Consider the following 115,343-nt stretch of genomic DNA (forward strand, 5'->3'; position numbering starts at 1 on the left):
CAGTTCCAGTTCTCCACACCCCAGCGGGGTACCACCCGCACCAGCTTATCCCCTTCCAGCCGCAGCACGCTGCCATCGTCGGCCCGGCTGCTGGCCGCTACCCGCAGCACATCGGTGGAGCGGGTCACCTCGACCTCAAGGTCGGCGCTGTAGCCGATAAGCAGGGGCACATCGGTGGGCTGGGCCGTGAGCGCGGCCTCCACCTCGACGGTGCGGGCCTGCTTCTCCAGCTCCTTCACATAGGGGGCGATGCGGGTGACTGTGGCGGCAAAATCGCGCCCGGGCATGGCGTCGAGCAGTACCCGAGCAGACTGGCCCACCTTGAGGCGGGCAGCATCCACCTCATCGATGGGGGCTGAAACATAGAGACAGCGATCGTCGATGAGATCGATCACCGGAGGCATGGCCACTCCGGGCGGTGAGGGGGTCATGTATTCGCCCAGCTTGCTGTTGACCTCCGCCACCACTCCGGCAAACGGCGCCAGCAAGCGGCGCTCGCTCAAGCGGGCCTCCACCTGGGCGACCTGCGCCTCGTCAACCCGCTCCTGCTGACGGGATGCCTGACAGACATAGCGGCGGGTATCGGCCAGATTCTGGGCCTGCTCGGCGAGGGTGCGGGAGGTGAGGTTTTTGGCCAGCAAGGTGGCCAGCCGGTTGGCCTCCCGCTCGTAGTAGGCCGCCTCGCTGCAACGCTCCTCGCGCTGGGTCTTGCCGAGCGCCTGCTGGGCGCGGGCCCGGGCGAGCTCGGCGTGAATATCGTCACTCCAGAGGGTCAGCAGCAGATCACCTTGGGCCACCCGCTCCCCGGCCTTGACGGCGATCTGCTCCACCACGCCGCCACCGGGCAGACTAAGTCCGGCCCGCTGACACGACTTGATGGTGCCAGCCCGGGTGTTGACCACAGTGACCAGCACATCCCCCCGCCCGACCTCAGCCAGCCTGATCGGCGTCGGCTGCGGTCGCCACCACCATGCCGCCGCAGCCGCCGCTACCACGGCGCCACTTCCCCACCACAACCAACCTCTCTTCATCGCGCATCCTTTCGCTAGTGACTCCCGTCATGAGCGTCGGGAGAGCAGGGCATAATAGAGCAAGGGTATCACCACCAGGGTGAGCAAAGTGGAGACCAGGATCCCGAAAATCAGGCTGATGGCCAGTCCGTTGAAGATGGGATCATCGAGGATAAACAGGGCTCCGATCATCGCCGCCAGCGCCGTCAGCATGATGGGCTTGGCCCGCACCTGCGCCGCTTCGATCACCGCCAGCTCGAACACCACTCCGGCGCTGCGCTGCTGCTCGATAAAGTCCACCAGCAGGATGCTGTTGCGTACGATGATCCCGGCCAGGGCGATCATCCCGATCATCGAGGTGGCGGTAAACTGGGCTCCCAGCAGGGCGTGGCCCGGCATCACCCCTATGATGGTGAGCGGAATGGGCGCCATGATGATGAGCGGCACCAGATAGGAGCGGAACTGGGCCACCACCAGCAGGTAGATGAGGATCATCCCCACCCCGTAGGCGATACCCATGTCGCGGAAGGTCTCGTAGGTGATCTTCCACTCCCCGTCCCACAACAGCGCCACCTCCCCCAGCTTGTCGGGCTGCTGCACGTAATATTGGGGCAGGTCGATGTCGGCACCGGCGGCAAACATGCCGTAGAGCGGGCTGTCGGTGTGGCCACCCATGTCGGCCACCACCATCACCATGGGCTGCATGTTCTTGTGCATGATATAGCTGGGGGCCAGCTCATCACGGCGACTCACCAGCTCGGAGACCCGCACCAGCTGGCCGCTCTGGCTGCGCACCTTGAGGGCCAGCACGCCCGCCAGATCCCGTTTGTCACCGGGTGCCAGTTCGATGCGGATCGGCACCGGATACTTGGCACCATGCCCCTGCAGCCAGCTGGCATCCTGATAACCCACCCCGCCATTGAGGGTGCTCACCAGATCCCCGAGATCGACCCCGAGCAGGGCCGCCTTGCTGCGATCCACCACCAGCCGCCACTTGGGCTGCGGGTCGGTCAGATAGATATCCACATCCACCAGATCCGCCGTGGCCACAAAACGGGCCTGTACGGCGCGAGCGGCCGCTTCGCGGGCGGCCTGAGTCGGGCCATAGACCTCGGCAACGATGGGGGACCAGACCGGCGGGCCGGGCGGCACCTCAACGACTTTCAGGTTGCCCCCTGCCGCACTGGCGATGGCCTGCAGCGGCTCCCGAACCGACTGGGCAATCTGGTGACTGCTGCGATCCCGTTCATGCTTGTCCACCAGATTGACCTGAATATCCCCCACGTTGGCGCCACTGCGGATAAAGTAGTGGCGCACCAGCCCGTTGAAATTGATGGGGGCGGCGGTGCCGGCGTAGATCTGGTAATCCTTCACCTCAGGCACCTTGGCAAGCTCTCGTCCGACCGCCAGCAGGGTGCGCTCGGTCTGCTCCAGGGTCGCCCCCTCCGGCATATCGAGCACCAGCTGAAATTCCGACTTGTTGTCAAAGGGGAGCATTTTGAGCACCACCCACTGCACCACCGGCATGGCGGTGGCCGCCCCGACCAGCAGCAACACCGCCAGCCAGAGTTTGCGTCTGGCGCGCTTGGCGCCATCACCGATCAGGAAAGGGGTCATTAGCCGGTGAAAGAGACCCGCCTTGGCCTCGCCGTGGGCACCGTGCACCTCCCCCTTGAGCAAATGGCTCGCCAGCCAGGGAGAGAAGATAAAGGCCACCAGCAGGGAGATAAGCATCCCCATGCTGGCATTGATGGGGATGGGGCTCATGTAAGGGCCCATCAGGCCACTGACAAAGGCCATCGGCAGCAGGGCCGCGATGACGGTCAGGGTCGCCAGTATGGTCGGCCCGCCCACCTCGTCCACCGCCCCCGGAATAAGATCCTTGAGTGCCCCCTTGCCCAAACCGCGATGGCGGTGGATGTTCTCCACCACGACTATGGCGTCATCCACCAAGATGCCGATGGAGAAGATCAGCGCGAACAGCGACACCCGGTTGAGGGTAAAGCCCCAGGCCCAGCTGGCAAACAGGGTCAGTGCCAGGGTGATGACGATGGCAACCCCCACCACCAGCGCCTCGCGCCACCCCATGCTCACCAGTACCAGCAGCACCACCGCCGTGGTGGCAAAAATCAGCTTGCCGATGAGGGTGTTGGATTTGGTCTCAGCGGTGACGCCGTAGTCACGGGTCACCGTCACCTCGACGCCAGCCGGGATGAGTCGATTCTTGAGGCTCTCGACCCGTTCTTCCACCCTCTTGGCCACCTCGACCGCGTTTTGGCCCGGCTGCTTGCCGATGGCCAGGGTCACCGCCGGATAACTGGCCTGCCCCAGCCCCATCCAGCTGCGCTTGGTCGGGGTCTCCTGACCCAGAGAGACCTTGGCCACCTCCCCCAGATAGACCGGCTTGCCGTCGTGCAGCCCCACTACCAGCTCGCGGGCCTGCTGATCGTTTTGCAGGAACTGCCCGACCTGCACCTTGATCTCCCGGCTATCTTGCTCGATGGCCTGTGTCGGGCCCACCTGATTGGCGGCCGCAAGTCGCTGGCTCAGCTCACCCCAGCTGATGCCATGGGCGCTGAGGGCCGCCGGATCCGGTATCACCCGCAGCACGGCGCTCTGGCTGCCCAGCGTGTAAATATCGCGGGTACCGGGAATGCGCTTGAGTTCGGTCTCCAGCTCATGGGCGACCAGGGTCAGTTCGGGAGCCCCCAGTTGCTTGCTCCCCTCTTTGCTCCATAAGGTCAAACTGACGATGGGGACATCATCGATCCCCCTCGGTTTCACCAGTGGCTGACCGACTCCGATCCCCTGTGGCAACCAGTCGCGGTTGGAGTCGAGCTGGTTGTTGAGATCGACGATGGCCTGTTCGCGGCTCACCCCCACCTTGAATACCACCACCAGCAGGGCGCCATCGGGTTGGGAAAAAGAGTAGAGGGTATCGATCCCCTTTATCTGGGAAACCACCTGCTCGGCAGGGGTAGTGACGAGAGAGGCCACTTCAGCCGGAGTGGCTCCCGGGAAGGGAATGTAGACATCGGCGAAGGTGACATCGATCTGCGGCTCCTCCTCCTTGGGGGTCACCAGCACCGCAAACAGGCCGAGTAAGAGCCCCAACAGCGCCAGCAGCGGCGTGATGGCCGAGCCCTGAAACAGCGCAGCCAGCCGACCGGCAGGCCCCAGCCTCTCCTTGTTGCCGTTCAGCTCGCTACTCATGGGCCACCTCCTGCTGCTGCGCCCAGGCATCGGGAGCCAGCTTGTCACCGGCTTGCAGCCCGGCCAGGATCTCGCACTGTCCCTCGACGCAATGGCCGACCCGCACCGGCGTCAGGGCCCAGCCAGCGGGTTGCTGCAGATAGACGCCGTTGAACTCCCCTTGCCGCAGCAGGGCGCGATCCGGCACCTGCAACACCTGACGCTCACCCTGCTTGAGCTGCACCTTGAGCCACATGCCGGGCAATACCCCGGCGGTTTGCGGCGGCAAGTCGAGGCGCAACCTGAAGGCGTGGCTCTGGCTGTCGGCATAGTTAAAGCGGGTCAATTTGACCGGGGTAACGGTCCTGCCATCGGGCAGCAGCACCTGCACATCCGCAGGCTCACGAGCCAGCGTCAGGGCGGATTGGGGCAACTCCACCTCCACCCGCAAGGTGTCGAGAGAGAAGCCGGAGAGCAGCGGGGTACCGGGGGCGACAGTCTCCCCCAGCTCTACCAGCCTCTTGGTCACCACCCCGGCGTAGGGAGCCAGAATGCGGGTATAACCGTAGGCCTCGCGGGCCTGAGTGAGAGCCGCATCGGCAGCGTTCACCTCGGCGCGGGCGGCGCGATCAGTCGCCTGGGCATTGTCGAGCTGGGCGCGGGTGATCACCCCCTTGGCAATCAGCGCCTGAAAGCGGGCGAGCTGGCGCTCGGCTTCCACTTGCTGGGCCTGCGCCAGCGCCAGCCGCGCCTCGGCCCCCGTGACGGCGGCAAACTGCTCTTTGCCGCTGATCTCCAGCAGCTGTTGCCCCGCCTGCACCTGATCGTTCACATCCACCAGCATGCGGGAGACCCGGCCGCTGGTCTGGGCCGCCACCGTCCCCTGATTGATGGCACTGACGGTACCATCCAGCGTCAGCCAGTCGGCAACCTGACGGGGAACCAGAGTCAGGGTGGCATCACCATTCGCCTCGGTAGACCATGTCATCGGAGAGACAAGAACGGAGGTCACAGCCAGCATGGCGGCCCCCAGCAAGCGGATCTGTTCCATGATATTCCTCCTTCCCCGACACCAAGGGCAATCCATTCAGGCAGAGCGGGGGGGGGGGCAGCGCTTCTCCCGCACCTTCACCAAGACCCGATCAACAAGCAAAATCCCGGCCACCATGGCCGCAATAAACAACAGTATCATGGGCTGGCCACTGGAAATGAGACTCAAGGCAGGCCCCGGGCAGATACCCACCAATCCCCAGCCGATACCGAACAGCGCGGCCCCACCGATCAGACGACGATCCAGCCGAGGGGCCGGTACGGCAGCGATGGGCTCCCCCAGCACACTCTGGCGACGAGGTTTCACCAGCAGAAAATAACCCGGCATAAAGACCAGCAGAGCGCCCCCCATCACGAAGGCGAGGCTGGGATCCCAGGCCCCGGCCAGATCGAGAAAACCGGTGACCCGGGCGGGATCCACCATGCCGGAGATGGCCATCCCCAGTCCAAACAGCAGGCCCGCAAACAAACTTGTCAGCAATTTCATGGCGATCAGTCCCTTACAGCAGATGATGAGTGACAAAGACGGTGATAAAGCCTGCCGCCATAAAGGTCAGGGTGGCGACGATGGAGCGCAGGGAGAGCCGCCCCATGCCACAGATGCCGTGGCCACTGGTACAGCCATTGCCGACACGGGTACCGATGCCAACCAGCAGACCGGCCAGTAGCACAACGGGCCAGCCGGGCAGCGTGGTGAATGCAGGCATGGTGGCCCAGCCCAGGGTCAGCGCCAACCAGGCACCCGCCCCGAGCCCCAGCAGAAACAGCACCCGCCACGGCGAACGGTGTTGCAGCGCACCGGCCAGAATACCGCTGATCCCGGCCACCCGGCCGTTGAACAACATCAGGATCAGGGCCGACAGCCCCGCCAGCATGCCACCGCCCAAAGAGAGCAGCCATTGGCTTTCCATCATCAAGATTCCTTATTTTCTGAGTGACAAAAATGGGTTTGCAGCGCGCCCAACACATCGGCGGCCGCCTCGCTCACCAGCGAGTAGTAGATCTGCTGGGAGACCTTGCGCGAACGGATCAGGCCGTAGCGCTTCAATACCGAAAGTTGCTGGGAGAAGGCCGACTGCCCGAGTTGGCTATGGGCCAGCAGCTCCCCGACCCCCTTCTCCCCCTCCACCAGCTGGCAGAGCACCATCAGGCGTTCGGGATGAGCCAACGCCTTGAGCAGGGAGGCGGCGGCTGTCGCATGTCTGTTCATCTCGTCGAATTGGCTCATAAGAGTAAATTAGCAATTGCTGATATTTGTTCTATTGTATAAAACAACACTAAATTAGCAACATCTAAAGTAGATAAGGAGAAGGACCATGACAGTAGATAACGGAGTCAGAATCGTCGCGGGTTGCATGTTGCTGCTCTCGCTAGTCCTTACCGCCTGGGTTCATCCGGGCTTTGTCTGGTTGAGTGCCTTTGTCGGGGTCAACCTGATCCAAAGCGCGTTCACCGGTTTCTGTCCGGCCGCTATGCTCCTCAAGCGCCTGGGGCTGAAGTAACAGGTCGCGCAAGACAGGGGCGGTCCTGCTAGCGGGGCGTCATCGCGCGGCGATGGCTATCGTCGCTCCCTGATGCTTATGGAGGTAGCCAGTCGGCCCCATTATTGACAAACTTGTATCTAAATGTTGCTGGAAGGTCGATAAGGCTTTACCTCACCGCTCTGGATGAGTACCATTTTGCCGTTCTTAACACAGCGGAGACCATCAGTGGGCAACTCATCAAGTGACAGTTGTAGACCGACCCTCATCGTCGGTACCAAGGTCGCGAGCTAGCCGCAGGTCTTTCTCTGCCGCATGCTCGCAACCCTGCGAGAAGCGGAAATCCACTCCCCTCTTCTCCCTTTTTACACTTGACGTCTGGCAACCAGAGGCCAACCGCCACGGTCGCCATGCCTGCATAGTTTCTGCTTCCCACAAGGAGGCTGCTATGCGTTTTATCTCAATCAAACCGGCTGCGGATCGCGCGGTCGCAACAGGTTCTGTTGCACCCCGGGCTCACCCCCTGCTGAGCAAGCTGGGGCGCGGCATGTTGCCACGCTGGCTGGGCGGCAAACCGCGCCAGCACCACTATAGGCTGCAGATCCGCTGCGAGGATCGCGCCGATATGGAGCAAGTGCTGGATATGGTGAGCCACACCCTGCAACCGGCCGGACTGCAACCGATGCAATCGATGAAACCGGGTCGCAGCGGCGGGCGAGAGCTGGTGCTCAATGTGCACTGCACTCCACCCCAGCGCCGCTATCTGGTGCAGTTTGTTCATCAGGTCGGAGTAGCGCATCCGGTGCGCTGGGAGCTGCGTCCGCGCATCGACACGACTCCTGAACTCAACTGACGCGCATCCTGCTGCACTAACGACCGTTCAAGGGGCCAGCCACGCTGGCCCCACTTGTTGCGTCCTCTCCGAGCGTCAGGGCATCTGATGATGCTCGCGCCCCGGAAGCTAAACCCGGGACGCTGCGTTTTTCTGCTGGCCATCCGCTCAATCCCCCTCTGATCCATCCGCCACCCGGCGTTTCATCATGGATTGTGCCAAGCCAGCTTTCATAAGAAGGAGTACGCCATGAAGATGTGGCAACAACTAGACATGCTCTCACTGCTCGACACTCTGGCCAGCCTGCTGCTCGCCTTTGTGCTCGGCAGTCTGGTCGGGCTGGAGCGCCAGTACCGCCAACGTACCGCGGGCCTGCGCACCAACGTGCTGGTCGCCGTGGGAGCCGCCCTGTTCGTCAGCCTGGCCCAGCGAATCTATGACCTGCACGGCGGCAACTACAACGTGGTCCATGTGGTGGCCTATATCGTCTCCGGCATCGGCTTTCTCGGCGCCGGCGTCATCATGCGCGAGTCGGGCAATATCCGTGGCATCAACACCGCCGCCACCCTGTGGGGTGTCGCTGCGGTCGGCGCCGCCTGTGGCGCCGGGCTCGCCATGGAGGCCATTCTGGGCGCCCTGTTCGTGCTGGCCGCCAACACCCTGCTGAGACCGCTGGTCAACCAGATCAACCGTCGCCCGGTAGACAATCTGGACACAGAAGTTACCTACAAGGTGACAGCCCTGACCCCGCGCGAGCATCAGAAGGAGGTGCTGCACTGGCTCGAGGAGATGCTGGAGCAGGCCAACTATCCCATGAGCGAGCTCGACATCGAGCCGTTTGGCGAGAGGGATCTGGAGATCTCGGCGGTGCTGCTGGCTACCTCCATCGATGGTGACGAGCTCGACGCCCTGATGGTGAAACTCGGCATTCATCCCCATATCAAGCAGATATTCTGGCGCGCCAGCACCACGGATTGAGTTGTCGATCAGAGTCATGGCTCCATCCACCAACGGCAAAAAGCCCCGCCAGCAATGGCGGGGCTTTCTCATATGGGATGGGCGAAGAGTGGCTAGCGGCGGCTGCGCCAGCGCACCCTGGGGGTGATCACCTGGGCAGTCTGCGCCGGGGGATTGCCCGCAATCAGTTGCTGCATCAGCTCGAAAGCGGCGAGGGCCAGCGCCGGACAATCCTGCGCCACCGAGTCGATGCGCATGGGAATGCAGTCGAGCAAGTCGTGATCATCGAAGGTACACAGCCGCATCCCTGTCTCCATCAACCCCGCCTCGTTGAGGTAGCGCAGCACCCCTTCCAGCAGGGTAAAAGAGGCGGTAAAGAGCCCCCTGGGAGGCGCTCCCAGCTCGGCCACCAGCTCAGCCATCAGCTGATAACCGGAGCTCGGCTGATAGTCGCGATGACGCACCCGGGCAGCATCGGCTTCAAAACCGGCGCGATGGAGCCCCAGCTCATAGCCCGCCAGCCGGTGACGACTGGGGGAGAGATCCAGCAAACCGCCGAAGTAGTAGATCTCCTCGCCGCACTCGCTGGCCATGTCCCGCACCAGCTCGGCGGTCACCTTGCAGGCATCGGAGATCACCATGGGCAGGCGCGACTCGCCAATATGGCGGTCGAGCTGTACCACCGGCAGGCGGTCGTGGATACGGGCATAGATGTCATCGCTGTGGCCGCTGGAGGCAACAATCAGCCCATCCACCTGACGGCTGATGAGGTTGTCCACCACCCGCTGCTCGAGGGCGGGATCATCCTCGGAGCAGGCGATCAGCAGCTGGATGCCCGCCTCCCGGCAGTGCGCCTCGAGGGCGCGGGCGATGCGGGCAAAACCGAAGTTGGTGAGATCGGGGATCACCAACCCCCAGGTGTAGCTGCGGGTCTCGCGCAGGGAGCGGGCATGAAAGCTCGGCAGGTAGTGACACTCCTCCGCCACCGCCTGAATGCGCTTGCGGGTATCATCGGCAATGCGGTACTCCGCACTCTTCCCGTTGAGCACCAGACTGGCGGTCGCCTTGGACACCCCCGCCAGTTCGGCGATCTGGGCAATCGTGATCCGTTTCTTCTTCTCCACCTGGCCTCCCGGCTGACTAGAACCGGGCTATTGTACTAGGCATGCCGACAGCGGCCAGTGATTGAGGCAAATTTTGCAGCCATCATCGCCGCTACCTGATGATAGTTGCGGCTTCTCCCCGGGGAAGTAGCGCGCCGACAGGCTGTGGCGACCCTCATCAATGAAACACTCCAGACTGGAGCGATCGCACAGCACGGTGATCCGCCCGCCAGCCCATGGGCTGCTGCGAGTCTCCCACGCTCCGCTCTGCCAGTTCTGGCGCCGCAAGGTGATGCGGTCCGGCTGCCACACCAGCTCGGCCACGGCGCCGAAACAGAGGCTCCCCTCACCGCAGAGATCCAGATCGAGCCAGGCCGAGTCGATGGCCAGCCCCGGAAATTCGCCAAGCGTCCCCTCGAAGCGGGTCAGTTCTCCCTTGAGCGCCGCAAGCTCCGCCACCGGCCGCTGGCAAAGCCACTCATCCTGCCAGAACAGCTCCCGCGGGCAGCTCATCTGGTGGATCCAGCCGTGAGCGACCGTAGGCTGGCTCATCTCGTTCTCCTCCGGCAGACCCAGCCAGCCAAACAGCAAGCGCCGACCCTGGCTATCCAGAGTGGTTTGCGGCGCATAGAACTCGAAGCCCCGGTCCAGCTCGTGAAAAGCCCCGTGCCCGAAGCGCTCGCCGTCGAAGTTGCCCACCAGCCAACCGCACTGGTAGAGGTTGCGATAATCCTCGCCTGCCGGGGCAATCCCCTGCGGGCAGCTGATCAGCACATGGCGCTCCTCCAGCGGGAAGAGATCCGGGCACTCCCACATATAGCCAAACTCACCCAGCCCCCCTCGCCCGCTGCCGGCGATGGGCCCCACCCGCTGCCAGCTTTGCAGGGTGTCGCCACGATAGAGCAGCACTTCCCCCTTGTCATCCAGGGTTCGGGCCCCCAGCACCATCAGCCACTGTTTGCCGTCGTGCCACACCTTGGGATCGCGTACATGGCCGCTGTAGCCTGCGGGTAGATCCAGCACCGGCCCCAGCTTGGCAAAACTACCCTCACCGTCGGCGCGGGCCAGACACTGATAGGCGGTGCGGCTGCCATCTGGGTATTTGACATTGCCGGTGTAGATAAGGGTCAGACGCCCCTGCTCGTCGCTCACCGCAGAGCCCGAATAGCAGCCGTGGCTCTCATAGGCTTCGGTGGGCAACAGCGCCACCGGCTCGTGCTGCCAATGCAGCAGATCGGTGGAGGTGACATGGCCCCAGCCCTTGTTGCGGTGCTCGCAGCCCAGCGGATTCCACTGGTAGAAGAGGTGGTAGCGCCCGTCGTGCTCGATAAAGCCGTTGGGATCGTTGAGCAGCCCCACCGGGGCTGCCAGATGCCAGCGGGGCCGATGGGGATCGGCCGCCGCCTTGAGCTGTCCGGCCAGCAGCGACCGGACAATCTGGTTGAGAAGATCGCTTTCCTTCATCACTCCACCTTGTATTTGAGCAGGTAGGAAGCGGCGAAGGCGGCGCCAAAGGCGATCACCAGCCCGATGATGTAATGAATCAGGCTCATGGGCTGGACGATGGCCATGCCGGGAATACCGGTCAGCCCCACCGCCGTCATCCCCACCTTGGCCGCCACCACGTAGGCGCCGCCGCAGGCCCCGCCAAACAGACCGGCGAGGAAGGGTTTGATGTAGCGCAGGTTCACCCCGAAGATCGCCGCTTCCGTGATACCCAGCAGGCAGGACATGGCAGCCGGCACGGTAATGGCCTTGATCTTCACGTCGCGAGTCTTGAAGTAGACCGCGAGGCAAGCCCCGCCCTGCGCCACGTTGGCCATGGCCCAGATGGGCAGCAGGAAGTTGACGCCAATTTGCGGATTGGCCAGCAATCCCGCCTCGATGGCGTGGAAGCTGTGGTGGATGCCGGTGATGACGATAAGCGAGTAAGTGCCGCCAAACACCAGCCCCGCCAGCCAGCCCGCCTGCTCATAGAGGGCGCTCAGACCAAACGAGATGCCATCCCCCAATACCCGACCCGCCGGGCCGATAAAGAGCAGCGCCACGAAACCGGTGATGATGACGGTGAGGAACGGCGTGAGGATCAGATCCAGTGCATCCGGGATGCGCTTGCGCAGCTGTTTCTCCAGATGGGACATAAACCAGACCGCCAAGAGCACCGGGAAGACGGTGCCCTGATAGCCGATCATGGCGACATCGAGCCCGAAGAAATCCATGGTCTTGAAGCCACCGGCCACGCCCCAGGCGTTGGTTAGCGCTGGGTGGGTGAGAATGCCGCCAAGGGTCGCCCCGAGGTACGGATTGCCGCCAAACTCACGCGCTGCCGTAAAACCGATGAGGATCGGCAATATGATAAAGGCCGCCGAGCTGAACATGTCGAGCATCACAAACAGGGCGCTGTCGGCATTGGCCCAGCCGTAGGTGCGCACCATGCCGAGCAGCCCCATCAGCAGGCCCGAGGCGACGATGGCCGGAATGATCGGCACGAAGATGTTGGAGAGGGTTCGCGCCAACCGCTGGGCCACGTTGAGCTTGGCCGCCGCCATGTCGGTCAGCTCCGCCTTGCTGGCGGTGCCGGTACCGGTCAGCGTCACAAACTCCGCATAGACCTTGTTGACCAGACCGGTGCCAAAGATCACCTGAATTTGGCCCGCGTTGCTAAAGCACCCCTTGACCCCCTCCAGCTTGTCGATGGCGGCCTTGTTTACCTTGCTGTCATCGGCCAGCACCAGCCGCAGCCGGGTGGCGCAGTGGGCAGCGCTGACGATGTTCTCCTTGCCCCCGAGCAGGGGCACCAGATCCTTGGCTATCGCACTGATATTCATATTCTTCCTCTTATGACCCGCCACGCTGGCGGGCCCTTGTCACATGAGAGTAGGGGCTGTCGAGCCGGGCTTCTAGCCGCAGATCAACAGCCGCTTGTGTCTGATCGCAAAAAGGCATCCAGTTCGGAGCGGGTCGGCAGCGCCGTCATGGCCCCCTTGGCGGTGGTGGCGAGCGCCCCGCAGCCGTGAGCCTGAGCCAGAATGGCGGGCAACTCGGCCAGCGTCGGCAGCGACGAACGCCCTGCCAGCGCCGCCAGCAGCCCGGCGACGAAGGCATCCCCCGCCCCCGTGGTGTCGAGCGGGGTCACCTTCTGCCCCACCCACTCCAGCAGCTCGCCACCCAGACGGGCCACCACACCGGCCGCCCCTCTGGTCACCAGCACCAGCGCCGGGCCAGAGAGAGTCGCAAGCCCGGCAGCCAGATCATCCTCACCGCTCAGCAGTTGCAGCTCCTCGATGGAGAGCTTGACCACATCCGCCTGTGCAATTGCCTGACGCACCAGCGGCAGCATCTCGGCGGGGTTGCCCCACACCTCGGGGCGCAGGTTGGGGTCGAAGCAGACTCGCCCGCCTGCCGCCTTGATGTCCGCCATGGCCTGCAGGCAGCTGGTGCGGACCGGCTCGTTGGCGAGCGCGATGGAGCAGGTGAGCAGCCACTGACCGGCCTTGAAGCGGGGCAACTCATTTGGGGTGAGAAACTGGTCGGCGCTGGGGCGCACCATAAAGGTGAAGCTGCGCTCTCCCTCGTCATCCAGTTCTACCAGCACGGTAGAGGTGCGATGGTCAGGATCGAGCCGCAGCGCACCGATATCCACCCCCTCCCCACTCAGGGTATCGGCCATAAAGCGGCCGAACGGATCGGCTCCGACCCGGCCGATAAAGGCCGCATCGCCACCCAGCCGTGCCACACCAACCGCCACATTGGCGGGCGCGCCACCCGGACACTGGAGGTAGTGCAACGCCCCTTCCGGGATCAAGTCCACCACCGCATCCCCCATTACCCACACACGATTCGTCACCTTGCTACTCCACTGCTGCATCGGATCCACGGTCAAACCCGAACTCTGTTCTGTTGGCTGGCATTATCAGCTAAACCGTTTTAGCTAACCAACAGATCTCGGCACCGGCTGCCAATTTTGTGATCGGGATAACGAACTAGAACCAGGTTTCCATCTGTATACCAAAGTTCCACTCGCCACCGGCAGTGAAGTCGCTCTTGCCCATGGCATCATCGCTGGCGTAGTTGTCGAGCTCGGAGGACCAGTCCATCCAGCTGGCGAACACCCGCAACTCGGGCCGCTCGAAGAATCCGGCGGTCTGCGCCTTGAAGGTGGGGGCGAAAGTGAGCTTGGTGAAGTTGCCGTTCACCGCCTGGCGTCCCTTGTAACCCTTGGGATCGAGATCCATGTATTGCCAGGCCGCCTCGTAGACCAGCTCGACGTTCTGGCTCAGCACCTGCGCCACCCGGGTATTGAAGGTGAGCCAGCGGTACTCGTCCCCTTTCACGTAGCGATCCTGACTCTGCTCGGCCAGCAGGGCCGGGGCAAAACGCCAGCGCGGATTAAGATCGGTAGCGCCAAACACGGCGACCCGCACTGCATCGGCGTCCGGCAACAGCTCGCTGTCAGAGCCCAGCCCCTTGACCTCGGCCCCCAGCCCATGACCGTACAGCACCGCCGCCTTGGCAAAACCGGGGTTGAGGCCAAAGAAGCTCTCGCCGTGGTAGGCCAGCAGGGTGTGTGCCCCCTTGTCCGCCGCCTCGCTGCCCGCCCCCTTGTCATTGATGCGGGCATCATTGTCCTTTGCCGAGAGACCGTTCACCATCCACTGCCAGTTACCGACGCGGTTGTTCATGGTGAGGATGTAGCTCTCGATATCGGAGAGACCGCTGGCGCTGATGTCGCCGTAATCGCGGCCATAGAGAGAGAAGTTGGCCTTCCAGCTATCGGCCAGCTGCACGTCGTAGACACCGCCGCCGGTACCGGCCAGGAACACCACGTCGGAATCGAGCCAGTGGATGTCAAAGTTGTCGCGATCAAAGCGCTTGCCCGCCCACAGCACCGCATTCTTGAAGGGGCCGTCGAAGCTCGCCAGATTGCCGATCTCGGCAAACACCTGACGGGTATTGAGGCTCGAATCGCTGGCGGTCCAGTCGTTGCTGGTCTCCACCCCGTCTGCCAGCATCAGCTTGTAGCGGGCCCAGCTGCCATCCTCGAAGGTCTGGGTTTTCAGCAGGTTGGCCTCCATATAGGTGTCATCCTCATTGCCAAGGCGACCGACGGCCCCGCCCACCGAACCGGCTGGCGTGATGTAGGGGCCGCCGCGCCCGCCGTTGCCATTGCCGTTGACCAACAGGCCCGAGCGGGCGTAGCCGTGAAACTCGAAGCCCTGGGCACCAGCGGTCTTCTCATCCACCTGCTGGCTGCGGTTGTCGGCCACCTGAGCCTGCTCGCTCGCCGCGCTCGCCTTCACTTCCGCCTGACTGGCACGGCTATCTGCCGCCTCGGCTCTCGCTTCGGCTGCCTGTACCCGCGCCTCCAGCGCCGCCAATCTGGCCTCGACACTCTCACCTGCAATACTCGCCTGCGCCGCCCACAGCGGGCTGCTCATCCCCAATCCCAGCGCTACCGCCAGCGCCAACTTGCTCTTGAACATCATCATCTTCCTCACCTGTCATCTGTGGCCCGGACGGGCGCTGTTGTTATCGACAGCCAGAGCATAGCTAAACCAATTTAGCTAACTCAATATGACAACTAAACCGTTTCAGCAGTAGTGTGAGCGGGATAACATTTGTACAGCAGGAATTGGCGGGAGTTGTGAGGAGGATCCCTCATCAGGATCCACTCAATAAGGCGGATCCCGATTCTGCGAGCAGCGACCCTGACAATGTGAATAGGAAGGGGGGCACCTCACCACCAACCGGATCAGGGTGCTGGCGATGGGTCTGCCAGGTATCGGCATACCCTATGCGTCATTCTGTTGGTGGAGATTGTTACACGCATTACACCATCAGGTTCGGCTACAAAGCAGCGTAAATAATACCGATCACGCATGCGATATGGCTGAATACGCGACATTCCTGTCGTTCAATTACCAAAATATCAATAAAGATGTTTCTAAATGTTTCTGGCGGTGGATTAATTATTTACCAATAAGAACCATTCCAGTAGCATCGCAGCATTGATTAATAACGGAGACCATCAGTGGGCAATTCATCAGATGACAGTAGGTTGTTGAGCTCGTCAGCCAATACCTGAGTCGCGAGATCCCCGCAGATTGTTCTGCCGCTATCTCGCACTATGCGGAGAGCGGTTTATTTGCACCTGAGTGCAATTCCTTCCCTGTATTCACTCGATGTCTGTTACTGACGCCATCCAATGCTACAGACTGGATGCGTAAATAATGCCTGCATGGGTCTTCTCCTGATATCAGGGTCACCATGTCATTACCACTGTTACCTCATCACGCCATGTTTTTCCGCCTCTGGCGTGCGTCAATGATGGCGAACCTCTATCGCTGCAGGTCAGTAGCCACAAGGCTTTTGACAAGGTGGCATGGGAGATGGCAACAGCCGCTAGCCGGGCGACGACCGTCCCGCGATCCGCTCCACCTTCATTTACTTGTGCCGAGTGCAACACCTGTTCATTCCCCATGCGTGGCTATTGACGGGTAAGCATATGACGATTCTTTACATCAATCAGGAGGTGTGTCATGGACCCTGACCCTGGAGCCGGTATCGGCGACTAGTCCGGATTAATTTTCGGGCGTTATTTCCTTATCTATTTTTGCTGATGTGATGTCAGTCGGAATTCTATTTTCTATTTTCCAGGCTGATGTATTAAAGGATATATAAATGCAATACCAAGATATTCACCAACAACTGTATGTACTGCTGCAAAACAAGGATCGTATGGGGATCCAGAGCCTCAGCCTGAATATTCATGAGGTCGATCTGGCACAAGCGATAAACCGCCTGACAGATAAACATATTCATACCTTTCTCAATCTGGTTCCTGCATTGCGTGCCGCACGCATCTTCCGCCATCTGCCCAGCGATATTCAGGCCAGCCTGGTACGTTCCATGGCCAAGCCCCAATTGGAAGAGTTGTGTACCCGCCTATCCCCCGATGACAGAGCCGATCTCTACAATCGTCTGCCCGCAGCCTTGCGCCAGACCCTGCTCGATGCGATGACAGATGAAGAACGTGAGGATACGCAACGGTTGGCCTCTTACCCGGAAAACCTCGTCGGCTCCATCATGAGCTCGGATTGTGCCAGCCTGACGGCTGACATCACTGTGGGAGAGGGGCTGCAACGGCTGCGCAGCACTGCTGCCGACAGGGAGAGCATCTATACCCTGTATGTCGTGGATGAAATGCGCCGCCTCATCGGGGTTGTCTCCCTGCGCGAACTGTTTCTCGCCGACAGCAAAACCCCCATCTCGGCCATTATGCAGCGCGAGCTGGTGAGTATTCAGGCCGATGCCCCCAAAGGCGAAGCCGCGGAGATGATCGCCCGTTACAACCTGCTGGCCCTCCCCGTATTGAATCAGGATCAGCAGTTGCTCGGCATGGTGACCGTGGATGATGCAATGGATGTTGCCGAAGAGGAAGATGCCAACCGGATTGCCCGCTTCGGTGGTACGGCTGCGCTGGGAGGTCCCGAACTTGATCTTCGCGCATCCAGCACCTTTAACATGTTCAGCGCCCGATTCTTCTGGCTGGCGGTCTTGACCGTATTCGGCATACTGACCAGCAATCTGGTCGCCGCTCAGGAAGAACTCATCAGCGAAGTACTGATCCTCGCAGCCTTTATTGCCCCTATTATCGACATGGGGGGCAACTCGGGCAGCCAGTCGGCCACCTTGGTGATCCGGGCAATGGGCATGGGTCAGATCAAGCTGAGCATGCGTGACTTCTTTTTCGTGCTGCGGCGCGATCTGCCCGTCGCAATGGCTCTGGGGCTGGGTGTCGCCCTGCTGGAAGGGGTGATGGCATTCTGGAGCAAGAGCATCGGCTGGGACATCGTCATGATTGTCAGCCTCTCTGCCATGACGGTGACTGTGGTTGGCAGCCTGCTTGGTCTGGTCCTGCCGTTTGCCGCACGGAAGATGGGGACTGATCCGGCAACCCTCAGCTCCCCCATGCTCACCTCGATCATGGATCTGTTGGGCGTGCTGATCTATTTTGGTTTCGCCTATGCCTTCCTCGGTGGGTCACTGGCTGCTGCCTGACAGCGCACAGCAGATGGGGGCAGCCAAACCACCGCCATCTCCGATAGTTCAAGATAAAAGAGAGGGAGGCATCACGCCTCCCTCTCTTTATATCGACACGGGTCTATGCCATCACTTGGTCAGATCGTCGAAGAAGCGTTTCACCCCTTCGAAGAAGCCTTCCGATTTCGGCTTGTGGGTCTTGGCAGCGGCACCGCTGAAGGATTCGTCCAGCTGGCGCAGCAGCTCTTTCTGCTGCTCGGTGAGGTTGACCGGAGTCTCGATCACCACCTTGCACATCAGATCCCCTACCTGACCGGAGCGTACTGACTTCACGCCCTTGCCACGCATGCGGAACATCTTGCCAGTCTGGGTCTCCGGAGTGACCTTGAGCTTGACGCGGCCATCCAGGGTCGGTACTTCAATCTCGCCACCCAGAGCCGCTGCGGTGAAGCTGATGGGCACTTCGCAATAGAGGTTGTTGCCGTCACGCACGAAGATCTCGTGCTCTTTGACGTGCACCTGTACGTACAGATCCCCTGCCGGTGCCCCCGCTTCCCCCGCTTCCCCTTCGCCGGAGAGACGGATGCGATCGCCGGTATCGACGCCCGCCGGGATTTTCACCGACAGGGTCTTGGTACGCTGGTAGCGACCTTCACCGTGACACTTGCGGCACGGATCCTTGATGATCTTGCCGCGACCGTGGCAGTGCGGACAGGCCTGCTGCACCGCGAAGAAGCCCTGACGCATCTGCACCTGGCCGGAGCCGTGGCAAGTCGGGCAGGTCTGGGCACTGCTGCCGGTGTGGGCACCGGAGCCGTTACAGACTTCACAGTGAACCAGGGTCGGCACCTTGATCTCCTTGGAGACCCCGCGCACCGCCTCTTCCAGCGTCAGCTCCATGGTGTAACGCAGGTCGGAGCCACGGGCCGGGCCACGACGGGCACCACCACGGCCACCGCCGAAGATGTCACCGAATACGTCACCAAACATGTCGGCGAAGTCGGCACCGCCGCCAAAGCCACCGTGGCCACCGCCACCCTGGCTCGGGTCGACACCGGCATGGCCGTACTGGTCGTAACGGGCACGCAGGTTGGCATCGGTCAGGACCTCGTAGGCTTCCTTGACCTCTTTGAACTTCTCTTCGGATGCGGCATCACCCTGATTACGATCCGGGTGATACTTCATGGCCAGGCGCTTGTACGCCTTCTTGATCTCGCGATCGTCGGCATCTTTCGCCACACCCAGTACTTCGTAGAAATCGCGCTTCGACATACTCATCCTGTGGTTACGCAGACGGGCGTTGGTTACCCAACGCCCGTGAATTCATTGACCAAGCCGATGGGCGAAGCGGACTTCGCCCATCTGGGTAGGGCTTACTTCTTGTCGTCTTTCACTTCTTCGAACTCGGCGTCGACTACGTCGTCGTCAGCCTTGGCAGAAGAGGAGGTCTGACCGGCATCAGCACCGGCTGCACCCTGGGCCTGAGCCTGCTGCTGGGCAATTTCCATCAGCTTCTGAGAAGCCTCCAGCAGAGCCTGCTGTTTGGCTTCGATAGCAGCCTTGTCGTCACCCTTGATGGCAACTTCCAGCTCGCTCAGAGCGGCTTCGATCTTGGTCTTGTCGTCGGCAGGCAGGGCTTCACCGGCTTCGGTGATCTGCTTGCGTACGGAGTGGACCAGACCATCAGCCTGGTTGCGAGCCTGTACCAGCTCTTCAAACTTCTTGTCCTCGGCCGCGTTGGCTTCGGCTTCGCGTACCATGCGCTCGATCTCGTCATCAGACAGACCAGAGGAGGCCTGGATGGTGATCTTCTGCTCTTTGTTGGTCTCTTTGTCTTTCGCGGAGACATGCAGGATACCGTTGGCATCGATGTCGAAGGTCACTTCGATCTGCGGCAGACCGCGCGGAGCCGGACGGATGCCTTCCAGGTTGAACTGGCCCAGAGACTTGTTGTCGCTGGCGCGCTTGCGCTCACCCTGCAGCACGTGAATGGTCACGGCAGACTGATTGTCTTCGGCAGTGGAGAACACCTGGGACTTCTTGGTCGGGATGGTGGTGTTCTTCTCGATCAGCGCAGTCATTACGCTGCCCATGGTTTCGATACCCAGGGAGAGCGGGGTAACGTCCAGCAGCAGTACGTCGGTCTTGTCACCGGACAGTACGGCACCCTGGATGGCAGCACCCATGGCCACGGCTTCGTCCGGGTTGACGTCTTTACGCGGCTCTTTGCCAAAGAACTCGGCAACGGTCTTCTGAACCAGCGGCATACGGGTCTGGCCACCAACCAGGATCACGTCGTCGATCTCGCCAACTGCCAGACCGGAGTCTTTCAGGGCGACACGAACCGGCTCCAGAGAGTCTTTCACCATGTCTTCCACCAGGGATTCCAGCTTGGCGCGGGTCACCTTGATGTTCATGTGCTTCGGACCGGTGGCATCTGCAGTGATGTACGGCAGGTTGACGTCGGTCTGCTGGGCAGAAGAGAGCTCGATCTTGGCTTTCTCGGCGGCATCTTTCAGACGCTGCAGAGCCAGCTGGTCGTTGCGCAGGTCGATGCCCTGCTCACGCTTGAACTCGTCTACCAGATAGTTGATGACGCGGTTGTCGAAGTCTTCACCACCCAGGTGGGTGTTACCGTTGGTCGCCAGTACTTCGAAGGTGGTTTCGCCTTCAACTTCGTCGATCTCGATGATGGAGATATCGAAAGTACCGCCACCCAGGTCATATACGGCAACCTTGCGCTCGCCCTTGACCTTGTTCACGCCGTAAGCGAATGCAGCAGCAGTCGGTTCGTTGATGATGCGTTTTACATCCAGACCGGCGATGCGACCGGCATCCTTGGTAGCCTGACGCTGGGCGTCGTTGAAGTAGGCCGGAACAGTGATGACTGCTTCGGTTACCGGCTCACCCAGATAGTCTTCGGCGGTCTTTTTCATCTTTTTCAGCACTTCGGCAGAGATCTGCGGCGGTGCCATTTTCTTGCCCTTCACTTCAACCCAGGCGTCGCCGTTGTCAGCTTTGGCGATGGCGTACGGCATGATTTTCAGGTCACGCTGTACTTCGTCATCTTCAAAACGACGACCGATCAGACGCTTGATGGCGAACAGGGTGTTTTTCGGGTTGGTGATGGCCTGACGCTTGGCCGGCTGACCAACCAGGATCTCGCCATCATCGGCATAGGCAATGATGGACGGAGTAGTACGATCGCCTTCTGCGTTCTCGATCACGCGAGCAGTGTCGCCATCCAGAATAGCGACGCAGGAGTTGGTAGTACCCAGGTCAATACCGATGATTTTACCCATTTGACGAATCTCCAAATACTTTGAATAAACTGGCGAGGAACTCGCCTTAATGCGTTAACGGCTAGGTGGGGGCTGCCAATCTGGCTTTCAAGCTCCCGGCATCAAATTTTTCGTGCCGCCGCGGCCTTGCTACCTATATGGGGTCGCAAGCGGCCACTTCAAGCCCTGCCCCGCAAAAACCCTACCTTTTGTCGTGATCAGTCCATGACAGACCAGACAGATAAACAAAAAGCCCGCCAAGCGGCGGGCCTGGGCATCAAGTGCCGACTCAGTCGGCGGCCTTGGATACCATGACCATGGCCGGACGGATCACGCGACCGTTCAGCTCATAGCCTTTCTGCATCACGGCAATCACGGTGTTCGGCGCCACATCGGCACTCGGCACCATGCTCATCGCCTGATGGGCATTCGGATCAAACGGCTGGTTGGTCGGATCCAGCGCAACCAGACCGAACTTGGCCACACCGCTCTGCATGGATTTGAGGGTCAGCTCGACACCTTCCACCATCGGCTTGAGGGCGTCGTTCTCCTTGTCGGCGAGCTCGATGGCGCGCTCTAGGTTGTCCAGCACCGGCAGCAGTTCATTGGCGAACTTCTCCAGAGCGAATTTGTGCGCCTTCTCCACATCCAGCTCGGTACGACGGCGCAGGTTCTCCATCTCGGCGGCGGTACGCAGGGCGCGTTCACGCTCTTCCGCCGCTTTTTGGATGGCGGTTTCCAGCTGCGCTTCCAGTTCGGCAATGCGGGCCTGCTCGGCTGTCACTTCACTGTCTACATCGGTCGGCTCGATTGGCTGGGCTTCCACTTGCTCCATCGCTTCAACCTTTTGCTCTTCGTGGTTCATGACATCTCCAATTCCGGGGTTACTTATGAGGGCCCTGACGTCTGGTTGAGCGACCGGACGACAACAGACCGACTATGTTGGCGCTATTATGGGGATGCATCCCCGGCTTTCAAGGGGTAAAGGGCAATCAGGGTTGCTGAATAGCAGCAACCGTCGGTTTATCCGGGTTACCGCTCACCGTTTAACCAGTAGCCTCAAGGGGATAGCCGGCCCCGTCACACGGGAGAGCGTCACAAGCGGAGCAAAGCACTGTATACTGGCCCGCAATACCCATCCCAGATCTGACTGACTATGGATTCTCCGTTCAAAACCATCGCCCTGATTGGCAAACCCCACCATGAGGGGGCCAACCAGACGCTGACCGGCCTGCATCAATACCTGACCGCCCGCGGCTTTCGGGTACTGGTGGAGAGCCGGGTCGCCCAGACCCTGAGCATCCTCGATGAAAACGTGATGGATCTGGTACAACTGGGCCAGCAGGCCGATCTCGCCATCGTGGTCGGCGGTGACGGCAACATGCTGGGGGCGGCGCGAGTGCTGTCACGCTTCGATGTGGCAGTGATCGGGGTCAACCGGGGTAACCTCGGCTTTCTGACCGATCTCTCGCCGCAGGATTACCTGCTGCCATTGGAGCAGGTGCTCTCCGGCCACTACAAGAGCGAACACCGCTTCCTGCTTGAGGCCTCGGTCTATCGCCACGGCGAGCGCAAGTCGAGCAATCTGGCGGTGAATGAAGCAGTGCTGCACCCGGGCAAGATCGCCCATATGATCGAGTTCGAGGTCTATATCGATGGCAGCTTTATGTATAGCCAGCGCTCGGACGGCATCATAGTCGCCACCCCGACCGGCTCCACCGCCTACTCCCTGTCAGCAGGTGGCGCCATCCTCACCCCCAAGCTCAACGCCATCACGCTGGTGCCCATGTTCCCGCACACCCTGAGCAGTCGCCCCATCGTACTCGATGCCGACAGCGAAGTACGGCTGCTGGTCTCGCCGGATAATCAGGACGATGCGATGCAGGTCAGCTGTGACGGTCAGGTGACCCTGGCGGTCCACCCGGGGGATGAGATCCTGATCAAGAAGAGCCACCATCAGCTTCATCTGGTGCATCCCCTCGACTACAGCTACTTCCACGTGCTGCGCAACAAGCTCGGCTGGGGCAGCAAGCTGTTTTAATCGGCGCTGACCGACAGCGGCATTGCCACAGAGGGCGCCTGAATTGGCGCCCTTCTCTTTTCTTTCGTAGCAACCGCCCCTGCACTCTCATATCCGTACCGTGTGCCAATGGTCAGTACCGCATTCTCATAGCCATAGCGCACTGACACACCTTTCCTGTACTAAAAATGACGGAGCCCTCTTTACTGTATATAAGACCAGTATATACTGGATGCATACACAGTAATGTTGACCTATACAGGATGAGACCATGCTGACCCAGCTGACCGTCAACAACTTCGCCATCGTCAAGTTTCTCGAACTCGATCTGCAACCGGGCATGACCTGCATCACAGGTGAGACCGGCGCCGGTAAATCCATCGCCATCGATGCTCTCGGTCTCTGCCTTGGAGAGCGGGCCGAAGCCGGCATGGTGCGACCCGATAGCGACAAAAGCGAGGTCAGCGCCCGCTTCCTGCTGGACAACAACCCGGCCGCCCGCGCCTGGCTCGCCACCAACGAACTGGAAAACGAAAGTGAATGTATCGTGCGGCGAGTCATCTCAGCCGAGGGCCGCTCCCGCAGCTATATCAACGGCGTGCCCGTGCCCCTCACCCAGCTCAAGAATCTGGGCCAGCTGCTGGTCAACGTACATGGTCAGCATGCCCACCAGATGCTGCTCAAACCCGACTACCAGCTCGCCCTGCTCGACGGCTATGCCGGTCACCATCTGCTGCTCGACGAGGTGCGCCAGCACTATCAGCAGTGGCGCCAACTACAAAACGAACTGAACCGGCTCAAAGCCGAGCAGCAGCAGCGAGAGGCTCGTCGCCAGCTGATCGAGTATCAGGTGCAGGAGCTGGACGAATTCGCCCTGCAGCCGGGGGAGTTTGAAGATATAGAAGAGGAGCACCAGCGTCTGGCCAACGGCACCGAGCTGATGCAGGAGTGCGGCGCTTGCCTCGATCTGCTCTATGACAACGAAGAGACCACTATCGCAGGGCTGCTGCAATCGGCCGTCGATCGGGCCGAGGGGCTGGTCAGCATGGACAGCCGCCTCACCCCGGTACTGGAGATGCTGAACGAAGCACTGATCGGGGTGCAGGAGAGTCACAGCGAACTACGTAGCTACCTCGATCGGCTGGAACTGGATCCCGAACGTTTTAACGAGCTGGAGGCCCGCCTCTCCAAGGCGATCAATCTGGCCCGCAAGCATCATGTAAAACCGGCGGATCTGGCCCTGCACCATCAGGAGCTGGCCTCGGATCTCGCCCGCCTCAACTCTGACGAAGAGCGGCTAGAGGGGATGGAAGATGAGCTGGCCGAGGCCCGTCAGGCTTTTGTCCAGGCCGCCGAAGCCCTGAGCCAGAGCCGTCAGCGTTACGCCCAGGAGCTGGGCACCAAGGTAACCAGCAGCATGCACGAACTGGCAATGCCCGATGGCCGCTTTGCCATCGAGGTGCGCCCCGATGCCCAGAGCAGTCTGTCACCACTGGGTATAGATCGGGTGGAGTTCATGGTCACCACCAACCCGGGCCAACCGATCCAGCCCCTTGGCAAGGTAGCCTCAGGCGGTGAGCTGTCGCGCATCAGCCTTGCCATCGTGGTGATCAGTGCTCGCAAGGTCTCAACCCCGACCCTGATTTTCGATGAGGTGGATGTGGGGATCAGCGGCCCAACTGCCGCTGTGGTCGGTCGCCTGCTGCGCCAGCTCGGCGAGTCCACTCAGGTGATGGTGGTCACTCACTTGCCTCAGGTGGCAGGCAACGGCCACCAGCATATGGTGGTGAGCAAGCATACCGATGGCAAAACCACCGAAACCCAAATGAGTGCCCTTGATGAGACCGCCCGTCTCAACGAGCTGGCACGCCTGCTCGGTGGCGACCAGATCACCGACAACACCTTGGCCAATGCCCGCGAGCTGCTGCGTCGATGAATCAGGTGATAAAGCCAATTTGCAGCGATGGCGACTGATAGCGCTGACCGAACATGCTGACTGCGCAGGCACAGGCGAGAGCTATGGCCTGCGCAGCCAGTAATAGCCAATAGCCAATAGCCAATAGCCAATAGCCAATAGCCAATAGCCAATAGCCAATAGCCAACTGTGAGCACCGAACTCGCGTCAGGATTACCGACCCAGATCAATAAAATGGCGAGTTAGGCGAAGCTGGCAGCAACATGGGCGTGGATCCGGTTGCCTTCATGTGGCGGATTTCGCATAGTGTTGCCCCCCTTTATGGGTATCCAATTGTGAGGCTTTGTCTATGATCCACGTTTTTGGTCACAAGAATCCTGATAGCGACAGTATCTGCAGTGCGCTGGTTATCACCGACTGGCTCAATGGCCAGGGCCGTCAGGCCACCCCATGGCGTCTGGGTGACCTGCGCACCGAAACCCGTTTTATTCTGGAGCAGGCTGGCGTCAGCGAACCCGAGTTGCTGACCAAAGATCTGACCGGTGAAGATGTCTGGCTGGTGGATTTCAGTGATCTGGAACAGGGCCCTGCCACACTGGCACAAGCCAATGTACTGGGTCTGGTGGATCACCACCGTCTCGGCACTCTGGTCACCCAGTCTCCGCTGGATGCGTGGATCCGGGCTGTCGGCTGCACCTGCACCATCGCCTTCGATCTGCTGAGCCAGCAAGGTACCGTGACCCGCAGCCAGGCTCGCCTGATGCTGGGTGCCATCATGAGCGACACCCTCTGTCTCACCTCGCCGACCACCACCGAGCAGGACAAGATCGCCTGCGAGCGTCTGGCACCGCTGGCCGAAGTATCGCTGGCCGAGTTCGGTCAACAGCTGCTGATGGCAAAAACCGACCTGCGCGGCCTCACTCCTGCGCAGTTGCTGCAGCAGGATGAGAAAGCATTCCAGGCCGAAAGTCTGAGCTTCATCATGAGCCAAATTGAAGTGGGCAGCGAACAACAGCTTGCCGACCAGATTGACACTCTGCTGCAAGAGATGGCACACCGTGTTGAAGGCGAAGGGCTCGACTTCTTCGTGCTGATGGTGACTGACCTGACGGCCGCAGCCAGCCGTATCTACTTTACCGAGCACCCGAAAGTACCGGCAGAGTCCAGCTACCACCCGGGCTTTGTCAGCCGCAAGAAGCAGGGTCTGCCCTGGGTGATGGACCTGCTGGCCAAGGCCTGATCCTACCTCGCCATCACCTATTCCAAAGCCCTGCCTCTGCGCAGGGCTTTCTCATCGCCACCGCCAGCCGCACTCCCCCCTCTTGCTGATCATCTTGCTCACCACTGCGGCCTCTCGCTTACTCCTTTCTCGGCTTATTGACAGTTAACCCCATAACTTTGCTTACATATTTGCGGCTGTTATTTATCAGGGCTTTGCTGCAGGATAATCGCCGCGCACAACCTTTTCCGTTTCCATTCAGGTGACCGATGAACATAACCCCCAAGCAGAGAACCCTGGCCATCACAATTCTGATCGCCGTGGTGCTCCTCGGCTGGCTGCTCTGGCCCAGTCAACCACCCAAGGCGATGCTGACCGCTCAAGTGACCCGCGAGGATATCGCCCAGACCGTACTGGCCAGTGGCGTGCTGCAGGCCGTAGAGCAGGTGGATGTGGGGGCCCAGGTCTCCGGTCAGGTTACCAAGCTGGCCGTAGAGGCCGGTGATCAAGTCAAACAGGGAGACCTGCTGGCCGAGATCGATCCCCTGATTGCCCAGAACAACCTCAAGACGGCCGAGGCGGAGCTTGCCAGCAACCGCGCCCAGCTCAAGATCAAGCAGGCGCAACTCAAACAGAACGAGCTCGCCTGGCGGCGCCAGCAGCAGATGTTCAAGCAGGAGGCGAGCTCACGGGCCGATCTGGAGAGTGCCGAGGCACTGCTGGCAGTCACCCGCGCCGAACTGCAAAACAGCCAGGCCAATATCGACAACGCCCTGATCAAGGTTGATAGGGCCAAGACCGAGCTGGGCTACACCAAGATCCTGGCGCCGATGGATGGCACCGTCATCAGCATTGTGACCCGTCAGGGCCAGACCCTGGCAGCCAGCCAGACGGTGCCGACCGTGCTCAAGCTGGCCAACCTCGAGACCATGACGGTCAAGGCGCAGATCTCCGAAGCTGATGTCACCAAGGTCAAAGCCGGCATGCCGGTTTACTTCACCCTGATCGGCGACCCGGATACCCGCTATCAGGGTACGCTTCGCGCCGTGGAGTTAGCGCCTACCAACATCAACGATCAGGCCACCACCGGCACCACCACCAGCAATGCGGCTGTCTACTACTACGCCCTGTTCGATGTACCCAATCCCGACCATACCCTGCGGGTTGCAATGACCACCCAGGTGACCATAGTGCTCGGCGAACGCAAGCAGGTGCTCACTGTGCCGCAAACCGCCCTCGGCAAGTCGCTGGGTGATAACGAGTATGAAGTCACCCTGATCAAGGACGATGAAACAACCGAAACCCGCCATATCAAGACTGGTATGAAGGATGAGATCCGCATTGAGGTGATCAGCGGGCTGAGTGAGAAGGAGGAGGTGCAGCTCAATCACGGTGCCCCCGCCGACAATGATGAGATGGCGGTGATGCTATGAGTGAGCCCCTGAACCAGCTGCCGTTGATCCAGCTGAAAGGGGTCGAGCGACGCTACCAGAGCGGCGACAGCGAAGTCACCGTGCTCCACCCTCTTGACCTCACCATCACGGCAGGAGAGATGATCGCCATTGTCGGCGCGTCCGGCTCCGGCAAGTCGACCCTGATGAACCTGCTGGGTTGTCTGGATAGCCCGAGCGGCGGCCAGTACCTGTTTCGTGGACAGGACACCGCCACCATGGATGCGTTGGCGCTGGCCCGACTACGCTGCCACCACTTCGGCTTTATCTTTCAGCGCTACCACCTGCTGCCCCACCTCGATGCCGCCGCCAACGTGGAGATCCCAGCCGTCTATGCCGGCACCAATCGCCCGGATCGCCAGGCACGTGCGCGTCAGCTGCTGGGCAGACTGGGTCTGGCCGATCGCAGCCACCATACCCCGGGCCAACTCTCTGGCGGTCAGCAGCAGCGGGTCAGTATCGCCCGGGCGCTGGCCAATGGCGGCGAAGTGATCCTCGCCGATGAACCGACCGGCGCACTGGATAGCCAGAGCGGCAAGGAGGTGATGGCGATCCTCAAGGAGCTGCACGCTCAGGGCCATACCATCATTCTGGTCACCCACGATATGAACGTGGCCAGCCATGCCGACCGGATCATCACTCTCAAGGATGGTCGGATTGAACAAGATAGCGGCCCCTGCCAAACGGCGGTGTTGGCTCCAGCCACCGCTGTAGCCCCTCAAAAAATAGCGCCCACTAAAGGCGCCATGGGCCACGATTGGGATCGTTATCGGGAAGCGGGACGGATGGCAATCCATGCCATGCTAGCCCACCGGATGCGCACCTTCCTCACCATGCTCGGCATCATCATCGGCATCGCCGCCGTGGTGAGTGTGGTGGCGCTGGGGCAAGGGGCGCGCGCCAAGGTGATCGACCAGATCAATGCGATGGGCACCAACACCATCGAAATCTTCCCGGGTAAAGGATGGGGCGATGAGAAGATGGCCAGCATCCAGACCCTCAACAAGGGGGATCTCGATGCCCTGTTGGGGCAACCCTATCTTGCGGGCGCCAGCCCCGAGATCGGCAGCTCAGGGCAGTTGCGCTATCGCAACAAGACCAACAGCGGCAATGTGACCGGGGTCGGTAACGACTATTTCAAGGTAAAGGGGATGACGCTGGTCAGTGGTCGCTTACTGGAGTGGCAAGATATCCAGCAGCGTGCCGCCGTTGCCGTGGTGGACAAGAAGAGCATCACCAGCCTGCTTGGCAAGGAGGAGCCGGTCGGCAAGGTGGTACTGGTCGGCACCTTGCCGGTGCGGATTGTCGGTGTGGTTTCGCAGGAGACCGGCTTCGGCCCCACCAGCCAGTCGGTCAATATCTGGCTGCCCTACAGCGCGGTGATGAGTCGCCTCATCTCGCAGCACCACTTCAGCCAGATCACCATCCGGGTCAAGGACGGGGTACAACCGGCGCTGGCCGAGCAGGCGGTGATCGAGCTGATCACCAAGCGCCACGGGGTGAAGGATTTCTTCACCTTCAGCAGCGACAGCATCATCAAATCGGTGGAGAAAACCACCGCCACCATGACCCTGATGGTCTCGGCCATCGCGGTGATCTCGCTGATCGTCGGCGGGGTGGGCGTGATGAACATCATGCTGGTGTCAGTGGTCGAGCGCACCCGCGAGATCGGCATTCGCATGGCCGTGGGCGCCCGCCAGTCGGATATTTTGCAGCAGTTCCTGATTGAAGCTGTGATGGTGAGCCTGCTGGGGGGTATCTTCGGCGTCGGCCTCTCGCTAGGCATTGGTGCGCTCTTTGCACTGCTGGTGGACTCCATCAAGATGCAGTTCTCGCTCTTCTCCATCCTGATGGCCTTTGGCTGCTCGTCACTCATCGGGATCCTGTTTGGTTACCTGCCGGCACGCAATGCGGCGCGGCTCGACCCTGTTGTCGCACTGGCGAGGGAATAACAATGCACAAACTCTCCTGGCTGGCTCTCTCTATGGCCCTCAGCGGCTGTAGTCAGCACAGCACCTATCAAAGACCCGAGTTGGCGATCGCCCCCACATGGCAACAAGCAGAGGGCGCCCAACTGGCTGCGCAGGCTGGCCTCTGGTGGCGGGAATTTCATGATCCCCAACTCGACAAATTGGTCGAGGCGGTTCTAGCCGCCAACCCGGACATGCATGTGGCGGCCCTCAAGCTCAAAAGCGCCAGACTGGGCGCCGAGCAGGCCGATACCAACCTCACCCCCTCGGTCAATGGCACTATCGCAGCCAGTGGCAACAAGGATCTGAAAAGCGGCAAAGGCACCAACAGTCTGGGCCCCTCGCTGAGCCTCAGTTACGAAGTGGATTTGTGGGGCAAGCTTGCCTCGGTGCGAGATCAGGCAAGCTGGGAGGCGGCGGCAAGCGAGCAGGATCTCGCCAGCACCCGACTCCTGCTGATTGGCAATACTCTGGAGCAGTATTGGCAGCTCGGCTATCTCGGCTCTGCCATCGCACTCGGAGAACAGCAGCTGGCCAACCTGACGCGAACCGAGCAGCTGACCCAGACCAAATACCAGGCTGGCGCCATTACCCGGCTCGATCTGGCGCAGGCACGCCAACAGTTGGCCGGAAAACAGGCTGAGCTGGCCTCCCTCAAGGCGCAGCAGGAGCAGGCTCGCAATGCCCTGCGTCTGTTGCTGGGCCGCAGCAGCGGGCCGCTGGAGTATGCACCCGCTTCCCTTTCAACCCAGACCATTCCAGAACTTGCGGTGGGTATTCCGGCCGATGTACTGGCTCGCCGCCCCGATGTCAAAGCGGCCGAATTGCGGCTGCGCAAGACGCTGGCAAAAGGGGACGAGATCCGCACCAGCTTCTACCCCAGCCTGACCCTAACCGGCAGTGCCAGCACCGCATCTGATAGATTGGCGCAGGTGCTGCAAAATCCGGTTGGTACGCTGGGAGCCAGCCTCGCCCTTCCCTTCCTTGAATACAACCGCACCCAGCTTGCCATCGAAAGCTCAGAGCTGGATTACCAGATCGCTGAAACCGAGTTTCGCAAACAGCTCTACACCGCACTGGTGGAGGTGGAAGACAATCTGGCCGCCCGCCACTATGGCCAGCAGCGACTCGATTATCTGCAAGAGCAACTGAGCTATGCCCAGGAGGCAGAACGGCTGGCTAAGGCTCGCTTCCAGGCGGGCGCGACCGGCGTGCAAGCCTGGCTTGATGAGCAGAACCGGCAGTGGGATGCCCAGCAGAGCCTGCTGGCCCAGCAAAAAGAGCAGCTCACCACCACAGCCAAAATCTATCGCGCCCTGGGTGGCAGCGATAGCGTGACGCCCCGATAGCGCTTCACCTGGCTATCCCCCACTCTGCCTACAGAGTGGGGAATATCATCGCCATAGACCACACAGAATTTCCTCTCCCACACTGCAGACGAACGCCATTGCTCATCATCAGGGGCAGTCATGGCAGCGCAGCCAATTACATGCATCGGTGACCCAGAATATCCCGGCCATACTTTGCGACTCTCTCTATCCCTCACGCTCCCTGAACGGAGATAACGATTACCGGATATTCCATCAGCAGAGAGCTCTACTCTTGCCGAACGACGCACCGTGAATCGTGAATCGTGAATCGTGAATCGTGAATCGTGAATCGTGAATCGTGAATCGTGAATCGTGAATCGTGAATCGTGAGAAACATATCCGAAGCTCGTATCAGCACAACGCATACAAATAGCGATATCGCTTTGGTGAGCCACAGGACAAAATTAATCGTAAACAACGAATGATATTGAGTAAAGGAACTGCGGGTAAGGCGAGAGAGAAAGGATACAAACGAGGAATGCAGATAACAATGAGGTGGAAATACTGGTTGGATAACCACGAGTAAAACGGCAAAAATAATGCCGCCCGAGGGCGGCATTATTCAATCTCTGAACCTGACGAATTAGATCAGGAAATCGTTCAGGTCTTTACCCAATGCGACTTGAGCAGCAATGGCTTTCGGCATACGGCCTTGACCGGTCCAGGTTTTTTCCTGGCCATCTTCTTCGTACTTGTATTTAGCCGGACGCGGAGCTCGCTTGCTCTTGGCAGCGCCAGTTGCAGCAGCCGGAGCAGCGGCAGTCGCCAGTAGCTCACGAGGATCAATACCAGCCTGCTGCAGCATTTCGGTGAATTCATTCAGCTTGCGCTGACGCTCTTCCTGTTCAGCACGCTCCTGTTCAACAGAATCGGCGCGCTCTTGGTAAACCAGGTCAAACTTCTCTTTAGCTTCCAGCAGTTGCTCAAACGGCAGCTCACGAACAGCCGCACGCAGACTGCGAATGTTCAGCAGAACTTTCAGAAACTCGTTCATTATTTCCTCACAAAAAGTCGGTCACAGGGATTACCGTGTCAGAATAGCATGGACAATTGATAACAACATACCGTTTTCTGTATTTACACTCCTTTTTTTTTATTTTTCACTCACCATACTCTCTTGACGCGAAGCGTGATAACAAATCAATGCTCAGTTGTGATTGCTATACAATCTGACAGATGATGATCTCAGATATTACAGGGCTCATTAATATCCCACTGCATGCAGTCAGAAGATTCTCTTTATAGTGACACCCGATATGCCCTCCCCCCCCCCCCCGCCCAGTTACCCATCAAGGTGAAATAAAAAAGCCACAAAGCAATTCCTCAGCAACGACGACTTAAAAGGCCATAACTTTTATCCATAAAAATCATGAGCTTACAACACCAACCCATATATCTAAAGACAAATAAACAATCTGTTTTTTAACATAACCGATCTTACCCGGTTGTTAAATTACGCTAATTTGCGCGAGCATTACTTTGTGCAGATTGATCAACACCACTGATCACCGGTATAGCTACAGAGCCACTCAGCAGAGGTTCCGCAGGATAGAGTCTGAGCGCTTCCAGACGCATCGTATCGGCTGCCTCTTTGCGACCCAGAGCGTTAAGTGCTGTCACCATATTGGCGTATATATTAGCTCGTGGTGTATGAAGTACGAAGTCCTGCCCCCACTCCAGATAAGCTTCCAGTTCATCCTTGTTGTTTGTCTGCAAACCGACCATCAGACGAACCGAGTTCACATCAAATTCAACTCGTGTCAGCCATGCCATAGGATTGATAATCTCCAGCAAGAGCGTCGGCTCCTTATAACCTCCCCGCTCGTATTTGGTGACGACCCAGGCAGTATGAAGGGCTGTCAGCATAAATGGGACAATCAATAGAGGGATAGCTATTGCCATAAATCGGAGCAACAACCAGGGGCGATACTCAATGTCCAACCACGATGGGCTACCGCAACTCACGAAACGGGTTTCTTCAATCTCGGTGTCAACGACATAGATCAGCGTCAGCAACAACCACCACAACACGATTGCATGGTAAAGGGGATATTCCGTCTGAGTATGGAGCAATATCGGTGTCACCAGGGCAAGCAGTGCCATGGCATTTACCCAACGCACCTTCGTCAGGCGCCACAATAATGCGCCCCCCATAATCACCATACCAACCATGGGAGCCACCCCTCCCTCAACAGCCCAATAAAGGAATTCGTTGTGGGGATGGTCAAGATTGTACTCAATCTGCACCATAGATGGATTCAGCGCCTTATCAGCCATGTAGTGATGGAGAAAAACAGATTCAAAACTGCCGTATCCCCAACCACTCCATGGTGCTTCGGCAATCAGCTTGGCTGCATAAGGCCAATAAATAGATCGCATACCACCAGATTGATAAATCTCCAACCCGCGCTTTGCTCCTGCCATCCAGTACTGTGATAGCAGGCCAAGGGCCACCGCAAAAATAACCAGCGCCAACATACGCCATAGCACTCGATGGCGATGGAGTTGCGGTATCAATAAAAACAGAGCTAGCAGACCGCCAAGTTGACCCACTCGGGATTGCAAAACAACCAGCAACAGTGTTGCTGATAGAATGACGCCATAGCGCAGAGCCATCAGCAAACGACCACCCTCTCGGCGTAATTCCAGCCAAATAGCAAGGGCAAGACCAGTTGCCATAAAGGTTGCCATCACGTTTGGCTGTTGAAAGATCCCGTAAGGACGATTGGTTTTAGTGTCGTAGCCAATCCAGTTACCGGGTGTCAACAGATAGAACTGTATCAGACCGAGCAAAGCCTCCATCGCGATCGCCATCAGGACGATATAGAGCAAGCGATCACGCTGCAACCGATTGAAGCGCCATTGATAGAGCCCGAATAAAAACAGCAGACCAGCAAAAAGCCCCAATAATCTTGGAATGGCATAATCCCTGAGTGCAAAACCTGGATAGAACATCGGCAGCAGTAGCAAGAGTGCCCCTATCCATAAGCCCGCTTGTAATGGAGAAAAGAGCAGACGCTGGCGTAACGTCACTTGCCACAATCCTAATCCAATAGCCAGCGAGGCAAACACCCATCCCCATGCGTTAAAGGGCAGATATAGCCCTGCTCCTCCCGGGTTGTGCATAAAAAAATGCACTCCAAGTAACCAGTATAATGAAGATAAAATCCAATACAAGCTGCTCATATATTATTTCCGTATACTCAACGAGCCCCAAACCCTGTCAGCATTGTTTTAATAGTTTTGATTACTATTAATAGATCAAGCCAAAGCGAAAAGTTTCTAATATAATAAAAATCATATTCTAATTTTATACGAGTACTATCTGTATCAGCTGAGTAGCCATGCATCACCTGAGCCCATCCACTTATACCAGGACGAACCATATGACGATACATATAGAATGGTAATTCAAACTCAAACCTCTCCACAAAAAAACGCTGTTCAGGCCGTGGACCAATCAAGCTCATATCCCCTTTAAGAACATTAAAGAATTGCGGGAGCTCATCAATTCTATATTTACGAATAAAATTACCAACACGAGTAATCCGTTTGTCAACCTCCTGAGCAAAATATGCATTGTCTGATGATGAACTGTCATGCATACTACGAAATTTATATATTACAAAATCTTTATTACCCAGCCCAACTCTCTTTTGCTTAAAGAAAACAGGGCCTGGGCTTTCCAGCTTTATTAATATTGCTGTTATAAGTAACACCGGCATAAAAAAGGGGAGTGCAATTATAACAACCAAAAGATCAGCTAGTCTTTTTAAAAAGAAATAAAACAACGAGGGAATAGCGGAACCCAAGTCATTTTCATATAATTGCTCAACGCTCACTCGGCCTGTTAATGATGCATATATAGTTTTGCTGTGATAGATTGGTATCCCTAACAAAACGAAATCAGTTAATAACCTTTGCCATTCACTCGTCAATTCAGATGAGTGAAGGTCAGCAACTACGGCATTACCACAAAACAGAGAAAAATCTGGTTTGTGAAGAATATTCCATTCAACAGCAGTCAAGGCACACAGTTTCTGATAATTACCAACCGGGATGATGGAATACTTAACCTTGCCAGATCGTGCCCCTAAGTAATAAATAAGCCAGCAAGATACTAAAACCAATATATACGAGCTTATAATTACTGGCCTACTATACTCAAGACGAAACAGCAGCAACACACCGAATAATATTCCATACACAGCGGTTACTGTTGGAATCATATAAGATAAAGCATTAACTCCAGGATAGCAAAGCACTCGACTCAGGAAAAAACCAGCAGTAATACATGTTATAAAGATTCCTAAAAGTGAATTTATTTTTACATCATCAAGGAAATTCCAAAAGTCCTCGCCCCAAAACAAAAATGCAGGTAATAATGTTGACACCAAGGATGTAAAAAAGAACATTATTGTATAATTAAACCGTACAAGGTCATACCAACGACCACCATATGGATAATAGCTATTATTTATCATGAAATACTCATTTAGTTATCAACCACAGGGGTGAGCGCCATCGATATGCTGAGCCAATATGTCAAAATATATGCCAATGATTTTTTTCTCATCGAATCTGGCACTAACTAATTGCCTCCCAGCATTACCCATCAAGGTTCTTTGAGCTGTAGTCATTCGTATGAATGTCATCATCGCATCAGCCAATGATGAAACATTTCTAGCTTGACAGAGTAACCCGGTTTTCTCATGTAGCAGTACATCTCTACATCCAGGAACATCGGTAACAATAATTGGCTTTGCCATTGCAGCAGCTTCGATCATAGTTCTTGGCAATCCTTCGCGATAAGAAGGTAACACAATACAATCACTTTCCATTATGATAGGCCTAACATCATGTGTAGTACCGAGATATTCCAGCACACCGTCATTGATCCATTCATGCAACTGTGCATATCCGATCGCTCGTGGGTTATCAGCCTGAACATCGCCTAGCAATTTAAACTTTATGTTTGGATGACGAATATGAATCTGCTTTGCGGCTGCTGCATATTCTCCAATCCCCTTATCCCATAACAACCGCGCAATGAGCAAAAAACTAACCGAGTCATCTTCAGCAAATTTTTCTGAAGGATAAAAAAAACTCAAATCAACGCCCTCGCCAGGCAGTAACAGAGTCTTTCTTTCATCTACCAACTGTCTTGATACAAATTCAAGGCGATCATCTTCATTTAAGAAAATGACTAGCTTAGGATATTTAAAAGCGAATTTATAAAGCAACCTTACTACTTTGGGCACCCAACCATCATTCATAAAGGCATATCCTAACCCAGTGGTTATAGCCAAGGCAGGTGTGCGACAAAGATGTGCAGCAAAAGAACCATATATATTTGGTTTTACCGTATAATGGATAATTAAATCCGCATTAATTTTTCTATATATTCTTACGAAATCAAATATTAATTTTAGTTCAACAATTGGGTTGACTCCTTTAGGGGATAGTGCCAACGGTATAAATGAACACCCCAAATCACAGAGCGAAAAAACTGTATTATCAGGTGGAGCAACAATGGTTATGCGATATCCATGTTGTATAAGTGCAGATAATAATCCGCGGCGAAAATTCCACATTGACCACGCTGTATTGCTCACCATACAAAGATGTTTGCTCATGTGTAGTCCTGGTACAAATTTAACCAACGCAGACAGATAGTCTCTATTGAATAATGGCTAATAACCCGAATCCGAGCCTCCCTAGTCATCACCTCTCTCTCAAGCGGCGAAAGCATCATAGCCTGCTCAATCGCGGTAAATAGCTGCTGACTATTTTTAGAGGGGACAAGCAATCCAGCAGAGCCAACCACTTCCCTCACTCCACCACAATCGGTAGCAACCACTACCCGCTCAGTAGCCATAGCCTCAGCCACAACTAAACCAAACCCCTCCCAAGCTGATGACAACACAAATATATCTGCTGCACTCATCCAATCTTCAACATCATAGCGCAGCCCCAAGAAATGAACTCGCTCGCTAATCCCTTGTGCGCTAGCGATTGTGGTTAAGTATTCTTTTTCCTCACCCTCACCTATGATGACCAACTTAACATTATTGGATCTCGAAGATAACATCGCAAATGCAACAAGCAAATTTGTATAGTCCTTGGCAGCGGTCAGTCTGCCTACTGAAATTAACAATATGTTATTGTCATCAATCCCAAGCTGAGAGCGTAATTTATTTCTGACTGTGGCGTTAAAATAAAAACGCTCCGTATCAATACCATTATACATGACTTTCATTCGCCCGGCAGATACCGCACCTTGTTTAATAAAAGCCTCAACTGCTTCTTGGCTTACGTTTGTGTTAAGATCACATAACCTTTCGGTAAGCCGGTATGCCAATATCCGCCACCCTCTTCCCTCATTAACACTATGTGCAGAGCAGATAAGCTTCGGAAATGATACAAACAATCGTAATAACCGAGCAAAAATATTTGCATGCACCATATGGCTATGCACCACATCCGGTTTATATTGATTAAGTAACCTGATCGCCTGCCAGTATGCTTTGAAAACACTAAATGGAGTTTTCCTCATCTGCAGTGAAACGATGTTTGCTGCAGTCGAATGTGGGCGATTGCTAATTTCACCGGTCATCGAGATAATTAATATATGGTGGCCCAACCTAATAAATTGATCTGCCAAATCGCACACTTGTCGTTCAGCGCCCCCCATACCAAGGCCTGTGATTACCATCGCAATTTTCATGCTATTTCTTCAACCAACAGTAAAGAATGCACTGGAGACTTCTGACACATGCTTTGACCTTGCCGAACAATCGAGTATCTCGGATCACCTGGTCTCGATAAAACAAACCAAAACCACATGGATTACTTCTTAGATTTTTTTTAAAATTTGAGGTGTAGCCATCAGGAAGATATTCACACAAGTATATTACTTGGTCTACATAAAAAACTATCTTACCTATATCGGCAATTTTATTCCATATATATAACTCTGGTACAAACTTTTCGCCCGGGAACTGAGGAAAAGGAAACTCACGCATAACATTAGTGCGAAAAACATAAGCCAGGTCACCTTGTAATATATGCCCTGCCATGATGGGCTGCATTACCATTGACTTGCTCCATGCGGTGTCGGAGATACCAATTATATGACCAGATAATGTTGCTTTTCTAAAACACATCCCAACAAATTCCGAGCCAATATGATTCATAACATCATATAGCTTGGCAACAGCATCACCAGTTAATAAGTCATCACTATCCACAATGATAATCCAATCACCGGTCGCATGAACCACACCTTCATTTATAGCGCGATGCTTCCCTCCATTTTCTTTATAAAAATAATTGATTGGAAAGTCAGATTTAACTCTATAATCAAAAATAAGCTCGGCGGTACCATCAGTGCTACCGTCATCGATTACAAGCCATTCAAAGTCCCGCCTTGTCTGCTGACACAAACTGTCATACAACCTTGGTAAAACATATGCTCTGTTATAAGTTGGCGTCATTATTGTTATCATTGCACGACCTTACACACGCAACCTTTATATTGATGAATGAAGTATATCGACATCGTCGCAGCCATCATCAAAAAAGCATTAGTTATGTAAACGATGTAAATGTCACCGGAACGAAATACTTTTAGCAACAACCAATAGTTGAACACGCTTATAATTAAGAGAAAGAACCACTTGCACATTATCAAAAAATATTTTTTGTCACGGTATAACCGTTGCATTAAAACGCTATCCACAGCGAAAAAAGAAAGCGCAGGCAACATCATAATGGCTAATTCTGCTGCTAACTCATAATCTTTTCCAAAGATAAAATAGACAATTTCATGTAGCCATAACCAACCCATTAATTGCAAGATACATGCAACTAATAACAGCCCTAAACAGACCGTATGTATTTTTTTTACTCTGCGCCCATATAACATCATTGGGGCTATAGACTGCACAACTATACCAAGTACAAGTACGCCCTGCTCTAGCATTTGACTAGCTACACCATACATGGCTAGTTGTTCATACCCTAAGTAATGCTCGATGAAAAAGCGATCAATTCTCATATAAATCAGCATCAGCATTAATGGGACCCAGAGCGCCCCACCTCGACTTAACATTACCACTGCCACTTTTTTATGCCAGTCCCAGATGCCACCTCTAAAATAAATAACACAACACAGTGACATAGCTAAAAACATTGCTTCTATTGCCCTGCTTGAATAGATGATGAAATAAGATGAAAGTAAAAGAGCGAGGCTTACCAAAAGCACCCTTAATAATAAAATTGCAAGACGAATCGCTACAACAATACCTATATTTGTGGTGGCTTGATAGTAGTTGGCTATTACTGAAAATGGTTCATTAAAAATGAGCGCCAGTGCCAATAGCATCAGCATTAATCTTACATCTTGATCTGCGACAATAAAATTTGCGTAGACTAATGTGACAAGCAAAGCAACCAAAGCGAAAAGTAGACGAAAAACAAATACTGAAGATAGTATCTTCCAACGCAAATGAGGATGCCGAACTAATGCCGGAACAACAACTTCCGAGCCGGCAATCAATGTAACTGATGACAATAAAATGACGGCATTGAGCGAATATAGCCATTTCCCATATAATGACACACCGAGTAGATGACTAATTACCCCCTCGCAAAAAAAAACCAACCCAATGGTCACCATTTTTTCAAATAATAGAATACTAACATTAGTAATAATTGCGGCATATTCTCGATAAAATGCCACAACCAAGCCTAATCGCATCCAAGTTGCCTCATTATAGAAACAGGTAACTCAATTTCTAGCCAGCAAAAAATTAACATTGTGTACTGGTAGCTTCACGATGTTCTCCGTTATTGTATGCTGCTGCTTCGCTAGCCACACCAGATCACAGATACCATCCGTCGGTTCGAATGCAGCAGGAGCATGCATCAGGATCTCGCGCACTTGCTGTTGATCAAAACGGTGACAAGCATCATCCAGCGAGGCCAGCAAGGGGCGCAGTCGGGACCAGGGCAGCCAGCTCTCTTGTGCCACCATGATCCTGGGGTGTTCGGTTCCTCTGGCATCATCACCAATCAGTAACTCTTCGTAGAGCTTTTCGCCCGGCCGCAACCCCGTCACCTCTATGGCGATATCACCATCGGGACGCTGCTCATCACGCAGTGTCAGACCGCTGAGGCGTATCATGCGTTTGGCCAGTTCCATGATCCGTACCGGTTGACCCATATCGAGCACAAAGACATCGCCCCCCTCCCCCATGGCACCTGCCTGGATCACCAGCTGGGCAGCCTCAGGTATCGTCATGAAGTAACGGATGATATCGGGGTGAGTCAGGGTGATGGGCCCCCCCTTATCTATCTGCTGTCTGAATAACGGCACCACTGAGCCGGAAGATCCGAGAACATTGCCAAAACGCACCATACAAAAACGGGTGCTGTGCTTCTCGCGGGTCAAGGCTTGCAAGATCAACTCGGCCAGACGCTTGCTGGCCCCCATGGTGTTGGTTGGCCGCACGGCTTTATCGGTAGAAATAAGCACGAATGTTTCCACCCCTGCCTCAATGGCCGCCTGTGCCGCATAAAGAGTGCCGAATACGTTGTTACGTACCCCTTCAATGATGTTGAACTCAACCAGCGGGACATGTTTGTAAGCAGCCGTATGGTAGACAGTCTGGATCCTGAAGCTCTGCATCACCGTCTTGAGACGATGCTGGCGCTGCACTGACCCCAATAACGGCACCAGATCCGTTTCGATTTCTTCACGCTGACACTGCTCCCGCAGGTTCTTGTGCAGGACATAGAGGGCGTATTCGGATAGTTCGAACAGTACCAGAGTGGATGGCCGGCACCGCAAGATCTGGCGACAGAGCTCAGAACCAATGGAGCCACCGGCACCGGTTACCATGACCGCTTTGCCTGTGATATTGGCTTCCATTAATTTTGTCACCGGCTCTACCGGATCTCTGCCCAACAGATCGTCGATGGAAACCTCATTGAGCTGATCGATGCGAGCCGAGCCATTGACCAGATCGGCCATTCCCGGGATAGAGAGTACTTCGCAAGAGAGGGGCTCAAGTGCATTGATCACCTCCTGACGACGCGCTCTGGTGCTGCTCGGCATAGCCAGCAAGATCTTCTGTACCCCATGGTGGTCAATCAGGGCTGGCAACTGAGCACTGTGATAAACGGTACAGCCCTGGATCACGCATCCCTGTTTGGCGGGATCGTCATCAATAAAGGCGACGGGATAAAACTCATTACCTTGCAACAAGGCCATTTGAAGCTGTCGACCCGAAGAACCCGCGCCATAGATCAACACCTGGGTACGAGCCAGACGGGTGGTATTGAGCAGCGCCCGGAAAAACAGCCGCACACCACCGACCAGCAGCACCAAAAAGGAGAGATAGATAACAGATACCGTTCTGGGCAGAAAGATATCAAAGTAAAATGCAGAGAGAACAAAGAAACAGGTTGAAAGAAATGCGCCTAGCGAGATTGTCCATAAGACCCGAAAGCTGACATATCGGAGTACTGCGCGATAGAGCCCCAGCCGTACAAACAAACTGATGCTGACAACGATAATTGCGCCAAGGAGTGCCCAGTGATGAGGGCTATCGATGGGCCAGTTATGTTCAAGCCGGATCCAGTACGCTCCCCAATAGGTCATGGTGATCAAGAGCATATCAACGGCGACAGAGATGACACGCTTGCTGGCTCGTGATAGGGAGCCCAGGCAACTCAGTAGCCAGCCCCCTCCGGGTAAAAGCTCATTTCTCATTCTGGTACTCCTGCATTCAGGTGATACGCAAGAAAGGCTAACGGCAAGTAGGCAATGACCAGACCGATCACACCATCGAGCTGGCCCAATACAATCATGACAGCGATCGGCGCAAGCCAGAGGCTATTTAAAACAAGCACAGCCAAGGTCACGTTTCGATGACTTTGCCAACGTCTCGCCAGATATTGATAGCCATGAGTACGATGCGCCTCGCTCAGACGACATTTCAGACGATAGCGATTCAGTAACGTCCAGGTCGCATCAACCACAAAGACTCCGAGCATGACGAGCCATGCCCACAGGAATTGAGGCGCAGAAGCGGCATCCAGCAGCATCAGGGAAGCCAGCATCAAGCCAAGAAAACCGCTGCCACCATCCCCCATAAAGATCCTGGCGGGCGGAAAATTCCAGCACAAGAAGCCAGCCGCCGAAATCCCCAGTAGCAGGATCAAACTGGCAGACGACCACTCCCCCCCAACCAGATAGTGAAATAACGTCATGAACAGACAGACGACAACGGCTTCACCTGCCGCCAAGCCATCGATGCCATCCATAAAGTTGTAGAGATTGATAAACCAGATCACCCCCAGCCAGACCAGCAGGTAACCAAACCAGGCCAGATCGAGCTGCCAACCAAAGAAGGTCAGCGCTGGCAAACCATTAACCGCAGAAACCACCAAAGCGGCCGCCATGCTCTGCACAATCAGGCGGGTTCGAGGCTTGAGAGAGATGTGGTCATCGATAAAACCAACCAATGCAATGCCCAGCGCCGCAGCCCATATCAATGCAAAGCTGCTCTGGGATATGCCGGCGGGCAGTGGGATCAGGGTAACAAACAACGGGGCTGCCAGCAGAAAGGTCGCCACGATAGCCATGCCACCGCCTCTCGGGGTAGGCACCTGATGCGAACTGCGATGATTGGGTTGGTCAAGCAAGCGGGTCTGGGCGTAGCGCCTGAGCAGGCCGGTCATGGTAATTGAAAGAAAAAGACAAAATATCGACAACAAAACAAATGCCAGCATCAAGACGACTCACTATGGATTGACGCCATCAGAGATAAGGTCTGAGAGAGCGAATAGGGTGCCGACCATTGTAATCGGCTCTGAGCCTTGCGGGTATTCATTTCCAGAGAGCCATAAATCCGTTGTAGCTTGGCATCAATCCCCAAACAGCGTCCAAGCCCTCTTATTACTCCTGGTGGGAGATAAAAGAGCCGACAGCTAACGCCTTCTGCTTCTGCAATCGCCGCCAACAACTGAGACGTCGACACTGCGACAGGATCTGCGACTAAAAAGACCTGATTCACTGCAGCCGGGTGCGCCATCGCATGGGCAATAAAGTCACACAGATTAGGTAACGCCAACAGGCTACGCGCATTGGTCAAACGGGCAAAGGGTAGCGGGACCCCTTTGCGCACCCACGTCATCATGCTGGCAAAGTTAGCCTTCACCCCTTCCCCGTAAATAAGAGGAGGACGGATGATGGTTACAGCCATACCACACTCTTTCGCGAGTGCCATCAGCCCCTGTTCCGCCTCATACTTCGAGCGTCCATAGGGATCTTCTGGCGGACTTTGCACATTCTCATCAAATGGCTTGCCTGGCTCGGTCTGCTCGCCATTCACTTTGATCGAGCTGATAAAGATGAAGCGCTTCACCCCAGCCTCAGCCGCTTGTCGAGCAAGCGTTAGGGTGCCCTCTGTATTCACCGCTCGAAATGCTGCCAGGGGATCTGTCGCGGTATCCGACATCACGTGCACCCTGGCAGCACAGTGAACAACCACATCCACCTGTTGCAATTGGGCTGTCCAGTTGGCATCCGCAGTCAGAGAGGGAGCATGAAGATGGTAAGAAGCCAGCGGGTGACTTCGCACCGCTCCTTTAACATTCGCCCCCAGAGCCAGCAAGTGTTCACAGACCGCCTTGCCTACAAATCCGTTGGCACCTGTGACAAGAATTCTAGGTATGGACATACAGTTTGAGATAGGCATTTCAAGATGAATAATAATTTGAGATAACCTTTTCATATAACGTCATATATTTATCAATCATGACGTCGGCAGTAAAGTTATGTTCAAATCTAGCCTTTGCATTTTTCCCCATACGCTCAGCTTCATCTTGATCATCCCATAACTTTTTCATTGCAGATGAGAGAGCCTCACTATTTGCTGGCTCAACTGCCAAGCCGGTTTCACCATGCAGATTTATATATGTAGTGCCTGTACCAATTTCGCAAGTAATCATTGGCTTACCATACATTGATGCCTCTAACAAAGTCATACCAAACGCTTCAGAACGCAGATGAGATGGAAATACCACAGCGTAACATAACTCCAGTAAAATATTTTTTTCAGCGTCACTTACTGGACCAACAAACAACGTATTTTTTAATCCTAACTTATCCGCCTGAGACTTCAACTCCTTTTCACATGGGCCTTCACCAATTATTATCAAAGGATAATCAAGTCCACGCATAGCATCAAGGACAAATGACAACCCCTTATAATATCGTAAAAATCCGATAAAAAGAAAAAAACGCCCTTTTATTTTATCATTCCATTTATTCGATAACGATAGTTCTGCATAACTTGGAGATACCTTTTCCAGACCGAATGGTATCACCTCAACATCCTTTTTTAGGCTAGAGAGAACAGGGCTGGTCTTGACATAATTGGGTGAAGAAGCGACCACAGCATCAACTTTATTTAGAAAAGACATCATCAATGGCTTATAAAGTTGTAGCAGGTATTTTTGTTTGACAATGTCAGAATGGTAACTGACCACCGTCGGCTTTTTAGGATTAACCCAAAAATGAACGAGATCCATATAGGGCCACGGAAAATGATAATGAATAATATCAGCTTTCTCAGCCAGTCGCCTGAATTCGACAATCGCAGACCATGAAAAACCAGTCGAAGCTATATAAAAATCTTCTTTTGCAGCATGCACACTATGATTAGCGATGTTAAAATTTCGACCAGCATTATCAGCACTTAAACATAATACATCAACCTCATGCCCTTTTTTTACTGCACCTTCCGCAAGCTGATATATGACTTGTTGCACACCACCGTAAGCATCTGGATAATATGTTTTAAAAAAATGAAGAATTTTCATTATCTTCCAAGCCCTTATCTAAAAAATAGTTCTTTGTGTATTGATGAACATCTGGTGATGCAAGAAGGTCTACTATATCAAACCATTTATACTTTGAATGCTGAGCAACAGAGAATGAATTTATATCATGGTCTAGTTCTATTGAATACGCTAAAACAACATAGTGAGTTGGAGTCATAACGTCATAAAAAGAATCTTTATAAAAATGCTCGTAGACTCCAATAAATTTAGCTTTCGAACTCTGTAACGTCACACCAAGCTCATTCTCAGCAACTCTTTTAAAGGCATCTAATATAGCTTCTCCCTTTTTTATCCTGCCCCCCAAAACAAACCAATGATCGGCTGCAGGTCTATTTCTTCTGAGACCGAGAAGATATCGCCCTGAACTATCTGAAATCACCAGATCAATCGAGATTAAGGGGGTGCTTTTTATTGTTTTTAAAAAATCATCATCCGTAAGATGCATATCTCGCCCCAAGATGTTATTTATATTTCTTTGCTGGCACACCCACATAAATTCCGGGCTGATCTATAGTGTTTACAACACACGCACCGGCACCAACAGTAATCTCGTCGCGAACAGTAATATTGTTGATTATAGTCGCGCCAGCACCTATAAAACATAACTTCCCAATATTAACTGAACCTGCCACTGTACTGTTGACCGATACATGCGTAAATTCATCAACACAGACGTCATGTTCAATTATTGCACCTGAATTGATAATGCATCCCTCACCAATTTTAACTGAAGGACCAATGTGCCCATGATGACCGACGAATGTTCCTTTACCTATGATAGAGTTAATACCAATCGTGGCTGTGGCAGAAATCAAGGTGGCAACTTGCCACCCCATTTTCCCCAATATCTCTAACTGTAACTTTCTTTTATGATTATCACCTACTGCAGAAAAAAAAATCCACTCATCGGGAGAGATTACATCCCATGAAGGAAAGACTGGATAACCCAAAATACTCTCGCCAGGTTTTGCATTATCATCAATAAAGCATAACGTTGAAAATCCTAACGATAATGCTATATCAGCCACACTTCTTGCATGTCCACCACATCCTAAAATGGCCAACTTCTTTGAATCTACCACATTATTTCTCCAAGCAACTAATACGCTCAAGTATATCGATATGCTCATTTACAACATCAGACCATGTACGCATTGATAACTGATCGTATATCTGCAACTGTTTTCGTAGTAAGATGTCCTTATAGTGGAGTGCCCATTCTATTCTCTTAGCCATATCTCTCCAATCATATGGATCAAAAAATGTCATTTCCTGTAACTCAGGGTCAGTAAGAATTTCTTCAGTTACAGGAATACGAGCCATAACAACTGGTGTATTAACAGATAACGCCTCAGTAAATGTAAATGGACACCCACCTTCACTTAGACTTGGATTAACTGCCAAACTTGCCAATTTATAACAAGCTGCGAGCTCTTGCATTGTTAGTCCATGCAAAAATAAAATTTCGTGTTGCAGATTGTGACTAATAACAAATTCTTTTACTTCAGGCATAACACTAACACTGCCGGTAACGATCAGTTTGTGCTGAACGAATTTTTTTCGTAAAAGATACTCATACGCTTTGAATAAACTTATTATGTTTTTATTTGGCCTGATCTGGCTAGCATAAAAAACAAACTCTACATCTTTATTTTTAAATATTGAAACATAATTCTGCTCATTCGATTTGCGAATAGCGGACATGAGTAACGACTTGGCATAATGGGTAGTTGCCTCTTCATTATCTGGTAGACCAGTAATATTAATGAAGCTATCAACTTTATTAGCGGCGTGATGTACTACAGACACCTTGTCCATTGATACTTGATAGCCATCAATAAGTGTATTCCATTTTACCACTTCACTATAAGTTACAAAGTGATCCCCTGTTCTGATAGCCTCTTCTAACAATTTAAACGTCGATAGAGTTCTATCACCACCAATTTGAGAAAAGGCCACGGGAAACTCTCGTAAAACAACATCAGGTACACACATTAATCGAGGGGCATCGATCTTGTTAAACTCAGGCCAATAGGCTGTTGGACAATACCATGCAGATATATCATGCATACTATCGATTAATGCGCTTATACGCTTCCCTTCCACCAACTCCATGTTACGGTAGAGACGCAATACAAATCCATCATCTTTAGGCGAGTAAATCATTTTCATGAAACGGCCTATGTACTTGGAAAACCTGCCCAGCACAATTAATTTCAATCTACGAATAAAAAAGAACGCCAATAAAAAAGGAAACGAAAAAATAAAAAATAATGGGAAAATGATTAAAGCCAGCAGAAATAACAAACACCCTTCAATGCCTAAAAGGATCAGATCCAATTTTGTGTATGCATTTAACAAACGCTTTTCCACATAATGGAAAATATTTTCCTTCAAGCTAGCAACCAACTCCAGTAAAAACGATTTGAGTGTTTTTCTTTTTTGTCTTTTCGTTTTACGGTTAATGTACCAATGGTAAAGATCCAGTAAAAGTGGTCTTTTATCTGGCGAGCGAATCGAAAAACTGTCATGTGGTACATTCTCACTATCAAAAAGGTCATATAGATCTTTCGTAGACCAACTAGGACAAACCAAGGTAAACTTTACATCATCACGTGCTGCAGCACCTTTAAGAAAGGCAGCCAAGTAACGACCAAGTCCCTCCTTTCGTAAATCAACAGATGGGGCATAGCAAAGATAAATTCCAAATTTTCTCACAGACATTCGCGTATTACCCCCCAATAATGCTTAGCCAGATTTTGCACTCGTTGTTCTTTCAGTATATCTTTACTAGGCAAATTTTTTCGAAGATGCAAAGCTTGCTCTTCTATATATTTTAGCTGCCAAGCCATTTGCTCCGGCGAGTTTGCATCAGACCATGTTAAATTAAGTGAAAACTGTCTATCTATTTCACGCATTGCCGGATAATCAGAGGAGAGTGCAGGTATATTCAGATAGGCAGCCTCAATAACCGAAAGAGTACCATTATCAATGCGCGCAGGATGCCATATAAATGCTGCTTTTTTTAGTGCTTTTTTATATTCTAAATCGGATAACTCACCACATAATTTTATCTTACGTTTCAACGACTTACTATTATCAACAGTTCTCACAAACTCGCTCAAATATGAAAGTTTACTTTCCATTATACTCTGAGTATTAACTCCAGTAATAAAGCATGTAAGAGAACCGGCTAGCTGATTATAATAAATTTCTAATGCTTTGACAGCATTGAGATGATTCTTATGTGGACTGAGATTAGTTGTCCAAATGAAATAATCGCCAACATCTTTTTGCTGCTCATCTGAAAACGAAAAGTCAGGTGCCAACATAGGTAACCTAGCAATTCTGTCAGACTCAATACCAGCATATTGTTGCGCATCTCGGCAAGTAAACTCAGTAGTAACCAAGACTCGCTCAGCTTGTGTTGCTGCTTTCAAGTAGGGATGATCAGCACCTCCTTGCAAAATTGAAACATATCGCTGCAAATAATCGTATACCATCAATACTATCGGTCTTACTGGAAGCAGCGTTTTGTCCAGCCTGTCGGAAACGAAAACCCAAATATCACAATCATAGAAATTACTGATGCTGTCATTGGGCACCATATATGATTCATCTACGGCACACCAGCCATCATGACCAGCATACTGCATAGCACGTGTAGCATCATCTTTAGAAAGATGTTGCCAATAGAAGCTTCTCCTTTGAATTTTTGGATTTAAATCCCGCAATTCATTAGCATGCTCTAATTCATCAATTGTTGGATGCGCAAAAACGACCTCACATTCTTCATTAGCCTGTTGACTACCAAGTAATATGGCATCAGCTAAAAGCTTAGCGCCTCGCAGACTCCCCCCTCGATACTCAATCGGAACAATTACACCAATTCGCTTTTTTCTAGTGATATATGTAGGGCGAGCTTTCTGCTGAAGGCGATGCTCTTTTAATCCATCAACGACAAGGCTAAAGTTTCTTTTCCATATTGAAGCACAATACTCTGGCATCATTTGCTCAAGAAGCACATGCTGTGTTTTTCTAATATCATTGATTAACTGTTCATCGCCATTTAAAATTTTTCTAATCTTAGCCTTAGCCTCTGCAATTGTTTCACATCTGCCAGGTAAATCCCCGCCACCCATCAAATCCAGCATTCCCCCAGCCATATATATTAATGGCATACCAGCTTGTATAGCTTCAAAGGGATGATAATGTATATGATTTAGTTCAGTGGAATGATAAAACATAACGCTGCATTGTTGCATGTTATCAGAGTGCTCTTCTTTAGATACAAAGCCGAGTACTTTCTTATCATTAACAGCTATTGGCTGCGCACCACCAATGATATAATCAAACTCTTTAAAATCACGAACAAAGGATTCATAAATACTTTTAAAGTATGGAGATGTTCCTATTCTAGGACAGACAAATAGTATCGTCTTTCTTTTTCCAGTCCAATTATCAGGTTGATATTTACCTTTTAAACCAACAGGCAAATAGCATGAGCGCTTTGCTAAATATGGCATTTCTACATCGGAAATATGCTCATAGCCACAACCAAACCAGAATCTTTTCCCCATCGATTTAATCGTTGATACTACATTATCTCCACACTCACTTCTTAGTAAAGAAGAATAATTGTATCCCTTAGATAATCCAAATACACGAAGAATGACGGCACCATTAAAATTTTTAATGGTTGACTTAATTTGCTTTGGGAAGAAGCCAATTATCGCATAATCAAAATATTTATTGACAATATCCCAAGCGTTTTTACTGGGCGACTCATACCAATTTTGTTCATTTAAAATATCAAGTTCATGCCTAGGGATAGTCAATTTATCGTCAAAATCGAATGTAATACTTGCCGATAAATTTCCCTCATCATATGGAAACTTTTTTGGAAGATATATTTCTTCAATACCAAACTCTATTAGCTGAGGTATTTCAAAGTTTCTTAATGTTGAATGGTTAAGCAGCCACAACACTCGATTTTTCATGCTAAATCCAGATTATTGACTCGTTTATAGGCAATGATCGCATCATCAATGGGGCCATCAAAAATGTATTCACCATGATGAAATACAATCCCTCTTGAACAAATATTTTTCAATGCGCTGAAATCATGTGATGCTAAAACTAGTATTTCAGCATTCTCAATCAAACTCATTATTCTGCTTTTAGCCTTTGCCATAAACTGAGCATCACCAGCACCAATCACTTCATCTAGGAGCAAAATATCGCCACCAACTGCTGTGGATATAGCAAATGCTAGTCTTACCTGCATGCCTGCAGAGTAAGTTTTAATTGGATAATCAATAAACTCACCCAAACCAGCAAACTCAACGATCTCATTTTCTTTCTCTTTCATAAAAGTCGGAGAGAGGCCAAGCAGAAGACCACGATAGAGAATATTCTCTCGGCCTGTTGCATCAGGTTCAAAACCTAGACTCAAATCAAAAAGAGAACGAACTTGCCCTTCAACAATTAATTTACCACTAGATATAGGATAGAGACCTGCCACCGTTTTAAGAAATGTACTTTTTCCTGCACCATTATGCCCTAAGAGCCCGACCCTCTCTCCATTATTTATTTCTAGCGTAATATTTTTTAATGCATGAATATCAGAGACAGAACGCTCTGCTTTTCCTTTTTTAAAAGCAGCAGAGAAAAGAGACTTTAGTGACCGCTCTTTGTAAGCTACTGATGCATAATGAAGGTTAACATTCTCAAGTTTAATTTTATTCTTTTTCATAGGTAGAAGATCACTTTTTTCTCTGCATTTCGGCCAATCAGCCACGCAAGCAAAAATAGGAAAGCAGCAGTTATCAGACTAAATGTATAGTTCTCTAGACTCGGCCACTCACCTTTTAGTAGTGGTGCTCTTATAATTTGTAATACATGATACACAGGATTGTAATCGACTAGCCAATCCAATCCGCCAGAACGGAACATACGTTCTTCGAAATATACCGGAGAGATAAACCATATCGCTTGCATGACTAATCCCATCGCATGTGGTACATCTCTAAATCTAACCCCGATATAGGCTAGTAATGTTGATAATGGCCATGCAATAAGTGCCAATATTGGGAAAACAGTTAAGGTGGCTAGCCAGGTTATATTTATATTTTGTGGCAATACAACTATTGACCAAGCAAATAGAGCCAAACTGGCAAGTGCAAGTACTATAATGCTGCTCAAGACAGTTCGTAATGTATATATTGCTAATGGATGCTTGCATTGTTTAATGTAGGCATCTGCTTGCACAAACGCAAGTGAACCACCAATGGTATTGGCTACTACAAAATCCCAGACTATAATTCCTGACAAAATATAGGGTGCATACGTCACTATGTCCGTATTAAACATTTTACTAAAAACTATAGATATTAATAATGTCATACCTAAAGGTTGAATAAATGACCATAATACACCGAAAAAAGACCGCCGCCAACGAGAGCGTAGATCCGATAAAGCGAGATGCTGCCAAAAATATCTAGCATCCCAAATACCCCTAACATAATAAAGACTCATAGAACTCCCACCAACTTAAAATAACCCTTCACCAACGAAAGATGAAGGGTTATTTATTTAACATTACTTATTTAAATAAAAATCAGAAATTACGCTGCAGATATAATCAACATCTTTTTCCAATAATTCAGGGTAGCTTGGTAAATTCATTCCTCTTGAGCTGATATTTTCAGCAACAGGAAATTTATGTTCCGTAAATACATGCGGCATCGTATTAGCTAAAGGAAACAATGGCCTTGTCTCAACATCATGACTCTTTAGAACAGTTCTGAGCAAGTCTCTATCTTGTGCATTCTCGACTAGGATCGAGCACATCCAAAATGAATGCCTGGTATTCTCAATCTCTTTGTGGAATGTTATCGGCAAATGGTTTAATCGACGCTGATACCAACTGGCAATCTCTCTTTTTTTTGCAATTATCTCGTCTGCTTGCTCTAATTGTGCCAGGCCAATCGCAGCACATATATTTGTCATGCGATAATTAAATGCCAACGCATCATGCCAATACTCTTTAACCTTCGAAACACCTTGGCTCTTCAAGTGGCATGCCAAGTCATGGACATTTTTATCCTTTGAAACAACCATGCCACCTTCGCCGGTAGTTATTGTCTTATTTCCAAAGAAACTGAATGTTGCCACATCACCAAATGTACCAACATGCTTATTCTTATAAAGAGTACCGAACGCCTCCGCACAGTCTTCTATCAAAAACAAGTTATGTTTCTTACAAACATCGACTAACGCATCCATATCACATGGTAAACCATAAAGATGCACAGCCATGACAGCCTTGGTCTTTGTTGTGATTTTTGCTATTACATCATTGACATCGATGTTCCATGTATCTGGTAGCGAGTCAACATAGACTGCTTTTGCACCGGTCTGAATGATTGTATTCACTGAGGCAATATATGTGAATGAAGGAACAATAACCTCATCACCAGGACCAATACCTAAAGCAGCCAACGCCAAATGAAGTGCTACAGTACCATTACTCACTGTTGTACAATTTTCTGCACCAATATACTTTGAAAATGCAGATTCAAATCTGTTAATAAACTCACCTTTTGAAGAGATCCATGTTGAATCAAGGCATTCATTAACATATTTTTTTTCATTACCAGATAATCTTGGTTGATATACTGGAATCATAGTCACTCCACACTGACATTAACATCAAAGCCATGAGATTTCAGCAAGGCATGCTGGCGAGCTTGCTGCAAATCATATGCAACCATCTCACTTACCATTTCTGCGAGTGTCGTTTCCGGCTCCCACCCCAGCTTATTTTTTGCATTAGATGGATCACCAAGAAGAGTCTCTACCTCGGCCGGTCTGAAATAACGTGGATCAACACATACGATAATATCACCAACCTTCAATGCCGGCGCCTTATCTCCATAAATCGCCGAAACGACAGCTTTTTCCTCGACGCCGCTTCCAACAAAGTTCAATTCAATACCTAACTCAGCAGCGGCCATTTTTATAAATTCACGGACACTATATTGCACTCCAGTTGCAATGACAAAGTCCTCTGGCTGCTCTTGTTGCAACATCATCCATTGCATCTTGACATAGTCTCTTGCATGTCCCCAATCACGCAATGAGTCCATGTTTCCCATATACAGGCACTTTTCGAGGCCTTGAGCAATATTTGACAAACCTCGAGTAATTTTTCTAGTAACAAATGTTTCTCCACGACGGGGTGACTCATGATTAAACAAAATACCATTACAAGCATACATACCATATGCCTCACGATAATTCACCGTAATCCAGTACGCATACATTTTTGCAACAGCATAAGGGCTGCGCGGATAAAAAGGTGTTGTCTCTCGCTGCGGAATTTCTTGCACGAGGCCGTATAGTTCGGATGTCGATGCCTGATAAAAACGAGTTTTTTTTGTCAGTCCCAAGAAACGAATAGCTTCCAATAAGCGTAAAGTACCTATCGCATCAACATCCGCAGTATATTCTGGGGAATCAAAACTAACAGCGACATGAGATTGAGCACCAAGATTATAAACTTCATCTGGTTGAACTTCGGCTATAATTCTCGTTAGATTTGATGAATCCGTTAAGTCACCATAATGTAGTTTAAAATCAACGTTCTCTTCATGAGGGTCTTTATAAATGTGGTCTACACGTTGTGTATTAAACTGAGATGCACGGCGCTTAATACCATGGACTTCATACCCCTTCTCTAATAGAAACTCAGCCAGATATGAACCATCCTGACCAGTCACCCCAGTAATTAACGCTACTTTCTTGGACATTTTCAGAACTCTCCTTATAAGTTGTTGATCATTTTATGTAATGAATTCAAACCAGACGTTAACTTGCTTATATCGTTTTTGCTTTCAACATTAAGCCTTAGTAATGGTTCTGTGTTTGAAATGCGAACATTAAATCGCCAATCATTCATTTCAATACTAAGACCATCTACATATTCTACCTTGACAGCAAGTGGCGCATAGACCTCTTCCAGCTTCTTTATTATCTCAAGAGCATTATCAACTCTATAATTTATCTCACCACTGCATGGATAGGCTTTAACACGTTCAGCAACTAAACTAGACAATGTGGATTTTTTTAGTGATAGCAAGTTAATTACTAGTAACCAAGGAATCATACCGCTATCACAGTAGCCAAAGTCACGGAAATAGTGATGGGCACTCATTTCACCACCATATATTGCATTCTCACTGCGCATCCGTTCTTTAATAAAGGCGTGACCAGTTTTGCTTTGTACTGGTGTACCACCAGACTTTTCAACGATATCAATAGTATTCCATGTCAAGCGTGGATCATGGATGATTTTCTCATGAGGATTATCTACTAAAAATGCCTCTGCTAATAATCCAACAATATAGTATCCTTCGATGAAATCACCATTTTCATCAAACAGAAAACAGCGATCAAAATCACCATCCCAAGCAATACCCATATCAGCATGATAGAACTTTACCGCTTCCGATGTAGCACTTCTATTTTCAGGAAGCAATGGGTTAGGAATACCATTGGGAAAGTTACCATCTTCCTCATGATGAATTTTTATAAACTCAACAGGAACATTGAGGGTATTGAAACGTCGCTCGATAACATCAAGCACATGCCCTGCTGCCCCGTTACCGGCATTCACAACTAGCTTGAGTGGACGTAATTGATGCGGCTTTATATACGTCAGCAAATGATCGACATAAGCATCTAGTATCGATTTTTTAATCAATGTTCCTTGCCGGGAGGATGCAATGAAGTCACCCTTTTCAGCCAATGCTCGAATATCATTCAAACCACTATCACCACTAATTGGACAAGCATCACGACCAACCAGTTTCATGCCATTGTAATCCATAGGATTATGACTGGCCGTCACTTCTATAGCACCATCAATGTCTAACGTAAATGCTGCAAAATAGGTTTCTTCAGTCCCCGTAGTCCCTAAGTCGATGACATCACAACCGGCATCAAGAATCCCTCTTGCAAGTGCTTGCTTTAGGCTTTCGCTCGTGAGTCTAACATCGCCTCCAACAGCAATTGTCGTTGCATTTAGATACTGTGCAGTTGCACGGCCAATACGGTATGCAATCTCAGTGTTCAGCTCATCACCCAGTTTTCCGCGAATATCGTAAGCTTTAAAACAAGTAAGATTCATGATGCCCCCTAAATTAAATTCCTTTTCAATAATCAATGATGTCATCTTCACCTAAATATTCACCCGTTTGCACCTCTAGCATAACTAAATCGATGAGACCTGGATTTTTTAATTGGTGACGATGCCCAGCAGGAATATATGTAGATTGGTTAGCAGTTAGCAAGGCAATTTGATCTTCATAGAAAACCTCTGCAACACCAGATAATACCACCCAGTGTTCATTTCTATGATGATGCATTTGCATCGTTAAGCTAGCCCCAGGTTTAACTTCAAGTCTTTTTATTTTAAAACGATCTCCCACCTCAAGTAACGTATAACGTCCCCATGGACAATAGACTGTACGATGTATTTTATATGCATCATTGTTTATCGTCTTAAGGTGATTATAAATTAATTTTACATCCTGACTACTTTCTTTGTGAGCGACCAATAGAGCATCAGCAGTATCAACAATTACTAGGTTTTCTACACCTACAGCACCAATAACCCGATCCTCGCTCGAAATATAACAATTTGAGGTAGCATGTAAAATTGCATGCCCCTGAACGGTGTTTCCATCGTCATCAGCTTGATGTAGTTCACTTATTGCAGCCCAAGACCCAATATCACTCCAGCCTATGTCACATGGAACTACTGAAACATTTCCTGATTTTTCCATCACGGCATAATCTATCGAGATGTCTGGAACATGGATAAATGTGTCAGGGTCCAGATCAATATGCTTGACCTTTTTACTTTGAACCGAATCGGACTTGTCAAGGCAAGCTTTTGTTGCTATCAATACTTCCGGACAATGCAAGTCCATCTCTGCAATCATTGTACTTGCTTTAAAGCAAAACATACCTGAATTCCAGAAGAAGCGACCGCTTTCAACGTACTCAATTGCCTTATCCAATGTTGGCTTTTCAACAAAGCGCAAAACCTCTGTACCAAGAGCTTCAATGTAACCATAACCTGTTTCAGGTATTGTGGGTTTAATACCAAATGTGACTAACCGTCCTGCTTTTGCTAATTCAATAGCGCAGGAAACAGCATCATCGAATGCAACTTGCTCTGTGATCAAGTGATCAGCAGCCAAGACCAACAAGACCGCATCATCGCCATATGTATCGCGAGCATAAATTGCTGCAGATGCTACTGCTGCTGCAGTGTTACGGCCATAAGGTTCAAGAATAAATGAAGTCTGAATTTCATTACTATTAACTTCTTTAAATGAATCTAGTGTTTTGAAATAAAGGTCTCGATTAGTAATAGTTAATACTTCACTGACATCTGATAATTTTGCTCCACGTAAAAATGCTTTTTGTAAAAAACTTTGATTATCCGATAGTTTAATGAATGGCTTGGGATGTTGTTCACGTGAAACAGGCCATAATCTTGAACCGCTTCCACCACACATAATAGCAGGAATTAAGACAGTCATAGATACACCATAATGTATTTAATGTGTTGATATGATTTTCAGAAATGTTTAGCTGCCATAAATGGCTTTGCATTTTTATCTTTAAGAGATAATATAGGGAGCATATCACTCTCCCACTCTATTCCTAGTTGCTGGTCATTCCAACATATTGTATGTTCAAAGTCAGGTCTATAATAATTGGTTGCTTTATATAAAACTTCTGCTGTTTCTGTTCTAGTTATAAAACCATGGGCGAACCCTTTCGGAATCCACAATTGCCGCTTATTCTCAGCTGATAGATGAACACCGACCCATTTTCCAAAGGTCGGCGAATTTTCACGAATATCCACTGCTACATCAAATACTTCTCCCACAACACATCGCACCAGCTTTCCCTGGGCGTGTGGTGATGATTGATAATGCAGTCCACGCAACACGTTTTTCGAGGATTTAGAATGATTATCTTGAACAAAAGTAACAGGGTATCCTACTGCTTCTTCGAACAGTTTATGGTTGAAACTCTCAAAGAAAAAGCCACGCTCATCACCAAATATTTTTGGCTCAAAAATAAGTACATCAGGTATCGTGGTCTCGATTACATTCATCTTCATATCCATATATTATTTAGTTTATTTTACAGGAACCGGTGCACACCCTTAACTCCAACTCATACTTTCGAAACCATCTTTAACAGGTATTGTCCATAAGCATTTTTCGCAAGTGGTGTCGCCAACGTTTTTACTTGCTCTGCATCAATGAATTTCTTGCGATAGGCGATCTCTTCAGGACAAGCGACTTTCAACCCCTGACGGGTCTCGATGGTCTGAATAAAGTTGCTCGCTTCAATCATGCTCTCGTGGGTACCGGTATCAAGCCAAGCATAACCACGGCCCATCATGGCCACCGACAGATTACCTTGTTCCAGGTAGATACGGTTTACATCGGTTATCTCCAGCTCGCCACGGGGCGACGGCGTCAGACTCTTGGCGATCTTGACCACGCTGTTGTCGTAGAAATAGAGGCCGGTTACCGCATAGTTGCTCTTGGGCTCCAGTGGCTTCTCCTCCAGAGAGATCGCGGTGCCCTCTTTATCAAATTCAACCACCCCATAACGCTCGGGGTCATGCACATGGTAGGCAAAGACGGTAGCACCGCTCTCTTTGGCCACTGCCGCCTCCAACTGTTTCTGCAAGTCGTGGCCGTAGAAGATGTTGTCCCCCAACACCAGTGCACAGGGGTCTGAACCGATAAACTCTGCACCCAGAATAAAGGCTTGTGCCAACCCGTCCGGGCTTGGTTGAACCTTGTATTGCAAACTCAGGCCCCACTGACTGCCATCACCTAGCAATTGCTCAAAACGGGGGGTATCTTGCGGCGTGCTGATGATCAAAATATCGCGAATTCCCGCCAGCATCAGGGTGCTGAGAGGATAGTAGATCATCGGCTTGTCATAGATAGGCAACAGCTGCTTGCTCACTGCCATGGTTACCGGATAGAGACGGGTGCCTGAGCCGCCGGCCAGAATAATGCCTTTACGTTTAGTCATGATGCTTGTTTCTTATATAGAGGAAGCATGGCTTTAGGCCACCTTTCCGTTTTATCCCTGCCAGCCAGGGAGGCAGTCACTACATCCCTGGCCAGTAATTTACTTGCCAAGGATCTCGGTCAACATCCGCTCCACACCGACTGTCCACTCCGGCAGCACCAGATCGAAGGTGCGCTGGAATTTGCCGGTATCCAGGCGGGAGTTATGGGGGCGTTTGGCCGGAGTAGGGAAGGCGCTGGTCGGCACCGCATTGAGTTGTGTCACCGCCAGTTCAACGCCAGCCTCTCTGGCTTTGGCAAACACCAGCTGGGCGTAGTCAAACCAGGTGGTGGTACCGGAGGCAATCAGATGGTACAGCCCGGCGACCTCGGGTTTGCGCTGCGCCACGCGGAGAGCATGGGCGGTGCAATCGGCCAGCAACTCGGCGCCGGTCGGAGCGCCAAACTGGTCATTGATCACTGACATCTCGCTACGCTCTTTGCCAAAGCGCAGCATGGTCTTGGCAAAATTGGCTCCGCGGGCGGCGTAAACCCAGCTGGTACGGAAGATCAGGTGACGGGAACAAAGTGCGGCCCCTTGCTCACCCGCAAGCTTGGTTTCGCCATAGACGTTGAGCGGGGCGGTTGCATCGGTTTCCACCCAGGGGCGCTCACCGCTGCCATCAAATACATAGTCGGTGGAGTAATGCACCAACCAGGCACCCAATGCTTCCGCTTCTTTGGCTATCGCTGCCACGCTGGTCGCGTTGAGCAGCTCGGCAAATTCACGCTCGCTCTCCGCCTTGTCGACTGCGGTGTGGGCCGCAGCGTTGACAATCACATCCGGCTTGACCAGACGTACAGTGTCGGCCACCCCTGCCGGGTTTCTGAAATCGCCGCAATAATCGGTGGAGTCAAAATCAACGGCAGTGATGCGCCCCAGCGGCGCCAGTGCGCGTTGCAGCTCCCAGCCTACCTGGCCGTTTTTGCCAAACAGCAGAATATGCATCAGGCACGCTCCCCATCATTCTGTGCAATCGAGGAATAGTGTTGCTCAATCCAGGACTGGTAGGCACCGCTCTTGACGTTGCTGACCCACTGCTGGTTATCCAGATACCACTGCACAGTTTTGCGAATACCGGATTCAAAGGTCTCTTGCGGTTGCCAATCCAGCTCTGCGCTCATCTTGGTCGCATCGATGGCATAGCGGCGATCGTGGCCAGGGCGATCCGCCACATAGGTTATTTGCTCACGATAAGAGCCCACCTTCGGCACCATCTCGTCCAGCAGATCGCAGATGGTGTGTACCACCTCCAGATTCTGCTTCTCGTTATGACCGCCGATGTTGTAGGTCTCACCGACCACGCCTGTGGTCGCTACCTTGTAGAGCGCACGCGCGTGATCTTCCACGTAGAGCCAGTCACGGACCTGGTCGCCCTTGCCATAGACCGGTAACGGCTTGCCATCCAGCGCGTTAAGAATGACCAACGGGATTAGCTTCTCGGGGAAGTGGTACGGGCCGTAGTTGTTGGAGCAGTTGGTGACCATGGTCGGCAGACCGTAGGTGCGGCGCCAAGCGCGCACCAGATGGTCGCTGGAAGCCTTGGAGGCAGAATAGGGGCTGCTGGGGGCGTAGGGGGTGGTCTCGGTAAAGAGCGGCAATGGTTCACCGGCAGCCACTTCATCCGGATGAGGCAGATCACCATACACCTCGTCGGTGGAGATATGGTGGAAGCGGAAGGCCGCCTTGCGTACCTCGTCCAGACCGTTCCAGTAAGCGCGAGCCGCTTCCAGCAACATATAGGTGCCGACGATATTGGTCTCGATAAAGTCAGCCGGCCCTGTAATGGAGCGGTCAACATGGCTCTCGGCGGCCAGATGCATCACGGCATCCGGCTGGTGCAAGGCAAACACCCGATCCAGCTCGGCGCGATTGCAAATATCCACCTGCTCAAACACATAACGCTCGCTTGACGATACATCGGCCAAGGATTCCAGATTGCCGGCATAGGTGAGTTTATCGAGATTGATAACGGAATCTTGGGTATCACGGATAATATGGCGCACCACGGCAGAGCCGATAAAGCCGGCACCACCGGTCACGAGGATTTTCATAAATATGTATCTCTTGCGAGGCGTTGATATGACATCAGAGAGAGGCTGGCTATCCACTGATGCGTTATTGAAACACCCAATAGACTGCAATTTAACCAGCGCAAACAGCAGCAAAACAATAAATGAACATTATTTGTGCAAATTGCTGAATAATCTCAAGGCTACCGCCCTTGGGTTACAGCCCCCAGTTTGCTGCTTTTAACCAAATTAGGTCTGCTGTTGGTCATCATGTCCTCCAGCATTTTGCTGTCTTGATGGTGTGTAGCACAGCTTTATGGCCCAAGACCAAGAAAGAGCGGACACTACCTATCCAACCCTATAAGACGCAGATTCTATCTTGTTTCCAGCCGAGCTGCACAGCAGAAACTGACTTGCCCCTCACCGCTGAAAAGGAGTCGATAGAAAACCACCTCACGGCGACATAATTTCTCGAAAAGAAGCAGTATTAACTTAATAATTACGCTTAAGTTACCGTTTTTACGGAAAAAAAATAGAGCGACTTTCCAAGTCGCTCTATTTATTACTCAGTCATACCTGATGTATTTGTCTTATTGTGATCTGCCACCCAGAACTTCAGGGGTTACTTTGCTCAGTCACCTTTTGACTCAACTGCTGCAACCATGCGCGCCTCTTTACTCTTGTGGCTAGTGAAGTAACGCATCACCAGCACGAAGAAGAGCGGGACGAAGAAGATGGCCAGCACGGTGGCGCTGATCATCCCCCCCATTACGCCGGTACCGATTGCATTACGGCTGCTGGCACCGGCGCCGGAGCTGATCACCAGCGGCAGCACCCCGAGGATAAAGGCGAGCGAGGTCATCAGGATCGGACGCAGACGCAGGCGTGCCGCCTCCACCACCGCCTCACCCAACCCCATCCCTTTGTCATAAAGCTCTTTGGCAAATTCCACGATCAAAATCGCGTTTTTCGCCGACAAGCCTATGGTGGTGAGCAGACCGACCTGGAAGTAGACGTCGTTCTCCAGCCCGCGCAGGGTGGCAGCCACAATGGCCCCCAACACCCCGAGCGGCACCACCAGCATCACCGAGAACGGAATGCTCCAGCTCTCGTAGAGGGCCGCCAGACAGAGGAACACCACCAACAAGGAGATGGCGTAGAGCGCAGGTGCCTGTGAACCGGCCTGACGCTCCTGGAAGGATAGCCCGGTCCACTCGATGCCCACCCCTTCCGGCAGCTGTTTCACCATCTGTTCGATGGCGGCCATCGCATCACCGGTACTCTTGCCGGGCGCCGCCTCACCGACGATCTCCATCGCTGGCACACCGTTGTAACGCTCCAGACGGGGTGAGCCGAAGCTCCACTCGGTGCTGGCAAAGGCGGAGAAGGGCACCATCTGACCGGCACTGTTGCGCACATACCAGAGTTTCAGATCTTCCGGGTTCATCCGGAAGGGGGCATCCGCCTGCATGTAGACCTTCTTGATCCGGCCACGGTCAACGAAATCATTGACGTAGGACGAGCCCCAAGCGGTAGCCAGGGTGTTGTTGATATCCGCGATGGATAGCCCCTGCGCCAGTGCCTTCTCGTAGTCGATCTTGATATCGAGCTGCGGCGTATCTTCCATCCCGTTCGGGCGTACCCGCACCAGAGTGGGATCCTGCGCCGCCATGCCGAGCAGCTGGTTACGCGCCGCCATCAGCTTGTCGTGACCGATACCGCCGCGATCCTGCAGGAAGAAGTCAAAACCGGTCGCCGTCCCCAGCTCCGGGATCGGAGGCAGGTTAAAGGCGAACACTTGCGCCTCCTTGATGCTGAACAGATAGCCCATGGCACGACCGATAATGGCATTGGCGCTGCGATCCGGGCTCTTGCGCTCGCTCCAGTCCTTGAGCTTGATAAAGGCCATCCCCGCGTTCTGGCCACTACCGGCGAAACTGAAGCCGGATACGGTCAGTACAGAATCGACATTATCCTTCTCGTTTTTCAGGAAGTAGTCGCGCATGTCCGCCAGCACCACCTCGGTGCGCTGCTTGGTCGCCCCCACCGGCAGTTGGACCATGGACATGATGACCCCCTGATCCTCTTCCGGCAGGAAGGAGGTGGGCATCCGCATAAAGAGCACGGCCAACACCGCCAGCATGGCGCCGTAGATCAGGCTGTAGCGCACGCCCTGCTTGATCACCTTGCGCACGCCGCTCTGATAGCGGTTGGTACCTGCATCAAAGGCGCGGTTGAACCAGCCAAAGAAGCCGCGCTTGGCACCAAACTCACCATGTTTCATCGGCTTGAGCAGGGTGGCACAAAGGGCCGGGGTCAGGATCAACGCCACCAGCACCGACAGCACCATGGCCGAGACGATGGTCAGCGAGAACTGGCGATAGATGGCGCCGGTCGAGCCGCCGAAGAAGGCCATCGGCACGAACACGGCGGAGAGCACCAACGCGATCCCCACCAGCGCACCAGTGATCTGGGTCATCGATTTGCGGGTCGCTTCCAGCGGGGAGAGATCCTCCTCGCTCATCAGCCGCTCCACATTCTCCACCACCACGATGGCGTCATCCACCAGCAGGCCGATAGCGAGCACCATACCGAACATGGTGAGGGTATTGATGGAGAAACCGAACGCCGCCATCACCCCGAAGGTACCGAGCAGCACCACAGGCACCGCGATGGTCGGGATCAGGGTGGCGCGGAAGTTCTGCAAGAACAGATACATGACGCAGAACACCAGGAAAATCGCCTCGATCAGGGTCTGCACCACCTCCTCGATGGAGATCTTCACAAACGGCGTGGTGTCGTAGGGGTAGACGATCTCCATATTGGCCGGGAAGTAATCCGACAGCTCATTGAGCTTGGCACGCACCTTCTCGGCGGTATCCAGCGCATTGGCGCCGGTCGCCAGCTTGATGGCAACCGCGGCGGTAGACTGGCCGTTGTAGAGCGCATCGGCGTCATAGCTTTCGCCCGCCAGCTCGACCCGGGCCACATCTTTCAGTCGTACCTTGGAGCCATCCTGATTCACCCGCAGCAGGATGTCGTTGAACTGCTCCACGGTAGATAGGCGGGTCTGCCCCATGATGGTGGCGGTGAACTGCTGATCTTCCACCGACGGAGTACCACCCAGCTTGCCGAACGCGACCTGGGCGTTTTGCGCCTTGATGGCTGCCTGCACATCCCCCGGAGTCATCTGCACCCGGTTGAGCTTGTTGGGATCGAGCCACACCCGCATCGAGTACTGGCTGCCGAACAAGGTGATATCCCCTACCCCGTCCAGACGGCTCAGCGGCTCCTTGATGTTGGAGACCACATAGTCCGCCAGGTCGTCGTTGTTCATCGAGCCATCGCTGGAGATGAAGGCCGCGACCATCAGGAAGCTGCTGGAGGTCTTCTGTACCCGGATCCCCTGCTGCTGCACCTCTTGCGGCAGCAGCGACATCGCTTGTTGCAGCTTGTTCTGCACCTGCACCTGGGCGATATCGGGATCGGTCCCCGGCTGGAAGGTGAGGGTCACCGACACCCGCCCCGCGGAGTCAGACTGGGAGGACATGTAGAGCAGGTGATCCAGCCCTGTCATGTTCTGTTCGATGATCTGGGTCACCGAGTCTTCCACCGTTTTGGCGGATGCGCCCGGATAGCTGGCAGAAATACCGACCGCGGGAGGCGCAATGCTCGGATACTGGGCGACCGGCAATTTGATGATGGCCAGGCTGCCCGCCAGCATGATCACCAGCGCGATCACCCAGGCAAAAATGGGTCTGTCTATAAAAAATCGAGCCATGAAGCGACTACTCCATCCTACTTGTTGGCCGGGGTGCTGGACGCGGCTTGAGCAGACGGTGCATCAGCACCCTGCTCAGCGGGATTGACCACGGCGCCCGGTCGTACTTTCTGCAAGCCAGCCACGATCACCCGCTCGCCGGAGGTGAGCCCTGACTCCACCACCCAGTTGCTGCCGACGACCCGGCTCAGCTGCACGTTGCGCAGCTCCACCTTGTTGTCAGCGGTTACCACCATCACGGTGGCGCCACCATTGGGGGTGCGAGTCACGGCCGTTTGCGGCACCAGCAGCCCTTGCGCCCGCTCACCCTCTTGCAGGGTGGCGCGCATAAACATGCCGGGCAGCAGCAGCTGGTGAGGGTTGGGCACAATCACCCGCAGGGTCACCATGCCGGAGGTCTCATCCACGGTCACATCAGAGAACTGCAGCGAGCCCTCTTCGCCATAAGTGGAGCCATCTTCCAGCTGGAAGGTCACCCTGGCCCCCTTCTGCTCGTCCTGGGTCAGCTTGCCCTCGGCGACCAGTCGCTTGAGGCGCAGCAGATCGGCGGTGGACTGACGCACATCCACATACATGGGATCGAGCTGCTGGATGGCGGTCAGGCTGTCAGCCTGCTGGGCGGTCACCAGCGCCCCCTCGGTCACCGCGGATTTACCGATACGACCGCTGATGGGGGCAGTGATGCGGGTGTAACCGAGATTGATCTCGGCAGTGCGCAAAGCTGCCTTGCTTGCCATGATCTCGGCCTTGGCCTGCTTCCAGCTCGCATCGGCGTCGTCATAGTCCTGACGGCTGATGGATTTGACCTTGAGCAGCTCCTGATAGCGCTGCGCCTTGAGGCGGGCACTCTGCTCGTTAGCCTCGGCCTTAGCCAGATTGGCCTTGGCGCTGGCAACCGCCGCCTGATAGACAGCCGGATCGATCTGATAGAGCAGATCGCCCGCCTTCACATCGCTTCCCTCGGTAAAGAGGCGCTTGAGGATGATGCCGCTCACCTGCGGACGCACTTCGGCCACCCGCAACGGGGCGCTGCGGCCGGTCAACTCGGTGGTCAACATCAGCGGACCGCTCTGCAGGGTCACCACGTTGACCGCCGCGGGGGGCATGCTGCCCTGTCCATGGGATGCCCCCCCCTTGTCACCACAACCTGCCAGCAAGCCTGTAGCCAGCAAGGCAAGACCAACTGAACGAGCAAGAATATGTTTATGCATGAAACACCTGAGCCTTTGCCAGTCAATGAACAATCAGGGCCGCATGGGCCCTGTTGGTAAATAGTCGAAAGATGAGGCAATATACATACATTCATAAATGTATGTAAGTGACTTTTTGCTTGCATGAGGCACAAATTTAGATGGCCAGACGAACCAAAGAAGAGGCGCAGCAAACCCGCTGCCACATCATGAGCACGGCGCTGGATCTGTTCTGCTCCCAGGGCCTGGCCAAGACCAGCCTGACCGACATCGCCAGGGCGGCAGACCTGACCCGCGGGGCCATCTATTGGCACTTCAAGAACAAGGATGAACTCTTCATTTCGCTCTGGCAGGAGCTCTGCAGCCCCCTCGCCCACCAGCTCGATGCCTGCCTCAATCCAGATGAGCCGGATCCGCTGGGGCAACTGCGCCTCTTCTTCGAAGGGGTGCTCCACAGCTTCATTCACAATCCGGCCCAGCGGCAGATGTTCACCATCCTGTTCAATCTCGAATCGCTGGAGGGGGAAGCCATTTCCCTGCGCGAGCATATCCGCAGCCAGTCCGCCAACTTCTTCCGGGATCTGGAGACCACCCTGGCCAATGCGGTACGGCGGGGCCAACTGCCCGCCAACCTCAACCTGCAGCGCGCCGCCACCCTGCTCCACTGCACTCTGGATGGCTACATCATCAACTGGCTCCACTTTCCGGGTCGGATCGACCTGCAGGGCGAATCCGCCTTTATGATAGAGAGCATGTTCACCATGCTGGCCCAGCCCCACGGGCCTGCCTGCGTCCGCTAACCGGCTCCGGCAACTTCATCACATCCAAATCGGGGCCTGACCGCGCGCTTTGGCAGCCAGGCCCCGATTTGTTACCCTGTGCGCCCCCTGCTTGAGGTAACCCCTGTGCCACACTCTGACGCCATCCCCGCTTCCCGGCCATTTAACGACCAGCACGCCCACGTTCGAGCTGCCTTTGTGGCGCGTCTCAAACCCGGTGCTCACCTGCTCAATGGTCAATGCGGTACGGGGGAGGATCTCTGCTGGCTGCGTGCAGAAGGGTATGTGGTCACCGCCTGTGACGCTGTGCTGGCCGACGCCAAAGTCGCCTCGCAGCAATCCGGACAAGCAGTGCGGGTCTGCCCGCTGGCGAAGATGCACTCGGTGCTCCCTTACGATGGCATCTGGCTAAGCCGCCCGCTTGATGGCGACGTGTCCACCCTTGTCCACCTGTTGCAACCGCTGGCGACCCTGCTCAAAGCGTGCGCTCCGCTCTGCTTCCCCCTGCAGCCAAGCGGCGAAATGAGCCACGACCTGCAGACCCCGCATCTTCAGCAAATCGTCACCACATCCGGGATAGCGCTACAACTGGCGCCGATGGAAGCCGTATCAGCCAGTACGTCAGATTCCTCAAGTCAACACGCCAGCCAGTACGTCATGTTGCTGCGTAGCGATCATCAGGCCACCTAACGGGCTAATTCATCACGGATTTTCCCGTTCAACGCCAAGCCGACAGCTAGTCGGCGATCTTGGCTTTCGACAATATTTAACTCGGCGTTAACGCAGAAAAGGCAGACATAACACGGCTTACGTGTTAAAAAGTGTGATTAATATCAAATTTTAATAACAAAACAGACAATACAACCAACTCCGGATTTCCTTATGAAACTTGTCCTGAAACTCATTGCTGGCATCCTTGCCGGTCTCTTGCTCGGTCTCTACGCCCCTGAGTGGGTGGCGCGCGTGCTGTTTACGGCCAAGACAGTGATAGGTCAGCTGATCACCTTCACCATTCCGCTCATCATTCTGTTCTTTATCATGAGCGGCATCGCCAGCCTGCCGAAAAACTCCGGCAAGCTGCTGGGCAAAACCGTGGCCCTCTCCTACTGCTCCACCATTCTGGCGGGGCTGTTCGCCTTTACCGTGGCTAGCCACCTGATCCCGCAGTTCACCACCGCCGCCGAGCCCACCACGGCCACGGCCATCAAGCTCGCCTCCTACGTCAATCTGGAGATCCCGCCGCTGTTTGGCGTGATGTCGGCACTGGCCGCCGCCTTCGTGTTCGGCATCGGCATCAGCGCCACCCAGGCCACCGATCTGCGCCGGGTCGCCGATCAGGGTCGTGACATCATCGACCGCCTGCTGGCCAAGGTGATCATTCCGCTGCTGCCGTTCTACATCGCCGGCGTCTTTGTCGAGATGACGGTAGAAGGCACCGTATTCGCCACCCTGAAAACTTTCGGCGTGGTGCTGGTGATGGCGATCCTGATGCACTGGATCTGGCTCTCCGTGCTGTTCGTCGGCACCGGTCTGGCCCTTGGCCGCTCACCGGCCCAGCTCATCAAGAACATGCTGCCCGCCTACTTCACCGCGCTGGGGACCATGTCGAGCGCCGCCACCATTCCGGTCGCCCTGCAATCGAGCAAGAACAACGGGGTGAGCGACGGTATCGCCAACTTTACCGTACCGCTGTGTGCCACCATTCACCTCTGTGGCTCCACCATTACCCTGGTCACCTGTGCCACCGCGGTGATGTTCCTCTCCGAGCATCTGGCCATTCCGGGCATCGAGACCATGCTCCCCTTCATCATGATGCTGGGGGTGATCATGATCGCCGCACCGGGCGCGCCGGGTGGTGGCGTGATGTCGGCGCTGGGCCTGCTCACCTCCATGCTGGGGTTTGGTGAAGCCTCCATCGCCCTGATGATCGCCCTCTATCTGGCGCAAGACAGCTTCGGCACCGCCTGCAACGTCACTGGTGACGGCGTGATCGCCCTGTGGGCGGATCGCTTCGCCAACGGTAGCGAGAGCGCAGCCCCCGTGGCCGAGGCCGAACAGGCGTAAGCTCGCCGAGATAGCCCGGCCATCCTCTGCAAAACCCGCAGGCCCGGACCATGTTCGGGCCTGCGTCGTTTCTGCCAGCTTCACTGCTTTTGTACGTATTCCTCCTCCCTCTCTTTACCCCTCGCTGCCGTGAACAGCACTGGCGCTACCCTCTGCATCAGACAAAATTATTGGCATATGCTACATATGAGCGTATAAATGGCTTATGCCAATTAGGAGTCACCATGCCAAGACCCAAGATTGCCCGCCAGATCTGTGGCCGCCCCGCCAACAGCTGCTTCAAACCCAACGGCCGCCCCATGCATCAGCTGGAACAGGTCACGCTGGCCCCTGACGAGTTCGAGGCACTGCGCCTCGTCGACCTTCAAGGAATGCAACAGCAGGAGGCCGCCCTGGTGATGGGGGTTTCCCGCCAGACCCTGGCCAATATCCTGAAAAAAGGGCGCTACAAGGTGGTGGAGTGTCTGAGTCTGGGTAAAGCATTGATGATGCAACCCGCCGAGCCCAACCACCCAACCAGTGGAGAAGAGCCGACATGAATGCTGTCACAACCATGACCACCAACCCCAGCAACAGCGCCATGATGCTGAGTCAGGGGCTGCTGGCTGGCCACTTTACCCGTGCCGAGCAGCTGCAAATTCTTAACCCCGAAGGGAACGTCATCGCCACCCTGACCAACCCGGCCGCAGCCGAAGGCTGCCACGGCAAGCAAGCGCTGCTCGATGCCCTCACCCACTATCAGGTGGGTCAGGTGGTGGTGCGCAATATCGGCGAGCGGATGCTGGGGCGCCTGCTGGCGGTCAATATCCGGGTGCTGCAGTGCCGCTCTGCCCGCCTGCCGCTGCACGCGCTGCTGGCCCCCGCCAATCTGCAACCTCTAACCGAGGCCAGTCAGGGCCGTCCGTCTCGCCGTCATCAGAGCAAGGCGACTATCCGTGCCATCCAGCCCGTCGGCGCAGGCCAGAGTCATAGCCATTGTCATGGTGTTTGCAACAGTGGCTCCGATCACTGTTGCGCCAGTAGTGGCAATCAGGCAGAGAGCCCACTGCAAGGCCATACTTGTTGCCACGGCAGTGAAGGCGCCAACCAGCAGGGCGGTTGCTGCCATCATCACTGATGCCATCACAGTGCATGTCATCACCATCTAAGGAGAAGAGATCATGTCCATCTGGTTGTTGAGCCTGCTCGCCTCGTTCGTACTGATCCTGGCCATGGGCACCATCATCTGGTGGCGCCAATACCAGCTTGCCCAGAAGCGGGAAGATAAAGAGGTACGTCCCTGTGGCTGCTCCAGCGCCTGCGCGGATCACCTCTACCAGATCAGCGAACCGACTCCCAAAAAGTAACCTGAGCGCAAACGCCATAGCCGCAGTTACAAGGTCGACAAAATAAGTGCGCATGGAATAGAAAGGCGCATAAAAGAGAGGGGGCACCTGCTGGTGCCCCCTCTCTATTTATTCCTCGTCATGCTTGAACCGCCTCTTTCCCCCTTACGCTCATCACACGCGCTCAACCCGGCTCTGCGCCACTGGCCGCCACACCGGATGAACTGGCGGGATCCTGATACTGCTGATAGATGGCATAAAACTCGGCCTTGTTGTGCAGGGCCGCGGCGACACAGGCGGGATCAAACTGGCTGCCGGCATGCTCCTCCAGATAGGCAAACGCCGTCTCGAACGGCCAGGCCTGCTTGTAGGGGCGCTCGCTGGTCAGGGCATCAAAAACATCAGCCACCGTCACGATACGCGCCGCCAGCGGGATCGCCTCCCCCGCCAGGCCCAGCGGATAACCGGTGCCATCAAAACGCTCATGATGGCCTGCGATGATGTTGGTCAGCATATCGGTGTGGTGAATGCCATCGAGGCCAAACTCATTGATCATCAGGCTGATCATCTCTCGCCCCTTGCTGGTGTGAACCTTCATGATCTCGAACTCTTCCGGGGTCAGCTTGCCCGGCTTGAGTAAAATGGCATCCGGCACCGCGATCTTGCCGATGTCGTGCAGCTCGGAGAAGAGGTAGACAAACTCCACCTCCTCGTCGCTCAGCCCGCAAGTCGGGGCCAGCGTCTTGGCGATCAGTCGGGAGTAGGCCGACATCCGATGCAGATGGTTGGCGGTCTCCTCATCCCGATAGCGACTGAACTCACGTGCCGTGGTCAGCGCGCCGCCGAGGGTCTGAATAGAGAAGAACTCCACCGCAATGATGGCGGACAACATCTGGGCATAGGCCGACAGCTCGCTTTGGATCGACTCATCGAAATAGCCCGGCTCCATGGCATCGCAAAACAGAAAACCAAACAGCTTGCTGTTGAACAACAGCGGCTCGGTATAGCTGGAGGCATAGCCCGCCTCCAGCAGCTTGCGGCTGTGTTCCGACGCGGAACCACGCAGGGCATCGAGATTGCCAAGCACCCGGGGGTGCTTGTGCTCCGCCAGATAGCGCAAGGATGGAACATCGCTCAGCTTCACCTCATACTGCACCAGCGGCGAGGGCCCCTCGGTGCTGTGGGCGAAGGTCTTGAGCTGATCGGTATGGGGATCGTAAATCGCAATGGCCACCCGACTCAGCTTGTCAAAACGCTCGCGCAGCGTAGCGTGCAGATTCTGCATTCTTTCGCCAAATGAACTTTCCATTGCCTTCTCCACCGGATCACCATGATGGGAGTATAGGGGTACCCGTGACAGGGTTCCCAGCCACAGACCGCGAAATTGACTAATAAGTCAGCAATGCATATTACCAGTCACAAACCTGTGCAGCAGGGACTGCGCGCCAGTCAGGGCTCCACCATCAGCCGCTATTCGCACGGCCCAATCCTGCCCACTCGGAGATATTGTTCAGTTCTGCCATGCTGGCTGTATAGTTTTTGGTTAACCATTCCGGTAAAATCCGCGCCCTTAAAGAAGAGCCACCTAAGAGTGATTGAGCGATGTCCAACACAAAACAGGCCCCCAAAGTAGGATTCGTCTCCTTGGGTTGCCCCAAAAACCTGGTCGATTCAGAACGCATCCTGACCCAGCTGCGTACCGAAGGGTACGATGTGGTGCCCAGCTATGACGATGCCGAGCTGGTCGTCGTCAACACCTGCGGCTTTATCGACAGCGCGGTGCAAGAGTCGCTGGAAGCGATCGGCGAAGCGCTGGCCGAGAACGGCAAGGTGATCGTCACCGGCTGCCTCGGCGCCAAAGAGAACCAGATCCGCGAGATCCACCCCAAGGTGCTCGAGATCACCGGCCCCCACGCCTATGAAGAGGTGCTGGGTCACGTCCACAAATATGTGGAGAAGCCGCAGCACAACCCCTTCACCAGTCTGGTTCCGGCCCACGGCGTCAAGCTGACCCCGCGCCACTACGCCTATCTGAAGATTTCCGAAGGCTGCAACCACCGCTGCACCTTCTGCATCATCCCCTCCATGCGCGGGGATTTGGTGAGCCGCCCCATCGGCGACGTGCTGGCCGAAGCCAAGCGTCTGAAAGAGGCCGGCGTGAAGGAGCTGCTGGTGATCTCCCAGGACACCTCCGCCTACGGCGTCGATGTGAAGCACCGCACCGGTTTCTACGACGGCATGCCGGTCAAGACCAGCATGGTCGCCCTGTGCGAAGAGCTGGCCAAGCTCGATATCTGGGTGCGACTGCACTACGTCTACCCCTACCCGCACGTGGATGACGTCATCCCGCTGATGCGTGATGGCAAGATCCTGCCCTACCTCGACATCCCGCTGCAGCACGCCAGCCCGCGCATCCTCAAACTGATGAAGCGCCCGGGTTCGGTCGAGCGCACCCTGGAGCGGATCCAGAAGTGGCGCGAGATCTGCCCGCAGATCACCCTGCGCTCCACCTTTATCGTCGGCTTCCCGGGCGAGACCGAGGAAGATTTCCAGATGCTGCTGGACTTTATCGACAAGGCGGAGCTGGATCGGGTCGGTTGCTTCAAATACAGCCCGGTCGAAGGGGCGCTGGCCAACAAGCTGCCGGATCCGGTACCGGAAGCGATTCAGGAAGAGCGCTTCCAGCGCTTTATGGAGCTGCAACAGCAGGTCTCCATCCGCAAGCTGGCCCGCAAAGTGGGTCAGGAGATGACCGTCATCATCGACGAAGTGGATGAAGAGGGTGCCACTGGCCGCTCCTTCGCCGATGCGCCGGAGATCGATGGTCTGGTCTACCTCAACGGCGAAACCGGCCTCAAGCCGGGCGACATGGTCAAGGTGCGGATCGACGAATCCGACGAATATGACCTGTGGGCCAGCCTGATTAGCTAACCCTTGCTGACCACCGCTCAATGAAAAAGCGCCTTCGGGCGCTTTTTTATGCTTCCAGATTGCACTTCTACACCAGTAAGCCCCACTTTGCGGTACAAAACTGGCATATCCGTATGCAAGGGTGTGTAATAGTCGTTTCTGTTTGGCGACGACTCGAAATCCCATGCAACTCAAACCCCTTCTCAAGGGACGCTTTCAGCCCCACTGGCAGGCCAGTCATGATCTTATCGTGCAGGTAGTGCAATCCTGCATCACGGAGCAGCATCTGATCCCCGAGGGGGAGCCCCTGATGCGTCAGGGGGAGCTATTGCGGGATCTGGTGCTGGTACCGGGCGGCCGCATCGCCATGGGCCACACCGCCATGAATGGCCGCCGCTTTCAGCTCGGCACCCTGGAGTGCGACAACCAGCTGTTTGGCGAGATGGAGTTCTTCACCGGCTACCGCTGCCAGCTCGACATCATCGCCGAGGAGCCGCTGGAAGTGGCCCGCATCGACGGCGAGCAGCTGGAGCAGGCGCTGGTCGCCCACCCCAAGGTGGCGCTCTTCTTTGCCACCGCCATTGCCATCGACTATCAGGACACGGTGGATATCTTCACCTGCCGCATGCTCTACCCCATCAGCTACAACATCGCCCTCGACCTCTATCACAGCCACTGCCACCACAACCCGGTGAGCGGCTTTCGCAAGGGGTATCAGGAGGCGGAACGCTTCGGCACGACCGACCGGGTCTACCGGCGGGCGGTGAAAGAGCTGATGGAGAAGGGACTGGTGGAGCGCGGCGAAGAGGGATTGCAGATCCGCGATCTGGCGGGGCTCAAGGCCTTTCTGGAGCAGCCATAAGTCGCAGGCCTCAGTTGCCGACTGAGCAGCAACAAGCGGAACAGCAACAAAAAAGAGGGGCGGTTTATACCGCCCCTCTTGCTGTTTACTCCCCCGCTCAGGCGAGACAGGGCTGAGGCCGGGCCATGCGCAGCGAGGCTACCAGCATGGCGAGGATCACGGCGTAGATAAGCGGGATGGCGTACATCACCGCCTGCAAGCCGATCACCTGCTCGAACATGGCGCTGATGGCCGGGCTGAACATGGCCCCCGCGCTGCCGCTGATGAGGATGTAGGAGACGTTCTTGCTCGACGCCTGGCGCACAAACGACACCCCGTAGGCGATAAAGGCGTTGTAGAGCGCCGCGCAGACAAAGCCGTAACCATAGGTGAGGTATGGCAACTGGCTCAGGTTATCGGTGGTGACGATAAGCGCCGTCATCCCCATCGCTAGGGTGATGATCACCAGCAGGAAGGTTCGGATCGCAATGCGGGTCACGATGGCGGTGGAGACCAGTGCGCCGAGCAGGGCAGCCGTCCAGTATTGGGTGATGATGTTGCCCGCCTCCTCGAAGGGGATGCCGAACTTATTCTTCACGAACATGGGCGCCCAGGTGAGGAAGGTGTAGAGCGCCAGCATGCCTAGAAAGAGCCCCAACCCGCCGCTGATGATGCCGAGGTTCCACTCCGAGTGCTCGTTGCCTGCGCTCTCGCCACCCGCCTCGCAGCTGCGGAAGTTGGTCAGCACCGCCACCAGCATGGTCGCCAGCGCCACCACGCCCACCGCCAGATAGCTCCAGCTCCACGCCATGGCGTGAGTCAGGGTGTAGGTGGTGATAAGCGGGAAGACCACCCCGGCCACGTTGAAGGTGGCATCCTGCACCACCAGCATGGTGCTCTGCATCCGCGCCTGCCAGATGCTCACCACCAGCGTCCCTGCAATGCAGAGTCCCACCCCGCCACACAGGCCGATCACCGTCATGGCAGCCATCACCACATAGAGCGAGCCGGTCAGATGGAGCGAAGCCGCCGCCAGCGCGATCAGGCCGTAGCAGAGCAGGGTCATCCGCTTGAGCCCCACCTTCTCGATAAGGAAGAAGGCGGCAATGGTGCCCGCCAGCGCCCCGCCGTTGAGCAGGGAGAAGATGGAGGCCACCTGATTGACGTCGGCGCCGAACTTGGCGGCGATGGGGTCGATCAGCATGCCGAACTGGGTCGCAAAACCGGCCATCACAAAGTTGGCCAGGAAGCTGATGGCAGTGAGGGAGAGCTTATTGTTCATATTGGATCTCTCTTGGGGTCAGGGTGCGTGCAGGGGTGGGCGGACTGCGGCGCTTACAGCGCGGTGTGCAGCGCCAGCTCGATCATCTGGTTGAAGGAGAGTTGCCGCTCTTCGGCAGTGGTCTCTTCACCGGTCAGGCAGTGGTCGGAGACAGTCAGGATGGCGAGCGCCTCTATCCCCTGCTGATGGGCCAGCCCGTAGAGACCGGCCACCTCCATGTCGATGCCAAGCACTCCAAACTTCTCCAGCGCCGGAATGAGGTTTTCGTCCGGATCGTAATAGAGGTCGCCGGTGAAGATATTGCCCACCTTGACCGGAATCGCCTTCTCCTGCGCCTTGGTAAACGCCTTGTGCAGCAGGGCAAAGTCGGCCGAGGTCGCCATCTGGTAACCGGCGCTGCGCTTGGCATTGGTCGGGGAATCTGTGCCCGCCGCCTGCGCCAGAATGACGTCGCGCATCTGCACGTGGCGCTGGGTCGCTCCCAGACTGCCGATGCGGATGATGCGCTTGACCCCGAAGTCGTTCACCAGCTCGTGGGCGTAGAGCACCATGGAGGGGATCCCCATGCCGTGGCCCATCACCGAGATGCGCTGGCCGTTGTAATAGCCGGTGTAGCCCAGCATATTGCGCACATTGGTCACCTCGCGTGCATTGGTCAGAAAGGTCTCGGCGATATAGCGGGCCCGCAGCGGGTCCCCCGGCATAATGACGGTCTCGGCGAAATCGCCCGGGTTGGCATTGATATGAGCGGTCATGGTTGTTGTGCTCCAGTTTGACTCGTTTTATTGTTTTGATGTGGCCATCCTAGCCGCCACCCCACCTCCCCTTGCAGGACAAAAGTCCTGTTGTCCCGATCGAGATCCCAGTTCCGGTAACTTGTGTCTGCTACATCGCATACCGCATGCTTTTCGACGTTGCTTGCCAAGGCTTGCCCATCACAGCCACCCGCCATTCCCGACCTACCGGTGTAAAAAAGCGGGAGGGCAACGCCCCTCCCGCTCGATAGACCCTGCGAATGACGCTACAGGCCGACGGCATTGTTCACTCTGCCGGTTGACACGCAATGCCAGCCATGGGCTGGCTAGCTCAAATCATGCAGTGCCTTGCCCAGGGGCGGCGTGAGGCGCAGATCCGAAAAACGCACCACCAACCCCTGCCGCTCGGGGGTGCAGCACATCACCCCGATAAAGCAGCGCTCGCCTGGCGGGAACGGAGCGAGCCGCAGCAGTGGCCACACCTCACCATCGGTGGAGTATTGCAGACGCAGACAATCGGCCAGCCGGGTCAGGCGCAGCCAGAAACGGCGCGGATTGCCGCTGAAAATACCGGTGGCCCAGTCAGATCGCTGATTGGTGAGCACGCTGCCGATCATCGGTTGGGCATCGTTGTACTCTATCCCCGCTTTGAGCCAGTGCGCCTCGTCTTGCAGCAACATCAGCCCCGCCTGATCGTAGAGGGTCGTGAACTCCCCTTCGACACAGACCTGAAAGGTAAATTCCCCCTCGACCTCACAGCCATAGAGATGCCCACTGTGGCGCTCGAAACCATACCAAGTGCTGCGCCAAAAATCGGTCTGCTTGTCCGTTACCACCAGCAAGCCGTCGCTTGTTTTGTGCCATTCGGCCGGTTCATTGAGCCAGAACCATTCAAGCCCTTCCCTCATCCTCTTTTGCTCCTGTTCTCGCCATGTTTCCCGTTGTCACCGGCCCATAACACTCGGGCGCGCTCATACTATCGCTGGCCATTCGGCCACGAGCCCCAGCTGCGAGCGGCCAACCAAAGGGACTCCATTGTGTCGCCATCATGACTGGCGAGCAAGCCGTTGGGGCCAACCTTGCAACCGATAGGCGATCGGGCAAGTAAAAGGGGGCCCCTATTGCACGACGATAAGACATCTCGATATGGGCTCGAGTCGACTAACAGGTGGTCGATAGAGGGGACGCTTCAAGCCCGCCAACATCAGATGGCATATCAGGCATCACACGAAACGAAAAAGCCCAAGCAATTTAATTGCTTGGGCTTGGTATGTGGCGGAGAGACAGGGATTCGAACCCTGGGTGGCATTGCTGCCACAATTGATTTCGAGTCAATCCCGTTCGGCCACTCCGGCATCTCTCCGTGGGATGAGATTTTTACCCGAGCTGGACCGAGGATGCAATAAAAATTTCTTAGATATCAAATGGCTGAATCAGCTATCTGGGAGCAGGCTCACAATGCTTCACGCACGGCCTGCGTTGCGAGGCCACTCTTGTATGGCTCTGTATCCACCCGCTCGCACACCCGGCCATTATCCACGTCGTGATATTCCCCCATTGCCATCAGGCGCCTCTTTTTCCTGCTTGGCACTCAAATTTATGGGTGATGCCGATTTTGGCTGGTTTCCTATGTATCCCCAAATCATTGCGGGTGCGCGGCAAGCTGGTAATCATGGGCTGATTGAGGAACAATCGCGCCATCCTGGCGGCTGTATTGATGATGTTCCGCCCCGATTGAACTGATGGATCTTCTTATGCGATTGCCGAAACTCAAGCCCCTACCCTTAACGCCCGCCCTTTCCCTGCTGCTGGCAGCCATCCTGCTCTGCGCCACGCCGGCAGAGGCCAAACGCTACCCGCTGCCACCAGCCGGGAGTCGCCTTATCGGTGAGCTGGAGGATTACATCATCCAGCAGAATGAGCATCTGGAGCTGGTTGGCAAAAATACACAAATTGGATTTTTGGCGCTGCTTGAAGCAAATCCGGGTGTAGACCCCTATTTACCCAAGCCGGGCACCCGCTTGACGCTGCCCACCCAGATGCTACTGCCTGATGTGCCTCGCGAGGGGATCGTCATCAATCTGCCCGAACTGCGCCTCTACTACTTCCCCAAAGGGAAGAGCGAGGTCATCGTGCTGCCCATCGGGATTGGTGATATCGGCCGTGAGACTCCGGAGATGACCACCACCGTCATCGAGAAGAATCCCAACCCGACCTGGGTACCCGGTCCCATGGTGCGCAAATCCTGGCTGGAGCAAAAAGGGATCACCCTGCCCGCCGTGGTGCCCCCCGGCCCGGAGAATCCCCTCGGCAAGTTCGCCATGCGCCTTGGCTATGGCAAGCGCGACTACCTGATCCACGGCACCAACAAGGATTTTGGCGTCGGTCTTCGGGTGAGTGCAGGCTGCATCCGGCTGCGACCTGACGATATAGAGGCCCTGTTCAAGATTGTGCCGATTGGCACGCCGGTGCGGGTCATCAATCAACCGGTCAAGGTCGCCATCGAACCGGATGGTCGGCGCTGGCTGGAGGTACACTCCCCGCTCTCCCGCACCGAAGAGGAGCTTGAAAATGGCGCCCCGCTGGTGCTATCTCCGGCCATAGAGAGCTTTATCAGCGCACCTGACGTGATGCAGGATGAGGTGACGGCAGCGCTGGAGAGAAAAAATGGCCTGCCCCGCCCCATCAGCAGCCAGCTTGTCAGTGGTTAAGTCACCAGCGCCCGAGTCGCACCGGAGTCACCTTACCTCATGAAATTCCTGCCCCTCCTGCTCCTGTTGGCCTGTCACTCCTTGTGGGCCAAGGACATTCTCTGGATGAACAATGGCGATCGTCTGACCGGCAACATCGAGGAGGTGACCGAACAGTCGGTGCGCATCGCCCTGCCCTACAGCGGCGCAGTCACCGTCCAGCGGGAGGCCATCAAACGCTGGCGCATCGATAAAGAGGACAAACCCAAGGCGACGGCAAAGGGTGGGCTCAAGCTGTTCGAGGATGACCAGGATGAACGCAACGCCTGGCTCTGGACCGGCAGCGGCGATCTCAATGTCAAACTCAAACAGAATGACAAGCAGACCAACAACGTCAACCTCAAGTGGAAAAGCGAGCTGGCCAATCTGGACTGGCGTTACAGCTTCTCCGGTGAATACACCTATGAGACCGCTGACAACGTCACCGACAGCCATTATTATCAGCTCAACCCTACGCTGGACTACTTCTTCAACCAGCAGTGGTTCTTGCGCACCTCACTCGATGCCGAATATGACATGCTGGATAAAGATCGCTATCTCTACATGGACTATGGCTCGGGGCCTGGCTATCGCTTTTGGAACGACAAGCGCCGCCGACTGGAGCTGATGGCCCAAGGGGGGCTAAGTCGGCTCTACTTCCGTGAAGATAGCAAGATCACCGGCGTTTTTCTGGGTGAACGGGTCATAGACTACCCCTTCGCTGGCCTGAACTGGGATTATCGCCAACCTTTCTCCCTCTGGCAGGAGAAAATGGAACTGTTCAGCCAGGGGCGCTATCTGAAATATCTGGCACAACCCTCCCCCTATGTCACCCGTAATCAGGATCTGAAAGGCAGCATAGGGTTGCGCTACTACTTCAATGACCATCTGCGCCTCTCCTGGTCGAGTGAGCTGAATTGGGAAGATGCTGACATCCTTGTCGACACAGGCAGCCCGGAACCCCGCGAGAGCGAATTAAGACACCTGCTCAGCCTTGGCGTCAGTTTCTAGCCCCGGATCCCCAACACGCAAAGAGGAGCCAATTCGGCTCCTCTTTGCTTTAGGCAGACAGGCTCGCTAGATCAGCCCCCAGGCGGCAATCTGGTAGATCCATACCATCGCCAGCAGGGTGCCGACCAACCCCATGATGACGCCGATGCGCACCATCTGGTGACTCTCCACCAGACCGGTGGCGTGGGCCAGCGCATTGGGCGGGGTACTGATGGGCAGCGACATCCCGAGCGAAACCGAAATGGTGACCGCCAGGATCAGGGTGTGACTGCCGCCCCACTCTGCCAGCTCCGGCATACTGACCGCCAGTGCCGCCACCAGTGGCAGCAACAGATTGGCGGTTGCGGTGTTGGACATGAAGTTGGCCATCACCACTGCCAGCAGACAGGCACCAATCAGCACCGCCAGCGTGGAGTATTCGTGGAACGGAATGTGGGTGATGAGCCGCTCGGCCAACCCGGAGTCCTCCAGCGCCAGCCCCAGCGCGATACCACCCGAGACCAGCCAGAGCACATCGAGGGAGATCTTGTGCAGATCGTCCTTGGTGATGATGCCGGTGGTCAGGAACACAGCTACCGGGATCATGGCGACCACGTAGGAGCTCATGCCATGCAGATCCCCCAGCAGCCAGAGCACTATGGTGGTGATAAAGGTGAGGTAGACCACCCAGGCGCGAGGGGTCTGCATAAAGCGCCCCTCAATCTTGAGATCCATCAGCTTGAGGGAACTCGGGAAGAAGCGCCCCAGCAGGAACCAGCCAAGCAGCAACAGCAACACCACAAAGGGCACCGCAAATCCCATCCACTGACCGAACGAGATGGCATGCTCGCCGGTCAGGTATTTGAGGGCCACTGCGTTGGGCGGAGTGCCGATGGGAGTGCCGATCCCGCCGAGGTTGGCCGCCAGCGGAATGGCCAGCACAAAGCCGATTTTGGCCGGGTCCTTGTCGGGAAACGCCGCCAGCACCGGGGTAAGGATGGCCAGCATCATGGCGGTGGTGGCGGTATTGCTCATAAACATGGAGAAGGTGGCGGTGATCAACATCAGCCCCAGCATGACGATCCGGGGATCCTGACCGAACGGGCGCAGCAACACCCGCGCCAGATTGACATCCAGATGGTATTTGGTCGCCGCAATGGCGAGGAAAAAACCGCCGAGAAACAGCATGATGACCGGCGAGGCAAAGGTCGCCATCACCTCGGTGGACTTGAGCAGCTCACCAAAGCCCGGTTCAGCCTTGTCGGCAGTCATGAACCAGAGCCCCTTGTCGGAGAGCAACAGCAGCTCCAGCACGATGATCAGCACCGAGGTGGCGAAGATGGGGATGGGCTCCAGGATCCAGCAGAGGGCGGCCAGCACGAAAATGGCCACGACCCGCTGCTCGATGACGGTGATCCCCTCCAGCGGGATCCAGTGGGTCGGGATCAGCAGGATGGTGAGGCTCAGCAGCAGTGGCAGAATAATCTTGTTATTGATGGGCACTATTGTCTCCAGGATCGGGAGTAAGAAACCAATAGTGGCATAACATGCTATCGCCTCATGCCGCCAACTCGCCAAAATGAGAGCTGGCTAACTGCACGGCGCACCGTTTTGTGAGTCATATCAAGCTGGGGTCGGCGCGCTATGGCTGACGCCTCAGCCCTTGCAACAAACAGGCAAAAAAACGGGCCCGCTGTTCGTTGCACAGGACAGCGGGCCCGTTTCACCATTCATGCCGATGAGGGAGCTCAGAAGTAGATGCGGGTCACCGACTCGATGACGCAACCCGGGCGGCGGATCCCTTCGATCTCGACCTTGATCTCTTTGAGCAGCTCCAGCCCACCCTTGATAGGGGTGACCCGGGCAAGCTTGGTGCGGGCGCGGATGTTGCTATCCACCTTGATGGGGTACGGGAAACGTACCTGATCCAGTCCGAAATTCACCACCATGCGGGCGGTCGGGAACTCGGGAGTGGCCTCATCGACCGAGCCGGTTAACTGCGGCAGCAGCGCCAGGGTCAGGAAGCCGTGGGCGATGGTGGTCTTGAAGGGGGACTCGGCGGCCGCGCGCTCAGGATTGGTGTGGATCCACTGGTGATCCCCGGTCACGGCAGCAAACTGATCGATCATCTGCTGGCTGACGTGGAGCCACTCGCCGACATGGGTCTCTTCACCGATGCGGGCCTGCAGGGCGGCATAGAGCTCGGCCGCCTCGGCTCCCAGCTCCACAGCGGGTTCCTGAGCCACGGCAGGCTGACCGTTGGCCACCCGTGCCACGGTTGCTGCATCCTGTTGCTGCACGCTCTGGGTCTCGGTTTGCAAGTCCAGTACACGACCCAGCAAAGGGTGAAGATGTGCCTTTTGCTGAAACTCACGCCAGTAGTCGCGGATCGCCGGTGAGAGCCAATCCTTGAGCTCAAAGGGGTGCTGCGCCAAAATTTCGCGCTTGCGCTTCAGAAAATCGACAACTTTCATGTTCCGATCCCTATGTGATTCATTGCCTGTAAAGAGGTCTAACCAGTCCTATTTTATTAAAGTTTCAGCTGTAAGTGCAAAAAAATCTCGGCGTACACCTGTACCAAGGCGGAAGTAACTACTTACACCATGTAAACCAGCACGATCTGCCAATGAGGAAATCGATTGCCAAAGATGCCGCCAGCAGGGGAAATTCGCGGGGCTCATCATGAAAAAGGCCCTCATCGGGCCTTGTGGTGGGGGTCAGCGCGCGCTCGACCAGCCGCTACGCAATCCCTCTTCATCCAGAAAGGACCAGGCGAGGATCCGGCTCACCTTGTTGCCCTGCGCCATGTCGATCACCCGTACCTGACGCGCCCCCACCCGGTTCAACGCCTTTTTCGCCCCCGGCAGATTCTCTTTTTTCGACACCAGCGAGCTGAACCAGAGGCACTGAGTGGCAAACTCCTTGCTCTGGGCGATCATGTTGGCCAGAAACGCCGCCTCGCCCCCTTCACACCAGAGCTCGGCCTTCTGGCCGCCGAAGTTGAGCACAGGGGCGCCTGTCACCTCCTTGCCCAGATTGCGCAGCTTGCGCTCCGTCCCCTTGCTCGCCTCTTCCAGCGACGCATGGAACGGCGGATTGCACAGCGTCAGGGCAAAGCGCTCCTTTGGCCCTATGATGCCGCGAAACACATGGTTGGGGTTTCCCTGCAGGCGACACTCAATCTGATTGCCGAGCCCGTTGCTCTTGGCCAGCAGGGTGGCCGCCTTGACCGAGACCGGATCGATATCCGATCCGACAAAACGCCAGCCATATTCGCGGCAGCCTAGCAGCGGATAGATGCAGTTTGCCCCCACCCCGATATCCAGCACTCTCACCCCCTTGCCGGTAGGGAGCTGGCCTGCGCTCTCGGCCAACAGATCGGCCGCCCAGTGCAGGTAGTCCACCCGTCCCGGGATAGGCGGGCAGAGGTAACCGGTAGGCAAGTCCCAGTGGGCAATCCCGTAGTGATGGGCCAGCAGGGCGCGATTGAGGGACTTCACTGCATCGGGATTGGCAAAATCGATGGTGCGGGTACCGTAGTCATTGATAAATACGTGGACGGCCAACTCGGGAGTTCGCAGGCAGAGCGCCTCAAAGTCGTAACCCGCCTCATGGCGATTACGGGAGTGAAGTCCGGATTTACGGTCGCCCGACTTGGGGCCACCAGCTGATGGGATGCGGGGTTTCATGCTGAGCCTGCCGAAGAAAACGGGCCCACACTATAGTGATTTGACTCGGGAAAGTCTAAACGAGGGCAATAAAAAACCGGGCTATCGAGCCCGGTTCAAGTGAGGTTGGAAAAACAGTCCGTACTGCGAGCCGTTTGTCCAGCCTGACTCAGATATCGATCCGGCGAGCTTGCCAGAACTTGCTGCGCCAGTATTGGCTGTCCAGCTTGGAGCGGGTCACACCGGCTCGAGTCGAGGCGTGAATGAATTCGCCATTCCCGACATAGATACCAACGTGGTTGAGACGACGATTGATTTTGAAGAAGACCAGATCACCTTCGACCAGATCCTGCTTGGAAACGCGCGTCCCTTCGTGAACTTGGGAGCGGGTATCGCGGGGAAGTTCAATACCGACCGCATTGCGAAACACTTCACGGGCGAAGGCGGAACAATCGATACCACGTTCGGTTGTACCACCGTAGCGGTAAGGGGTACCGCGCCACTCTTTGTATACTGTCAGGATTTCATTCACATCGGGTGTCTGCGAAGCTTCCGGTTCAATAACGGGTTCCATCATGGAAACTTCGATCTTGCTCGCGACCTCGGGTTGGGGTGCCGAAGCACAACCCGCCATTCCGAGCGCGACCAGCAGTAGCATCAGGTAGCGCAATCCTTTATCCCCGCAAAATAGTAAATCTTGTTAAAATACGGCCCCAAAGGGCAATTTATAAGGCAACAGCACCCGACTATATCCAAGAATTCTATCGAGGCAAGTGAAAATCCCTATCAAGCTCACATTTTTGCAAGGAAATGCACGATTTTTCATAATTAATGTGATCATGCCCAAACAATATACAATCGCAAAAAGGACCTTTGGCCTCATAGATAACTGGCTTTTATCCCTGCTTCAGCACCTTTTTAAAGTGAAAAATCATGATCGAAACCGATCTTTTTTTGTTAAAACCAGCCAGGGTATGCCAGGCACTGCTTGCTCAATTGCCTGAATGGCTGTCAACCGATGAGCTGCATATCTGGCAAACCATGACCCATCCTGAACGGCGTCAGGAATATCTGGTGAGCCGCGCCCTGCTGCGCCAGCTGTTGTCCGAGAGGCTGCAACGCCCTGCCGCCAGCCTGCAATTTTGCAACGGCCCCCACGGCAAGCCCCAACTGCATGATGATGCTTGGCAGTTCAATCTGAGCCACAGTGGCAGCTGGCTGGTGTTGGCGCTCTGCCCGCAGGGGCAGCTTGGGGTGGATATCGAACTGGGCAAACGGCGGCATCACCCCCTCCCCCTGGCCCGCCGGTTTTATGCACAGAGTGAATATGAGTGGCTCTGCGCGCTGCCTGCTCCAGAGCAGGAGAGTGCCTTCTACCGGCTCTGGTCACGCAAGGAGGCGGTACTGAAAGCCCACGGTGGCGGCATAGCGGCGGGACTGGAGAAGGTGCGGTTTCTCCCGGAGGAAGGGTGGCGACTCGACAACCGGCTCGATGACACCCCTTATCAGGTACAGGATTGGCCCTTTGCCAGCGGCTGGCTCAGTCTCGCGGCGGCAACCCCCGTGACCTTTTACCGGCTTGATGAGCGCTTGAATTGCCAGTCACTCAACCCCATGTTACTCAACACCCTTTCTGAAGAGTCCAACTCATGATCGTCGACATTACTCCCCAGAATTTTCACGCTGAACTGATCGATGCCTCCATGAAGAAGCCGGTCGTCATCTATTTCCATGCTCCGCAGATGCCGGAGTGTCACGGGATGACACCGCTGATCGAATCACTGGTTGGGCCCGCTAATGAGCAGGTCACCCTGGCCAAGGTGGATATGAACGATCCCCAGTTGCAACCGCTCGCCAGCCAGCTCGGCCTGCGCGCCCTACCCGCATTGGTGCTGTTCCATCAGGGTCGCCCTGACGAACAGGGGATCATCGAAGGGCCGCAGGATGAAGCCACCCTGCGCCAGTATTTCGCCGCCTTCACCCCCAAAGAAGAGGAAGAGTTGCTGGCCAAGGGGCAACAGGCACTGGCTGACGAGCAGCCCAGCATCGCCTATGCCCATCTGACCAAGGCACACCAGCTGGCCCCTGAACGTCACGACATCAGCCTGTGGCTCATTCAGGCCGCGCTCGACCTCAACCTGCTGGATGAAGCGCAGGAGCGCCTTGGCACCATCCCGATGGTGGCACAGGAAAGTCACTTCCATACCCTGAGCTCACGACTGGCGCTGGCCCTGCAAGCGGCAGACAGCCCGGAACTGCGCGCGCTGGAAGCCCGTCATGCAGAACAGCCTGATGATTTTGGTCTGGCACAAGAACTTGCTGTGCAATACAACCAGGCCGGCCGTCAGGAAGAGGCATTGGAACTGCTGCTGGCGATCCTCAAACGGGACTTGGCATTCGGCGAAGCCAGAAAGACCTATCTCGATATTCTCGCCACTATGGGTAACACACCACAGGCGCAGAGCTACCGTCGCAAACTCTATAGTCTGCTCTACTGATCGGAATCGAACTGGCTGGTAATGATGGGGGAGTGCCGGGAGACCGGCATGACCTCATGGGTCAAGTACGAAGAAGGTACTGTGGGAATAAGGTGCTGTGGGAATAGTGGAGATACTGTGAATTTCAGGCAAAAAAAAATGGCGCAAAACTGCGCCATTTTTTTCGCATGGATTACTTCTTGTAGGAAGTAGCCATGTTGTCGATGCGCTGGTTAGCACGCATAGCTTCTTGCTTGGCTTCGGCAACATCAGCAGCGATTTTGGACTGATCAGCACGAACTGCGCTAACATCTTGAGCCAGTTGGTCAACTTTGTTAGACAGATTCTGAACGGAAGTTTCCAGTTCGCTGGTGTTTGCACAACCGCCCAGCAGAGCGGACAGACCAACAACACCTACCAACAACAATTTTTTCATTTTTAAAGCTCCCTTGAACTCGCCAGACGTTTAGCAAGCGGCGTGATTATGGCACAAAAAAATCCTACTTTGCATAGTCCCCACCACAGATAAATGCATTAAAACCCTCATTTTTTTTTGAATGAACAGTTTTTGTCCAGATTCGTCTAAAAAATGAGTGCCGTGTGGTGGGGGCACGGACAAAGGTTAACCAAATTTTTGCCTTATTACAATTTCGTATGAGGCTCAGGCTGTACGTTCTGACAACAATTGACGATATTGCACCAGATCCTCGATGGTCAGCACCGGCATCCGGTGCTTGCGACCGAACGCAACCAGGTCTGGCAGACGCGCCATCGAGCCATCTTCTTTGGTCAATTCACACAACACACCAAACGGTTTGAGGCCAGCCAGCTGCATCAGATCGACCGTGGCTTCGGTATGACCACGGCGGGTAAGCACCCCACCGGTTCGCGCCCGCAACGGGAAAACATGACCCGGGCGGTGCAGATCACCCGGTTTGGCGCCGTCTGCGATGGCTGCACGGATGGTGGTGATGCGATCAGCCGCCGAGACACCGGTCGTGACCCCCTGCGCCGCTTCGATGGTCACGGTAAAGGCGGTCTGGTAGTGGCTGGAGTTGGCCTCCACCATCATCGGCAGTTCGAGCTGGCGAACCCGCTCGTCGGGCAGGCAGAGGCAGACGATGCCGGAGCACTCGCGGATCATCAACGCCATCTGTTCATTGGTCATGGATTCGGCGGCGAAAATGAGGTCGCCCTCGTTCTCCCGATCTTCATCGTCGGCCACCAGCACGCCGCCTCCGGCACGTAAAGCCGTTAGGGCAGCTTCGACGCGGGCAATGGGATCACCGAATTCACTGAGTAGAGACTGATTCATGGTAAAACTCCTAAACAAGACAAGGACCAGAATCAGGGCATGGAAAGGCAGACAGAGATGAGCATGCAGCGGCCAGCCCACTAGGGCCAACGCGGCAATGTCTGTCTTATCCTCTTTCATCCGGACTATGACCGTCGGCTCCGGCATCTCACCGGATCTGCTGACCCCAACCCGGCAATCAGCCAAGTCGGGCGCTCGCGGGCTCCCCGAGTCAATCAGGATACCGCCGGTGGGGAATTGCACCCCGCCCTGAGAATAAGCGCAGACAGCCTAAAGAAAAACGGTTGCAGATACCAGCCCAAATCCCCGCTGGCTGAAAAGCGTTTCAACATTGCGCCCAGGATCGCGCTCTTCAACCCGTTCGCAAGCGCGAAAGACAGTGACTGGCGACTGGCGAATTTCTTTATGGCGCGGATCGGTTTATGGCATAGTTCCCGAAACAAAAAACAGGGCCCGAAAAGAGAGCCTGAACAACGCTGCCGGCGCAGACAGTAGCGCCAACACCACAAACGGAAAATGACAGAGATGGAAAAGAAAATACTGCTCACGGATTGCCCGGATGCCAAAGGGCTCATCGCCAAGATCACCAACATCTGCTACAAGCATCAGCTCAACATCATCAAGAACGATGAGTTTGTGGATCACGAGAATGGCCGCTTCTTTATGCGTACCGAGCTGGAAGGGCGCTTCAACGACGAGACCCTGCTGGCCGACCTTGATGATGCCCTGCCCACCGGAGCCCAGCGCCGTCTGGTCAAGGCGGGCAAGAAGCGTATCGTTATCCTGGTGACCAAGGAGACCCACTGCCTCGGCGATATTCTAATGAAGAACTACGCGGGCGCGCTGGATATGGATATCGTCGCGGTGATCGGCAACTACGACACCCTGGCCGAGCTCACCGGCAAATTCGATATCCCGTTCCACACCGTCAGTCACGAGGGTCTGAGCCGGACAGAGCATGAGGAGCAGGTTCGCGCCATCATCGACGGCTATGAGCCTGACTATGTGATCCTGGCCAAGTACATGCGGGTGCTGACACCGAGCTTCGTCGAGGCCTACCCGCGCAAGATCCTCAACATCCACCACTCCTTCCTGCCCGCTTTCATCGGTGCCCGCCCCTACCGGCAGGCATTCGATCGCGGGGTCAAGCTGATCGGTGCCACCGCCCACTTCGTGACTGACGATCTGGATGAGGGTCCCATCGTCGAACAGGACGTGATCCACGTCGGTCATGCCTTCAGTGCGGACGACATGGCCAAGGCGGGTCGGGATGTGGAGAAATCGGTGCTGAGCCGCGCGCTGGAGCTGGTACTGAACGAGCGGGTGTTCGTCTACGGCAACAAGACGGTGGTCTTCAAGTAATTCGCCCACACGGCCCATATGCAAACGCCAGAAACAACAACGGCTCCCGCGGGAGCCGTTGTTGTTTCTGCGCCGAGTGTCAGAGCGGCAGATCGTTTACCGTCACCGCGCCCTTCTCCAGCTTCAGCTCGGAGGTCAGCGCTTGCTTGTCGGCCTTCAGATAACCCATCAGGGTCAGCTGATCGAGCATGGGGGCCAGTTGCGGCACCGCCTTGCCCAGCTTGTCGCTGAGGCTGGCATGCAGCACGCCGGAGAGGGCCTGCATTCCCGCGTCGCTGTTGAACAGCTGCTCCAGCGAAGTGGAGGCCAGCTTCACGTCCCCCTTCATGGTCACCGCCTCACCGTTGAGCTTGGCGCTGAGATCGGCCAGTTCAAGGGTCGCGCCACGTTTGAGCATCTTGTCCAGCGCCTGCTGGATAGCGGCATCTTCAACTCCCTTGCCACCGGCGGCCTGCAGCCCCTGATACCCTTCCAGATCCAGACCGTTGAGGTTGAGCGCCAACTTGCTGTCGGTCACCGCCAGGGTGTCAGTCTCGTTCTCCAGATCCAGCTTGGCAATTTTCATCTGATAGCTGCTGGAGAGGGTCTGGGCATCATCACCGGTCAGCTGAGTCTCGGTAATCATCCCCTGCAGGGCAACCTTGACGCTGTCAGGCAGTTGTACCGTGAGGGCCGAGAGGGTCATCTCGCTCTGGGGCGAGAGGAGCACACCGCTGATCTCGGCAATGTCGGCACTCCCTTTCAGATCGGCAAGCACCAAGTCCATCTTGCTCTGCTCTTCATGGACCGTCATCCCCTGCCAGGTCATGGTGAGGTGACCATTCCCCTCCAGATTGCCGTGGAACTCGCCGCTCAGGGGCAGGAAGCTGAACTCGTCCAGCCCCTGTTTTACCTTGAATTCATTGGCCCAGAAACGGCTGCTGTTACCCTGGGTCCAGAGACTGGTGACCGACTCCAGACCGAGTTCCCACTGCTCCATGCCCAGTGCGGTGAAAACCGGCGCTAGCGTGCCATTATGGGTATCGAGCAGGAGGTGGCTCTTGATGTAGAGCGGCAGGATCTGGCTCTTGACCACCAGTTGCAACTCGATGGACTGACTGCCCTCCAGCTCGCTGTCAATGGCAACCAGCTCCTCCGGCGTCACCACGACCTTCAGGACCCCGTCACGGGTGAAGAGGCTGCTGCTACTCGGCTGCCACTGCATATCGATACCGGTCTCTTGCTCTACCTTGGCGATCTGCTCCGCCATGATGTTGTCGAAGCTGTTGCCCGTGTACCAACACGCAGCCAGACCACCACCTACCAGTGCCGCACCCACGGCGAGGGCCACTATCTTTTTCATATATCCATGTGTCTCCAGGGAGTTGTCACTGCACTCTACGGGGCGGACTCGGGGCTAGGCAAGTCCAATCAGATGGCGAGTCCACTTTCTTGCGGCTCGCCACAACATCACAGCAAGGGGCTGAAGAGATAGAAGATGTTCTCCATCGCCTTCTTGTACCAGGGGCGGGCCTGCCATTGGGCCAGGGTCATCGGGGTGGCTTCCGCCATATAGCCCTGTACCAGCCGGGTCATCTGGGCCACGAACGAGGGGTTATCCACCAGCAGGGTCACCTCGAAGTTGAGCCAGAGGCTGCGCCGATCCAGATTGACCGTCCCCACCAGCGCGAAGTCATCATCCACCAGCACGCTCTTGGTATGGAGCAGACCGGCATCGTAGCGGTAGATCTCCACCCCGGCCGCCAGCAGCTCCTCCATAAAGGCGTTGCAGGCGTAATTGGCCATGATGGAGTCGTTGCGTGCCGGCAACACCAGCTGCACCTGCACCCCGCGCGCCGCCGCCGAACTGAGTGCGGCCGCCAGCGGATCGTCGGGCACAAAGTAAGGGGTCGTCAGCACCAGATGGCTGCGCGCCTGATAGATGGCCAGCAGCAGGCTCTGCTGGATGCAGTCGCCGCCGACGAAGGGGCCGGACGGGATCAGCTGGGCGCGGTAGTTGGTCTGGGGCCAGGCTTCCGGCTCATGCTGCAGACTGTCGAGCAGCCGCTCGCCGGTCTCCATCTCCCAGTCCCAGACAAAGATCGACCACATCAGCGGCACCATGGGCCCCTGCACCCGGATCATGATGTCGACCCACTGGCCGACCCCGGCATCCTGCTTGAAAAAACGGGGATCCACCATGTTCATGGAGCCGGTATAGCCGACCTTGTCATCGATCACCACCAACTTGCGGTGCATTCGCAAATCCTGCCGCTGGAACGGAATGCGCCAGGCGCCGACCGGCAGCACCTCCACCAGCTTGACCCCCGCCTTGCGCAGCTTTTTCGGCCACCCGGAGCGGAAGAAGTGCTTGCTGCCCACCGAATCGAGCAACAAACGACAATCCACGCCGCACAGCGCGACTTCCATCAGTGCTTCACACACCTCGTCGGCATCACCGCCGGGGTGCCAGATATAGAACTCCAGATAGCATGAGAGCGTCGAGCGGCGAATATCCTGAGCAATCTCATGCAGGATCTGGTCGGGTTGGCTGAGCAGAGTCATCCGGTTACCGGAGAGCATGGGCATGGCCAACCGCCCCTGGATCAGATCGTGCAATGGTTGGGCCTTTTCCCCCACCTCGCAGCAATGCTGGGGGAAAAGGCGGGCCAACTGACGAATCCAGATAGCGTAAGGGCGATACATGGCCTGTGCCCGCTCGGCGCGGCGGCGCCCCAACTTGATTTCACCAAACAGCAAGTAAAAGCCGACGCCGGCAAACGGAATGGCGTAGATCAGCGCCAGCCAGGCCAGCGACACCCCGATGGGGCGGCGTTTCATCACTACCCGAAACGACACACCCGCGACGATAACGGTATGAAAAAGCAGTAGCAGCCAGCCCAGAAAGCGGGAGAACAGCAGGTGGAGATCATGTTCCAGACCGTTTAGCAACGGTAACTCCTTTTCATCAACAAACAGTGGTCGGCAGATCCTGCCAGTCAGGAATGGTATGCTGTAAGGCAAATCCATTCTATCAGGTTGCCCCCATGATTCTGCAATCCATGCTGCTCAGCCTGGCCATGCTAGGTCAAGGCTCATATGACATCAATGAGCAGCAGATCAATCAGTACCTGCAATCCCAGGTGCAAGTCGACAAACAGCTGGAGCTGCCCGGCATCATAAAGGCCCATGTGAAGCTGGAGCAGAGCGATGTCCAGATTGGCCGTCAACAGCCAGACACCGCCCGAGTCTATGGCAAGGGCAAGCTCAAGATCGCCCTGCCCGACAATACCGAATATGACGCCCGCCTGCAGATGACCTATGAGGCAAGACCCCGCTATGACAAGAGCCAGAGCGCGCTGTTTCTCGACAACATGAAACTGGTGGAGTACAAGCTGGAACCGGAGGCGGCAGAGAGAAAGTTCGGCATGATGCTCGGTATGCTGCTGCAGAGCATGGAGAAGCGTCTTGAGAGCAAACCGGTTTACCGACTGGATGACAAGGATCCGCAACAAGCCTGGCTGAAAGAAAACCTGCTGGGGCTGGAGCTGTCACCGGGCAAAATCCACCTGCTGACCAGACCCCGCTAGCCCGCTCAATTCAGGAGGGGCTGGCTGGTATCCCGTACCAGCAGCTCCACCTGATAACCCTGCTGCTGCTGTTGCTCATAAAGGGAGAAGAGTGACCCGCTCAATTGGTTGAGGGAGATATCGGCAAAACCGGCCTTGAGATAGAAGGGTTTCTCGAAAGGCAGTACCTGACAGACTACCGGTTTGTCCTCCAGACCGTGACAGGCGTGCTGCAACAGCCGTGAACCCAATCCCAGCGACTGGTAGTGAGGCAACAGACGAAAGCCGCACAGATGATAAAACTCCTCCTCGTCCCGCAACCGAACCGCCCCCACCAGCCAGTGAGCATCACGTACGACAAAGACCCGCTCTGCCAGATCCGGCACATAGTGGGAAAAAGTCGTCTCGTAATAATCCTTGATGAGAGAGAGATCGGCGTCACAGTACTCCTCGAAGATGAGTTCCATCGCCAGCATTCCTGACACAAAAAATTCCTTTATAATCAGTAGATAAGATAGATTGAAACTAACTAGCCAGACCAGCTTACACCAGCAAGATAGCATGCCTTTTATTAACAAAAAAGCGAGCATGCTGGAGCACTTCCCTAAGACGCTTATGACCATTAGCTACCGGAAAATTCCACCTTTTGGCGCCTCTCCTGGCCATACTCCGGCATCCCCCCGTCCCTCGGTCAAATCCCCCCTCCACTTCACAACTCCCTGTTTGTACGCTTGTTCTGCACTCGCCATGGTGCTTTACTCAACATGATGATCCAGGGAAGGAGTGTGACGGTTGAAAGCATGGATGCTGGCAGGCCAGATGGTGTTGATCCCCTTGAGTGGATGGAGCCAGACGCCCCCTCCCGCGGAGGTGGTCTTCCTGACCGCAGCCCCCTCTCCCTTGCGCCCGGTCAATCATGCTGCGCCCGCCCCACAACCCGAAACCGCTCAAACGGCGGCAACCGCCGCTGGCGGCAAGAAGCAGATCCAGGTCTATAAATCGGTGCAGCAAAACGGGGTGGTACGCTACTCCGACATGGCGCCCGAACAGGGCCATTACGAGCTGCTGCTGTTCAACGACTGCTTCGCCTGCGACCCCAAATCCAGCGTCAACTGGCAGACCACAGGGCTGTTTCTCTATGACTATGCCAGCACCATCAAGGCGGCCGCCAAAACCTATCAGGTTGAGCCTGCGCTGATCCGGGCGCTGATCCATGCGGAATCCGCTTTCAATCCGCTGGCGGTCTCCCGCAAGGGGGCGATGGGGCTGACCCAGCTGATGCCCGCCACAGCGCGGGAGCTGGGGGTCGGCAATGCCCTGCTGGCGGAACAGAATATTTTCGGCGGGGTGAAATACCTAGCGGGACTGCTCAAGCAGTATGACGGCAACATTGCGCTGGCGACCGCGGCCTACAACGCCGGGGCGGGCGCCGTACAAAAACATGGCGGCATCCCACCCTATGCGGAAACGCGCGCTTATGTGGAGCGCGTCCAGTTGCTCCATCAGCGCTACAAAGAGATGCTGCAGGCCAAGGGACTCTGACGTTTGGCTTGGTGAGTTCTCTTATCTCACTCCTCCAGAAACAAAAAACACGCCCTCAGGCGTGTCGATACCACACTTTGTTTCGCAAATGATTACTTCTGCTCCGTCGCCACCAGGCGATAAGCCAGCGCACCCAGAATGGCACCGACAATCGGGGCAACCCAGAACAACCACAGCTGGCTGACCGCCCAGTCACCGACAAACAGCGCAACGCCGGTACTGCGGGCCGGGTTGACCGAGGTATTGGTCACCGGAATGCTCACCAGATGGATCAGGGTCAGGCACAGGCCGATGGCAACCGGAGCAAGCACAGCTGGCGCACGGCTGTCGGTAGCGCCCATGATGACGAACAGGAAGAAGCCGGTCATCACAGCTTCGCACACCAGTGCCGCCATCATGCTGTAGCCGCCCGGAGAGTGCTCACCGTAGCCGTTGGAGGCAAAGCCGGCGGAGAGATCAAAACCGGCCTGACCGCTGGCAATCACGTAAAGCACGGCAGCGGCGGCAATGCCACCCAGCACTTGCGCCACGATATAAGGCAGTACACCGGATGCCGGAAAACGACCACCCGCCCACAGACCGATGGTGACGGCCGGGTTGAGATGGCAACCGGAGATATGGCCGATGGCATAGGCCATGGTCAGCACGGTCAGGCCGAATGCCAGCGATACGCCCAAGAGGCCGATCCCCACATGGGGGAAGGCTGCAGCCAGCACGGCACTGCCACAACCTCCCAATACCAGCCAGAAGGTTCCCAAAAACTCTGCTGCAACAGGTTTCACTGTATGTCTCCCGATAAGATGAGATAAAAAGGCCCGCAAAGGGGCCATGCGTTAACACGCGCAGCATTATGGGAGCAGCAATAGCCGATGCGAACCCGGTTACCAGTCGCCAGAAAACGTGACTCAAGTCACAATTGGTTGATTAATAGAGATATTTATCAGTAGCAAGCCACACAGAGGCTGTTGCCAACAAGGAGCCTCATGCGACAACTTATGACTCCAAAGGCCTGTTCTGTCTATTTGTTGATCAACAATTCAGGGCCACACCAGCGGATCACTTGATCGGCGAAAAACGGCTGACCACCTGACCCTGATGCTCAATCCACTCCATGAACATGGCGACTGGACGGGCATAGACGGCGCCATCCTGTTCCGACTGATAGATCACCAGCTGCTCGCCTGTCTCGGTATGGCTGGCCAGGGTCAGCACCTGATAGTAGCCCCCCTTGAAGTGACGATAGCGACCGGGTGTGGGTGCATGCATGGGATACCTCTGCAGATAGAACAGGACGGGAAAGGGGAAATATGCGCTGGCCAGTGCCAGTTGTATCAGCTTTTTCTCGTCGGAAATCACGATGAAGAGGCTTTTTTACACAAGCCAATCGTGCCAGAGAGCGTGAAGATTTCAACACAGTAGAGTAGCTTTGTTAATCACTCCCCCATCTTTCACTGGTGAACCTTGCCAAGCACAAACGATCGTGCTGAATTTAACCTTTTAATAACTCTGTTTTGGGGCTAAAAATCAGGAATATCTACTAAAAAGAAGATTGTTCTAGCATTCAATTCTGTGAAGAATAGGGGAAAAGATATTTGATACTAAAAACCGCCTTTTTCGCCAACGCGTCCCTGTGGGGAAGGAATCACTGTCACCATGTTCACAATCGACAAGTCGCACAAGCTCGATGATGTCTGCTATGACATCCGCGGCCCGGTGCATAAAGAGGCTCGCCGTCTCGAAGACGAAGGCCACCGCATTCTCAAGCTCAACATCGGCAACCCGGCCCCGTTCGGCTTTGATGCGCCGGAAGAGATCATCAAGGATGTGATCCTCAACATGCCGCTGAGCCAGGGCTACTGCGACTCCAAGGGGCTCTTCTCTGCCCGCAAGGCGGTGATGCAGTACTACCAGCAAAAAGGGATGCGCAAGGTCGATATCGATGACATCTATATCGGCAACGGCGCCAGCGAGCTGATCGTGATGGCGATGCAGGCGCTGCTCAACAATGGCGACGAGATGCTGGTACCCTCCCCCGACTACCCGCTCTGGACTGCTGCCGTCACTCTCTCCGGTGGCCATGCGGTGCACTATCGCTGCGACGAAGGGGCTGACTGGTATCCGGACCTCGACGACATCCGCGCCCGCATCACCCCGCGCACCCGCGGCCTAGTGCTGATCAACCCCAACAACCCGACCGGTGCTGTCTACGGCAGCGAGTTCCTGCTGGAGGTGATCGAGATCGCCCGCCAGCACAACCTCATCATCTTCGCCGACGAGATCTACGACAAGATCCTCTACGACGATATCTCCCACACCAGCGTCTGCACCCTGTGCGACGATGTGATGGTGGTGACCTTCAACGGCCTCTCCAAGGCCTACCGTGCCTGCGGCTTCCGTCAGGGCTGGATGGTCATCACCGGTCCCAAGGGCCGTGCCCGCGGTTATATCGAAGGGCTGGAGATGCTGGCCTCCATGCGGCTGTGTGCCAACGTGCCGATGCAGCACGCCATCCAGACTGCACTCGGCGGCTATCAGAGCATCAACGAGCTGATCCTGCCGGGCGGCCGCCTGCGCAAGCAGCGGGACAAGGCGTGGGAGCTCTTGAACGAGATCCCCGGGGTCTCCTGCGTCAAACCCAAGGGGGCGCTCTACATGTTCCCGCGCCTTGATCCCAAGGTGTATGACATCCGCGACGATCAGAAGATGGTGTTCGACCTGCTGCAACAGGAGAAGCTGCTGCTGGTACAGGGCACCGGCTTCAACTGGCCGGCGCCGGATCACTTCCGGCTGGTGTTTCTGCCCCGCGAAGAGGAGCTGGAGGATGCCATCGGCCGCCTCGCCCGCTTCCTCAAGGGCTACAAGCAGTAAGCAAAGCTCATGAAAAAGGCTCCCGCGGGAGCCTTTTTGTTATCTGTGGCTTTATCCGTGCCATCAGCCGTGCAGCAGGGCGCCGGCCACCAGCACCGCCATGGTGATGAGGGCTACGCCGATGATAAAGGGCAGCACCCAGCGCACGAAGCGATCGTAGGGGATCTTGGCGAGCGCCAGACCCGCCACCAGATGGGCGGCAGTGGGGGCAAACAGGTTGATCCAGCCGGAGGCGGACTGATAGGCCGTGATCACCAGATCCCGGGAGATACCGGAGAAGTCAGCCAGCGGCCCCATCAGCGGCATGGAGACGGTCGCCAGCCCCGAGGTGGAGGGGATGAAAAAACTCAGGATGATGTGCACCAGATAGGCCATCAGGATGAAGACCGATGAGGAGAGTCCGGTCACCAGCCCCTCGGCCCAGTGCAAAATGGTGTCGATGATGACGCCCTGCTCCATCACCACATAGATGCCGCGCGCCACCGCCACCACCAGCGCTACCCCGATGAGATCCCGAGCGCCGCTCAGGAAAGTCGCCACATAGTTGGACTCCGGCATCCGGTTGATCAGCGCAATCAGGATGGAGGCACTGAAGAACAGGGTCGAGAGCTCGTCAAACCACCAGCCAAAGGTGGGCAGCACGTCGATCCCCAAATCCGACCAGGGCACCACCGCGTAAATCATCAGCAGGAAGGTGCCGAAGAAGACCAGCATGGTGAGTTTCTGCTTGCCGGTGAAGGCGAGGTTGCCGCTCTTCATCTGGGAAAACTCGTCGTCATAGGCGATGTCGGCCAGCACGGAGCGGGACTTGTCCTGCTGCACCTGCTTGGCGTAGCGCATCACGAACCAGGAGGCGAAGATCACCAGCAGCAGCCACTGCACAACCCTAAGGCCAATCCCCTCACCGATGGGGATACCGGCAAAGCCCGAGGCGATACCGGTGGCAAACGGGTTGACGGTGGAGGCGAGCACCCCGACCCCGGAGCCGAGCAGGATAATCCCCGCCGCCACCATGCGATCGAAGCCCGCCGCCATCATCACCGGCACGATCAGCGCCCAGAAGGCTACCGTCTCCTCTGCCATGCCGAAGGTGGAGCCGCCGAGGGCAAACAGGGCGATCAACACAGGAATTAGCAACCGCTCACGCCCGGCAAAGCCACGCACAATGGCCCCAACCCCGGCATCCAGCGCACCGCTCTGCATGGTCACCGCGAGAAAACCGCCGATGATGAGCACGAACAGCGCCACATCGGCCGCCTTGTGAAAACCCTGGATGGGCGCCTTGAGCACCTCGAATACCCCTTGCGGGTGGGCGGGTAACTCGGTGTAGCTGCCGGGTACAGGCAACAGCCGCTCGTCGCCGCTGTAATCGGCCACGGCCGCTGCCGCAACCGGCTGCTGGGTCTTGGCGGTGACATAGTCATATTTGCCCGCTGGCAGCACCCAGGTCAGGGCGGCCATCAGCGCGATGATGATAAAAAGCAGGGTATAGACAGTGGGGAGTTGGCGCTTCTTGGGCGCCTCGTTTGGAGTGGTCATAGCTTCCGTTCCTCGGCAATGCCGTCTGTGATCCGATCAGCGCAAGACTAGCGGGTTTGATATGGGAAAAAGGTGATCGCTGATAATAAAATTCCGCAAATTAGCGGAATGTTTGCCAAAAAAACAGGGCCCCGCGGGGCCCTGTTTTCACTTGAGTCAGACTCAGAGCTCGACCACGTCGAATTTCACATCCGGATTTACATCCGCATCGTAATCGACCTCGTCCAGACCGAAACCGAACAGGCGCAGGAACTCCTGCTTGTAGCCGGTGTAATCAGTCAGCTCGGAAAGATTCTCGCTGGTGATGGATGGCCACAGGTCGCGGCAGGTCTGCTGCACATCTTCGCGCAGTTCCCAGTCATCCATACGGATGCGAGCCTGATCGTCCAGCGCCATGTCGGAGGCGTAGAGACGGGTGCGCATCATGCGATCCACCTGCTCCATGCACCCCTCGTGAATGCCCTTCTCCTTCATGATCTTGAAGGCCATTGAGATATAGAGCGGCATCACCGGAATGGCGGAAGAGGCCTGAGTCACCACGGATTTGAGCACGGCCACGTGAGCGGTGCCGCCCTTGGCAGCCAGATCGCCACGGATGGCGGCAGCGGCGCGGTCCAGATCTTCCTTGGCGCGGCCCAGAGTACCGTGCCAGTAGATTGGCCAGGTCAGATCGGTACCAATGTAGGAGTAGGCCACGGACTTGGCGCCGTCAGCCAGCACGCCGGCATCACGCAGGGCAGCCATCCACAGCTCCCAATCCTGACCGCCCATGACGGTGATGGTGTTCTGGATCTCTTCCTCGTTCGCCGGCTCGACGGTGGCGGTGATGATCTGATCCTTGTTGGTATCGATGGCGGTGGTGGTGTAGACCTCACCGATCGGTTTCAGGGCAGAGCGCACCACTTCGCCGGTTTCCGGCATCTTGCGCACCGGAGAGGCCAGGGAGTAGACCACCAGATCAATCTGACCCAGATCCTGCTTGATAAGCTCGATCACCTTGGCGCGGCACTCGTTGGAGAAGGCATCGCCGTTGACGCTCTTGGCGTAGAGGCCCGCCTCTTTGGCTGCCTTGTCGAAGGCGGCAGAGTTGTACCAGCCAGCGGTACCGGTCTTGGACTCGGTGCCCGCTTTTTCAAAGAAGACGCCGAGGGTGGCGGCGCCGCTACCGAAGGCAGCCGCAATCCGGGAGGCCAGGCCATAACCGGTGGAAGCGCCGATCACCAGCACCTTCTTGGGACCATTCTCGATGATGCCCTTGGCTTTGGTATAAGCGATCTGGCGACGAACATTGGCTTCACAACCGACCGGATGAGTGGTGGTGCAGATAAAGCCGCGAACCTTGGGTTTGATGATCATATGGGGTCTCGGATCCGTTTAATGGATGAAATCGGGGCATAAGATACCTCATCTTGCCGCGATAAGGTGCTCTGATGTGTTGAACTGCGGCAAAAATGGGCATCCGAAGGTGGCAATCATGGTCCATGCCATGGTGCCACCTCACGGCAATTAGCAGGCAATGCGGGTGATGTGGCCATCCTGCAGCTTATAGAAGGCATCTTGCGGCAACTCCTGTGACCAGGTCGCCTCATAGTCGAGATCGGCATAGACGCCACGCAGCATGGCACCGAGCAGACCGTGGGTGATGACGATGGCCCGCTCGACGAGCGCGGGATCCTGCAACCATTGGTGTGCCCGGCGCTGAATGCTCTCGAAGCTCTCGGCCCCCGGTGCCTGCAGATACCAGTCCCCTTTGCCGGTATCGAGCTCGGGATGAGCGAGCCGCAGCACCGGGATCTGGCAGCTCTCCCACTCCCCCATCCCCAGCTCCATCAACCGATCGTCCCAGATGATGCGATCAACTGACAGTCCCAACTGCTCGCACACCAGCAGCGCAGTCTGACGGGCGCGACCGAGCGGGCTAGCATAGACGGTCCAGCGGGCAGGATCCGCCAGTTCGGCGGCAAGGCGCCGCCCCATGGCGATGGCTTGCGCCTCACCCTTGTCGGTCAGATCGGAGTTGCAACGCCCCTGCAGACGCTGCTCGGCATTGAAGCGGGTCTGGCCATGGCGCAGCAGATAGATGAGTCGAGACATGATTTCTCCAGCACGTTCAGAGAGATAGAAAAATAAAGGGGGAAGATGATAACAGATGAGCCCGAAGGATGGCCCAAACAGAGAGGCTAAAGCGGGCGTAAAAAAACGGGTCAAGGCTGACCCGTTTGCTACCAATTTGACCAGAGTGTATCGGCTCAGCCCTTCTTGATCTCCCGCAGATAGCGGTAGATGGAGTGGACCGAGATCCCGAGCTGGCGCGCCGCAATCTGGGCACTGTCTTTTAACTCGAAGATCCCCATGTCGTGCAGCTGGTTGACGATAACCCGGGTCTTCTGGGACGGAGGCACCGCCTCGTTGCCGCGCACCTCGGCACTGACGGTGTCTATGGTGCTGTTGAGCGCCTCGTCGATGTTGCGGGCGAACACCTCCGGGGTGGCATGGCTCTCGTGGGGATGCATGCACTCCGGCATCATGGTGCGCAGCACAGATTGCAGCGGGGCATCCATGTCGCTGTTGATGCAGAGCAACCCGATGGCCCTGTGCTCCCCGTTGCGGATCACGGTAGTAATGGAGCGCAGGGTCTTGCCGGTGGCACACTTGGTCATGTAGGGGCTGGAGATATCCTGCCCGCTCTTGAGCTTCATCATCGCCAGGTTGGTGATGGGGGCGCCGACACTGCGGCCGGTGATATGGCCGTTGGCAATCTTGACGATCGAGGGATTGCGCGCATCCAGACTGTGGAGCAGCACCTCGGTGTGCTGACCATACATGGCGGCGATGCCGTCCACAATGTTCTCCATCGACTTGAGGATCTCAAAATCGCTCGGACTCAACTCTTGCAGCTTCACAATGGGACCTTCTTGCAAGGGTTGCTGCCGGACAATGGACGCCGGGCAGCAACCAACAGTGACATCAGGCGGACATGATATCAATAATGGTGCTGTCTGTGGCAGACATGCCCTCCTTCACCATCTGGCCGACGTTGCGGATGGTCTGATCCACGTCGCCGGCGACGATCCCCTGCCCCGACACCGAGTGGCTGTTGAGGGCCATCAGGAAGCCGCGCACCGCCGCACCGGAGGAGGTACTCACCTTCATGGCGCAGGAGGCTTTCGCCCCGTCGCACACCATACCGGCACTGTCGCTCAGCACGTTCTGGATGGCGAAGCAGGATTGCTCAAAGCTGCCGCCCGCCAAATAAACCATGGCCATGGAGGCGGCCGCGCTGGTCACGGTATTGCCACAGAAGGCCGACAGCGGCGGATAGTGGGACTTGATATAGATGGCGCCCAGATGGCTCATGATGAGGGCGCGAGCCAGCTGCTCTTCGCTGGCCGCAAAGCGCTCGGCAATCACCATCACCGGAATGGTGGCGGCAATACCCTGGTTGCCGCTGCCAAAGTTGCTCATGGCTGGCAGGGTCGCGCCCCCCATGCGGGCATCGGAGGCGGCCGCCGTCATCATCACGATGCGGTTCATCACATCCTCGCCGATAAGACCGGCATTGATGTTCTGCTGCATGGTGCGGCCAATCTCCAGGCCATAGGGGTTGTTCATCCCCTCGGCAGAGAGCTTGCCGTTAAGCTCGGAGGCTTTGAGGATGAACCTGATCTGCTCGAACTCCACCTGGATGGCGAACTCGTAGATGGCGGCGATGCTGATATCGACGCCATCGCAGATGGAACCGGTGGCGACGCCCTGGCTCTGATCGGCGGTGAAGGTTACCTCGCCATCGCGGCGCTGCTCGACGATGCGGGTATGGCCGCCGCAGAGGGTCACTTCGGCGCTGTGCTCTTCACCCTTGTCATCAGAGCCATAAACTGTCACGCGGCAGAAGATAAACTCGGGGGCGGCGGTGCGGCTCACCTGCACCTTGCCGGCATCGATCAGCTGCTGGGCACGATCCACCTGTGCTGGCTGGATCGCGGCCAGCACCTCCAGCCCGGCATCGGCGTTGCCGCCGATGGCACCGGCCGCGGCCGCAATGGCCAGACCGATCTTGCCGGTCCCCGGCACATAAACACCCATCGAGTTTTTATAGAGATTGTCCGACACCGCGACCTCGAGGCGACCGGGCTCACAGCCCAGTTGCCGGGTGGCGACCGCTGCGGCATAGGCGGCGGCGATTGGCTCGGTACAACCCAGCGCTGGTTTGACAACCTGTTGAATAATCTGCAGATACTGCTGCCACGCTTGTTTCATCACTTGAACCTTTTTATCAGCATTAACGAGCGATATGGGCGATCGCTTCCACTTCAACCTTGACGCCCATCGGCAGATCCTTCACTGCGAAGCAGCTGCGCGCCGGACAATCTTTCTGGAAATAGGCTTTATAGACCTCGTTGAACGCGGCAAAATCGCTGATCTCGGCGAGGTAGCAGGTGGTTTTGAGCACGGTATCCAGCGAGCCGCCAGCGGCTTCCAGCACGGATTTCAGGTTTTCCAGTGACTGGCGGGTCTGGGCGGCAATGCCCCCTTCCACCACACCACCCTGCAGCTTGCAGACCGGCAACTGACCGGAGGTAAAGATGAGGTCGCCATAGGCAGTGCCGTGGCTGTAGGGACCGATAGCGTCAGGTGCCGCTGCTGCTGTGATGATGCGTTTCATATAGCCACTCCTGTTTGTGCAATTTTTTTTGCAATCATGAATCTCATTCCGTTCAACATTATTTGCTTTTTATTTTATCCATTCAACAAAAAGATACAAAAATGGCGTTTAAAGGCACCTTTCGGCCTCAATATAAACCGTGATCACCATCCTGATTTGAACAAAAGTACTCTTATGGGCATTGTTTATGACAGTTTCATTCAACTATATTTGCGCCGCTTTCCCACATCCCTACAAAAAAGAAGGTTTTAATGGACGCGCATAGCACTACACTCGCCAGCCCCGTGATGGGCACGCTGGAATGGAAAGAAGCGGTTCGCTTCGACAGCACCGACTGGGGCTGGATCATCATGAGCATCGGCATGGCCATCGGCGCAGGGATCGTCTTCCTGCCGGTACAGGTGGGTCTGATGGGCTTGTGGGTCTTTCTGCTCTCGGCGGTGATCGGCTACCCCGCCATGTACATGTTCCAGCGCCTCTTTATCAACACCCTGGCCACTTCGCCGGAGTGCAAGGATTACCCCAGCGTCATCACCGGCTACCTTGGCAAGAACTGGGGTGTGCTGCTCGGCGCCCTCTACTTCGTGATGCTGGTAATCTGGGTCTTCGTCTACTCCACCGCCATCACCAATGACAGCGCCTCCTTCCTGCAGAGCTTCGGTGTCACCGACGGCCTGCTCTCCGAAAACCCGCTCTACGGTCTGGTGCTGATATGCGGTCTGGTGGCTCTGGCCTCGCGCGGCGAGAACCTGCTGTTCAAGATCTCCACCTTTATGGTGCTGACCAAGATCAGCGTGGTCGCAGTGCTCGGCCTGATGATGGTGGACAAGTGGGATGCGGCCAACATCACCGCCATGCCCGCCGCCGGTGACTGGATGAAGGATGCCATCATCATGCTGCCCTTTACCCTCACCTCTATCCTCTTTATCCAGAGCCTGAGCCCCATGGTGATCTCCTACCGCTCGCGGGAAAAGTCGCTGGAAGTGGCCCGCTTCAAGGCGATGCGCGCCATGAATATCGCCTTCGGCATCCTGTTTGTGGTGGTGTTCTTCTACGCGGTCTCCTTCACTCTGGCCATGGGCCATGATCAGGCGGTCAAAGCCTCTGAAGAGAACATCTCCGCGCTCGCCATGGTAGCCCAGGGGATGCCCGGCCAGACCCTCAAGCTCCTGAGCCTCACCCTCAACATCTTCGCGGTGATGACCGCCTACTTCGGCGTTTACCTCGGTTTCCGTGAAGCCTGTCAGGGTCTGGCGATGAACCTGTTGCGCCGGGTGCTGCCGGAAAACCGCATCAACAAAGGATTGGTAGGCAAAGGGATCATGGTCTTTACCGTCATGCTCTCTTGGGGTGCCATCGTGCTTAACGCACCGGTACTGAGCTTCACCTCCATCTGCAGCCCCATCTTCGGCATGGTGGGTTGCCTCATCCCGGCCTATCTGGTCTATCAGGTACCGGCGCTGCACAAGTACAAGGGCACCTCCCTCTACATCATCATCGTCACCGGCCTGCTGCTCTGCGTCTCGCCCTTCCTGGCGTTCAACTGACGGTTGCAGGCGGATATCCCCTTATCGACCGCGGGTCACCTTCGGGTGGCCCGTTTTCTATTGGTGCGGCTGACGGCGCCCCCGCTCGGAAGTAAAAAGCCAAGGGGATCACAACTTGCAACCGGCCATCACCCAAGGGAGGCCGCTCGGAGTACTATTCAGGCAACACGACTCACGCCCGCACTCCGGTATCGAGGCTTAACATGAAATGGATTTTCAACCCCGCCATCCGGCTGGGCAATCAGCTCTCCTTCAAATACAAATTCCTGCTCTGGTCCTGCCTGATGCTGCTGCCACTGGCCTACAGCATGGCCAATCTGCTGGGGCGGCTGCAGGATGACAACGCGCAGGCCAACCGCGAGCTGGCGGGAGTGGTCAATCTCACCCCCGTGCCCGCTATCGAGCAAGCCCTGCTCACCCATCGCAATCTGGTGACCCGTCACGCCTATGAAGCGGATCCGGTCGGTGATGATCAGGTCAAGGCAGCCGCGCAAGCCGTTGATCAGAGCCTGCAAGCCTTTGCCGACACCAGCCAGAACAACCCCTCCTTTGAGGTGATCCAGCAGGGCTGGGCCGCCCTGCAGAGTGAAGCGGGCAAGCTGGAGGTGGAGCAGAGCAACCTGCGCCACGACAAGCTGCTGACCGAGGTGCGCCACCTCTACAAGCACATCACAGCCAGCAGCAGCCTGATCCAGGATCCGGCGCTCGGTACCTACTACATGGTGATCCTCGCCAGTGAGCGGTTGCCGCAGCTGCGCGACCTGCTGGCTCAGGTGCGGGATCGCGCCGCCACCATCGCCGATTTCGGCCTGTTTCAGGCAGAGGGCTACAGCGGCCTGCGTTTTCGTCTTGATCTTATCAGCGCCACCCTGCAGGAGCTGGAGGCCGATCTGACCCTGCTCTACCAGATTGAACCGGCCTACCGCGCCGAGCTGGGTCAGCAGACCGATGCTCTGATACAGCTGGTGCGTCAGGGGGTCGAGACCATGGAAAACAAGATGATGAAGGATCAGCTGGTACAGCTCTCCACCAAGGAGGTGCAGGCACTGGGGGATAAACTGGACGAGGCCATCACCGCGCTGGCAGGCCAGGTACGCCAGCGGCTGGAGGCCGACCTGCATCAGCGGCTAGCCGCCAACCAACGCCACTTCTGGTGGGTCACAGCGCCGCTGACCGCCAGCTTGCTGCTCTACCTCTACCTGATGATCGGCGCCTATCTCTCCCTGCACGACACCGTAGGGCGGGTGCGTGATATCGCTGCCCGGGTCAACGCCCAGGATCTCAGCCAGCATATCGAGATCGTTGGTCAGGACGAGTTGGCGGCCATCAGCCGGGATTACAACGTGACCCTGGAGACCCTGCGCACCCTGATGCTGCGGGTGCGGGAAAATGGCGTCACCGTGGTGGAGAGCGCCACCGAGATCGAAGCGCGCACCTGCCGCTCGCAGGAGGTGATTGCCGATCAACAAGGGGAGACCCATCAGGTCGCTACCGCCATCAAGGAGCTGGCCGCCACCTCACAAGACATGGCGGGCAACGCCCTGCAAGCCGCCCGCATGACCCAGGAGGCACAGAACGTGGTCGGTCAGGGCGAGGATGTGGTGGAGCGCACCATCAAGGCCATCGACCATATCAACCGCGAAGTGCTGCGCACCGCCGACACCATCGGCCAACTGGAGCAGCAGTGCAGCCAGATTGGCGGCGTCATCAGCGTGATCCGCGGCATCGCCGAACAGACCAACCTGCTGGCCCTCAACGCCGCCATCGAAGCGGCCCGGGCCGGTGAGCAGGGTCGCGGCTTTGCGGTGGTGGCCGACGAGGTGCGATCTCTTGCCAACCGCACCCAAGGGGCTACCGTCGAGATCCAGCAGATGATTGAACAGCTGCAATCCGGCGCCCGCGCCTCGGTCACCGCCATGTCGGCGGCCAGCCATGAAGCGCAGGAGGGGGTCGGGCTGGCGCAGGAGGCAAAGCAGGCTTTTGGCGCCATCACCGAGAAGGTGGATCGAATGGTCGATACCAACGCCATCATCGCCAGCGCCATCGAGCAGCAGGGCGCAGTGGTCAACGAGATCGAACGCAACGTGGTGCGCATCTCCGATGGCAGCGACGAGGCGTTGCAAGTGGCCAACGCCGCCCGCGATGCCGCCCGCCAGATCCACCAGCTCACCGAACAGCTGCGCGCCATGGTACAGAGCTTCGTGCTGTAACAGAGCGCTGACAAGCCGGGCTCAACGTGAGCCCGGCATTATCCCGGTCTCGCATCTCCCGACAACATCTAGGTTGAGCGGATCATTCAGAAAATCGCAGCTCCCACTTGCCGGGCAAACGCCAACAAAGTAGTCTCGAACGAAAACAAAATGCGGCATTCCCGACACGCACTCTCGATGATGTCGAGGGAAACCAAGCCACCTGCGAGCCACAGATTAAAACCAGCGTCACGTCATCTATCACCCGCTTCAAGCGAGGATTTACCCATGGCCAGATACCAGTTTTTTACCATTCCGGCGTCCAATCGGCAGCAATACACCTTTATCGACATGGCATCTCCGACTTTTCTGAGTGAAAAGGCGGCACTGCTGACCCAAGGATTCGAGGTGGAGGAGGACTTTATTGACGCGACCAGTCCACGGGAGGCCGTCGAGAAGTACCAATCCAATTTTCTCTATGTGGCGGATGAGATAGGCAAGTCCGATAGCAGCTACGCCGCGGCCGTCGCCATGCTGGAGATTGGCAAGGGGTTATTTGGCAATAAAACCCGCCGAGATTAGGTGCAGCGGTAAAGAGTGGTGGCCATCGTGGCAACGCGCCCGATGGCCATATGGCAAGACATCAATTCGGTAAGTCAGAAGCGCCCCAGCTGCTGGAGCATCTCGATCAGCTCCTCTTCGCTGCTCGGCTCATAGGCCAGCTGAAGGCTCGGCGCGGCGCCTCCCATCAGCATGTAGACGTTGGTGCTGCAGTGGTCGTAGTGATACCACTTACCGTCGATACAGACGTCGGTATAGCATCTCGGGTCCCTTTTCAGTTCCATATACACATCCTTTTGTTACATCCCATCAACATCACTTCTGACCGTAAAATAACCACCGAGGTTCACGCTTGATGCAGATCAAGGGAAGCGACTGAAAGGGACAGATATCAGCCAGATCTGTGGCCTGCGGATGCCCCGAGCCACCATAGTTATCCGAATGAAGACAGGCCGAGTGCCCCGTCATATCGCCGGATGATCCCCGGTAACAAAAACGGCGCCCGCAGGCGCCGTTTTTCATTTTCCCTCAAAAGCGAGGGGCAAACATAAGGCTTATTCGTCTTCCAGATAGGCGTAGCCTTGCAGGCCCAGCTCCAGCTCGTCGAGCAGGGCTTTGCGAGTGGCATCGTCCAGCGCCGGGTGAGCGGCGATCCGCTGGTAGTTTTCGCGGATCACGGACGGGTCGATGTTGACGTAACGCAGCAGCTGGTCGACGGTGTCGCCACGCACCACGTTGCGAATGTCCATCTTGCCCTCTTCGTCCAGCCACACTTCCGCGCAGTGGGTGTCACCGAACAGGTTGTGCAGATCGCCGAGGATCTCCTGATAGGCACCGACCAGGAAGAAGCCGACGTGGCACTCTTCGTTTTCGCCATAAACCGGCATCGGCAGGGTGCTCTCGACCCCCAGACCGTCAACATAGTGCTCGACCTGACCGTCGGAGTCACAGGTAATATCCATCAGGATACCGCGACGGCTAAGCGGACGATCGAGGCCGGCCAGCGGCATCACCGGGAATACCTGACCGATACCCCAGGCATCCGGCAGGGACTGGAACAGAGAGAAGTTGGCAAAGCACTTGTCCGCAAGCTTTTCACTCAGTTCGTCAGCCAGCGCACGGTGGTTGCGGTTGACCGGGTTGAGCATCTCTTTGAGCGCCAGACAGGTGTTCTGGTGCAGCATCTCGGCCCAGGCACGCTGTTCAAGGTTCAAGAGGCCCATGGTGTACTGGGTATTCACGTCACCCAGATCGGCAACCGAGTCGTGGAAGATCTCCAGCAGGGAGGGATCTTCGCTGCGCAGATCCAGCCAGCCTTTCCACATGTTCTGCAGAATGGTCGGAGCATCTTCGTCCGGCGCGCTGATGTCGTTCATCTCCACACCTTCGGCACCAATGATATTGGTGACCAGCACGGCGTGGTGGGCAGTCAGGGCACGGCCGGACTCGCTGATGATGGTCGGGTGCGGCAGATCGAACTCGCGGCAGACATCGCCGATGCCCCATACCACGTTATTGGCGTACTCGGAGAGGCTGTAGTTGGCGGAGCAGTGGCTCTGGGAACGGGTTCCCTCGTAGTCCACCCCCAGGCCACCACCGACGTCCACGACTTCGATGTTGGCACCGAGGCGACGCAGTTCAGCGTAGAAACGGCCGCACTCGCGGATGCCGCCCTGAATGTCGCGGATATTGGCGATCTGGGAACCCAGATGGAAGTGCAGCAGTTGCAGGCAATCCAGCTTGCCCAGCCCGCGCAGACGCTCGATCAGCGCCAGGATCTGGGAGGCGGAGAGACCAAATTTGGACATGGAGCCACCGCTCGATTCCCACATGCCGGAGCCGGTGGAGGCGAGCTTGGCACGCACCCCGATGTTGGGCTTGATGTTGAGACGAGCTGACTCGTCCAGCACCATTTCCAGCTCGGAGGGCTTCTCCACCACGATGTAGACCTTGTGGCCCATCAGGTTGCCCAAGAGGGCGTGGCGGATATATTCGCGGTCTTTGTAACCGTTGCAGACGATCACCGAGCCTTGCTCATGGTGATGGGACAGCACGGCCAGCAGTTCCGGTTTGGAACCAGCTTCCAGGCCAAGCCGGGGCTTGTCGCTGTAGGACTGGCTGATGGTCTCGATGACACGACGCTGCTGGTTTACCTTGATCGGGTAAACGCAGAGGTAGTCCCCTTCATAGCCAGACTTCTCGATGGCCTGACCAAAGGCGTTGAACAGCGCATCGACCCGACTCTTGAGGATGTCAGGGAAGCGCAGCAACACGGGGGTGGTCAGCCCGGACTGACGCAACTGTTCGATGGCGTCAGAGAGCACGATATGCGCGTCAGGGCGTGATTTGTCGGGGGCGACGGTCACATGACCGGCGTCATTGATATTGAAAAAACCCGCACCCCAGTAGGGAACGTTGTAGACCTTCAAGGAGTCCTTGCTGGACCAGTTAGTCATGGGCTATGCCTCGCAAATGAGCGACCCAAAGTCGCCTTCGTTACCCTCAATCACATCCAGACCATCTAGTGCAGAGTACGGCGAGCGCTGCTATCACGAGACGCAGCCACCCAAACCAACCCTTTGCACATCGCGGCAAGCCAGAGGCTGCCTGGTGGATCTTGGGGAAGTAACGAGTCTTGATGTGGGGCTGGTGGCTTTACATCAAGCTCAACGGTATGCGGTGCCACTATGCCGTAGCGCCGCGGTACTTTGATGACAGACGACATCAGCCACGCCGTCAGTTCATCATTCGGCAGCGATCCCGACAGAAGGAGAGGGTTCCAAGGAAGAGAAGCGAAGGCGCCAGCACGCATGCGTGTTGATAGACGACAACAACCACAGCCCACCTCACCATCAGTGACCGCCCATGACAAGGGAAGATGATGAGCCGGTGGCCCACTCGGTCAAATGAAGGATGAGAGTCTGTTGTTCTCCCTGATACCGGAGCCTAACCGGTATTAAAGAAACCATTCCCCAGCAGTGTCTGTCGTTTCTGCGTGCCTCGCCCTATAGGCGTATGATCGGTCGGGTTTCTGGCGGCTCTGCCTGCTTCAGGGTTGCCCTTGGATCGGCGCGGAGTGTACACACTTACCGCGGGCAGTGACAATAAAAAATAGTGTTCAAAATCCCCTTTTAATAAGTCGATCAAATCTTGCTGGCGGGCAGGCGGGCTCTGGGATGGCGCAGGTTATGCGACAGCCCGGTTTCCCCTTGAAAAGTGTGTGAAAACGCCATGATTGGGCTGACGCCTTGCTGTGCGGTCGCTGAGGGGAATTTGGTCGCCACCGCCAGCGCCTAAATATCGCAATAAATGCCACATTTATGCGATCTCCCTCCCGGACGTTGCCCCGCGCGCCGCACATTCGCCGCTCTTCCCTTGCGTCAAAAAATGGGAAAAACCTGCGCTGACGCAATGAGTGCCCCGCACGGATTGGCCACAATGACCGCTCACAATCGGTTAGAGGCTGACTAATGGATACCCTGCTTGAGCGTTTTCTGCGTTACGTAACTTTTCATACCCGCTCCGATGAGACCAATCCAGCCTGCCCCAGCAGCGAAGGCCAACTGATCTTTGCCCGTGCCCTGCAAGAAGAGATGAAGGCGCTGGGGCTAACCCGGGTCACCCTGGATGAGCACGGCTACCTCACCGGCTGCCTGCCGGGCAACCAGCCGGACGCCCCCGCTATCGGCCTGATTGCCCACATGGACACCGCCGACTACGAGGCGGAGCACGTAGTACCGCAAATCATCGAAAACTATCAGGGCGGCGACATCTGCCTTGGCAAGGGTGACGAGGTGCTCGCCATTCGTGACTACCGCTTCCTGAAAAACTACCTGGGTCAGGATCTCATCACCACCGACGGCACCACCCTGCTTGGTGCCGACGACAAGGCGGGCATCGCCGAGATCCTCACTACCATCGACCACCTGCAGGCCCACCCCGAGATCCCCCGCGGCGATATTTGGGTCGGCTTTACTCCGGATGAGGAGATTGGCCGTGGCGCCAACCTGTTCCCGCTGGAGAGATTCCCGGTCAAGTGGGCCTATACCGTGGATGGCGGCGAACTGGGCGAGCTGGAGTATGAAAATTTCAACGCCGCCAGCGCCACGGTTCGTTTTATCGGCAATAACGTCCACCCCGGCACCGCCAAGGGGAGCATGATCAACAGCCAAACCCTGGCCGCCCGCTTCCACGCCGCCATGCCAGCCGACGAGACCCCGGAGTGCACCGACGGGTATGAGGGCTTCTTCCATCTGGCCCAGATGAGCGGCACCGTGGAGGAGAGCACCCTGCACTACATCATCCGTGACTTCGACGACGAGCACTTCGCCGCGCGCAAAGCCGAGATGCAGAACCGGGTGGCCGCCCTGCAGGCCGAGTATCCGAAGGCCCGCATCGAGCTGACCCTGACCGACAGCTACCGTAACATGCGCAGCCAGATCGAGCCGCACATGCATATCGTCGAGCTCGCCAAGGCCGCCATGGAGGCCGCCGACGTGGTGCCGAAGATCAAGCCCATTCGCGGCGGTACCGATGGCGCCCGTCTCTCCTTTATGGGTCTGCCCTGCCCCAACCTCTTCACCGGAGGCCACAACTTCCACGGCAAGCACGAGTTCATCCCGCTGCAATCCATGGAGAAATCGGTCGCCACCCTGGTGGAGCTGGTGCGCCTCACCGCGGCTTGGCGCGGCTAATCGAGTCGCTATCCTTACCACGACCACCGAGGGGGGGAGCCGGTTAACCGGCTCCCCCCTTGCTATCTGGCCATCACCCATCAAGAAAGGGAAACCGGGGAGGGTCGCTCAGGAGCAACTGGCCGCCGCTGCCATCAAACTGTCATCCCGCTGACATGTCGCGGGAACAGTGTCACATCATGCTGGGAGCAACGGATCGCCGGAGCCCCCCAGATGTTCACTATCGATACCCTGCTGACCCAGCACTTCCCCCGCCTGCTTGGCTACCCCCTGCTCACCCCGCTGTTAAAGCGGCTGCTGGGCTGGCTGCTCAACGAACGTGCCTTTGCCGACTTTGCCGCCCGCTACCCGCACCTGCGCGGCCTCGACTTTGTCGAGCAGGCGCTGACCCAGCTCGATTTCGACTATCGGGTCAGCGAGGCGCAGCTGGAGCATATTCCCGCCAGCGGCCGGGTCATTCTAGTCGCCAACCACCCCATCGGCTCGCTGGACGGACTGGCGCTGCTGCAACTGCTCGGCCGCATCCGCCCCGATGTGAAGATCGTCGCCAACCAGCTGCTGGCCCAGCTCGCGCCGCTGCGCCCTTTGCTATTGCCGGTGGACAATATGGAGGGCAAGACCGATCGACAGGCCATCCTCGCCATGAACGAACACCTCGCCCATGAAGGGGCACTGGTGATCTTCCCCGCAGGCGAAGTCTCGCGGCTTGGCCTCAAGGGGGTGAAAGATGGCCCCTGGCAGGCAGGCTTTATCAAGCTGGCCCAGCGCACCCGCACCCCGCTGGTGCCCATCCATCTGGGAGGGCGCAACAGCCTCTGGTTCTATCTCGCCTCCTGGCTCAACAAGCCCGCCTCCGCCCTATTGCTGGTGCGCCAGCTGTTTCGCCAGCAGGGGCAGACCCTGCCGGTGACCATAGGAGCGCGCATTCCGCTCGGCAGTTTTCAGGAGCTGCCCGCCAAGACGGCGGCGCGGCTGGTGCGCAACCACCTCTACCGGATTGGCCGTGGCAAGGCGGGACGGCTGCAGACCGAGGCCCCCATCGCCCTGCCGGGGGATCGCCGCCAGCTCAAACAGGCCATCGAAAGCTGCGAACAGCTCGGCACCACCCCGGATGGTCAGGGGATCTACCTCTACCGCCGCCACGAACTGAGCCACTCGGTGATCCTGCGCGAGCTGGGGCGACTGCGGGAGATCGCCTTTCGCGCAGTGGGGGAAGGGTCTGGCAAGCGGCGGGATCTCGATGGTTTTGACAACGACTATCACCACCTGATCCTCTGGGATCCGGCCCGACTCGACATTATCGGCGCCTACCGCTTTGCCCCGGTGGCGGAGCTGCTGGCCAGCAAGGGGAAGGATGGCCTCTACAGCCACACCCTGTTCGGCTTTGAGGATAAGTTGCTGCCCCGGCTGGAGCAGGCTATCGAGCTTGGCCGCAGCTTTATCCAGCCCGCCTACTGGGGCAAGCGGGGGCTCGATTATCTCTGGTTCGGCATCGGTGCCTATCTGGCCCGCTATCCCCGCTACCGCTACCTGTTTGGCCCGGTGTCGCTCTCCGGCAGCCTGCCGCCGGCGGCCAAGGATCTGCTGGTGAGCTTCTACCGCCAGCACTTTGCCCCCGAGCTGGCGCTGGCCCCCTCCCGCCGTCCCTACCCCGAGACGCAGCCTCTGTTCGAAGGGGTGGATTACGGCGCCGATCTCAAAGCACTCAAGGCCCGTCTCGACAATCTGGGCTGCGCCATCCCCACCCTCTACAAGCAGTACTCCGAGCTGTGCGAGCCGGGCGGGGTGCAATTTATGGACTTTGGTATCGACCCCGACTTCAACCACTGCATCGATGGCCTGGTGTGGGTCGATGTGAGCCGCATCAAGCCCCACAAGCGGGCCCGCTATATCGGCAGTCATCTGGCCGAGCCGCGCTCATAGCCCTGCAGGCGCCAGGCAAACAGCCAAAGGCAAAAAAGGAGAGAGAGGCCATCGCCTCCCTCTCCTTTAGCTCTCATGCTCAGCACCTTTTCGAGGCGCTCGGCCCATCTGGCGTTACTCGGCAGCCTTGCGATCCGAGTGGCCGAGATCCCGCTCAGGGGCGATAACATCGCGCACCCGCTGCTTGATCTCCTTGGCCTCGGGGAAGCCGTCATCGACCACCCGATCCCACACCTGCACCCCGTTCACCAGAATGCGGAACTCCCCCTTGCTGGCCGGCACCAGCGCCACCTCCCCCAGATCGCTGTCAAAGGTGGAAAGCAGCTCCTGCGCCAGCCAGGCGGCGCGCAGCATCCAGCGACAGAGGGTGCAGTAGCGGATTTCGATGCGGGGTTTGCTGATCAGGGTTTCAGACTCGGTCATGAGTGACTCCATAAAAAAGCGGCCAATGGCGGGAAATGGCGTACCGCCACCCAATGGCCAATCCCGGTTCGGTCAAATCAGCGCTGATCAACCCCATGAAAATCGGCCAGCCAATGGCGGGCAATGGTACGCATCGCCGATTCTGGCAGCTCGAACAGGCCGGGAGCAAGAGGGCCTGCCGCCAGCATCCGGATCCCTTCCATGATCTCCGCCAGCACCAGATAGACATATTCGCCAATCACGGCGCCATGGACGAAGTTGACCGCCTCGCCCCGGTTGAGCAGGTAGATCTGGGTACCATCCGGCCGGTTGAGGGCCAGCACATGGGGGCACACCTCTTCGCTCGGCCACGGCAACTGGGCCAGCGAGAAGGCAAACTCGTCATCGGCCGAGGTGACCGAGGCGACCATGGTGCCGGGGCGCAGCGCCTGCAGATCCGCCAAATCCAGTGAGCCGTTGCCGGTAGAGCAGATCACCAGCTCGGCGCGGCTCAAGGCTTCAGCCTTGGTGATCAAGCGAAAACCGTGAGAGAGCGCTTCGACCTGTCGCAGCACATCGGTCTCCACCAGCCCGAGATGGAGGTTGCGACAGCGCAGGTCGCGGGCGATGCTGCGCCCCACCTTGCCATAGCCAAACAGCACGGCTTCGCAGACGTTGAAAGTACGGTTGAGGTTACGAGCCAGCGACTCCGCGGAGTAGACCACGCTCAAACCAATCTGGATATCCTCGGCCTGCTTGAGGGGGCTGCGCGCCACCGACACCACCGGAGTCGCCAGCACCTCCTGTTCATAGCGTTGATGGCCGTTCTCGGTCATCTCCACCACCCCGAGGAAACGGGGGCCGAAGTATTCACTCAAGATCACCTGGGTTTTGGCAAAGTAACCGCCTATATCGAGGATCAGCAACCGCTCGTGGGGGGCCACCAGCGGCGCAATCTGCTGGATGAGACTGTCGGGTTCATTGGTCCAGCGCCGGTTGAGGGGCAGCACCGGATAGTGCTGGGATACCCACTCCAGGGTCGGACCGTGTACCGATTTCGGTTTGGGCAAAATGGCGCCAATCCGTCCAATCTGACCGAGAGCGTCGATAAAACGGGGGCGATCGGGAAGCAGGTGAGTGACCAGCAGAATGCAGAGACCATCGATACGTCCCTGTCCGGTGAAATGGCGAAAAAACAGATGCTCAGATCCTTGACTGCGCAACTGTGGCCTCCTTATGTGCCGCAAAGCAGGCAAACAGAACCCGGCGCGGCCGGGTTCTGTGTGTGTCCAAATAAAATGAAAATCCTTTTTATCTGAAACACATAGGGGGCTCAATCATTATCTACCAAGAGTATGAGCGAGTATGCAAAAATGGCGCCATTTGACCATTTTCCACACAAGTATCAGTACAAAGAAGCAGCAGGCCAGACCCACCATAGGCTGAGCCCGGTTCCCGCGGCAGCGAGCAGGATCAGCCCACTCCAACGCACTGGCCAGGGTTTGTCACGTAACGCCCACTCCAGCAGCGGCAGCAACCAGACCGGCAGCAACACCACCAGCGGCACCTCCACATATTGCCAGGCCAGCATCTGGACGAAGGCGAGGGCCAGCGCCAGACCGGCTGGGGCTACCTTGATGCCAACAAAGGTGGCAAGCAGGGCGCGAAAACCGGCGAAAGCGGCCAGCGCACCGGCCAACTGGGCAATCAGCAGGCTACCATCGATGCCGATCACCAGCGCCAGCCAGATAAAGCCGAGGGCAAACCCGAGCCCCTCGCGGCTATCACAGCGCAAGGTGCTCCAGCCAAACCAGAGGATGGCGGGCAGTAGCGCCAGCCAGATCCCGGGTTCGCTCGCCAGTACCGAGGCCAATCCCTGCCACCACACCAGCGCACTGAACACCGCAAAGAGCAGCAGTGAACCGCGCAGATCGTTCACCTGAGCCGCAATGGCGGGCACCAGCAGGGTCAGCGGCAGCCACTGCCACGCCTTGGCCGGAATACCATAGAGACCGCCGAGCAATGAGCCCACCAGCCAGAGCGCCAGCGCGCCCCACAGATAACCCAGTCGCGGCCAGCGCCACGATAGCAAAGCGGCTCCCAGAGGAGCCGCCAGGGTTTGCAGCAGAAGTTCCGCGCCCATTACTTGCGCACGCCTTCGACAAACAGGTTGATGTTCATCTCGTCCGGAATGCCGGGCAGCATGTAGCTCACGCCAAAGTCACTGCGCTTGATGGTGGTGGAGGCGTTGAAGCCGCTGCGGTAGCCGCCCCAGGGATCCTTGCCCTCACCGATCTTGACCAGATCGAAGGCCACTTCCTTGGAGACACCGTGCAGAGTCAGGGTCCCTTTCAGCACGCCTTTATCCTTGGTGCCCTCGTAAGCGGAGCTGACGAAGGT

99 protein-coding genes, 1 tRNA gene and 1 riboswitch (2 of these 101 cut by a window edge) are annotated in these 115,343 nt (G+C 55.7%); of the genes, 31 read left to right on the forward strand and 69 right to left on the reverse strand.

The features are described 5' to 3' along the window. The 6 genes in view from G5193_RS08535 to G5193_RS08560 are tightly spaced (at most 36 nt apart) and all read right to left on the reverse strand, a layout consistent with a single transcriptional unit that may run on beyond the window. A protein-coding gene (locus G5193_RS08535) for an efflux RND transporter periplasmic adaptor subunit (RefSeq protein WP_421205802.1) crosses the window boundary here: on the reverse strand, positions 1 to 1,031 show its 5' portion. 109 nt of this gene lie to the left of the window's left edge; only the first 1,031 of its 1,140 coding nucleotides appear in the window; its start codon is at positions 1,029 to 1,031; its stop codon lies beyond the left edge, outside the window. A 27-nt stretch (positions 1,032 to 1,058) separates the two neighbouring features. Then, positions 1,059 to 4,223 carry an efflux RND transporter permease subunit gene (locus G5193_RS08540; RefSeq protein ID WP_421205803.1) on the reverse strand — a complete coding sequence of 1,055 codons (3,165 nt, stop codon included), beginning with the start codon at positions 4,221 to 4,223 and terminating at the stop codon, positions 1,059 to 1,061. Further along, entirely contained in the window at positions 4,216 to 5,253 is a 1,038-nt protein-coding gene (locus G5193_RS08545; protein ID WP_421205804.1) for an efflux RND transporter periplasmic adaptor subunit, read from the reverse strand. The genes G5193_RS08540 and G5193_RS08545 overlap by 8 nt, the downstream gene beginning before the upstream one ends. A 36-nt stretch (positions 5,254 to 5,289) precedes the next feature. After that, complete coding sequence (locus G5193_RS08550) at positions 5,290 to 5,739, reverse strand: DUF6691 family protein (protein WP_421205805.1); 450 nt, start codon at positions 5,737 to 5,739, stop codon at positions 5,290 to 5,292. Positions 5,740 to 5,752: 13 nt separating this feature from the next. Then, positions 5,753 to 6,166 carry a YeeE/YedE family protein gene (locus G5193_RS08555; protein WP_266134450.1) on the reverse strand — a complete coding sequence of 138 codons (414 nt, stop codon included), beginning with the start codon at positions 6,164 to 6,166 and terminating at the stop codon, positions 5,753 to 5,755. Then, a complete protein-coding gene (locus G5193_RS08560; protein ID WP_005338008.1) occupies positions 6,166 to 6,480 on the reverse strand; it encodes an ArsR/SmtB family transcription factor in 315 nt (104 codons plus the stop codon). The genes G5193_RS08555 and G5193_RS08560 overlap by 1 nt, the downstream gene beginning before the upstream one ends. Before the next feature lie 88 nt (positions 6,481 to 6,568). On the opposite strand from G5193_RS08560, the gene G5193_RS08565 reads away from it, so the two are divergent. From G5193_RS08565 to G5193_RS08575, 3 genes are all read left to right on the forward strand, one after another. Then, entirely contained in the window at positions 6,569 to 6,754 is a 186-nt protein-coding gene (locus tag G5193_RS08565) for a YgaP family membrane protein (protein ID WP_266134451.1), read from the forward strand. A gap of 427 nt (positions 6,755 to 7,181) precedes the next feature. Next, a complete protein-coding gene (locus tag G5193_RS08570; RefSeq protein ID WP_227340909.1) occupies positions 7,182 to 7,586 on the forward strand; it encodes a hypothetical protein in 405 nt (134 codons plus the stop codon). 228 nt (positions 7,587 to 7,814) lie between these two features. Continuing rightward, entirely contained in the window at positions 7,815 to 8,543 is a 729-nt protein-coding gene (locus G5193_RS08575) for an MgtC/SapB family protein (RefSeq protein ID WP_201990472.1), read from the forward strand. 92 nt (positions 8,544 to 8,635) lie between these two features. Here the strand turns inward: G5193_RS08575 and G5193_RS08580 are convergent, their stop codons facing one another. From G5193_RS08580 to G5193_RS08600, 5 genes are all read right to left on the reverse strand, one after another. Next, a complete protein-coding gene (locus G5193_RS08580; protein ID WP_421205806.1) occupies positions 8,636 to 9,646 on the reverse strand; it encodes a substrate-binding domain-containing protein in 1,011 nt (336 codons plus the stop codon). 27 nt (positions 9,647 to 9,673) lie between these two features. Further along, positions 9,674 to 11,089 carry a sucrose-6-phosphate hydrolase gene (locus tag G5193_RS08585; RefSeq protein ID WP_319920198.1) on the reverse strand — a complete coding sequence of 472 codons (1,416 nt, stop codon included), beginning with the start codon at positions 11,087 to 11,089 and terminating at the stop codon, positions 9,674 to 9,676. Beyond that, the gene (locus G5193_RS08590; RefSeq protein ID WP_040065997.1) at positions 11,089 to 12,453 is read right to left on the reverse strand and encodes a sucrose-specific PTS transporter subunit IIBC; all 1,365 of its coding nucleotides are present in this window, start codon (positions 12,451 to 12,453) and stop codon (positions 11,089 to 11,091) included. The genes G5193_RS08585 and G5193_RS08590 overlap by 1 nt, the downstream gene beginning before the upstream one ends. Positions 12,454 to 12,536: 83 nt before the next feature. Further along, a complete protein-coding gene (locus G5193_RS08595) occupies positions 12,537 to 13,493 on the reverse strand; it encodes an aminoimidazole riboside kinase (RefSeq protein ID WP_421205807.1) in 957 nt (318 codons plus the stop codon). Positions 13,494 to 13,608: 115 nt separating this feature from the next. Then, complete coding sequence (locus G5193_RS08600) at positions 13,609 to 15,114, reverse strand: carbohydrate porin (protein WP_421205808.1); 1,506 nt, start codon at positions 15,112 to 15,114, stop codon at positions 13,609 to 13,611. 1,192 nt (positions 15,115 to 16,306) lie between these two features. Between G5193_RS08600 and mgtE the strand changes: the two genes are divergently transcribed. Then, a complete protein-coding gene (gene mgtE / locus G5193_RS08605) occupies positions 16,307 to 17,686 on the forward strand; it encodes a magnesium transporter (protein ID WP_216954257.1) in 1,380 nt (459 codons plus the stop codon). A gap of 111 nt (positions 17,687 to 17,797) precedes the next feature. Here mgtE and dnaJ read toward each other — a convergent pair whose 3' ends face one another. The 3 genes from dnaJ to grpE form a co-directional block, all read right to left on the reverse strand. After that, the gene (gene dnaJ, locus G5193_RS08610; RefSeq protein ID WP_216954258.1) at positions 17,798 to 18,940 is read right to left on the reverse strand and encodes a molecular chaperone DnaJ; all 1,143 of its coding nucleotides are present in this window, start codon (positions 18,938 to 18,940) and stop codon (positions 17,798 to 17,800) included. 101 nt (positions 18,941 to 19,041) lie between these two features. Then, positions 19,042 to 20,970 (reverse strand): molecular chaperone DnaK, encoded by a 1,929-nt coding sequence (gene dnaK / locus G5193_RS08615; protein WP_421205809.1) that lies wholly within the window; start codon positions 20,968 to 20,970, stop codon positions 19,042 to 19,044. A gap of 268 nt (positions 20,971 to 21,238) precedes the next feature. Beyond that, positions 21,239 to 21,814 (reverse strand): nucleotide exchange factor GrpE, encoded by a 576-nt coding sequence (gene grpE / locus G5193_RS08620; protein WP_421205810.1) that lies wholly within the window; start codon positions 21,812 to 21,814, stop codon positions 21,239 to 21,241. A 291-nt stretch (positions 21,815 to 22,105) separates the two neighbouring features. Between grpE and nadK the strand changes: the two genes are divergently transcribed. The 6 genes from nadK (at position 22,106) to G5193_RS08650 (ending at position 30,873) form a co-directional block, all read left to right on the forward strand. Then, complete coding sequence (nadK, locus tag G5193_RS08625) at positions 22,106 to 22,990, forward strand: NAD(+) kinase (protein ID WP_005338038.1); 885 nt, start codon at positions 22,106 to 22,108, stop codon at positions 22,988 to 22,990. Positions 22,991 to 23,240: 250 nt separating this feature from the next. Next, positions 23,241 to 24,905 carry a DNA repair protein RecN gene (recN, locus tag G5193_RS08630; RefSeq protein WP_421205811.1) on the forward strand — a complete coding sequence of 555 codons (1,665 nt, stop codon included), beginning with the start codon at positions 23,241 to 23,243 and terminating at the stop codon, positions 24,903 to 24,905. A gap of 328 nt (positions 24,906 to 25,233) precedes the next feature. After that, positions 25,234 to 26,124, forward strand: a complete 891-nt coding sequence (locus G5193_RS08635) for a manganese-dependent inorganic pyrophosphatase (RefSeq protein ID WP_376901387.1) — start codon at positions 25,234 to 25,236, stop codon at positions 26,122 to 26,124. Positions 26,125 to 26,372: 248 nt separating this feature from the next. Continuing rightward, positions 26,373 to 27,536: a macrolide transporter subunit MacA gene (gene macA / locus G5193_RS08640; protein WP_421205812.1), complete on the forward strand. Its 1,164-nt coding sequence runs from the start codon at positions 26,373 to 26,375 to the stop codon at positions 27,534 to 27,536. Further along, the gene (locus G5193_RS08645) at positions 27,533 to 29,506 is read left to right on the forward strand and encodes a MacB family efflux pump subunit (protein ID WP_216979164.1); all 1,974 of its coding nucleotides are present in this window, start codon (positions 27,533 to 27,535) and stop codon (positions 29,504 to 29,506) included. The genes macA and G5193_RS08645 overlap by 4 nt, the downstream gene beginning before the upstream one ends. A gap of 2 nt (positions 29,507 to 29,508) precedes the next feature. Continuing rightward, positions 29,509 to 30,873: an efflux transporter outer membrane subunit gene (locus tag G5193_RS08650; RefSeq protein ID WP_421205813.1), complete on the forward strand. Its 1,365-nt coding sequence runs from the start codon at positions 29,509 to 29,511 to the stop codon at positions 30,871 to 30,873. Positions 30,874 to 31,477: 604 nt separating this feature from the next. Here the strand turns inward: G5193_RS08650 and G5193_RS08655 are convergent. From G5193_RS08655 to G5193_RS08785, 27 genes are all read right to left on the reverse strand, one after another. Then, entirely contained in the window at positions 31,478 to 31,888 is a 411-nt protein-coding gene (locus tag G5193_RS08655) for an H-NS family nucleoid-associated regulatory protein (RefSeq protein WP_216954269.1), read from the reverse strand. A gap of 464 nt (positions 31,889 to 32,352) precedes the next feature. Then, positions 32,353 to 34,080 (reverse strand): Wzy polymerase domain-containing protein, encoded by a 1,728-nt coding sequence (locus G5193_RS08660; protein ID WP_421205814.1) that lies wholly within the window; start codon positions 34,078 to 34,080, stop codon positions 32,353 to 32,355. Positions 34,081 to 34,097: 17 nt separating this feature from the next. Beyond that, positions 34,098 to 35,378 carry a sugar transferase gene (locus tag G5193_RS08665; RefSeq protein ID WP_421205815.1) on the reverse strand — a complete coding sequence of 427 codons (1,281 nt, stop codon included), beginning with the start codon at positions 35,376 to 35,378 and terminating at the stop codon, positions 34,098 to 34,100. A gap of 18 nt (positions 35,379 to 35,396) precedes the next feature. Then, positions 35,397 to 36,530 carry a glycosyltransferase family 4 protein gene (locus tag G5193_RS08670; protein WP_421205816.1) on the reverse strand — a complete coding sequence of 378 codons (1,134 nt, stop codon included), beginning with the start codon at positions 36,528 to 36,530 and terminating at the stop codon, positions 35,397 to 35,399. Further along, complete coding sequence (locus G5193_RS08675; protein ID WP_227340921.1) at positions 36,527 to 37,621, reverse strand: glycosyltransferase; 1,095 nt, start codon at positions 37,619 to 37,621, stop codon at positions 36,527 to 36,529. The genes G5193_RS08670 and G5193_RS08675 overlap by 4 nt, the downstream gene beginning before the upstream one ends. Before the next feature lies 1 nt (position 37,622). Further along, positions 37,623 to 38,390: a glycosyltransferase family A protein gene (locus G5193_RS08680; protein WP_323912953.1), complete on the reverse strand. Its 768-nt coding sequence runs from the start codon at positions 38,388 to 38,390 to the stop codon at positions 37,623 to 37,625. Positions 38,391 to 38,398: 8 nt separating this feature from the next. After that, positions 38,399 to 39,655 carry a lipopolysaccharide biosynthesis protein gene (locus G5193_RS08685; RefSeq protein ID WP_421205817.1) on the reverse strand — a complete coding sequence of 419 codons (1,257 nt, stop codon included), beginning with the start codon at positions 39,653 to 39,655 and terminating at the stop codon, positions 38,399 to 38,401. A 30-nt stretch (positions 39,656 to 39,685) separates the two neighbouring features. Further along, positions 39,686 to 41,671, reverse strand: a complete 1,986-nt coding sequence (locus G5193_RS08690) for a polysaccharide biosynthesis protein (RefSeq protein ID WP_421205818.1) — start codon at positions 41,669 to 41,671, stop codon at positions 39,686 to 39,688. After that, entirely contained in the window at positions 41,668 to 42,693 is a 1,026-nt protein-coding gene (locus G5193_RS08695; RefSeq protein ID WP_216954282.1) for an MraY family glycosyltransferase, read from the reverse strand. The genes G5193_RS08690 and G5193_RS08695 overlap by 4 nt, the downstream gene beginning before the upstream one ends. Further along, positions 42,693 to 43,643 (reverse strand): UDP-glucose 4-epimerase family protein, encoded by a 951-nt coding sequence (locus G5193_RS08700; RefSeq protein WP_421205859.1) that lies wholly within the window; start codon positions 43,641 to 43,643, stop codon positions 42,693 to 42,695. The genes G5193_RS08695 and G5193_RS08700 overlap by 1 nt, the downstream gene beginning before the upstream one ends. 19 nt (positions 43,644 to 43,662) lie before the next feature. Further along, a complete protein-coding gene (locus G5193_RS08705; RefSeq protein ID WP_421205819.1) occupies positions 43,663 to 44,787 on the reverse strand; it encodes a glycosyltransferase family 4 protein in 1,125 nt (374 codons plus the stop codon). Further along, a complete protein-coding gene (locus G5193_RS08710) occupies positions 44,765 to 45,253 on the reverse strand; it encodes a GDP-mannose mannosyl hydrolase (RefSeq protein WP_227340928.1) in 489 nt (162 codons plus the stop codon). The genes G5193_RS08705 and G5193_RS08710 overlap by 23 nt, the downstream gene beginning before the upstream one ends. 16 nt (positions 45,254 to 45,269) lie before the next feature. Beyond that, positions 45,270 to 45,920 carry an acetyltransferase gene (locus G5193_RS08715; protein ID WP_227340929.1) on the reverse strand — a complete coding sequence of 217 codons (651 nt, stop codon included), beginning with the start codon at positions 45,918 to 45,920 and terminating at the stop codon, positions 45,270 to 45,272. Then, complete coding sequence (locus tag G5193_RS08720; protein ID WP_421172002.1) at positions 45,892 to 47,532, reverse strand: glycosyltransferase; 1,641 nt, start codon at positions 47,530 to 47,532, stop codon at positions 45,892 to 45,894. The genes G5193_RS08715 and G5193_RS08720 overlap by 29 nt, the downstream gene beginning before the upstream one ends. Continuing rightward, positions 47,523 to 49,808 (reverse strand): glycosyltransferase, encoded by a 2,286-nt coding sequence (locus G5193_RS08725; protein WP_421205820.1) that lies wholly within the window; start codon positions 49,806 to 49,808, stop codon positions 47,523 to 47,525. Before G5193_RS08725 ends, G5193_RS08720 begins: the two co-directional genes overlap by 10 nt. Next, a complete protein-coding gene (locus G5193_RS08730) occupies positions 49,805 to 50,563 on the reverse strand; it encodes an ABC transporter ATP-binding protein (RefSeq protein ID WP_108539993.1) in 759 nt (252 codons plus the stop codon). Before G5193_RS08730 ends, G5193_RS08725 begins: the two co-directional genes overlap by 4 nt. Next, complete coding sequence (locus G5193_RS08735; RefSeq protein WP_108539995.1) at positions 50,560 to 51,345, reverse strand: ABC transporter permease; 786 nt, start codon at positions 51,343 to 51,345, stop codon at positions 50,560 to 50,562. The genes G5193_RS08730 and G5193_RS08735 overlap by 4 nt, the downstream gene beginning before the upstream one ends. Before the next feature lie 63 nt (positions 51,346 to 51,408). Beyond that, on the reverse strand, positions 51,409 to 52,497 hold the full coding sequence (locus G5193_RS08740) for a DegT/DnrJ/EryC1/StrS family aminotransferase (protein WP_421205821.1): 1,089 nt from the start codon (positions 52,495 to 52,497) through the stop codon (positions 51,409 to 51,411). A gap of 2 nt (positions 52,498 to 52,499) precedes the next feature. Further along, positions 52,500 to 53,621 carry a GDP-mannose 4,6-dehydratase gene (gene gmd, locus G5193_RS08745; RefSeq protein WP_108540000.1) on the reverse strand — a complete coding sequence of 374 codons (1,122 nt, stop codon included), beginning with the start codon at positions 53,619 to 53,621 and terminating at the stop codon, positions 52,500 to 52,502. Positions 53,622 to 53,635: 14 nt separating this feature from the next. Then, positions 53,636 to 55,045, reverse strand: coding sequence for a phosphomannomutase CpsG (locus tag G5193_RS08750; protein WP_302055988.1), 1,410 nt, complete (start codon positions 55,043 to 55,045; stop codon positions 53,636 to 53,638). After that, positions 55,026 to 56,423 (reverse strand): mannose-1-phosphate guanylyltransferase/mannose-6-phosphate isomerase, encoded by a 1,398-nt coding sequence (locus tag G5193_RS08755; RefSeq protein ID WP_421205822.1) that lies wholly within the window; start codon positions 56,421 to 56,423, stop codon positions 55,026 to 55,028. The genes G5193_RS08750 and G5193_RS08755 overlap by 20 nt, the downstream gene beginning before the upstream one ends. Positions 56,424 to 56,461: 38 nt before the next feature. Further along, entirely contained in the window at positions 56,462 to 57,007 is a 546-nt protein-coding gene (gene rfbC / locus G5193_RS08760; RefSeq protein ID WP_216954296.1) for a dTDP-4-dehydrorhamnose 3,5-epimerase, read from the reverse strand. Between the two features lie 62 nt (positions 57,008 to 57,069). Further along, the gene (rfbA, locus tag G5193_RS08765) at positions 57,070 to 57,948 is read right to left on the reverse strand and encodes a glucose-1-phosphate thymidylyltransferase RfbA (RefSeq protein WP_216954298.1); all 879 of its coding nucleotides are present in this window, start codon (positions 57,946 to 57,948) and stop codon (positions 57,070 to 57,072) included. A gap of 99 nt (positions 57,949 to 58,047) precedes the next feature. After that, positions 58,048 to 58,935: a dTDP-4-dehydrorhamnose reductase gene (rfbD, locus tag G5193_RS08770; RefSeq protein WP_421205823.1), complete on the reverse strand. Its 888-nt coding sequence runs from the start codon at positions 58,933 to 58,935 to the stop codon at positions 58,048 to 58,050. Beyond that, a complete protein-coding gene (gene rfbB / locus G5193_RS08775) occupies positions 58,935 to 60,041 on the reverse strand; it encodes a dTDP-glucose 4,6-dehydratase (RefSeq protein WP_421205824.1) in 1,107 nt (368 codons plus the stop codon). Before rfbB ends, rfbD begins: the two co-directional genes overlap by 1 nt. Before the next feature lie 589 nt (positions 60,042 to 60,630). Continuing rightward, positions 60,631 to 63,780, reverse strand: coding sequence for an efflux RND transporter permease subunit (locus G5193_RS08780; protein WP_181222115.1), 3,150 nt, complete (start codon positions 63,778 to 63,780; stop codon positions 60,631 to 60,633). A gap of 17 nt (positions 63,781 to 63,797) precedes the next feature. Continuing rightward, on the reverse strand, positions 63,798 to 64,991 hold the full coding sequence (locus G5193_RS08785) for an efflux RND transporter periplasmic adaptor subunit (protein WP_421205825.1): 1,194 nt from the start codon (positions 64,989 to 64,991) through the stop codon (positions 63,798 to 63,800). A 140-nt stretch (positions 64,992 to 65,131) separates the two neighbouring features. Here G5193_RS08785 and G5193_RS08790 point away from each other — a divergent pair, with 140 nt between their 5' ends. The 6 genes from G5193_RS08790 to G5193_RS08815 all read left to right on the forward strand — a co-directional run bounded on the left by G5193_RS08790 (position 65,132) and on the right by G5193_RS08815 (position 69,159). Beyond that, complete coding sequence (locus tag G5193_RS08790; RefSeq protein ID WP_193859840.1) at positions 65,132 to 65,770, forward strand: TetR family transcriptional regulator; 639 nt, start codon at positions 65,132 to 65,134, stop codon at positions 65,768 to 65,770. Between the two features lie 105 nt (positions 65,771 to 65,875). After that, positions 65,876 to 66,439, forward strand: a complete 564-nt coding sequence (locus G5193_RS08795; RefSeq protein WP_421205826.1) for a hypothetical protein — start codon at positions 65,876 to 65,878, stop codon at positions 66,437 to 66,439. 192 nt (positions 66,440 to 66,631) lie between these two features. Beyond that, entirely contained in the window at positions 66,632 to 67,813 is a 1,182-nt protein-coding gene (locus tag G5193_RS08800; RefSeq protein ID WP_005359180.1) for a dicarboxylate/amino acid:cation symporter, read from the forward strand. 224 nt (positions 67,814 to 68,037) lie between these two features. Further along, complete coding sequence (locus G5193_RS08805) at positions 68,038 to 68,352, forward strand: DUF134 domain-containing protein (RefSeq protein ID WP_421205827.1); 315 nt, start codon at positions 68,038 to 68,040, stop codon at positions 68,350 to 68,352. Beyond that, on the forward strand, positions 68,349 to 68,930 hold the full coding sequence (locus tag G5193_RS08810) for a NifB/NifX family molybdenum-iron cluster-binding protein (protein WP_421205828.1): 582 nt from the start codon (positions 68,349 to 68,351) through the stop codon (positions 68,928 to 68,930). The genes G5193_RS08805 and G5193_RS08810 overlap by 4 nt, the downstream gene beginning before the upstream one ends. Before the next feature lie 43 nt (positions 68,931 to 68,973). Beyond that, entirely contained in the window at positions 68,974 to 69,159 is a 186-nt protein-coding gene (locus tag G5193_RS08815) for a hypothetical protein (protein WP_005338109.1), read from the forward strand. 163 nt (positions 69,160 to 69,322) lie between these two features. Here G5193_RS08815 and G5193_RS08820 read toward each other — a convergent pair whose 3' ends face one another. Continuing rightward, positions 69,323 to 70,447 (reverse strand): HD domain-containing phosphohydrolase, encoded by a 1,125-nt coding sequence (locus tag G5193_RS08820; RefSeq protein WP_227340941.1) that lies wholly within the window; start codon positions 70,445 to 70,447, stop codon positions 69,323 to 69,325. A 293-nt stretch (positions 70,448 to 70,740) separates the two neighbouring features. Between G5193_RS08820 and rimO the strand changes: the two genes are divergently transcribed. Together rimO and G5193_RS08830 are read left to right on the forward strand one after the other, a co-directional pair. Further along, on the forward strand, positions 70,741 to 72,069 hold the full coding sequence (gene rimO / locus G5193_RS08825; RefSeq protein ID WP_421205829.1) for a 30S ribosomal protein S12 methylthiotransferase RimO: 1,329 nt from the start codon (positions 70,741 to 70,743) through the stop codon (positions 72,067 to 72,069). Between the two features lie 163 nt (positions 72,070 to 72,232). Further along, positions 72,233 to 72,910 carry a Crp/Fnr family transcriptional regulator gene (locus G5193_RS08830; protein ID WP_216951704.1) on the forward strand — a complete coding sequence of 226 codons (678 nt, stop codon included), beginning with the start codon at positions 72,233 to 72,235 and terminating at the stop codon, positions 72,908 to 72,910. A 97-nt stretch (positions 72,911 to 73,007) separates the two neighbouring features. On the opposite strand, the gene tsgA is transcribed toward G5193_RS08830, so the two are convergent. From tsgA to G5193_RS08850, 4 genes are all read right to left on the reverse strand, one after another. Continuing rightward, positions 73,008 to 74,171, reverse strand: a complete 1,164-nt coding sequence (gene tsgA / locus G5193_RS08835; RefSeq protein WP_421205830.1) for an MFS transporter TsgA — start codon at positions 74,169 to 74,171, stop codon at positions 73,008 to 73,010. A gap of 53 nt (positions 74,172 to 74,224) precedes the next feature. Continuing rightward, a complete protein-coding gene (deoD, locus tag G5193_RS08840) occupies positions 74,225 to 74,926 on the reverse strand; it encodes a purine-nucleoside phosphorylase (protein ID WP_421205831.1) in 702 nt (233 codons plus the stop codon). 326 nt (positions 74,927 to 75,252) lie between these two features. After that, positions 75,253 to 75,834 (reverse strand): DUF1349 domain-containing protein, encoded by a 582-nt coding sequence (locus G5193_RS08845; protein WP_421205832.1) that lies wholly within the window; start codon positions 75,832 to 75,834, stop codon positions 75,253 to 75,255. A gap of 365 nt (positions 75,835 to 76,199) precedes the next feature. Then, a tRNA-Ser gene (locus G5193_RS08850) sits at positions 76,200 to 76,289 on the reverse strand. A 391-nt stretch (positions 76,290 to 76,680) separates the two neighbouring features. On the opposite strand from G5193_RS08850, the gene G5193_RS08855 reads away from it, so the two are divergent. Both G5193_RS08855 and G5193_RS08860 read left to right on the forward strand, forming a co-directional pair. Next, entirely contained in the window at positions 76,681 to 77,637 is a 957-nt protein-coding gene (locus G5193_RS08855; RefSeq protein ID WP_421205833.1) for a L,D-transpeptidase family protein, read from the forward strand. A 39-nt stretch (positions 77,638 to 77,676) separates the two neighbouring features. Continuing rightward, positions 77,677 to 78,666 (forward strand): DUF481 domain-containing protein, encoded by a 990-nt coding sequence (locus G5193_RS08860; RefSeq protein ID WP_421205834.1) that lies wholly within the window; start codon positions 77,677 to 77,679, stop codon positions 78,664 to 78,666. A 66-nt stretch (positions 78,667 to 78,732) separates the two neighbouring features. Here the strand turns inward: G5193_RS08860 and G5193_RS08865 are convergent, their stop codons facing one another. From G5193_RS08865 to G5193_RS08880, 4 genes are all read right to left on the reverse strand, one after another. Next, positions 78,733 to 80,148 (reverse strand): SLC13 family permease, encoded by a 1,416-nt coding sequence (locus tag G5193_RS08865; RefSeq protein WP_421205835.1) that lies wholly within the window; start codon positions 80,146 to 80,148, stop codon positions 78,733 to 78,735. Positions 80,149 to 80,393: 245 nt separating this feature from the next. Continuing rightward, a complete protein-coding gene (locus G5193_RS08870) occupies positions 80,394 to 81,119 on the reverse strand; it encodes a MaoC family dehydratase (protein ID WP_421205836.1) in 726 nt (241 codons plus the stop codon). Between the two features lie 243 nt (positions 81,120 to 81,362). Beyond that, a complete protein-coding gene (gene rlmF, locus G5193_RS08875) occupies positions 81,363 to 82,334 on the reverse strand; it encodes a 23S rRNA (adenine(1618)-N(6))-methyltransferase RlmF (RefSeq protein WP_216951710.1) in 972 nt (323 codons plus the stop codon). Positions 82,335 to 82,482: 148 nt separating this feature from the next. Beyond that, positions 82,483 to 82,971 carry a C40 family peptidase gene (locus G5193_RS08880; protein WP_421172010.1) on the reverse strand — a complete coding sequence of 163 codons (489 nt, stop codon included), beginning with the start codon at positions 82,969 to 82,971 and terminating at the stop codon, positions 82,483 to 82,485. A gap of 275 nt (positions 82,972 to 83,246) precedes the next feature. On the opposite strand from G5193_RS08880, the gene G5193_RS08885 reads away from it, so the two are divergent. Then, positions 83,247 to 83,966 (forward strand): 4'-phosphopantetheinyl transferase family protein, encoded by a 720-nt coding sequence (locus G5193_RS08885; RefSeq protein WP_158112381.1) that lies wholly within the window; start codon positions 83,247 to 83,249, stop codon positions 83,964 to 83,966. After that, the gene (locus G5193_RS08890) at positions 83,963 to 84,811 is read left to right on the forward strand and encodes a tetratricopeptide repeat protein (protein ID WP_421205837.1); all 849 of its coding nucleotides are present in this window, start codon (positions 83,963 to 83,965) and stop codon (positions 84,809 to 84,811) included. The genes G5193_RS08885 and G5193_RS08890 overlap by 4 nt, the downstream gene beginning before the upstream one ends. A 172-nt stretch (positions 84,812 to 84,983) precedes the next feature. On the opposite strand, the gene G5193_RS08895 is transcribed toward G5193_RS08890, so the two are convergent. After that, positions 84,984 to 85,226: an Lpp/OprI family alanine-zipper lipoprotein gene (locus tag G5193_RS08895; protein ID WP_005334342.1), complete on the reverse strand. Its 243-nt coding sequence runs from the start codon at positions 85,224 to 85,226 to the stop codon at positions 84,984 to 84,986. Between the two features lie 225 nt (positions 85,227 to 85,451). Next, a complete protein-coding gene (ribB, locus tag G5193_RS08900; RefSeq protein WP_227340962.1) occupies positions 85,452 to 86,105 on the reverse strand; it encodes a 3,4-dihydroxy-2-butanone-4-phosphate synthase in 654 nt (217 codons plus the stop codon). A gap of 104 nt (positions 86,106 to 86,209) precedes the next feature. Beyond that, positions 86,210 to 86,366: riboswitch (FMN riboswitch) on the reverse strand. A gap of 264 nt (positions 86,367 to 86,630) precedes the next feature. Between ribB and purU the strand changes: the two genes are divergently transcribed. Beyond that, positions 86,631 to 87,467, forward strand: coding sequence for a formyltetrahydrofolate deformylase (gene purU / locus G5193_RS08905; protein WP_115544112.1), 837 nt, complete (start codon positions 86,631 to 86,633; stop codon positions 87,465 to 87,467). A gap of 79 nt (positions 87,468 to 87,546) precedes the next feature. Here purU and G5193_RS08910 read toward each other — a convergent pair whose 3' ends face one another. Further along, a complete protein-coding gene (locus G5193_RS08910) occupies positions 87,547 to 88,809 on the reverse strand; it encodes a DUF945 family protein (protein WP_421205838.1) in 1,263 nt (420 codons plus the stop codon). Positions 88,810 to 88,916: 107 nt separating this feature from the next. Further along, positions 88,917 to 90,398 carry a cardiolipin synthase gene (cls, locus tag G5193_RS08915; protein WP_421205839.1) on the reverse strand — a complete coding sequence of 494 codons (1,482 nt, stop codon included), beginning with the start codon at positions 90,396 to 90,398 and terminating at the stop codon, positions 88,917 to 88,919. Between the two features lie 95 nt (positions 90,399 to 90,493). On the opposite strand from cls, the gene G5193_RS08920 reads away from it, so the two are divergent. Then, the gene (locus G5193_RS08920; protein WP_005344183.1) at positions 90,494 to 91,036 is read left to right on the forward strand and encodes a DUF1439 domain-containing protein; all 543 of its coding nucleotides are present in this window, start codon (positions 90,494 to 90,496) and stop codon (positions 91,034 to 91,036) included. A gap of 5 nt (positions 91,037 to 91,041) precedes the next feature. Here G5193_RS08920 and G5193_RS08925 read toward each other — a convergent pair whose 3' ends face one another. Next, positions 91,042 to 91,482, reverse strand: coding sequence for a GNAT family N-acetyltransferase (locus tag G5193_RS08925; protein WP_266134531.1), 441 nt, complete (start codon positions 91,480 to 91,482; stop codon positions 91,042 to 91,044). Positions 91,483 to 91,807: 325 nt separating this feature from the next. Here G5193_RS08925 and G5193_RS08930 point away from each other — a divergent pair, with 325 nt between their 5' ends. Then, on the forward strand, positions 91,808 to 92,557 hold the full coding sequence (locus tag G5193_RS08930) for a lytic transglycosylase domain-containing protein (RefSeq protein WP_410170577.1): 750 nt from the start codon (positions 91,808 to 91,810) through the stop codon (positions 92,555 to 92,557). Between the two features lie 92 nt (positions 92,558 to 92,649). Here the strand turns inward: G5193_RS08930 and aqpZ are convergent, their stop codons facing one another. Further along, the gene (gene aqpZ / locus G5193_RS08935) at positions 92,650 to 93,339 is read right to left on the reverse strand and encodes an aquaporin Z (RefSeq protein ID WP_421205840.1); all 690 of its coding nucleotides are present in this window, start codon (positions 93,337 to 93,339) and stop codon (positions 92,650 to 92,652) included. A 274-nt stretch (positions 93,340 to 93,613) separates the two neighbouring features. Continuing rightward, a complete protein-coding gene (locus G5193_RS08940; RefSeq protein ID WP_043851261.1) occupies positions 93,614 to 93,823 on the reverse strand; it encodes a DUF1653 domain-containing protein in 210 nt (69 codons plus the stop codon). 387 nt (positions 93,824 to 94,210) lie between these two features. Here G5193_RS08940 and G5193_RS08945 point away from each other — a divergent pair, with 387 nt between their 5' ends. Then, positions 94,211 to 95,425, forward strand: coding sequence for a pyridoxal phosphate-dependent aminotransferase (locus G5193_RS08945; RefSeq protein ID WP_005334367.1), 1,215 nt, complete (start codon positions 94,211 to 94,213; stop codon positions 95,423 to 95,425). Between the two features lie 63 nt (positions 95,426 to 95,488). Here the strand turns inward: G5193_RS08945 and G5193_RS08950 are convergent, their stop codons facing one another. From G5193_RS08950 to G5193_RS08975, 6 genes are all read right to left on the reverse strand, one after another. Beyond that, entirely contained in the window at positions 95,489 to 96,964 is a 1,476-nt protein-coding gene (locus tag G5193_RS08950; protein ID WP_164537218.1) for a YfcC family protein, read from the reverse strand. Between the two features lie 162 nt (positions 96,965 to 97,126). Further along, complete coding sequence (fabV, locus tag G5193_RS08955) at positions 97,127 to 98,320, reverse strand: enoyl-ACP reductase FabV (RefSeq protein ID WP_100653359.1); 1,194 nt, start codon at positions 98,318 to 98,320, stop codon at positions 97,127 to 97,129. A gap of 150 nt (positions 98,321 to 98,470) precedes the next feature. Further along, positions 98,471 to 99,058, reverse strand: a complete 588-nt coding sequence (locus G5193_RS08960) for a histidine phosphatase family protein (RefSeq protein WP_421205841.1) — start codon at positions 99,056 to 99,058, stop codon at positions 98,471 to 98,473. 155 nt (positions 99,059 to 99,213) lie between these two features. Continuing rightward, positions 99,214 to 99,867 carry a helix-turn-helix transcriptional regulator gene (locus tag G5193_RS08965; RefSeq protein WP_005334376.1) on the reverse strand — a complete coding sequence of 218 codons (654 nt, stop codon included), beginning with the start codon at positions 99,865 to 99,867 and terminating at the stop codon, positions 99,214 to 99,216. A gap of 64 nt (positions 99,868 to 99,931) precedes the next feature. Continuing rightward, complete coding sequence (locus G5193_RS08970; RefSeq protein ID WP_421205842.1) at positions 99,932 to 101,221, reverse strand: serine dehydratase subunit alpha family protein; 1,290 nt, start codon at positions 101,219 to 101,221, stop codon at positions 99,932 to 99,934. A gap of 22 nt (positions 101,222 to 101,243) precedes the next feature. Continuing rightward, the gene (locus G5193_RS08975) at positions 101,244 to 101,627 is read right to left on the reverse strand and encodes a Rid family detoxifying hydrolase (RefSeq protein WP_040095234.1); all 384 of its coding nucleotides are present in this window, start codon (positions 101,625 to 101,627) and stop codon (positions 101,244 to 101,246) included. A gap of 251 nt (positions 101,628 to 101,878) precedes the next feature. Here G5193_RS08975 and G5193_RS08980 point away from each other — a divergent pair, with 251 nt between their 5' ends. From G5193_RS08980 to G5193_RS08990, 3 genes are all read left to right on the forward strand, one after another. Then, entirely contained in the window at positions 101,879 to 103,174 is a 1,296-nt protein-coding gene (locus tag G5193_RS08980) for an amino acid permease (protein WP_021229327.1), read from the forward strand. Between the two features lie 203 nt (positions 103,175 to 103,377). Beyond that, a complete protein-coding gene (locus G5193_RS08985; protein WP_421205843.1) occupies positions 103,378 to 105,384 on the forward strand; it encodes a methyl-accepting chemotaxis protein in 2,007 nt (668 codons plus the stop codon). Positions 105,385 to 105,651: 267 nt separating this feature from the next. Continuing rightward, a complete protein-coding gene (locus G5193_RS08990) occupies positions 105,652 to 105,945 on the forward strand; it encodes a hypothetical protein (protein ID WP_088869480.1) in 294 nt (97 codons plus the stop codon). Positions 105,946 to 106,019: 74 nt separating this feature from the next. Here the strand turns inward: G5193_RS08990 and G5193_RS08995 are convergent, their stop codons facing one another. Both G5193_RS08995 and speA read right to left on the reverse strand, forming a co-directional pair. Further along, positions 106,020 to 106,208 (reverse strand): hypothetical protein, encoded by a 189-nt coding sequence (locus G5193_RS08995; RefSeq protein ID WP_005334402.1) that lies wholly within the window; start codon positions 106,206 to 106,208, stop codon positions 106,020 to 106,022. Between the two features lie 270 nt (positions 106,209 to 106,478). Then, positions 106,479 to 108,380 carry a biosynthetic arginine decarboxylase gene (speA, locus tag G5193_RS09000; protein ID WP_005344160.1) on the reverse strand — a complete coding sequence of 634 codons (1,902 nt, stop codon included), beginning with the start codon at positions 108,378 to 108,380 and terminating at the stop codon, positions 106,479 to 106,481. A 1,014-nt stretch (positions 108,381 to 109,394) separates the two neighbouring features. Here speA and pepT point away from each other — a divergent pair. Continuing rightward, positions 109,395 to 110,618 (forward strand): peptidase T, encoded by a 1,224-nt coding sequence (pepT, locus tag G5193_RS09005; protein ID WP_216951721.1) that lies wholly within the window; start codon positions 109,395 to 109,397, stop codon positions 110,616 to 110,618. A 213-nt stretch (positions 110,619 to 110,831) separates the two neighbouring features. Further along, entirely contained in the window at positions 110,832 to 112,541 is a 1,710-nt protein-coding gene (locus G5193_RS09010) for a lysophospholipid acyltransferase family protein (protein ID WP_216951722.1), read from the forward strand. Between the two features lie 114 nt (positions 112,542 to 112,655). On the opposite strand, the gene G5193_RS09015 is transcribed toward G5193_RS09010, so the two are convergent. The 4 genes from G5193_RS09015 to G5193_RS09030 form a co-directional block, all read right to left on the reverse strand. Then, positions 112,656 to 112,964, reverse strand: coding sequence for a SelT/SelW/SelH family protein (locus G5193_RS09015; RefSeq protein WP_005344153.1), 309 nt, complete (start codon positions 112,962 to 112,964; stop codon positions 112,656 to 112,658). Positions 112,965 to 113,041: 77 nt separating this feature from the next. After that, on the reverse strand, positions 113,042 to 114,166 hold the full coding sequence (locus G5193_RS09020; protein WP_216951723.1) for an adenosylhomocysteinase: 1,125 nt from the start codon (positions 114,164 to 114,166) through the stop codon (positions 113,042 to 113,044). A 182-nt stretch (positions 114,167 to 114,348) separates the two neighbouring features. Beyond that, a complete protein-coding gene (locus tag G5193_RS09025) occupies positions 114,349 to 115,086 on the reverse strand; it encodes a hypothetical protein (protein WP_216951724.1) in 738 nt (245 codons plus the stop codon). Continuing rightward, on the reverse strand, positions 115,086 to 115,343 hold the 3' end of the coding sequence (locus G5193_RS09030; RefSeq protein ID WP_216951725.1) for a YceI family protein. The gene runs 303 nt beyond the window's last position; the window shows 258 of its 561 coding nt (coding positions 304-561); the start codon falls outside the window, past its right edge — the gene reads right to left on this strand; the stop codon is at positions 115,086 to 115,088. The genes G5193_RS09025 and G5193_RS09030 overlap by 1 nt, the downstream gene beginning before the upstream one ends.

The organism is Aeromonas sp. 601027 (assembly GCF_049174455.1).
Lineage (GTDB): Bacteria > Pseudomonadota > Gammaproteobacteria > Enterobacterales > Aeromonadaceae > Aeromonas > Aeromonas veronii_A.

Coding starts and splice junctions, on each gene's coding strand:
- G5193_RS08545 (WP_421205804.1), bottom strand. CDS start 5,253: ATGGAACAGATCCGCTTGCTGGGGGCCGCCATGCTGGCTGTGACCTCC.
- G5193_RS08690 (WP_421205818.1), bottom strand. CDS start 41,671: ATGAGAAATGAGCTTTTACCCGGAGGGGGCTGGCTACTGAGTTGCCTG.
- G5193_RS08675 (WP_227340921.1), bottom strand. CDS start 37,621: ATGAAAATTGCGATGGTAATCACAGGCCTTGGTATGGGGGGCGCTGAA.
- G5193_RS08855 (WP_421205833.1), top strand. CDS start 76,681: ATGCGATTGCCGAAACTCAAGCCCCTACCCTTAACGCCCGCCCTTTCC.
- G5193_RS08790 (WP_193859840.1), top strand. CDS start 65,132: ATGGCCAGACGAACCAAAGAAGAGGCGCAGCAAACCCGCTGCCACATC.
- G5193_RS08660 (WP_421205814.1), bottom strand. CDS start 34,080: ATGAGCAGCTTGTATTGGATTTTATCTTCATTATACTGGTTACTTGGA.
- rfbC (WP_216954296.1), bottom strand. CDS start 57,007: ATGAATGTAATCGAGACCACGATACCTGATGTACTTATTTTTGAGCCA.
- G5193_RS08945 (WP_005334367.1), top strand. CDS start 94,211: ATGTTCACAATCGACAAGTCGCACAAGCTCGATGATGTCTGCTATGAC.
- G5193_RS08780 (WP_181222115.1), bottom strand. CDS start 63,780: ATGGCTCGATTTTTTATAGACAGACCCATTTTTGCCTGGGTGATCGCG.
- G5193_RS08735 (WP_108539995.1), bottom strand. CDS start 51,345: ATGAGTCTTTATTATGTTAGGGGTATTTGGGATGCTAGATATTTTTGG.
- pepT (WP_216951721.1), top strand. CDS start 109,395: ATGGATACCCTGCTTGAGCGTTTTCTGCGTTACGTAACTTTTCATACC.
- G5193_RS08820 (WP_227340941.1), bottom strand. CDS start 70,447: ATGGAAAGTTCATTTGGCGAAAGAATGCAGAATCTGCACGCTACGCTG.
- macA (WP_421205812.1), top strand. CDS start 26,373: ATGAACATAACCCCCAAGCAGAGAACCCTGGCCATCACAATTCTGATC.
- G5193_RS08845 (WP_421205832.1), bottom strand. CDS start 75,834: ATGAGGGAAGGGCTTGAATGGTTCTGGCTCAATGAACCGGCCGAATGG.
- G5193_RS08565 (WP_266134451.1), top strand. CDS start 6,569: ATGACAGTAGATAACGGAGTCAGAATCGTCGCGGGTTGCATGTTGCTG.
- G5193_RS08740 (WP_421205821.1), bottom strand. CDS start 52,497: ATGATTCCAGTATATCAACCAAGATTATCTGGTAATGAAAAAAAATAT.
- rfbD (WP_421205823.1), bottom strand. CDS start 58,935: ATGCATATTCTGCTGTTTGGCAAAAACGGCCAGGTAGGCTGGGAGCTG.
- G5193_RS08830 (WP_216951704.1), top strand. CDS start 72,233: ATGCAACTCAAACCCCTTCTCAAGGGACGCTTTCAGCCCCACTGGCAG.
- G5193_RS08670 (WP_421205816.1), bottom strand. CDS start 36,530: ATGAGCAAACATCTTTGTATGGTGAGCAATACAGCGTGGTCAATGTGG.
- G5193_RS08710 (WP_227340928.1), bottom strand. CDS start 45,253: ATGCATCTTACGGATGATGATTTTTTAAAAACAATAAAAAGCACCCCC.
- G5193_RS08575 (WP_201990472.1), top strand. CDS start 7,815: ATGAAGATGTGGCAACAACTAGACATGCTCTCACTGCTCGACACTCTG.
- G5193_RS08800 (WP_005359180.1), top strand. CDS start 66,632: ATGAAACTTGTCCTGAAACTCATTGCTGGCATCCTTGCCGGTCTCTTG.
- mgtE (WP_216954257.1), top strand. CDS start 16,307: ATGCAATACCAAGATATTCACCAACAACTGTATGTACTGCTGCAAAAC.
- G5193_RS08635 (WP_376901387.1), top strand. CDS start 25,234: ATGATCCACGTTTTTGGTCACAAGAATCCTGATAGCGACAGTATCTGC.
- dnaK (WP_421205809.1), bottom strand. CDS start 20,970: ATGGGTAAAATCATCGGTATTGACCTGGGTACTACCAACTCCTGCGTC.
- G5193_RS08940 (WP_043851261.1), bottom strand. CDS start 93,823: ATGCATGCACCCACACCCGGTCGCTATCGTCACTTCAAGGGGGGCTAC.
- G5193_RS08685 (WP_421205817.1), bottom strand. CDS start 39,655: ATGCGATTAGGCTTGGTTGTGGCATTTTATCGAGAATATGCCGCAATT.
- G5193_RS08725 (WP_421205820.1), bottom strand. CDS start 49,808: ATGAAAAATCGAGTGTTGTGGCTGCTTAACCATTCAACATTAAGAAAC.
- nadK (WP_005338038.1), top strand. CDS start 22,106: ATGGATTCTCCGTTCAAAACCATCGCCCTGATTGGCAAACCCCACCAT.
- G5193_RS08890 (WP_421205837.1), top strand. CDS start 83,963: ATGATCGTCGACATTACTCCCCAGAATTTTCACGCTGAACTGATCGAT.
- G5193_RS08815 (WP_005338109.1), top strand. CDS start 68,974: ATGTCCATCTGGTTGTTGAGCCTGCTCGCCTCGTTCGTACTGATCCTG.
- G5193_RS08785 (WP_421205825.1), bottom strand. CDS start 64,991: ATGCATAAACATATTCTTGCTCGTTCAGTTGGTCTTGCCTTGCTGGCT.
- G5193_RS09010 (WP_216951722.1), top strand. CDS start 110,832: ATGTTCACTATCGATACCCTGCTGACCCAGCACTTCCCCCGCCTGCTT.
- G5193_RS08810 (WP_421205828.1), top strand. CDS start 68,349: ATGAATGCTGTCACAACCATGACCACCAACCCCAGCAACAGCGCCATG.
- fabV (WP_100653359.1), bottom strand. CDS start 98,320: ATGATCATCAAACCCAAGGTTCGCGGCTTTATCTGCACCACCACTCAT.
- ribB (WP_227340962.1), bottom strand. CDS start 86,105: ATGAATCAGTCTCTACTCAGTGAATTCGGTGATCCCATTGCCCGCGTC.
- G5193_RS08650 (WP_421205813.1), top strand. CDS start 29,509: ATGCACAAACTCTCCTGGCTGGCTCTCTCTATGGCCCTCAGCGGCTGT.
- rlmF (WP_216951710.1), bottom strand. CDS start 82,334: ATGAAACCCCGCATCCCATCAGCTGGTGGCCCCAAGTCGGGCGACCGT.
- recN (WP_421205811.1), top strand. CDS start 23,241: ATGCTGACCCAGCTGACCGTCAACAACTTCGCCATCGTCAAGTTTCTC.
- G5193_RS09015 (WP_005344153.1), bottom strand. CDS start 112,964: ATGACCGAGTCTGAAACCCTGATCAGCAAACCCCGCATCGAAATCCGC.
- G5193_RS08595 (WP_421205807.1), bottom strand. CDS start 13,493: ATGCAGCAGTGGAGTAGCAAGGTGACGAATCGTGTGTGGGTAATGGGG.
- G5193_RS08540 (WP_421205803.1), bottom strand. CDS start 4,223: ATGAGTAGCGAGCTGAACGGCAACAAGGAGAGGCTGGGGCCTGCCGGT.
- tsgA (WP_421205830.1), bottom strand. CDS start 74,171: ATGAACAATAAGCTCTCCCTCACTGCCATCAGCTTCCTGGCCAACTTT.
- G5193_RS08970 (WP_421205842.1), bottom strand. CDS start 101,221: ATGAAACAAGCGTGGCAGCAGTATCTGCAGATTATTCAACAGGTTGTC.
- rfbB (WP_421205824.1), bottom strand. CDS start 60,041: ATGAAAATCCTCGTGACCGGTGGTGCCGGCTTTATCGGCTCTGCCGTG.
- G5193_RS08895 (WP_005334342.1), bottom strand. CDS start 85,226: ATGAAAAAATTGTTGTTGGTAGGTGTTGTTGGTCTGTCCGCTCTGCTG.
- grpE (WP_421205810.1), bottom strand. CDS start 21,814: ATGAACCACGAAGAGCAAAAGGTTGAAGCGATGGAGCAAGTGGAAGCC.
- G5193_RS08985 (WP_421205843.1), top strand. CDS start 103,378: ATGAAATGGATTTTCAACCCCGCCATCCGGCTGGGCAATCAGCTCTCC.
- G5193_RS08950 (WP_164537218.1), bottom strand. CDS start 96,964: ATGACCACTCCAAACGAGGCGCCCAAGAAGCGCCAACTCCCCACTGTC.
- G5193_RS08910 (WP_421205838.1), bottom strand. CDS start 88,809: ATGAAAAAGATAGTGGCCCTCGCCGTGGGTGCGGCACTGGTAGGTGGT.
- G5193_RS08720 (WP_421172002.1), bottom strand. CDS start 47,532: ATGTCTGTGAGAAAATTTGGAATTTATCTTTGCTATGCCCCATCTGTT.
- G5193_RS08695 (WP_216954282.1), bottom strand. CDS start 42,693: ATGCTGGCATTTGTTTTGTTGTCGATATTTTGTCTTTTTCTTTCAATT.
- G5193_RS08925 (WP_266134531.1), bottom strand. CDS start 91,482: ATGGAACTCATCTTCGAGGAGTACTGTGACGCCGATCTCTCTCTCATC.
- dnaJ (WP_216954258.1), bottom strand. CDS start 18,940: ATGTCGAAGCGCGATTTCTACGAAGTACTGGGTGTGGCGAAAGATGCC.
- G5193_RS08680 (WP_323912953.1), bottom strand. CDS start 38,390: ATGACGCCAACTTATAACAGAGCATATGTTTTACCAAGGTTGTATGAC.
- G5193_RS08880 (WP_421172010.1), bottom strand. CDS start 82,971: ATGCTACTGCTGGTCGCGCTCGGAATGGCGGGTTGTGCTTCGGCACCC.
- G5193_RS08755 (WP_421205822.1), bottom strand. CDS start 56,423: ATGACTGTCTTAATTCCTGCTATTATGTGTGGTGGAAGCGGTTCAAGA.
- G5193_RS08570 (WP_227340909.1), top strand. CDS start 7,182: ATGCGTTTTATCTCAATCAAACCGGCTGCGGATCGCGCGGTCGCAACA.
- G5193_RS08860 (WP_421205834.1), top strand. CDS start 77,677: ATGAAATTCCTGCCCCTCCTGCTCCTGTTGGCCTGTCACTCCTTGTGG.
- purU (WP_115544112.1), top strand. CDS start 86,631: ATGGAAAAGAAAATACTGCTCACGGATTGCCCGGATGCCAAAGGGCTC.
- G5193_RS08560 (WP_005338008.1), bottom strand. CDS start 6,480: ATGAGCCAATTCGACGAGATGAACAGACATGCGACAGCCGCCGCCTCC.
- G5193_RS08600 (WP_421205808.1), bottom strand. CDS start 15,114: ATGATGATGTTCAAGAGCAAGTTGGCGCTGGCGGTAGCGCTGGGATTG.
- G5193_RS08870 (WP_421205836.1), bottom strand. CDS start 81,119: ATGAAAGTTGTCGATTTTCTGAAGCGCAAGCGCGAAATTTTGGCGCAG.
- G5193_RS08995 (WP_005334402.1), bottom strand. CDS start 106,208: ATGGAACTGAAAAGGGACCCGAGATGCTATACCGACGTCTGTATCGAC.
- G5193_RS08980 (WP_021229327.1), top strand. CDS start 101,879: ATGGACGCGCATAGCACTACACTCGCCAGCCCCGTGATGGGCACGCTG.
- G5193_RS08975 (WP_040095234.1), bottom strand. CDS start 101,627: ATGAAACGCATCATCACAGCAGCAGCGGCACCTGACGCTATCGGTCCC.
- G5193_RS08990 (WP_088869480.1), top strand. CDS start 105,652: ATGGCCAGATACCAGTTTTTTACCATTCCGGCGTCCAATCGGCAGCAA.
- rimO (WP_421205829.1), top strand. CDS start 70,741: ATGTCCAACACAAAACAGGCCCCCAAAGTAGGATTCGTCTCCTTGGGT.
- G5193_RS08645 (WP_216979164.1), top strand. CDS start 27,533: ATGAGTGAGCCCCTGAACCAGCTGCCGTTGATCCAGCTGAAAGGGGTC.
- G5193_RS08665 (WP_421205815.1), bottom strand. CDS start 35,378: ATGATAAATAATAGCTATTATCCATATGGTGGTCGTTGGTATGACCTT.
- G5193_RS08805 (WP_421205827.1), top strand. CDS start 68,038: ATGCCAAGACCCAAGATTGCCCGCCAGATCTGTGGCCGCCCCGCCAAC.
- G5193_RS08700 (WP_421205859.1), bottom strand. CDS start 43,643: ATGTCCATACCTAGAATTCTTGTCACAGGTGCCAACGGATTTGTAGGC.
- G5193_RS08730 (WP_108539993.1), bottom strand. CDS start 50,563: ATGAAAAAGAATAAAATTAAACTTGAGAATGTTAACCTTCATTATGCA.
- speA (WP_005344160.1), bottom strand. CDS start 108,380: ATGACTAACTGGTCCAGCAAGGACTCCTTGAAGGTCTACAACGTTCCC.
- G5193_RS08655 (WP_216954269.1), bottom strand. CDS start 31,888: ATGAACGAGTTTCTGAAAGTTCTGCTGAACATTCGCAGTCTGCGTGCG.
- G5193_RS08920 (WP_005344183.1), top strand. CDS start 90,494: ATGATTCTGCAATCCATGCTGCTCAGCCTGGCCATGCTAGGTCAAGGC.
- rfbA (WP_216954298.1), bottom strand. CDS start 57,948: ATGACTAAACGTAAAGGCATTATTCTGGCCGGCGGCTCAGGCACCCGT.
- G5193_RS08960 (WP_421205841.1), bottom strand. CDS start 99,058: ATGTCTCGACTCATCTATCTGCTGCGCCATGGCCAGACCCGCTTCAAT.
- G5193_RS08585 (WP_319920198.1), bottom strand. CDS start 11,089: ATGAAGGAAAGCGATCTTCTCAACCAGATTGTCCGGTCGCTGCTGGCC.
- deoD (WP_421205831.1), bottom strand. CDS start 74,926: ATGACCGCTCATATCAATGCCAACCCGGGCGATTTCGCCGAGACCGTC.
- G5193_RS08555 (WP_266134450.1), bottom strand. CDS start 6,166: ATGATGGAAAGCCAATGGCTGCTCTCTTTGGGCGGTGGCATGCTGGCG.
- G5193_RS08550 (WP_421205805.1), bottom strand. CDS start 5,739: ATGAAATTGCTGACAAGTTTGTTTGCGGGCCTGCTGTTTGGACTGGGG.
- G5193_RS09025 (WP_216951724.1), bottom strand. CDS start 115,086: ATGGGCGCGGAACTTCTGCTGCAAACCCTGGCGGCTCCTCTGGGAGCC.
- G5193_RS08590 (WP_040065997.1), bottom strand. CDS start 12,453: ATGAATATCAGTGCGATAGCCAAGGATCTGGTGCCCCTGCTCGGGGGC.
- gmd (WP_108540000.1), bottom strand. CDS start 53,621: ATGTCCAAGAAAGTAGCGTTAATTACTGGGGTGACTGGTCAGGATGGT.
- G5193_RS08885 (WP_158112381.1), top strand. CDS start 83,247: ATGATCGAAACCGATCTTTTTTTGTTAAAACCAGCCAGGGTATGCCAG.
- G5193_RS08750 (WP_302055988.1), bottom strand. CDS start 55,045: ATGACATCATTGATTATTGAAAAGGAATTTAATTTAGGGGGCATCATG.
- G5193_RS08705 (WP_421205819.1), bottom strand. CDS start 44,787: ATGAAAATTCTTCATTTTTTTAAAACATATTATCCAGATGCTTACGGT.